This is a genomic window from Njordella calcicola, from assembly GCF_056494125.1.
The window spans coordinates 6,055,507-6,170,849 of record NZ_CM151396.1; the positions used below are offsets into that span (position 1 = coordinate 6,055,507).

At 52.0% G+C, this 115,343-nt stretch carries 79 protein-coding genes (1 of these 79 running past the window's edge); 25 read left to right on the forward strand and 54 right to left on the reverse strand.

The window, feature by feature from the left end; all coding sequences use genetic code 11:
• Window positions 1–31: the start of a PVC-type heme-binding CxxCH protein gene (locus tag SH302x_RS23365; protein ID WP_479365258.1), read on the reverse strand. The gene continues 3,674 nt to the left of window position 1, outside the view; 31 of the gene's 3,705 nt are visible here — the first part of the coding sequence; it begins with the start codon at window positions 29–31; its stop codon lies beyond the left edge, outside the window.
• 356 nt (window positions 32–387) lie between these two features.
• Here SH302x_RS23365 and SH302x_RS23370 point away from each other — a divergent pair, with 356 nt between their 5' ends.
• Window positions 388–1,677, forward strand: coding sequence for a hypothetical protein (locus SH302x_RS23370; RefSeq protein ID WP_479365259.1), 1,290 nt, complete (start codon window positions 388–390; stop codon window positions 1,675–1,677).
• 18 nt (window positions 1,678–1,695) lie between these two features.
• On the opposite strand, the gene SH302x_RS23375 is transcribed toward SH302x_RS23370, so the two are convergent.
• The 7 genes from SH302x_RS23375 to SH302x_RS23405 all read right to left on the reverse strand — a co-directional run bounded on the left by SH302x_RS23375 (window position 1,696) and on the right by SH302x_RS23405 (window position 13,149).
• Entirely contained in the window at window positions 1,696–3,459 is a 1,764-nt protein-coding gene (locus SH302x_RS23375; RefSeq protein WP_479365261.1) for a prenyltransferase/squalene oxidase repeat-containing protein, read from the reverse strand.
• A 228-nt stretch (window positions 3,460–3,687) separates the two neighbouring features.
• Window positions 3,688–4,956 (reverse strand): DUF1559 family PulG-like putative transporter, encoded by a 1,269-nt coding sequence (locus SH302x_RS23380; protein WP_479365263.1) that lies wholly within the window; start codon window positions 4,954–4,956, stop codon window positions 3,688–3,690.
• Between the two features lie 409 nt (window positions 4,957–5,365).
• Window positions 5,366–6,634, reverse strand: coding sequence for a DUF1559 family PulG-like putative transporter (locus SH302x_RS23385; protein ID WP_479365264.1), 1,269 nt, complete (start codon window positions 6,632–6,634; stop codon window positions 5,366–5,368).
• 294 nt (window positions 6,635–6,928) lie between these two features.
• Window positions 6,929–8,200: a DUF1559 family PulG-like putative transporter gene (locus SH302x_RS23390; protein ID WP_479365265.1), complete on the reverse strand. Its 1,272-nt coding sequence runs from the start codon at window positions 8,198–8,200 to the stop codon at window positions 6,929–6,931.
• Window positions 8,201–8,619: 419 nt separating this feature from the next.
• Window positions 8,620–9,891: a DUF1559 family PulG-like putative transporter gene (locus tag SH302x_RS23395; RefSeq protein ID WP_479365266.1), complete on the reverse strand. Its 1,272-nt coding sequence runs from the start codon at window positions 9,889–9,891 to the stop codon at window positions 8,620–8,622.
• A gap of 475 nt (window positions 9,892–10,366) precedes the next feature.
• On the reverse strand, window positions 10,367–11,638 hold the full coding sequence (locus SH302x_RS23400) for a DUF1559 family PulG-like putative transporter (protein WP_479365267.1): 1,272 nt from the start codon (window positions 11,636–11,638) through the stop codon (window positions 10,367–10,369).
• Window positions 11,639–11,946: 308 nt separating this feature from the next.
• Window positions 11,947–13,149 carry a class I SAM-dependent methyltransferase gene (locus tag SH302x_RS23405; RefSeq protein WP_479365268.1) on the reverse strand — a complete coding sequence of 401 codons (1,203 nt, stop codon included), beginning with the start codon at window positions 13,147–13,149 and terminating at the stop codon, window positions 11,947–11,949.
• Between the two features lie 189 nt (window positions 13,150–13,338).
• Here SH302x_RS23405 and SH302x_RS23410 point away from each other — a divergent pair, with 189 nt between their 5' ends.
• On the forward strand, window positions 13,339–14,037 hold the full coding sequence (locus SH302x_RS23410) for a DUF6690 family protein (protein WP_479365269.1): 699 nt from the start codon (window positions 13,339–13,341) through the stop codon (window positions 14,035–14,037).
• Window positions 14,038–14,088: 51 nt separating this feature from the next.
• On the opposite strand, the gene proB is transcribed toward SH302x_RS23410, so the two are convergent.
• Window positions 14,089–15,252, reverse strand: coding sequence for a glutamate 5-kinase (gene proB / locus SH302x_RS23415; protein ID WP_479365270.1), 1,164 nt, complete (start codon window positions 15,250–15,252; stop codon window positions 14,089–14,091).
• Window positions 15,253–15,417: 165 nt separating this feature from the next.
• Here proB and SH302x_RS23420 point away from each other — a divergent pair, with 165 nt between their 5' ends.
• Window positions 15,418–17,013 carry an amidophosphoribosyltransferase gene (locus SH302x_RS23420; protein WP_479365271.1) on the forward strand — a complete coding sequence of 532 codons (1,596 nt, stop codon included), beginning with the start codon at window positions 15,418–15,420 and terminating at the stop codon, window positions 17,011–17,013.
• On the opposite strand, the gene SH302x_RS23425 is transcribed toward SH302x_RS23420, so the two are convergent.
• The 3 genes from SH302x_RS23425 to SH302x_RS23435 form a co-directional block, all read right to left on the reverse strand.
• Window positions 17,010–17,276 carry a hypothetical protein gene (locus SH302x_RS23425; protein WP_479365272.1) on the reverse strand — a complete coding sequence of 89 codons (267 nt, stop codon included), beginning with the start codon at window positions 17,274–17,276 and terminating at the stop codon, window positions 17,010–17,012. The genes SH302x_RS23420 and SH302x_RS23425 overlap by 4 nt on opposite strands.
• Window positions 17,277–17,393: 117 nt before the next feature.
• Window positions 17,394–18,011 carry a pyroglutamyl-peptidase I gene (locus SH302x_RS23430; RefSeq protein ID WP_479365273.1) on the reverse strand — a complete coding sequence of 206 codons (618 nt, stop codon included), beginning with the start codon at window positions 18,009–18,011 and terminating at the stop codon, window positions 17,394–17,396.
• A gap of 121 nt (window positions 18,012–18,132) precedes the next feature.
• A complete protein-coding gene (locus SH302x_RS23435; RefSeq protein WP_479369310.1) occupies window positions 18,133–20,163 on the reverse strand; it encodes a M3 family metallopeptidase in 2,031 nt (676 codons plus the stop codon).
• Between the two features lie 469 nt (window positions 20,164–20,632).
• Here SH302x_RS23435 and lexA point away from each other — a divergent pair, with 469 nt between their 5' ends.
• Window positions 20,633–21,250, forward strand: a complete 618-nt coding sequence (lexA, locus tag SH302x_RS23440; protein WP_479365275.1) for a transcriptional repressor LexA — start codon at window positions 20,633–20,635, stop codon at window positions 21,248–21,250.
• A 50-nt stretch (window positions 21,251–21,300) separates the two neighbouring features.
• Here the strand turns inward: lexA and SH302x_RS23445 are convergent, their stop codons facing one another.
• Genes SH302x_RS23445 through SH302x_RS23455 form a run of 3 tightly spaced genes read right to left on the reverse strand, consistent with a single transcriptional unit; the run spans window position 21,301 to window position 24,919 of the window.
• A complete protein-coding gene (locus tag SH302x_RS23445) occupies window positions 21,301–22,773 on the reverse strand; it encodes a hypothetical protein (protein WP_479365276.1) in 1,473 nt (490 codons plus the stop codon).
• Between the two features lie 37 nt (window positions 22,774–22,810).
• Window positions 22,811–23,602 (reverse strand): ABC transporter ATP-binding protein, encoded by a 792-nt coding sequence (locus SH302x_RS23450; RefSeq protein WP_479365277.1) that lies wholly within the window; start codon window positions 23,600–23,602, stop codon window positions 22,811–22,813.
• 6 nt (window positions 23,603–23,608) lie between these two features.
• Complete coding sequence (locus SH302x_RS23455; RefSeq protein WP_479365278.1) at window positions 23,609–24,919, reverse strand: hemolysin family protein; 1,311 nt, start codon at window positions 24,917–24,919, stop codon at window positions 23,609–23,611.
• A gap of 167 nt (window positions 24,920–25,086) precedes the next feature.
• Here SH302x_RS23455 and SH302x_RS23460 point away from each other — a divergent pair, with 167 nt between their 5' ends.
• Genes SH302x_RS23460 through SH302x_RS23470 form a run of 3 tightly spaced genes read left to right on the forward strand, consistent with a single transcriptional unit; the run spans window position 25,087 to window position 30,981 of the window.
• Entirely contained in the window at window positions 25,087–25,959 is an 873-nt protein-coding gene (locus SH302x_RS23460; protein ID WP_479365280.1) for a serine/threonine protein kinase, read from the forward strand.
• A 50-nt stretch (window positions 25,960–26,009) separates the two neighbouring features.
• Complete coding sequence (locus tag SH302x_RS23465) at window positions 26,010–28,544, forward strand: DEAD/DEAH box helicase (RefSeq protein ID WP_479365281.1); 2,535 nt, start codon at window positions 26,010–26,012, stop codon at window positions 28,542–28,544.
• 52 nt (window positions 28,545–28,596) lie between these two features.
• A complete protein-coding gene (locus tag SH302x_RS23470; RefSeq protein ID WP_479365283.1) occupies window positions 28,597–30,981 on the forward strand; it encodes a multiheme c-type cytochrome in 2,385 nt (794 codons plus the stop codon).
• Here SH302x_RS23470 and SH302x_RS23475 read toward each other — a convergent pair.
• The 3 genes from SH302x_RS23475 to SH302x_RS23485 form a co-directional block, all read right to left on the reverse strand.
• Entirely contained in the window at window positions 30,952–32,301 is a 1,350-nt protein-coding gene (locus SH302x_RS23475) for a hypothetical protein (RefSeq protein ID WP_479365285.1), read from the reverse strand. The two genes, SH302x_RS23470 and SH302x_RS23475, sit on opposite strands and share 30 nt — an antisense overlap.
• Window positions 32,302–32,481: 180 nt before the next feature.
• Window positions 32,482–33,579, reverse strand: coding sequence for a tetraacyldisaccharide 4'-kinase (lpxK, locus tag SH302x_RS23480; protein ID WP_479365286.1), 1,098 nt, complete (start codon window positions 33,577–33,579; stop codon window positions 32,482–32,484).
• A gap of 66 nt (window positions 33,580–33,645) precedes the next feature.
• The gene (locus SH302x_RS23485) at window positions 33,646–34,743 is read right to left on the reverse strand and encodes an isocitrate/isopropylmalate dehydrogenase family protein (RefSeq protein WP_479365287.1); all 1,098 of its coding nucleotides are present in this window, start codon (window positions 34,741–34,743) and stop codon (window positions 33,646–33,648) included.
• Window positions 34,744–35,030: 287 nt separating this feature from the next.
• Between SH302x_RS23485 and SH302x_RS23490 the strand changes: the two genes are divergently transcribed.
• Window positions 35,031–35,738 (forward strand): hypothetical protein, encoded by a 708-nt coding sequence (locus SH302x_RS23490; RefSeq protein ID WP_479365288.1) that lies wholly within the window; start codon window positions 35,031–35,033, stop codon window positions 35,736–35,738.
• A 90-nt stretch (window positions 35,739–35,828) separates the two neighbouring features.
• Here SH302x_RS23490 and SH302x_RS23495 read toward each other — a convergent pair whose 3' ends face one another.
• The 6 genes from SH302x_RS23495 to leuC form a co-directional block, all read right to left on the reverse strand.
• Window positions 35,829–36,140: a hypothetical protein gene (locus SH302x_RS23495; RefSeq protein WP_479365290.1), complete on the reverse strand. Its 312-nt coding sequence runs from the start codon at window positions 36,138–36,140 to the stop codon at window positions 35,829–35,831.
• A 176-nt stretch (window positions 36,141–36,316) separates the two neighbouring features.
• A complete protein-coding gene (locus SH302x_RS23500; RefSeq protein WP_479365292.1) occupies window positions 36,317–36,754 on the reverse strand; it encodes a hypothetical protein in 438 nt (145 codons plus the stop codon).
• Between the two features lie 135 nt (window positions 36,755–36,889).
• Window positions 36,890–37,693, reverse strand: a complete 804-nt coding sequence (locus tag SH302x_RS23505) for a dienelactone hydrolase family protein (protein ID WP_479365294.1) — start codon at window positions 37,691–37,693, stop codon at window positions 36,890–36,892.
• Between the two features lie 49 nt (window positions 37,694–37,742).
• Complete coding sequence (locus SH302x_RS23510; protein ID WP_479365295.1) at window positions 37,743–41,153, reverse strand: aminotransferase class I/II-fold pyridoxal phosphate-dependent enzyme; 3,411 nt, start codon at window positions 41,151–41,153, stop codon at window positions 37,743–37,745.
• Window positions 41,154–41,233: 80 nt separating this feature from the next.
• Entirely contained in the window at window positions 41,234–41,830 is a 597-nt protein-coding gene (gene leuD / locus SH302x_RS23515; RefSeq protein ID WP_479365296.1) for a 3-isopropylmalate dehydratase small subunit, read from the reverse strand.
• 44 nt (window positions 41,831–41,874) lie between these two features.
• On the reverse strand, window positions 41,875–43,302 hold the full coding sequence (gene leuC, locus SH302x_RS23520; protein ID WP_479365298.1) for a 3-isopropylmalate dehydratase large subunit: 1,428 nt from the start codon (window positions 43,300–43,302) through the stop codon (window positions 41,875–41,877).
• A gap of 597 nt (window positions 43,303–43,899) precedes the next feature.
• Between leuC and SH302x_RS23525 the strand changes: the two genes are divergently transcribed.
• The 6 genes from SH302x_RS23525 (at window position 43,900) to SH302x_RS23550 (ending at window position 53,794) form a co-directional block, all read left to right on the forward strand.
• Window positions 43,900–45,174: a class I SAM-dependent methyltransferase gene (locus SH302x_RS23525; RefSeq protein WP_479365300.1), complete on the forward strand. Its 1,275-nt coding sequence runs from the start codon at window positions 43,900–43,902 to the stop codon at window positions 45,172–45,174.
• 65 nt (window positions 45,175–45,239) lie between these two features.
• Window positions 45,240–45,824: a hypothetical protein gene (locus SH302x_RS23530; protein WP_479365302.1), complete on the forward strand. Its 585-nt coding sequence runs from the start codon at window positions 45,240–45,242 to the stop codon at window positions 45,822–45,824.
• Between the two features lie 2 nt (window positions 45,825–45,826).
• On the forward strand, window positions 45,827–48,208 hold the full coding sequence (locus SH302x_RS23535; RefSeq protein ID WP_479365303.1) for a glycosyltransferase: 2,382 nt from the start codon (window positions 45,827–45,829) through the stop codon (window positions 48,206–48,208).
• A gap of 16 nt (window positions 48,209–48,224) precedes the next feature.
• Entirely contained in the window at window positions 48,225–49,316 is a 1,092-nt protein-coding gene (locus tag SH302x_RS23540) for an FkbM family methyltransferase (RefSeq protein ID WP_479365304.1), read from the forward strand.
• A 39-nt stretch (window positions 49,317–49,355) separates the two neighbouring features.
• Complete coding sequence (locus SH302x_RS23545; protein ID WP_479365305.1) at window positions 49,356–50,738, forward strand: glycosyltransferase family 4 protein; 1,383 nt, start codon at window positions 49,356–49,358, stop codon at window positions 50,736–50,738.
• 1,178 nt (window positions 50,739–51,916) lie between these two features.
• Window positions 51,917–53,794, forward strand: a complete 1,878-nt coding sequence (locus SH302x_RS23550; RefSeq protein WP_479365306.1) for a class I SAM-dependent methyltransferase — start codon at window positions 51,917–51,919, stop codon at window positions 53,792–53,794.
• A gap of 59 nt (window positions 53,795–53,853) precedes the next feature.
• On the opposite strand, the gene SH302x_RS23555 is transcribed toward SH302x_RS23550, so the two are convergent.
• The 7 genes from SH302x_RS23555 to rfbF all read right to left on the reverse strand — a co-directional run bounded on the left by SH302x_RS23555 (window position 53,854) and on the right by rfbF (window position 62,606).
• Complete coding sequence (locus tag SH302x_RS23555; RefSeq protein ID WP_479365308.1) at window positions 53,854–55,026, reverse strand: methyltransferase domain-containing protein; 1,173 nt, start codon at window positions 55,024–55,026, stop codon at window positions 53,854–53,856.
• 199 nt (window positions 55,027–55,225) lie between these two features.
• Window positions 55,226–57,568, reverse strand: coding sequence for a hypothetical protein (locus SH302x_RS23560; protein WP_479365310.1), 2,343 nt, complete (start codon window positions 57,566–57,568; stop codon window positions 55,226–55,228).
• On the reverse strand, window positions 57,528–58,508 hold the full coding sequence (locus SH302x_RS23565) for a glycosyltransferase family 2 protein (protein ID WP_479365311.1): 981 nt from the start codon (window positions 58,506–58,508) through the stop codon (window positions 57,528–57,530). The genes SH302x_RS23560 and SH302x_RS23565 overlap by 41 nt, the downstream gene beginning before the upstream one ends.
• Window positions 58,509–58,541: 33 nt before the next feature.
• On the reverse strand, window positions 58,542–59,483 hold the full coding sequence (locus SH302x_RS23570; protein ID WP_479365312.1) for a Gfo/Idh/MocA family oxidoreductase: 942 nt from the start codon (window positions 59,481–59,483) through the stop codon (window positions 58,542–58,544).
• Window positions 59,483–60,721, reverse strand: coding sequence for a class I SAM-dependent methyltransferase (locus SH302x_RS23575; RefSeq protein WP_479365313.1), 1,239 nt, complete (start codon window positions 60,719–60,721; stop codon window positions 59,483–59,485). The genes SH302x_RS23570 and SH302x_RS23575 overlap by 1 nt, the downstream gene beginning before the upstream one ends.
• A 12-nt stretch (window positions 60,722–60,733) precedes the next feature.
• A complete protein-coding gene (locus SH302x_RS23580) occupies window positions 60,734–61,771 on the reverse strand; it encodes a GDP-mannose 4,6-dehydratase (protein WP_479365315.1) in 1,038 nt (345 codons plus the stop codon).
• 31 nt (window positions 61,772–61,802) lie between these two features.
• Window positions 61,803–62,606, reverse strand: a complete 804-nt coding sequence (gene rfbF / locus SH302x_RS23585) for a glucose-1-phosphate cytidylyltransferase (RefSeq protein ID WP_479365316.1) — start codon at window positions 62,604–62,606, stop codon at window positions 61,803–61,805.
• 13 nt (window positions 62,607–62,619) lie between these two features.
• Here rfbF and SH302x_RS23590 point away from each other — a divergent pair, with 13 nt between their 5' ends.
• The 3 genes from SH302x_RS23590 to SH302x_RS23600 all read left to right on the forward strand — a co-directional run bounded on the left by SH302x_RS23590 (window position 62,620) and on the right by SH302x_RS23600 (window position 64,743).
• On the forward strand, window positions 62,620–62,766 hold the full coding sequence (locus SH302x_RS23590; RefSeq protein ID WP_479365318.1) for a hypothetical protein: 147 nt from the start codon (window positions 62,620–62,622) through the stop codon (window positions 62,764–62,766).
• Between the two features lie 278 nt (window positions 62,767–63,044).
• On the forward strand, window positions 63,045–64,520 hold the full coding sequence (locus tag SH302x_RS23595; RefSeq protein WP_479365319.1) for a YeiH family protein: 1,476 nt from the start codon (window positions 63,045–63,047) through the stop codon (window positions 64,518–64,520).
• 13 nt (window positions 64,521–64,533) lie between these two features.
• Window positions 64,534–64,743, forward strand: coding sequence for a hypothetical protein (locus tag SH302x_RS23600; protein ID WP_479365320.1), 210 nt, complete (start codon window positions 64,534–64,536; stop codon window positions 64,741–64,743).
• A 221-nt stretch (window positions 64,744–64,964) separates the two neighbouring features.
• On the opposite strand, the gene SH302x_RS23605 is transcribed toward SH302x_RS23600, so the two are convergent.
• Both SH302x_RS23605 and SH302x_RS23610 read right to left on the reverse strand, forming a co-directional pair.
• Complete coding sequence (locus SH302x_RS23605) at window positions 64,965–65,225, reverse strand: tyrosine-type recombinase/integrase (protein ID WP_479365321.1); 261 nt, start codon at window positions 65,223–65,225, stop codon at window positions 64,965–64,967.
• 424 nt (window positions 65,226–65,649) lie between these two features.
• Window positions 65,650–67,734, reverse strand: coding sequence for a M13 family metallopeptidase (locus SH302x_RS23610; protein ID WP_479365322.1), 2,085 nt, complete (start codon window positions 67,732–67,734; stop codon window positions 65,650–65,652).
• A gap of 110 nt (window positions 67,735–67,844) precedes the next feature.
• Here SH302x_RS23610 and SH302x_RS23615 point away from each other — a divergent pair, with 110 nt between their 5' ends.
• Both SH302x_RS23615 and SH302x_RS23620 read left to right on the forward strand, forming a co-directional pair.
• Complete coding sequence (locus SH302x_RS23615) at window positions 67,845–69,566, forward strand: hypothetical protein (RefSeq protein ID WP_479365323.1); 1,722 nt, start codon at window positions 67,845–67,847, stop codon at window positions 69,564–69,566.
• 336 nt (window positions 69,567–69,902) lie between these two features.
• Complete coding sequence (locus SH302x_RS23620) at window positions 69,903–70,661, forward strand: hypothetical protein (RefSeq protein WP_479365324.1); 759 nt, start codon at window positions 69,903–69,905, stop codon at window positions 70,659–70,661.
• Between the two features lie 467 nt (window positions 70,662–71,128).
• Here SH302x_RS23620 and SH302x_RS23625 read toward each other — a convergent pair whose 3' ends face one another.
• The 8 genes from SH302x_RS23625 to SH302x_RS23660 all read right to left on the reverse strand — a co-directional run bounded on the left by SH302x_RS23625 (window position 71,129) and on the right by SH302x_RS23660 (window position 83,143).
• Window positions 71,129–72,322: an esterase-like activity of phytase family protein gene (locus SH302x_RS23625; protein WP_479365325.1), complete on the reverse strand. Its 1,194-nt coding sequence runs from the start codon at window positions 72,320–72,322 to the stop codon at window positions 71,129–71,131.
• A 62-nt stretch (window positions 72,323–72,384) separates the two neighbouring features.
• Window positions 72,385–73,398 (reverse strand): DUF1559 domain-containing protein, encoded by a 1,014-nt coding sequence (locus SH302x_RS23630; RefSeq protein WP_479365326.1) that lies wholly within the window; start codon window positions 73,396–73,398, stop codon window positions 72,385–72,387.
• 192 nt (window positions 73,399–73,590) lie between these two features.
• A complete protein-coding gene (locus tag SH302x_RS23635; protein ID WP_479365328.1) occupies window positions 73,591–74,004 on the reverse strand; it encodes a hypothetical protein in 414 nt (137 codons plus the stop codon).
• Window positions 74,005–74,008: 4 nt separating this feature from the next.
• Window positions 74,009–74,833: a phosphate ABC transporter ATP-binding protein PstB gene (gene pstB, locus SH302x_RS23640; protein ID WP_479365329.1), complete on the reverse strand. Its 825-nt coding sequence runs from the start codon at window positions 74,831–74,833 to the stop codon at window positions 74,009–74,011.
• A gap of 23 nt (window positions 74,834–74,856) precedes the next feature.
• The gene (locus SH302x_RS23645) at window positions 74,857–77,544 is read right to left on the reverse strand and encodes a phosphate ABC transporter permease PstA (protein ID WP_479365331.1); all 2,688 of its coding nucleotides are present in this window, start codon (window positions 77,542–77,544) and stop codon (window positions 74,857–74,859) included.
• On the reverse strand, window positions 77,541–80,255 hold the full coding sequence (locus tag SH302x_RS23650; RefSeq protein ID WP_479365332.1) for an ABC transporter permease subunit: 2,715 nt from the start codon (window positions 80,253–80,255) through the stop codon (window positions 77,541–77,543). The genes SH302x_RS23645 and SH302x_RS23650 overlap by 4 nt, the downstream gene beginning before the upstream one ends.
• 95 nt (window positions 80,256–80,350) lie before the next feature.
• Window positions 80,351–81,319 (reverse strand): PstS family phosphate ABC transporter substrate-binding protein, encoded by a 969-nt coding sequence (locus SH302x_RS23655; protein WP_479365333.1) that lies wholly within the window; start codon window positions 81,317–81,319, stop codon window positions 80,351–80,353.
• 273 nt (window positions 81,320–81,592) lie between these two features.
• Window positions 81,593–83,143 carry a sulfatase family protein gene (locus tag SH302x_RS23660; RefSeq protein ID WP_479365335.1) on the reverse strand — a complete coding sequence of 517 codons (1,551 nt, stop codon included), beginning with the start codon at window positions 83,141–83,143 and terminating at the stop codon, window positions 81,593–81,595.
• A gap of 238 nt (window positions 83,144–83,381) precedes the next feature.
• Here SH302x_RS23660 and SH302x_RS23665 point away from each other — a divergent pair, with 238 nt between their 5' ends.
• Together SH302x_RS23665 and SH302x_RS23670 are read left to right on the forward strand one after the other, a co-directional pair.
• On the forward strand, window positions 83,382–84,026 hold the full coding sequence (locus tag SH302x_RS23665; RefSeq protein ID WP_479365336.1) for a phosphopantothenoylcysteine decarboxylase domain-containing protein: 645 nt from the start codon (window positions 83,382–83,384) through the stop codon (window positions 84,024–84,026).
• 1,104 nt (window positions 84,027–85,130) lie between these two features.
• On the forward strand, window positions 85,131–85,577 hold the full coding sequence (locus SH302x_RS23670; protein WP_479365337.1) for a hypothetical protein: 447 nt from the start codon (window positions 85,131–85,133) through the stop codon (window positions 85,575–85,577).
• A gap of 175 nt (window positions 85,578–85,752) precedes the next feature.
• Here the strand turns inward: SH302x_RS23670 and SH302x_RS23675 are convergent, their stop codons facing one another.
• The 8 genes from SH302x_RS23675 to purE form a co-directional block, all read right to left on the reverse strand.
• Window positions 85,753–86,607: a hypothetical protein gene (locus tag SH302x_RS23675; protein ID WP_479369311.1), complete on the reverse strand. Its 855-nt coding sequence runs from the start codon at window positions 86,605–86,607 to the stop codon at window positions 85,753–85,755.
• Window positions 86,608–86,616: 9 nt separating this feature from the next.
• Window positions 86,617–88,653, reverse strand: a complete 2,037-nt coding sequence (locus SH302x_RS23680; RefSeq protein WP_479365338.1) for a S1 family peptidase — start codon at window positions 88,651–88,653, stop codon at window positions 86,617–86,619.
• Window positions 88,653–89,753: a S41 family peptidase gene (locus SH302x_RS23685; protein WP_479365339.1), complete on the reverse strand. Its 1,101-nt coding sequence runs from the start codon at window positions 89,751–89,753 to the stop codon at window positions 88,653–88,655. The genes SH302x_RS23680 and SH302x_RS23685 overlap by 1 nt, the downstream gene beginning before the upstream one ends.
• 13 nt (window positions 89,754–89,766) lie before the next feature.
• On the reverse strand, window positions 89,767–90,579 hold the full coding sequence (locus tag SH302x_RS23690; RefSeq protein WP_479365340.1) for a hypothetical protein: 813 nt from the start codon (window positions 90,577–90,579) through the stop codon (window positions 89,767–89,769).
• Between the two features lie 54 nt (window positions 90,580–90,633).
• A complete protein-coding gene (locus SH302x_RS23695) occupies window positions 90,634–96,894 on the reverse strand; it encodes a cadherin-like domain-containing protein (RefSeq protein WP_479365341.1) in 6,261 nt (2,086 codons plus the stop codon).
• Window positions 96,895–97,287: 393 nt separating this feature from the next.
• Window positions 97,288–97,695 (reverse strand): hypothetical protein, encoded by a 408-nt coding sequence (locus SH302x_RS23700; protein ID WP_479365343.1) that lies wholly within the window; start codon window positions 97,693–97,695, stop codon window positions 97,288–97,290.
• Window positions 97,696–98,098: 403 nt separating this feature from the next.
• A complete protein-coding gene (locus SH302x_RS23705; protein WP_479365345.1) occupies window positions 98,099–99,268 on the reverse strand; it encodes a 5-(carboxyamino)imidazole ribonucleotide synthase in 1,170 nt (389 codons plus the stop codon).
• Between the two features lie 37 nt (window positions 99,269–99,305).
• The gene (gene purE / locus SH302x_RS23710) at window positions 99,306–99,803 is read right to left on the reverse strand and encodes a 5-(carboxyamino)imidazole ribonucleotide mutase (RefSeq protein ID WP_479365346.1); all 498 of its coding nucleotides are present in this window, start codon (window positions 99,801–99,803) and stop codon (window positions 99,306–99,308) included.
• Window positions 99,804–99,926: 123 nt separating this feature from the next.
• Here purE and SH302x_RS23715 point away from each other — a divergent pair, with 123 nt between their 5' ends.
• On the forward strand, window positions 99,927–100,835 hold the full coding sequence (locus SH302x_RS23715; RefSeq protein WP_479365347.1) for a DUF58 domain-containing protein: 909 nt from the start codon (window positions 99,927–99,929) through the stop codon (window positions 100,833–100,835).
• Window positions 100,836–101,391: 556 nt separating this feature from the next.
• Here the strand turns inward: SH302x_RS23715 and SH302x_RS23720 are convergent.
• The 3 genes from SH302x_RS23720 to SH302x_RS23730 all read right to left on the reverse strand — a co-directional run bounded on the left by SH302x_RS23720 (window position 101,392) and on the right by SH302x_RS23730 (window position 106,101).
• Window positions 101,392–101,571: a hypothetical protein gene (locus tag SH302x_RS23720; RefSeq protein WP_479365348.1), complete on the reverse strand. Its 180-nt coding sequence runs from the start codon at window positions 101,569–101,571 to the stop codon at window positions 101,392–101,394.
• Between the two features lie 204 nt (window positions 101,572–101,775).
• Window positions 101,776–104,076, reverse strand: a complete 2,301-nt coding sequence (locus SH302x_RS23725) for an efflux RND transporter permease subunit (RefSeq protein ID WP_479365349.1) — start codon at window positions 104,074–104,076, stop codon at window positions 101,776–101,778.
• Window positions 104,077–104,085: 9 nt separating this feature from the next.
• Window positions 104,086–106,101, reverse strand: coding sequence for a redoxin domain-containing protein (locus SH302x_RS23730; protein ID WP_479365350.1), 2,016 nt, complete (start codon window positions 106,099–106,101; stop codon window positions 104,086–104,088).
• Between the two features lie 348 nt (window positions 106,102–106,449).
• Between SH302x_RS23730 and SH302x_RS23735 the strand changes: the two genes are divergently transcribed.
• Both SH302x_RS23735 and SH302x_RS23740 read left to right on the forward strand, forming a co-directional pair.
• Window positions 106,450–107,367 (forward strand): sugar phosphate isomerase/epimerase family protein, encoded by a 918-nt coding sequence (locus SH302x_RS23735; protein WP_479365351.1) that lies wholly within the window; start codon window positions 106,450–106,452, stop codon window positions 107,365–107,367.
• Between the two features lie 12 nt (window positions 107,368–107,379).
• Entirely contained in the window at window positions 107,380–109,887 is a 2,508-nt protein-coding gene (locus SH302x_RS23740; protein ID WP_479365352.1) for a prolyl oligopeptidase family serine peptidase, read from the forward strand.
• 169 nt (window positions 109,888–110,056) lie between these two features.
• On the opposite strand, the gene SH302x_RS23745 is transcribed toward SH302x_RS23740, so the two are convergent.
• The gene (locus SH302x_RS23745; protein ID WP_479365353.1) at window positions 110,057–111,703 is read right to left on the reverse strand and encodes a HEAT repeat domain-containing protein; all 1,647 of its coding nucleotides are present in this window, start codon (window positions 111,701–111,703) and stop codon (window positions 110,057–110,059) included.
• A 145-nt stretch (window positions 111,704–111,848) separates the two neighbouring features.
• On the opposite strand from SH302x_RS23745, the gene SH302x_RS23750 reads away from it, so the two are divergent.
• Window positions 111,849–113,183, forward strand: a complete 1,335-nt coding sequence (locus SH302x_RS23750) for a DEAD/DEAH box helicase (protein WP_479365354.1) — start codon at window positions 111,849–111,851, stop codon at window positions 113,181–113,183.
• Window positions 113,184–113,917: 734 nt separating this feature from the next.
• Here the strand turns inward: SH302x_RS23750 and SH302x_RS23755 are convergent.
• Entirely contained in the window at window positions 113,918–115,276 is a 1,359-nt protein-coding gene (locus SH302x_RS23755) for an ATPase, T2SS/T4P/T4SS family (protein ID WP_479365356.1), read from the reverse strand.
• Window positions 115,277–115,343 lie beyond the last annotated feature (67 nt).

Consider the following 115,343-nt stretch of genomic DNA (forward strand, 5'->3'; position numbering starts at 1 on the left):
ATAGCCGTTGCATCCATGATGGGAACTTCATCGAAATGGTCATCCTGTAGGTTAATAGCGGGGCGGGGTGGGGTTGGTGGGAAGTCTAGCTTTCAAAATCAGCGGGCTCATTATCGTTGGAACTTCGCACACTTGCAACGGTTACACAGTTGGAGCGGGTGCAATGCAGCGATTCATTTTAACTATTCGTTGCCTTCCTCACTGCCCGAAATATCGCCGCAAAATGAATGACCCGACCGTGCCCTGCTAGGCTCCAGTCGTGCAATCGATCCGTTCGATACTTTTGATACGTCGTGGCTACACCTGACAAGTGGCAATGCCTGCAAAATCGATCGTACGCCGCCGTTGTTTATTCCTGCAATCGCCCTAGCAATCATCCCCGCAAAGATGGAACCCGAAAACCAGCGATCGCAGCCTATCGTCCGCTACCTGTGGATGTTCGTATTCGCCGCCGGCTGCACCAGCGTTGGGAACGCCGCAGAATTCGGTTCCGAGGTGACGGTCGCCACCAACACCGGCGTGGCTATACGTCCTGCCAGCCATGCTGCTTTGGTTCAACCTACGCAGAACACACAAGTGTCCCCGGTTGAACAGAGCGAGCCACCGGAACCGGCTGAGCCGACTTCAATCGTACAGGCCAAGGTTCAACTGGACGATATTGTGGCGCCAACTGGCCCACTACTCAATTGCCAATCGATCGCGACTCTCATTAGCGTCAATCCAAGCGCACAGCAATTCGAGCTATCACTGAAGCGATCCTTGTGCCACCAAGAGCAGCGTGAATGTATTCAGGCACGATTGGCTGAGATCGCAGCCTTGATATCAGAGAAGATGCAGCAAGAGCGGTTCCGCAACGGTCTGAAAGCTCACATCGGTGTGTATACAACCCAACAGTTGGCTGCCGAACATCAACGCGCGTTTGAAACAGCTCAATCGTTCAAGCAACGCCAGCAGTTCGCCATCGACAATGGGTTGCCTGTTCGCGATCCTTCGGCATTGGAGCGTTTGGAGTTGCAGTTAGCAGATACCGCGATGCAGACGGTGGGAGCCCATCGCAACGCCCGAGACCAGCTTGCTATCTTGACCAAATCAAGTGTTATTTGCGACTATCAACCCGCCTTAGAGACCGATTGCACACAGCCGATCTTGGATCTGTGCACCATGACCGAGCAAGCGTTACGCCAACGCACCGAACTGCGACTTCTTCATTCTTTCGAATGCATGCTCCGTGAATGCGGGCAGCAACCGCCCGCTTGCTGCGGCGACATCCTGTCGACAATCACCAGTTTACCAATAGCTACTTCACCACGCTCCGGCACCAGCCTGTTCAGTAGTTGGCTTGCGCATAAAAAACAGCCAGAACAAACGGCTGCACTGTTGAACTCACTGCGTTCGGCTCGAATCGCACTGCGCGATAAAATCGCCTCCGAAGTTGCTGAGGCGTGGCACCAAGCGTCAACGGCACAACACCGTCGAATTGCAGCTCAAGACAAGCTCGCCTCCGCACAGAATCGACTTGCACAACTAGAGCGATTGAACACTGAACTCGCGGCCTCGATCGATACTACCATGGATGCTACGTCGAGCGAGCAGCAAGCGAGAATCGATGTGATTTTACGCGAGCAAGATTGGCAGACAGCACTTGTGGAACTGGCTTACGCAACCGGAAGCCTGTGAGTTAGAGCGGTACTACCGTTAGAGCTTAAAAGCTTCCTCTTCTTCTTGCTCGTGATAGATCGGCAAGTAACGATAGTAAACTTCCAAGACCATAATCGACATCGCGGTTCGGTAGAGCCTTCCGCCACTGCTGTCACCGTAGCTACCGCCGGGGCTCCAACTACCCATCGCATGCCCGGTATTTATTTGACTGCCTATCAAGTAGGCCTTCATCTTTTCATTCCACTGCTTCCAGTGCGACCCTCCCAGTTGTTTCATCACCTGCGTCGCATAGTAGTTCACATAAGCGTCGTCTTTACTGGGCCCTGCCGCAAGAATTTTGTCGGCGGCCATTATCAACCCTGGATGGTCTTTGGGCATGCCCATATACATCCGACACAAAAGGGCACAGGACGTTAACGCCAGATTCCCCGGCTTATCTCCAGGGACTCGATAGTGATAGGCGCTGCCGTTATCGGTTTGAACGCTGTCGAGAAAGAAACTCGCCTTGCGAATGGTCTCTTGAGGGAATGGGATGTTGCTCATCCACGCACTCTTTAACGCCATCATCTGCCATCCGACAATTGACGTGTCGCCTTGACTGCGCGGGTTATAGCCCCAACCGCCGCCGCGAGGGTCTTGCGAGGCCACAATGAAGTTGATGCCTAATTGAGCTGCTTCGGCCAGCTTAGGATCTTTCGTCATGCCATACGCTTCGCAGATAGCAATGGTGTCGATGCCGTGCCCGTAAACTCGATTATGGTTACTGGGGTTGCGACCGTTGGATTTAAGTGATGGGTCGGCAAACCAGGAACCGATCGCGACGCCGCCAAACTTTTCATACTGCATCGAATTAAGCAGAAAGGTCAGTCCTTTAAACACTTGCTCTTTATACTCGCCTTCCAAATGAGTTTGCCCCGCACCCAGGAAAGCCATTAAAGCTAAACCGGTAGCAGCGTTCCGCGCATCGGGAAACTTCCCATTCTGTTCGCATTGTCCACGGCAAACGACGCTGTGTTCGAAGGTCCATGAACCGTCGGGCAGTTGATGCTGCTTAAGCCACTGCAATCCCATGGCGACCGCTTTCTCGGTGTCATCGCCCCCCCCAAATTTGGACAACAGATCTCGCTTGGAAGCTGCCGAGCGACCGTTGAGCCCTTGCATAAACTGATTGGCAGTCGCGGACAGGACGCTGCTGGGAACAAGCTGAGACGTTAGCGACTCGATCGAAATCTCTGCCACGGCACCGACATCGACTTGCGTGACAGGAACCTGAACGGCAATCTCCGAGACTTGTGTCGCTACCGGCATCGAGGGCGGTGTCATTTCCGTTTGTTCATTCAGTTCCGACGAAAGGTCTTGGCTGGTCAATTCAAAGGAATCGATTGCACTGGAATCTTCCGTCGGTCCACTTTCAATAACCAGTTTGGTCAGCGCGTCCTTGATAGGCTCGATCGAATATGCCGCCATCCCCAGCAACAGCGTGGTATGCAGAGCCAAACTGATCAACCAACTCGGGACCGCGAAAACCCAACGACGCTGTTTGGGAATGTCCGCTAGAGCGACGGCAGCAGCAGGCTCCCTACCTGCTAGCGGCGAAATAGGCTCAACGGCAGGCACCGCAGTTGGCCTGGAGACGGGATTTGGCTTGGAGATAGGATTTGGCTTGGAGACGGGATTTGGCTTGGAGACGGGATTTGGCGGTGCCAGCGATTCGGGTTCGGCCACTAGCCCACCCGACATTTCCGGGGAGTCATCAAAGTCAGGCAGATCGCTTCCGAAATCCAGATTATCTTTCGTCATCGCCGGAAAGCCCCATCTTCAAAGTCGCAGAAAACGCCAAAAACAAAACTCTGCGGAATATACTTACACCATAATTCCAAAGCCACCTTTTGCCAAGTCGAATCGTGCCGGCGGCCCGAAACTGCCAGATAAGCGACTTTCATCGTGCAAAGTACATAAAAAAAGGCCGCGTTCATCGAAATGAACGCGACCATCGTCAAAAATGGATCAGCTCACTCAAGCGAACGATCAGTCAGGTCGCTCGATCGAATATTCGCTACCAGCGCGAGTGCCATAAGCGCCCCAAACACCAAATGGACTTTCACCGGTCCAGTTGGGCGTTTGCTTCCAACCGTCGGAATTGGCACGGCCAGGCGAGTAGTAGTCCGCAGGTCCGACCCCAGCGCGAGTGTCTCTCGTGCTGACTCCATCAGAAATGAACTTCACGCTCACATCAAAAGTGACGATGTGGGCACCGCCGTAATGATAGCTGGTCGCGGAGTAGATCCCGTCTCCTTCACCGTTGGTATTGTTGGTTGGCGTACAGGACCCTTGATTCGGAGCGTTGATCGTCGCAAAACCGGTAAAGGTCGTTAAGCAATCCCAAGGACGCATGCCCAGGTTACCCCAGTTACGCTTGGTACCGACATACTTACCACCGGAAGCTTGTTGACGGCACTGTTCAACGTCGATACCACGGAAATCTGCTCCTTGAGCCAATTCATAGTTCGCTCGCCCCTGAACCTTGGCATCCTTTTCCGTTACGCCATTTCCACCGGAAGTGAACGAACGGGTCTCGGGAGTCGCGATTTCACCAAACATGATAGTGTTCGCAGCGCCATCGGTAACCGCTTGCAGGCCGTAATACATGCCACGTTGGAAGCAACCACGAGTCACGTCCACATCCAGAGTCAAACGGTTCTGTCCCACTTGCCCGTCGCCCATGCTGAAAGCATAGTTTGTGCGAGCCATGTTCCACTGGTTGTTCGGGTTCATCTTGCCTGGATCCGACGGGCAACGGAAAACGCCAACTTGAGTACGATTTGGTAGATACTCATTGCTCCACGGATGACGTCGGTCATCACCGGTTGCTCCCGGCGTGGCGGCTACAACGGCCGCTGGTGCCACTGATCCATAGGGACCCCAAACTCGTGTAGCGTCCCCAACTCGACCGGTCCCACCGGTATGGATCGCGTTATAAAGTGGTCCTTCATCCAAGAAAGGAAGGATGGAAATAAAACCCGACCAACGAGGGTAACCATCCAAGTTATTCGCCACACCAGACGCTGGACTTTGCATCCCCCACTGGCTATCAAATGCGATCAATCGCTTGAATGTCTGCTCGTACTGCATCGTCGCTAGCGCCAACTGACGAATGTTGCTGGAGCAACTCATCTTGCGCGCTGCTTCTCGAGCCTGATTGATCGCGGGCAACAATAACCCAGCCAAAATACCGATGATCGCAATGACCACCAACAGCTCTACCAACGTAAAGCCTCTGCGAAAACTTCGCGTCATTAAAAACTCCTGTGCTTACCAATCTGAAAAAATTTAGAAAAACTTTGCAGGGCAGCCTTCCAGTGACCACAACAGCCACTTTCAGCCCCCCTGCCATCGACCAATCTTAAACCGGCAAAGTGCCGCTTCGATTCGCGGAGATAACGCGCAAACATGCAAAAACACTTGCATTTACGCAAAAACACACGCAACAAGAGAATACGCATGTGGCTACCCGCAAGAAACCTAGCGAAACCTAAGCAAAAACTGCGCCAAACCACAAAGCGACAGTCGTAGCCAACCACCCCTGGAAGGGCATTCAGCGCTGACGGGACTTACCAGACTTCCAGGCACAATGAAAAAAGCCCTCGGTGCATTGAATGCTCCAAGGGCTTAAACTACAGAATTCAGCTTACCAACAACCAGAAAATCAGTCAGGTCGTTCGATAGAATACTCACCACCAGAACGGGTACCATAAGCTCCCCACACTCCAAAAGGACTTTCAGCAGTCCAGTTCGGAGTCTGTTGCCAACCGTTGTTATTGGCGCGTCCTGGCGAATAATAGTCAGCAGGACCCACCCCTGCACGAGTGTCTCGTGTGCTCACTCCGTCGGAAATGAACTTGACGCTAACATCGTACGTTACCACGTGAGCACCACCATAATGGTAGCTTGTCGCCGAGTAGATCCCGTCGCCTTCGCCATTGGTGTTATTGGTTGGAGTACACGAACCTTGGTTAGGAGCATTGATCGTGGTGAAGCCCGTGAAGTTGGTTAAGCAGTCCCAAGGCCGCATCCCCAGGTTGCCCCAGTTTCGCTTGGTACCGACATACTTGCCACCAGCGGATTGCTGACGACATTGTTCAACATCAATACCTCGATTGTCAGCTCCTTGCGCCAATTCGTAAACCGCGCGCCCTTGAACCTTGGCGTCCTTCTCAGTAACACCATTGCCACCGGAAGTAAATGATCGAGTTTCAGGAGTTGCAATCTCACCAAACATGATCGTATTCGCAGCACCGTCGGTTACCGCTTGCAAACCAAAGTACATTCCACGTTGAAAGCAACCACGTGTCACGTCAACATCTAACGTCAAACGGTTCTGACCAACTTGGCCATCGGCCATGCTGTATGCATAGTTAGTACGAGCCATGTTCCATTGATTGTTCGGATTCATCTTGCCTGGATCCGATGGGCAACGGAAAACACCGACTTGCGTACGATTCGGCAAGTATTCGTTACTCCATGGAGCACGCCGACCATCCGCGGTCGCACCTGGAGTGGCAGCCACTACAGCCGCCGCCGCAACTTGACCATAAGGCCCCCACACTCGAGTGGCGTCACCAACTCGACCTGTACCACCAGTATGAATAGCGTTGTATAAAGGCCCTTCATCCAAGAACGGAAGGATGGAAATGAAGCCTGACCAACGAGGATAATCTGGCAAGTTACCGGCAACGCCACTGGCTGGGCTTTGCATTCCCCATTGACTATCAAACGCAATAAGACGCTTGAAGGTTTGCTCGTATTGCATCGTGGCCAGAGCTAACTGGCGAATGTTGCTTGAGCAGCTCATCTTGCGAGCCGCTTCACGAGCTTGATTGATCGCTGGCAATAGCAGGCCAGCTAAGATTCCGATGATAGCGATAACAACTAGTAATTCGACTAACGTAAAACCCCTGCGAAAACTTCGCGACATAAAAACTCCAAAGATGACCAGAACGCTTGCTAGCAGTTCAAAATAAAAAAACAAGACTGCAGGTCAGTGCAGCCAAAATCCCTAACGCACGCGCCTACATCTATATATAACAACGAAACTGCTCAATCAGTTCTCGAATTCTAGACGTTTCATATCGGATTGCGGTATTTAGTTCAGAAACACGGCAATCAATCCACCGCAAATAAAAAGATGGTCGGCCTCTACAAAAGGCCGACCATCTCTCATGCTTACCAGTAGCAATAGGCATCAGCCTATCTTGCGGAAAAAATCAGATCAGTCAGGTCGCTCAATGGAGTACTCGTTACCAGAACGAGTCCCATATGCACCCCAAACACCAAATGGACTTTCACCAGCCCAGTTTGGCGTTTGCTCCCAAGCACTGCCGTTCCAACGGCGACCTGGCGAGTAGTAGTCGGCAGGGCCAACTCCAGCGCGGGTGTCGCGAGTGCTAACACCATCGGAGATGAACTTGACGCTAACGTCGAAGGTTACCACGTGAGCACCACCGTAGTGGTAGCTGGTCGCTGTGTAGATTCCATCGCCTTCACCCCACTCATTGTTGGACGGTGTGCAGGAACCTTGGTTCGGCGCGTTGATGGTCGCAAAACCGGTGAACGGAGTCAAACAATCCCAAGGACGCATGCCCAGGTTACCCCAGTTACGCTTAGTGCCCTGGTACTTGCCACCCGAAGTCTGCTGGCGGCAGGCTTCCACATCGATACCACGATTGTCTGCTTGTGGAGCCAAATCGTAGTTTGCACGACCTTGAACCTTCGCATCCTTCTCCGTTACACCATTGGCCTGAGAAGTAAACGAACGAGTTTCTGGTGTCGCAATTTCACCAAACATAATGGTGTTTGCAGCACCGTCGGTTACCGACTGCAGACCAAAGTACATACCGCGTTGGAAGCAACCACGCGTGGTGTCCACGTCCAAAGTCAGACCGTTTTGGCCAACTTGGCCGTCACCGAACGAGTAGGCATAGTTCGTACGAGCCATGTTCCACTGGTTGTTCGGATTCATCTTGCCTGGATCCGATGGGCAACGAAACACACCAACCTGAGTCCGGTTGGGAAGATACTCGTTGCTCCAAGGAGCGCGGCGACCGTCAGCAGTTGCACCTGGCGTAGCAGCCACAACAGCCGCTGCCGCAACTTGACCGTAAGGCCCCCAAACGCGAGTCTCATTCCCCACGCGACCAGTCGAACCGGTGTGGATCGCATTATAAAGCGGTCCTTCGTCCAAGAACGGAAGGATCGAAATGAAACCCGACCAACGAGGATAATCTGGCAAGTTGCCTGCCACGCCGCTGGCTGGGCTTTGCATACCCCATTGGCTATCGTAAGCGATCAATCGCTTGAAAGTTTGCTCATATTGCATCGCAGCCAATGCCAATTGGCGGATATTGCTCGAGCAGCTCATCTTACGAGCCGCTTCTCGAGCTTGATTGATGGCGGGCAACAGCAGCCCAGCCAAGATACCGATGATCGCAATGACCACCAAAAGCTCTACCAGCGTAAAGCCTCTACGAAAACTTTGCTTCATGGAGAAGACTCCTACAAAAGGGCATTCGTCAATCGACGAAAAAATGAAGATGACGCTGGACGTGCCAGCACCACTGTAGAAGTCTTAAGGCAAGCGGCGATCCATTACCGCAAGAACCGGAACGAACCGAAACTTGAGCACCCTTCCGAAGCCGCCGTAAGTCGCTCTAAACCAAAGAGTTAGGCGAATAGAAAAAAATTTGGCGTTTTCGGGAATTCACATATTCAAAAAAACTGTTCAAATCTTCACGCAAAAAAGGCTATCTGTCGCAAAATGCGACAGAAGCCTCTGTTCCGTCTCAATCAGCAACCCTCGGTCAGCCGCACAAAGACGGCTGCCGAAGACCACTTCTGTCTCTTCGTCAGCTCCAGTTTTTGCCACTGGAACCGACTCAAATCTAATTCCTAAACCAATCGGGATCAGTCAGGTCGCTCGATCGAGTACTCGTTACCTGCACGAGTTCCAAACGCACCCCAAACACCGAACGGACTTTCACCAGCCCAGTTTGGCGTTTGCTCCCAAGCACTGCCGTTCCAACGGCGACCTGGCGAGTAGTAGTCGGCAGGACCAACTCCAGCGCGGGTATCGCGAGTACTAACACCATCGGAGATGAACTTGACGCTAACGTCGAAGGTTACCACGTGAGCACCACCGTAGTGGTAGCTGGTCGCGGTGTAGATCCCGTCACCTTCACCCCAAGCATTGTTGGACGGTGTGCAGGAACCTTGGTTCGGCGCGTTGATGGTTGCAAAACCGGTGAACGGAGTCAAACAATCCCAAGGACGCATGCCCAGGTTACCCCAGTTACGCTTGGTGCCCTGGTACTTGCCACCCGAAGTCTGCTGGCGGCAGGCTTCCACATCGATACCGCGGTTGTCTGCTTGTGGAGCCAAGTCGTAGTTCGCACGACCTTGAACCTTTGCATCCTTCTCGGTAACACCATTGTTCTGAGAAGTAAACGAACGAGTTTCTGGTGTCGCAATTTCACCAAACATAATGGTGTTTGCAGCACCGTCGGTTACCGACTGCAGACCAAAGTACATACCGCGTTGGAAGCAACCACGCGTGGTGTCCACGTCCAAAGTCAGACCGTTTTGGCCAATTTGGCCGTCACCGAACGAATAGGCATAGTTCGTACGAGCCATGTTCCACTGATTGTTCGGATTCATTTTGCCTGGATCTGATGGGCAACGGAACACGCCAACCTGTGTACGGTTTGGCAGATACTCGTTACTCCAAGGAGCACGGCGTGCATCTGCCGTCGCACCTGGGGTAGCAGCCACAACGGCGGCTGCAGCAACCTGACCATAAGGACCCCAAACGCGGGTTTCGTTCCCAACGCGACCGGTCGCTCCGGTGTGTATCGCATTGTACAGCGGTCCTTCATCCAAGAATGGAAGGATCGAAATGAAACCGGACCAACGAGGGTAATCTGGCAAGTTACCAGCCACCCCACTGGCCGGGCTTTGCATACCCCATTGGCTATCGTAAGCGATCAATCGCTTGAAAGTTTGCTCATACTGCATCGCAGCCAATGCCAATTGGCGGATATTGCTCGAACAGCTCATCTTGCGAGCCGCCTCTCGAGCTTGATTGATGGCCGGCAACAACAGCCCAGCCAAGATACCGATGATCGCAATGACCACCAAAAGCTCTACCAGCGTAAAGCCTCTACGAAAACTTTGCTTCATGGAGAAGACCCTAAAAAAATGACGGCCGCCCAAAGGCGGATACTAAAAATCGCGGGACATAAACTTGCCCACGAAACTTCCATGAAGCACTCGGCGGACCACAAGCACAAAAAGAGGTTCCGTCGAATTAGAAAATACACAAAAAATAATTAAGTTTCGATAAATCAAGGAAAAACAAACATCGGAAAATCCTTCGCAACGCGAAAGCCGCACCTTGGGAAGCCGAAAGCCCCCTTAAACCCGAACTAAAGCGTCGCAAATCGAGACTAGCAATCCCGGATTGCGTTTAAACACACCTCCGAAATCATGAAAAACAAATAAACTTCGCCCACACCGAAACAACGCAGCCACCACATCAGTGATTCCAGCGAAAAACAGCCGGCAGACGTCTCAAATCGAGACGCCCGCTCGGCCGACTCATCCTAACAAGCTAGACCAAAATCCAGCTCGAAACACACTCTCACAGAAAACTCTATCAGTCGGGACGCTCGATCGAGTACTCGTTACCAGAACGAGTCCCGAACGCACCCCAAACACCGAACGGGCTCTGGCCAGCCCAATTTGGCGTCTGCTCCCAATTACTGCCGTTCCAACGGCGACCTGGCGAGTAGTAGTCCGCAGGACCGATTCCAGCCCGTGTATCACGGGTACTTACCCCGTCAGAGATAAACTTGACGCTGACGTCAAAGGTCACCACGTGAGCACCACCGTAGTGGTAGCTGGTCGCAGTGTAGATCCCGTCGCCTTCACCCCAATTGTTATTGGACGGCGTGCAAGAACCCGAGTTCGGCGCGTTGATGGTCGCGAAACCGGTAAACGGCATCAAGCAGTCCCAAGGACGCATGCCCAGGTTACCCCAGTTACGCTTGGTGCCCTGATACTTGCCGCCAGACGCTTGTTGGCGGCACTCGTCGACATTGATACCGCGATTGTCCGCTTGTGGAGCCAAGTCGTAGTTCGCGCGACCCTGAACCTTCGCATCCTTCTCCGTTACACCGTTGCCACCCGAGGTGAACGAACGAGTTTCTGGAGTTGCGATTTCTCCAAACATAATGGTGTTTGCAGCACCGTCAGTCACGGCCTGCAAACCGAAGTACATCCCACGCTGGAAGCACCCACGCGTAATATCCACGTCCAGAGTCAGACCGTTCTGACCAACCTGACCATCACCAAAGCAATAGGCATAGTTCGTACGAGCCATATTCCACTGGTTGTTCGGGTTCATCTTGCCTGGATCTGATGGGCAACGGAACACACCAACCTGAGTCCGGTTGGGAAGATACTCATTGCTCCATGGCTGACGACGCGCATCAGCAGTCGCACCGGGCGTAGCAGCCACAACAGCCGCTGCCGCAACCTGACCGTAGGGCCCCCAAACCAAGGTATTATTACCGTTTCGGCCAGTCGCTCCCGTGTGAATCGCGTTATACAGCGGCCCTTCGTCCAAGAACGGAAGGATCGAAATGAAACCCGACCAACGAGGATAATCTGGCAAGTTGCCTGCCACGCCGCTGGCTGGGCTTTGCATACCCCATTGGCTATCGTAAGCGATCAATCGCTTGAAAGTCTGCTCATATTGCATCGCAGCCAATGCCAATTGGCGGATATTGCTCGAACAGCTCATCTTACGAGCCGCTTCTCGAGCCTGATTGATGGCGGGCAGCAGCAGCCCAGCCAAGATACCGATGATCGCAATGACCACCAAAAGCTCTACCAGCGTAAAGCCTCTACGAAAACTTTGCTTCATAAAAGAAGTCCCTGACAAAATAAAACCCAAAGAATGACAGCAGAACACCGCCGCTCGCTAAACGGCGATCACAAGAGACTGCAATCGGCAGTCCACATCACCTCACAAAGGTTTCGCATAATCTATGTTTTTTTCAAAACTTTTAAAAGTTTCGAAAAAGCAAGGCTTTTTAACCGATTATTTTTCGAGATAATTCGGCCGGAAGCAACAACGACGCACTAAAACCCTTTAAACACGTACGCAAAGGGTCTCAAAACGATATTAACTGTTTCGAGTTGCGTCAAAATGTCTTCCGATTAGGCAAGTTTTTACGCAACAAGCACCGCCAGATGCGACTTGGCTAACCGAAAAGCGTAGACTGTGACACGATTTTCACCGGGTTTGGAGGCCAGTGACTGGAGTTTAGGCGGCACCCCACGCACGTTTCTCGTTTTGAGATCGATGCTTTCGGCCCCCAAGCTGCGAACCGCTTGCAGGACTCGTTTGTGATCAAGCGGCTCTATGGCGACCACTTTTTGCCACCGAATAAGTGGCCGATCCGGAATCGATTCGGCCAGAAAGAAGCCTTCACTGTTGCCCAGAATGAGTGCGTCCGTCGCGTGCAGGTAATCGGCCTGGCATCCGCTCGCCCGCAAGGCGGGATCGCCATCGCCGATGTACATGCCGCAGCGAATCTCCGATTTGCAGTTTACGATGCGCCCGGGTTCTATCTGCGACTGCTGCGGAAATCGCTCGTGCAACCACCCCCTGGCCGACGAGTAAGACGAAATCCACACCAACCCGGGCGGCACACTGGCACAACCCCACCACCATCGCTGCTGGACGACACTGCGATTGCGAGTTATCCATTGTTTAGTGATTCTCTCATCCATAGGCTCCAGTTTGTCGGTGCAGGCTGGAGCGAGCTTCATTGAGCCGCCCGCCGAGCCCAGCATCAGTCGCTCAATGGTTTCTCGATCAGGGGAATGCCACCGCAACTGAACGCTGCGGCCCGTTTCACTGCGGCGATCTGGGTCTAAATGCACATACTCCACAGGCTCAACCTGCAACTGCGTCGCGTCGGCCGTCTTGCCGGCAAGCGACTGCTGCTCTCTCCCAAGCTGCAAGCACGCATTGGCTCGCGCAAGCCTAGTGGCAAGTGGCCAAGCATCAACGGCCGTCACGCGACGGTCTCTGGCTAACGCAACGGCATCGCCGCCACCGCCACAACCAATATCGACGACCGAGACTTCTGCAGGGAAATGGGAAGCCACCATCTCGGCTGTTTGCTGGTCGCTGGCCAGCTCCAGATAGCGCGAAGTCCACACCCAAGCCTCAGGCTGAGTGAACTTTTTCGCAATTTTCGGTCGCAACGCAATCTGATGCGATAGCAATGCCCGGGGGGCCGCTGGCATGGCGTCAGGGTCTCGACTGACCATAGCGAGCTGGAACTGCTGCGGATTGTCTTCCACGCAGTCGAGCAGTTTGTCCCACATCTCCAGCGGGAATCCATCAATCTCTACGCGACTCATAATTCAAAAAGGCGACAGCTAGGGTGGAAAACGTGGGGGGTGACAGTTCGTCGGAATCTTCCACTACTATCGATAAATCAGCCTAGGGCGGCAACCACCGATTGCTTGGCTGGATCGAAAATGGATGACCGATGATAGAGAAGAGGTACTTTACTTGCCACTAGGCCCGCCCCCGCACCACGTCGAGCTATGATCCCGTTTCCTATCAATAGTCGTCCAGCTCAGGTCGCCACCCTGCTCGCCGCCAGCTTTGGTGTGCCGTATGCCTACCATAACTACAGCAGCTCGGCCAATAACCGAGCTGAACAGCAAGCCACTGGAGCCGCGGGGCCTTGGGGAAGTACCGTTGGCCCCGATGGCTCGGTCATTGCCAACGGCGCAAACCAAGTTACCAACCCCATGCTCCGTGATATCCGGCAGTTTGCCCGATTCGACATTACGCCCGGTTGGGTCGCCAGCACTTTCCCACGCGTCAGCACGGTCCTGTCCAACGTCCAAATGGACGGCTTGCGAGTTCCAGTCGTGACCGGCACTTCAACCCAGGATTTCGCAGGAACGGTCGATTTCTACTTTGATCGCATGCAACAGCCACGACGCATCATCCTCGAAGGCTACTGCGGCGATCCTTCGACATTGGCCGCGATTTTGTTGCAGCACTATGGCTTGAAAGCAGAACCTGCCCTGGGAGGCCACTTATATGTTTCTCGCTGGAACAACCGCATCACCAGTTTGGCGATGTTCCAGCCTGCGCCGGTCATCTATGCTGAGGACGCTTACAAAAAGTTCTCGGTTTACATCGAGGTGAACCAACCTTCGATGGAATACGGGCTGAGCGAGAAGTCGGAGCAGATCCTTCGCAACGCTTGGCAGAATCTGCGCTGGCAGTAAAGACTCTACGGATAGCAGCAGTGTAGTACGGGGCGTGCATCATACTGCCCGTTAAGCGTCAGGGTGCGAGACTGCGAGATTGTCGCGGTGGACGACGGTCTCATAAGGGCACTGACCGAGGATTTCTTCGATCATCTGCGACCGACAGCCTCGAATGCGTCGAATTTCTTCTGCGGAATAGTTGGTTTGCCCGCGAGCAATCTCCGATCGGTCAGGCCCGAGAATCGCCACCGTGTCTCCTTTCTCGAAGTCACCTAGGATTTCATGGACGCCGATCGGCAGTAACGAACGATTTTGGGCAACGATCGCATGGGCAGCTCCGGCATCGACCACTAGGCTACCGTTGCACTGGGCAGTGAACCCTAGCCAACGTTTCTTGGCCTCGAGAGCTTGGCTGCGGGGACTAAAGAAGGTGCCCAGCGTTTCGCCTTTGGCTAATCGCACCAACACATCGGGCTCTTTCCCCCAAGCGATAATGGCTCCGGTACCGCTGGAGTTGACGAAACGAGCCGCCGCCAGCTTACTGGCCATCCCCCCCTTGCTCACACCCGTGTTTCGATCGCGGACCAGTTCCAAAATCGTGTTGTCGACCCGCTGCACGGTGTGCAGAACTTGAGCTTGAGGGTCCGCCGGATCTCGATCGTACAGCCCGCGAACATCGCTGAGGATCACGAGCAGAGGTTTGTAGAAAATGCCAGCTACCATGGCGGCCAAGCGATCGTTGTCGCCAAAGGTTGTCTGCAACTCTTCGACCGCCACCGTATCATTTTCGTTGATGATCGGAATCGCGCCCAGTTGGTGTATCGCCGTCAGCGTGTTTCGCACGTTGAGATACCGGACGCGGTCGTCCAAATCGCTGGCAGTCAGAAGTACTTGGGCGGCGTGCAGGTCGTAGGCCCTCAAGGACTCTTCGTAAGCTTGCATCAATTGAGCTTGGCCGACAGCGGCTACTGCCTGCAGCGTCGCGAGTTCTTTGGGCCGAGCAGGTAAGCCTAAACACCCCACGCCACTGGCGACGGCACCGCTGGAAACCAGGACGACTTTTTTGCCTAACTGGGTCAACTGCGCTAAACCGTCGCTGAGCTGTTTAACTTGCTCGCGGTCCAGCCCGCCCCCTGGTTTGGTCAAGATCCGTGACCCCACTTTGACAACCCAAATATTTGCCGACTGGACAAGGGCAGATCGATCCGCATTTTCCGCAGCATTTTCGGTCATAGTGGTTTCAACAACGTAAATTGAAAAAAAGTCAAGCTCGCATTTCTTTGGGCAGACTATTTACACTCTGCCAAACAAGCCGACAATTGCAGCAGCTTACGAACTTTTTTGCTTCCTGCCAGATTGACTCGCAAGATTGATCCAACATCTTGCTCTGAGGAATTGATGAGCGAACTGTACCATGAATGCGGCGTGGCTGCGATTTATCACCTGTCGACCGGAGAAGCCAGCCCGCTTTGTCCGGAAGGTGGCCCAACGCAAGCGTCGCGATTACTACCGCGGATGTTGCAAGATATCCAAAACCGCGGTCAACTGGCCGCCGGCATGACGCGTTATCGCAGCGAGGGCTCGCTGCTACTGGAAACCCATAAAGATATCGGCACTGTCAGCGAAGTCTTTCAACTGTCGCACCGCAGTCAAGCGGAAGAATTGATGGACGCACAAAGCGGACCGGCTGCCATTGGGCACGTGCGCTACGCGACTTGCGGTCAAGACGATCGCTCCTACGCTCAACCTTTCGATCGCCAGCACATCCACAAACACAAATGGTTCAGCTTCTGCTTTAACGGGCAACTGGCGAACTATATGGAACTGCGCGATAAACTCACGGCCGATGGCGAACATCATTTGGCTCGCGAATCCGACACCGAAATTATCATGCACGAAATTGCCAAACAACTGTCGCCAACCGACAGTGCGGGCAAATCGCTGATCGAAATCTTCAAGGAGGCAGCCCGTGGATTTGACGGCGCCTACTCGCTGGCCCTGCTCAACGCAAAAGGTCATCTCCTGATCGCTCGCGACCCGCATGGCATCAAGCCCATGTGCTATGCGATCGAAGGTTCGCTGTTCGCTGCTGCCAGCGAGTCGGTAGCGTTGCTGAATTTGGGCTTCGAGCGTGAGTCGATTCATTCACTGGCTCCGGGACACGCTATCCTGGTGACTCCCACTCGCATCCAAATCGAACAGTTCGCTCAGGCCGCTACGCCCAAGCATTGCTTCTTTGAGTGGATCTATTTCGCGAATGTTGCTAGCACGCTGGATGACCGCAGCGTCTATCTTTCGCGGACACGCTTGGGCGAAGAACTAGCTCACCTTGAACGCGCGAACAAGATTTTTGAAGTCGATGAAGACACCATCGTGGTGCCAGTGCCCGATACCAGCAAAGCGGCCGCAGACTCTATGGCCTTCCATCTGGGCGTCCCCAGTCGCGAAGGACTGATCCGCAATCGCTACAGCGGACGCACGTTCATTGAAGGCAACCGTGCTCGCAAAGCCAAAGCGGCGATCAAGTACACGCCACTGCGCGAGGTATTGGAAGGCAAACGCGTGATCCTGGTCGAGGACTCTATCGTTCGCTCGACGACCATGAAGGTACTGCTGGATCGCATCCGGACTTTGGGTGGCGCAAAAGAAATTCACGTCCGCGTTGCTTGTCCGCCCATCATCGCGCCCTGCTTTTATGGCATCGACATGTCGACCATCGGCGAATTGTTCGCGCCGAAATTCTTGCCAGACTTCCAGTTGTCAATTGAAGGGCAACAAGCGATGGCCGATTCGCTGGGATGTGAGTCCTTGCGTTATCTGCCGGTCGAATCGATCGCTCGCGCTATCGATCTTCCCCGCGATCACTTGTGCCAAGCGTGCATTACGGGCCAATACCCAACGCCCTATGGTGAAAAGCTGTACTCGATCGCCTTGGATAACCATCGTAGCGGCCAATCCGATCACCGCACTTATGATCTAGCCGCTGTTCGCTAGTTGCGAGTGACCGTTACGCGAATGATTTGCAGTCCATCGGAAACCGTTGGACGCACCGAACCACGATAGTGCTGGCGGCGCACCGTGTTGCCGTAGAAATGCAACGGCCGATAATCGCGATTCAAAATCGGAGTGGCATCTTTCTTTTCACGCGCTTCACCAAACAGTACAACGCCGTGAGTCCAACCAGGTTCGGCGGCCGCTTGTGCTTTTCCACTCAGGGAAGCAACAACTAATAGAGCAAGAATCAGCGAACGCAGCATGTTGTATCATCCTTATGTTGAAGTGGAGTTATCAGTCGTCAAAGTTTACGAGCGCGTTACAGAGTTTCAAAAAGCGCTGGCCACATGACAATCGAAATCCACAAAAGGGATACTGAATTAAACAACAGGTACGTCTGCAGCGGTCCTGCGCATTAGTTCGATTAATCCGTGCACGCCTTCGGCCAGCGTGTGGTTATCCAACCCGGGATACTTGCCTTGATGTCGAGCCGCTTCGGCCAGAGTCAGCGGGGTATGCACAAAAGCGACGGGGATTTCCAAACCGCGAGCTGCCATCCAAGCGTGGCTCAGGTACATGATCGCGTTGCATAGATAGGTTCCCGCGTGGTACGAGACTTCCGCGGGCACTTGGCTGCGCTGCAGATACTCGCTCCATATGCCCAGTGGGCAACGACTGCGAAACGCCACAGGGCCGCCATCGACCAGCGGCTGGAATTCCGCTCCAGCGTTCTTGCTGATCCCAGCGACATTCAAGCAGATCGCTTCCAGATGCAGGCTGCGAGCCCCTGGGCGTTGTCCCAAGTGAATGACGCCTCGCACGCCACGAGCTAAATCTGCTTCCAGTTTCTCTCGCATCAGCGGCAGGTTCACTGGATAACGACGCGTGACCAAATCCGGTGCAGCGCCATACTCCTTGAGATACTCCATCAAAGCCGTCCAGCTTGAGTTCTCCTGCCACGTATCGTAGGTTTCGAAAGCAGTGATCAGGATACTCATAAGGGCCAAGCGTTGATTGGATGAAGCGACTAGCGGGCAAAGCATTCCCGCAACCGCTGAAATGCTGACTACATCTTATTTCCCGGTTATGTCACAAGCAAACAACTTGAGCAAGTTTCGCTCAATCAACCGGGAAACCTCGTTTGCGTAGCAACGCCTTGGTGTCGACGTCCCGGCCCCGAAACTTGCGATAACCTTCCGCTGGGTCAATCGTATCGCCGACGCTCATGATGTGATCGTGCAAACGTTTCGCTGTTTCTCGGTCATAATAACTGCCCGCTTCCTCAAAAGCTTCGGCCGCATCGGCGGTCAACGCATCGGACCACAGGTAGCTGTAATATCCGGCCGAATAACTGTCGCTGGAGAAGATATGAGAGAAATGAGGCGTACGATGACGCATGACGATCTCTTTGGGCACCCCCAATTCAGCAAGCGTTTCTCGCTCAAACACATCCGGATCAATGTCCGCCTCGCCAGCGAGATGCAGCTTCATATCGATCAATGCGCTCGCCAAATACTCGACGGTACCAAAGCCTTGGTTAAACGTTTCGGCTAGCTTGATCTTGTCAAACAACTGCTTGGGCAACGGGGCCCCGGTCTGATAGTGGACCGCAAAACGATTCATCACCTCGGGCGTCGTCAGCCAATGCTCATTCAATTGCGACGGAAACTCAACATAGTCACGCGCGACGTTGGTGCCTGACTGCGAAGGATATGTCACTTTGGAGTTCAAGCCGTGTAAAGCATGTCCGAACTCATGGAACAAAGTAATCGCATCATCCCAAGAGATCAGTACAGGTTTCCCCGCTTCACCTTTGATGAAGTTCGAGTTGTTCGAAACAATAGAACTGATCGGCTCGGTAATGTTCTGCTGCTGGCGATAGTCGGTCATCCACGCTCCCGAACGTTTGCCCACGCGAGCATAGGGATCCAAGTACCATAGGCCAACGTGATTGCCGCTCGCATCGGTGACTTGATAGACCGTGACGTCGGGATGAAAGGTCGGGACATTGTCAACCTTCACATACTGCAAACCATAGAGTTCGCTGGAAGCCCACATCATGGCCTCTCGCAGTTTCTCTAACTGTAAGTAGGGTTTTACTTCGTTGAAGTCGAGATCGTACTTTGCTTTACGCACCTTCTCTGCATAGTAGCGATAGTCCCATGGCTCAATCGCAATCTTGGCTCCCTCCGCATCCGCGATCGCTTGCATATCCGCAACTTCTTGCTTCACGCGGGCCACGGCTTTAGGCCATACCGATAGCAGCAGGTCCATCGCAGCTTGTGGCGTCTTGGCCATCTGCGGTTCAAGCCGCCAGTGAGCATGAGTTTCATAACCTAACAGTTTGGCTCGCGTGGCACGCAGTTTTAGGATCTCCGCAATGATCTTGTTGTTGTCATACTGATCGGCGTTGTCTCCGCGACTGTAGTACGTCTTCCAAACTGCTTCACGCAAGCCGCGATTGTCCGCATAGGTTAAAAAGGGGTCCATCGACGAGCGTGTGTTGGTCACAGCCCATTGATCATTACGTCCACGTTCGCGCGCCGCAGCGGCCATCGCTTGACGCACATCTTCCGGCAATCCAGACAGATCTTTGGCGTCGGTGATCCAAGTGACATACTTTTCTTCATCAGCCAAAACGTTTTGGCTAAACTGGGTGAACAATGCCGCCAATCGCTGGTTGATTTGCGAAAGTTGCTGCTTGCCTTGTTCATCCAGTTTGGCTCCATTGCGTACAAATTGCTTGTAGTAGTCTTCCGTCAATCTTCGCTGCGCTTCATTCAAAGACTTATACTGCTGGCTGTGATAGACCGCTTCGATTCTTGCAAACAGTTTGGCATTTTGGTTGACACTATCCTCGTAAGCAGCCAGCTTGGGCGAGACCGCACGTTCAATCTCCGGAATTTCGCCGACGTTCAAATTCGATGAATGTACGTCGAACAAGGTATTCAAGCGCGACAACGTCTCGCCAGCTTTTTCCATCGCAACGATTGTGTTCTCAAAGTCTGGTTCCGAGCCGGCATTTGCGATTGCTTGCACCTCTTGTTCGGCCAAAGCAATCGCTTGCGTATACAGCGATTGGAAGGCTGATACCTCGACCTTGTCCCATGGCGGCACTCCACCATAAGGGCCGCTCCAAGGGGCCAACATTGGCGACTGGGATTGCTCTGCAGCGGGTTCCTCCGCTCTCAAATATTCAACGCTCAACGAATCAACTCCTAAGAGACAAACGGAAAAAGTGACCGTACGGAACAACGAACTACAACTAGCTATCCATCGTGGCAACATGGTGAAAACTTTCAAAAACGGTGGCTCAAAGTGGCAGCAAGTCCACGCTCAAGCATGCGGAACACCGCAAGGCCTGATGGTTGTTTGTATACTACAATTTAGGTGTGGCACTGAATTCTAATCAAATCGTTCAATTCTCGCATGTAAGCTTGCTGGGAAGGCTTGCAAAGTTGTCGCAATATGCAAAAAAAGGATGCAGATCTGCGCAAAATCTCAATATCGAAGGTGCATTCTTTGTTTTTTTGACGTACGTTTTCTTTACGGCCGATCTCAACTCACTATTGCATACTGAAAAGTGCCCCACCCCATTTCTACACTAACCAGAGCTAACGTGACTTTACCTGATTCGAATGATTTGACTGAACGCCAGCAGCGTGTGTACGAAGTAATACGTGAAAAGATCAACTCGCGCGGCTATGGACCAACCGTTCGAGAAATCGGTGAGATTTTAAACATCTCTTCTCCCAACGGGGTGATGTGCCATCTGAGAGCCTTGGAGCGCAAAGGCAAGATCAGTCGAGCTGCGAACAAATCGCGAGCCATCGAGCTCACCGAGAAATCGCACCGATTGGGTGGAAACGTCATGCTGCCCTTGAAGGGAGCGGTCTCAAGCGACGAATGCTCCATTGCGATCGAGGACATCGAGACGATCAACATCGCGGACTTGCTGGTTCAAGCCAAGCGGTTCGCCCTGCGAGTCTCCGGTGATTCGCTGAACAATGCCCATATCACCGATGGTGACTATGTCGTCGTCCAGCAACAGGACACTGCCACTGAGGGCCAGTTGGTCATCGCTCAGACCGCCAACGGTGTACCCAGTTTGGTTTATTGGCATCCTGATGGCGAGCAAATTCGCTTACAGCCAGCCAACAAAGCGTTGCCAGCTTTTTACGCGCAGTCCGCAACTGTCATCGGTGTCGTGGTCGCTGTTATCCGTTCTTTTGCTTGATCCTTGTCGGGCGCTGCGGCAGCCGTCGCAGAAAGAAATAGCTCCGCAAGTTATTCTGCTGTGCTTTGATTTTTGAAATGCCCCATCAGTTGCGCGATGGCGGCGTCGACCATCAACTCGCCACTGCCCATTTCGCACCTGGCCGAAATGACCTCATAGTTCCCTTGTGGATAAGCTTGGCGGGTGGGGACATAGCCGATGGAGCCATTGGCTAGCTCCGGCATAAATGTGGTTCGGAAAGGCGAGGCGGCTTTCACGTCCAAACCTAATTGCACGAAGATCTCGCCGGGCAAAAACACCCAGGCTACATCCTGGCCAACGGTAATCGAGCTTACTTCCACCTCGATCGGTTCCGCCTTTCGCGCAGCGGTGTCTGCAATACGGAAAGCCTTTACCATTTCCAAGAATGGCGGCTGATCGGCGTCGTTAGCTCGCTCAATGATCGATTCGGACCACGCCAGTTCATCCGCCGTGAACGCCGTCGATGGTACCTTTAACGTCTGGCGAGTTACCTGCACTCGTTTGCCTTCCACAGGCTCTAACTGCGACCATGAACGAAGTACCGCTGCGGCCAAACGCGTGCCAATACGAGCAGCTTCCTGATGGCCCTTTTGCGGCATTGCAGAACGAACATCGATATGATTGATATCGCCACAACAGCCTGTCATATACTGAACGTGCAAGTCCTCTCCCAACGAAGCCTGCAAGGCACGTTCAAATTCGTAAGGCATATCGGCACTCCAGGCCGTCCCACCAACCGTGTCCAGGTGAATCGCGAAGCTTGCATGCACCGCCAACAATTGGCTTTGCTGATTATAGAAACAAAGATAGTTCAATCGGTCATCGGTCGGTCCTGCCTCGCGAATGATCCGCGCATTCAGTTTGCCAGGATTCCAGCCAATGCTGCCATCTTTCATAAAGAATCGGCGATTGAATCCAAGCTTGGGTTCAATCGTCTCGGCCTGCCGAAGGGCGACTACTTGCAAGTCCTTCTGCGCAAGTTCCACAGCTTGAGCTATCTTGCCAGGCAGATCGTACATGTAGCGTTTGGTTGCGTCATGGCTTCCGCCAAAGCGACTGTAACTTTCAGCAACTGGATTGTACAACACGGGGCCCGTATGCGAGTGCGTGGCATTGATCATGACATGCGACTCAGCCAAACCTGCTCGCTGCGAAATCATTTTTCGAGCTTCCGCAACCATATATGCATTGGTCGAAATCAAGTCGAGCGTCACAATCGCCACTTGCGTTTGTCCGTCATCGATCACCGTCGCTTTGGCCCATAACGGATCATGTGTTTGGTCGGAAAGCCGTTCCCGATAATAGCCCGCCATTGGCGTTGGACGCTCCGGAGTAATATCTACTCGCGCAAACCCCGCTTTAAGAGTTTGCCCAACGACTGTCGTTTGCGCACCAGCGGATACCGCGAGCATAAGTAAGCTCAGCAGTCGGCCTAAAACAAGTTGCATGCTTTGTGGTGCCTGAGCGCGGAGCTGAACCGTGGCAAACTGAGAGTACTGCATTTCTGCACCTTTCGTCTGATCTGGATGTCATGTGAGCTTAAGCTTTTTGGACAATCGTGTAGTAACGCCCTGCTTCGCTGTGCACGCGAATAGGGAATTGATATGTGGCTGTTAAATTTTCGGACGTTAGTACATCTGCAATGGGTCCGGCCGCGAACTTGCGACCTTCTTTCAAGAGCAGGACTTCCTGGGTACCAACAAATAGCTCTTCGGTATGGTGCGTGATCATCAGCATGGATAAGTCGGCCGCTTGGGTCGTCTGCCTTAAATTACCGATTAACTCCAACAACTGTTCGCGTCCCACCAAATCCAAGCCAGCCGTCGGTTCGTCTAAAATCAAAAGCTTGGGCGTGGTAACCAGTGCCCGCGCTATAAGAGCTCGTACACGTTCGCCAGAACTGGCGGAACCAAACTGACGCCCCGCCAATCGGCCTAGCCCCACGACCTCCAATATAGCATCGGCCGCTTTCAACTGCGCGCCAGTCGGATCGAACCGCAAAACGAGCGTCGACATAAATCCGGTCAGGACGACCTCGCGAAGGGTTAGTTTGTGGTCGACTTCAAACTGACCGCCAGGCTGAACAAAGCGGATCATTTTTCGCAGTTCATGCAAATCTATCTCGCCGAAACGTTGCCCGAGCACTTGCACTTCGCCAGAGGATGGCCACAGATAACCCATCAAGATTCTCGCCAGCGTGCTCTTGCCGCTGCCATTAGGCCCTAGGACCGCGACAGTTGACGAAGGAGCAATCCTCCAAGTCAAATCTTTGAGCAGCCAAGCTTGTTCACGACGCAAAGCAACGCCGGATAGATCCACAACACATTGCATTTCAAATCAGTCCGCTACGCCATCGGTATCTAACTGGATGCGGACTTTCGTCACGCGATCATCAGCCACTGACAGAACCTTTGCTGCCAAGCCATCTAACTTCACTTCGTCGCCAGCGGCCAGCAGTCGCTGTGTTTTGTGCATTAAGAGGCCGCCGAAAGTATCTACATCGACATCTTCAAACTTGATCCCCAGTCGTGTCTCGACATCCTCTACCGCCGTAGTGCCTTCGATGATGTAGGCCCCTGGACCATCGGGGACGATCTCAGGGTTCTCGGTGTCAAATTCATCTGCGACGTTGCCAACGATTTCTTCGACAACGTTCTCCAAGGTGACGACCCCGATGATGGTCCCATATTCGTCAACCACAAAGGCCATGTGCTGATGAGTGCCCTGAAAGTGCGACAACAGCCGGTTGATCGGCATGTTCTCAGGCACCTTCTTGGGCGGCCGCATGACTGACTTCCAATCGAAATTGGAGTCTACTGTCTTGCCCATGAGATCTTTGATATGCAGTACGCCCAGCACATCGTCCAACGAACCATCGCAGACCGGATACCGCGTATGCTTGTGACGTTTGATCGCCGCAAAGGCTTCCACAGGGTCCTCATTGATGTCGATATACTCCACATCATTGCGGGGCACCATAATCCTGCGGCAGACAATATGGTCGAAATCAAAAACCGCATCGATAAGCTCGCGTTCGGTGCGCGTCACATGTCCATGGACTTGCGATTCATGCAGCAGCGTTCGCAGTTCCGCTTCGGTGTAGGGCGTCGCATGACCATCTGCATCGCCCAAACCTAAGAATCGCAGCAGAGTACTAGTGGAAATATTCAAGGCCATCATCAGCGGATAGCTGAGGATGTAGAATACTTTCAGCAGCGGAGCACACGCCAGCAACATCGCTTCGGGCCGTCGAATGGCAAAAATCTTGGGAGCTTGCTCGCCGATAATGAGATGCAGTGCGGTGATTGCGCCGAACGCGATGATAAATCCGACAATGTGGATTACGCGGTCAGATTCGACGCCAACGAAGCGTAGCACGGGCTCGACTAATTTAGAAAATGCCGGTTCGCCTACCCATCCCAAGGCCAACGAAGCCATTGTGATTCCTAGCTGACAGACCGATAATGAAGGCTCCAGCCGCAACGAAAGCCATCTCGCAGTTTTCGCGAAAAGCCGTCGTTCATCGATCAATTGTTCGATGCGGCTGGGGCGAAGTTTGACCAGCGCGAATTCCGCTGCTACAAAAAAGCCGTTCACGAGAATCATGATTACGGCAATAATCAGCGCAAAAAGTGTGTTATTGTCCACTCTGGAGGACGTTTTTTCAATTTGAAACTAAACTAATCTATAGCGTGAAGCACAAACGATTCATGCCCACGACGCATTTGCAGCGCGATCCCTCCACATGGTAGCGACTTCGCGCGTAGAATGCGACGTACCTTGTCATTGAAATCTTAAAAAGCGGAATCTCATCGATGCTAGACAAACTCCGAAACCTCTTCCAGCGAAAATCAGCCATCGACGTCGAATTGCGTTTCGAACGTCTACGGTCCGCAGTTTCCGGCACGATGAGCAACTTTTTTGTGGCTCGGGACCACGAACGCAAGGAAATTGTCGGGGTCAAGCTGTGCGATGCTGAGAAGGTCAAGTTCTTTGAGAGCCGCTTCAAGGGCTTGAACAAACCGTCCGAGGGAGTCATCGCAATGTCGATGAAACACCCGCTCATTGCTAAAACCTATGAGTACGGCGTCACCAACAAGGGTTTGCCGTACTTGGTGATGGAGTTTATCGATGGCCCCGGCTTGCAGGTGGTGATCGCTGAACGCGACGAAAGAATCCGCGGACGGGAGTTGAAATTGATCCGCCAGATGGCCGAAGCGCTCGACTATGTCCATAAACAAGGCTACATCCATCGCGATATCTGCCCTCGCAACTACATTTGCACCAGCGATCTAGAGACCATCAAGCTCATCGACTTTGGTTTGTCTGTCCCAGCCACGGCCCCCTTCATGCGTGAAGGCAATCGCACGGGAACTCCGCTGTACATGGCTCCGGAGGTCGTGCGTCGCAAACCTACCGATCAACGCGTGGACGTGTTTTCCTTTGCCGTGACCTGCTACCACATGCTGACATTTGAATTGCCTTGGCCAATTACGGACACGACCGGAATGGCGGCCCTGCATCACGACACCTCGCCACCGCGTAGTATTTGGGAATATCGGCCAACTCTCGACAAAGCAGTCGGTCGCGCCGTCATGGACGCCATGCACCCCAACGCGAATTTACGATTGCCCAGCATCGATCAATTCCTCAAGCAGATTGCAAAATCAACTTCGATCGACGTTTGAGTTGGCGTCGTGTGTAGGTAGTCAACGCAACTTGCGGTACACTACCCATCATGAACGAAACGAACATCCCAGACCGTGACACGATTGCCGCCGAGTACTTTGAGCGACTGTTGTATCCTCCCTATCCGGTTCAAGAAGAAGCACTGCTGGCGTACTACACCAGCGATCAAGGCGTACTGGTGTGTGCTCCGACCGGTACCGGCAAAACGTTGATCGCTGAGGCGGCCATCTATGAAGCGCTGCGGACCGGCAAGCAATGCTACTACACCACTCCTCTCATCGCATTGACAGACCAAAAGCTGGAGGAACTCAAAGCGACCGTGCAACGTTGGGGATATCCCGAAAGCAGCGTAGGCTTAGTCACCGGCAGTCGTCGCGTAAACCCAGATGCCCCCATTCTGGTCGTCGTCGCTGAAATCTTGCTTAATCGCTTGTTGCATCCAGACGCTTTCCAACTGCAAAACTGTCTGGCCGTGGTCATGGATGAGTTTCATTGCTTTAACGATAACGATCGCGGGATCGTCTGGGAGATGACGCTCGGTTTTCTACCGAAGCACATCAAGACGCTGCTGCTTTCAGCCACCGTCGGCAACAGCATCGACTTTCTCGGTTGGCTACGTCGCGCTCACGGACGTCACTTGGAATTGGTGCAAGGCACCGAGCGCAAAGTCCCGCTCGCGTTCCACTGGGTCGACGATAAACTGCTGGACGAGCACATGGAATACATGTTTGAGGGCGATGAAATCACGCGACGGACGCCAGCGTTGCTGTTCTGCTTCAATCGCGACCAGTGCTGGCAAGTGGCCGAACTGCTCAAGGGCAAACGCATGGTCGACAAGGCACGCCAAGCGGTCTTGGCAGATCGCTTGAGCAGCTACGACCTCTCCAAAGGCGCTGGCCCGAAACTGAAGGCGATCTTGCAACGCGGCATTGGAGTTCACCATGCGGGTGTCCTGCCGATCTATCGCCGGATTGTGGAAAGCTTGTTCCAAGAAAAATTGCTGAGTGTCACCGTGTGTACCGAGACCCTCTCGGCTGGTATCAATCTGCCCGCTCGCGCAGTTGTCTTACCGACTATCATGAAAGGACCAAAGAACAAAAAGCGACTCGTTGAAACCGCTACCGCCCAACAAATTTTTGGACGCGCTGGGCGACCTCAGTTCGACAAAGAAGGCTTTGTCTACGCCTTGGCCCATGAGGACGATGTCAAGCTGCTGCGCTGGCGACAAAAATATGATTCGATTCCCGAGGACACGAAGGACCCGAAACTGTTGCAAGCTAAAAAAGCTTTGAAGAAAAAGATGCCCAAGCGACGCGAGGGGGAAACCTATTGGACAGCAGCTCAGTTCGAACAACTGCGAACGGCGGCTGCGGCTAGACTCGAAAGCAAAGGCGACTTGCCATGGCGATTGCTGGCTTACATGCTGCTGCAGTCATCTGAAGTCCAGCCGCTGCGGGACTTGGTCGGTCGTCGTTTGTTAAACGCCGCCAATATCGAACGCTCACAAAAACGCCTCAACCGCATGCTGATTACTTTACATTCAGCAAAGTACATCAAACTCGATCCACCGCCAATCAAGATTAGCTCGACAACCAGCAGCGTTAACCAAACAAACGCCAAGCCTGCTCCCGACAACTTCAAACCAAAACTCGATGGACTGTTTGCAAACGTCGATCTTTCCAAAGTGCAACTCAAGTCCTCTTCGCCATCGCCTTCTCCCGCCCAGTCCGATTCCAACGAGACCGCGACCGCTTTTGATGACGATGAAGAATTGCCCACGAAGCCTGTAGATCCTACCGCGGCTATCGTTGATGATCAATTTGAACTGGCCGACTACAAACCGATCCATGCTTATCCGACCGAAGAACTCGAATTGTTGCTGCGAATGCGCAGCGTCAATCCACTCTTTGGACTCTACATGGCCGATCTCCTATTGCATGCAGATCAGACCGAACGAATTTTAGCGTTGGAGAGCATTTTGGAGCTACCGCCCAACGTGGCCAACGACGTTCGTGTCCCCCCGCCAGAGGAATTGCCCTTTGGTCCATTGGCCACCGAGCGACTTCACGGTCGCTTGCTAGCGGAAGGCCTAGCTACGGTTCCTGAGATTATGGGGAAATGGTCCGAGGACGACGATGACGACGACGCGCCGCCCGAGGAGTTTGGTCGACGCATTCCTCCCCCCAGGCCGCTGTCATTGGGAGAAAAAATTCACTTACTCTTCCGGCAGGATATTCGTGGAGTTGAAGATATCAATGTGCGAGGCGTCTGGGTCGTCGGCGAACTGCTGGTGTTCGGCGGAGATTTCTTTAAGTTTGTTGCCGCTCGCGGACTGCAAAAACAAGAAGGGATTCTATTTCGGCACGTGCTGCGTTTTATTATGCTATGTGATGAGTTTGCTTCCATCCCTCCGCTAGGCAGCGAGCCGGAGCAATGGGAATATATGTTCGACGATTTGATCGACCGCTTGAGCGTCAGTTGCCATGCCGTCGATCCCGAAAGCACCGATGAAGTCTTGCAAGCCAAGTTAGCCAACGACGAACTGCTGATTGGAAATCAAAAGCGAGCCCTGCGTCGTACGTAGTGCAACTAGGTGACTAATGGTTAAAAGAATATCAACAAGGTAGTTTGTGTCAGTGTCTAGTTTTTCCCGTTTTGGTCGATGGCCATGGATCTTGTTGAGCCTCACGGCGATCACTGCCTTGGGGGGGATTCTCATATCCAGCACACTGTATCGTCCTTTAGCCGCAGACTTGCAACCGCAGTATGTTGGCCGTCAAAGCTGCGCTGCATGCCATCAGGAACAAGTCAATTTGTATGCAGGATCGCATCATGATTGCGCCATGCAAGAGGCAACGCCGCAGAGCGTGCTGGCCTCGTTCGATAACATTTGGCTCGAAGAAAGCGGACAGCGAGCTCGATTCTTTCGCCAGCAAGACCGCTTCCATGTCGAAACGGATGATGAAAATGGCCAGCTTGCAACCTTTGAGATCCAGTGGACTTTCGGCATTGAACCGCTGCAGCAATACATGGTCAGCGTGCCTGACAAAGCGACACAATCGCGACCGACCAACGCGAACGAACTCGGCCGCGTGCAAATCTTGCGTTGGTCTTGGGATACCGATCGCAAGCAGTGGTTCCACTTAGACCCTCCCGATGTGCACGGTACCTTAGCCGCCGACGATGAACTGGCGTGGAGTGGGCCAGCTCAACGCTGGAACAATATGTGTGCCGTTTGCCACAGCACTAACTTGAAAAAGAACTTCGATGTTGCAGAAGGTCGCTATCGCACCACGTTCTCAGAAATCGATGTCAGTTGCGAAAGTTGCCACGGGCCAGCGAGTATCCATCTCGAACTGGCAAACCGTACTTTCTATCGCAAGGATCCGATCCATGGACATGGTTTAGCGGACTTAAAGTCCAGTGCAGAGTCACAAATCCAATCGTGCGCGCCTTGCCACTCGCGACGAGGCATGGTGGCTGAAGGGCATCAAGCGGGCCAACCTTATGCCGATTTCTACCTAGAAAGTCTACTTACTGAAACCTTGTACTTCGATGATGGGCAAGTCAAGGAGGAAGATTATGTGCATGGCTCTTTCATCCAGAGCAAGATGTACCACAAGGGCATACGTTGCACTGACTGCCACGACCCTCACTCAGCTCGATTGAAGCATGATGGAAATCAAGTGTGCACCTCGTGCCATCAGCATCCCGGCTTCAAGTACGACACGCCAGCTCATCATTTCCATAAAATGGGTGGCGCAGGGGCCAGTTGTGTCAATTGCCATATGCCTAGCACAACTTACATGGAAGTCGATGCCCGCCGCGATCATTCGATTCGTTTGCCGCGTCCAGACTTAAGCGTACAGCTTGGTACACCCAACGCTTGCACAGGCTGCCACCTTACATTGGAAAATATTTCGCCCGACAAACATGCGAAGCTAACGCAGTATCTTGATTGGATGAATGCTGCTCGAGCGGGAGATACCGAGATTGCGGCCGAGATTCAGCGTGTCGATCAATGGAGTGATGAAGCTTGCAACCGCTGGTATGGCGAGAATCGAAAACGCCCTTACCATTTTGCCACTGCGTTGCATGCTTCGCGGACCAATCCGGTCCAACCAGACGCCGAAAAGCTGTTGCTGGAATTACTGAGCAAACGTGGTGAAGAAGCTCCTGCCATCGCGCGAGCGACAGCTCTCCAGGACCTGTTGCGTATCGCTCCAACGGTGGCTGCTGCCGAAGCGATCCAGGCCAGAAAAGATCCGTCTGCTCTAATTCGCGCCTCGGCAGCTTCCGCAGCGATGGGCGAACCCGACCCCAATCGCCGACTGGCGATCATCAAGCCATTGTTCCGAGACGATGTGCGTTCGGTAAGAGTCGAAGCCGCCAGAACGGCATCTTCGTTGTTGCCAGTGGTGAATCCGTTCCGCGAGCCTGACGCACTAGCGGCCCTCAACGAATTCCGAGATTGCCTGCGTTTGGACAACGACCGATCCGCGGGTAATTTTAGCCTTGGCATTTTGGAACAACAGTTAGCAAACCTGCCAGCGGCAGTCAAACATTACGAAGACGCCATCCGCATTGAGCCTTCTATGGTTGGCCCGCGAACCAACCTTGCATCCTTATTGGAGCAATTAGCTGCTAGCAACGATTCGACCAATCCAGCTTTGGGGGGCAGCCTCCGCGAGAAGGCCACTAAACTGCGCTCGGAAGAGTTGCCTTTGCTCTTACGCGACTTTGGATACGCTCCCACGAACCCATCGATTGCAAACCGGCTAGGATTATCGTATTACCTCAATCAAGATCTCGCCAACGCGGAAAAGTTTCTCAAGTTAGCGACAGAGCTTGATACGCAGTCCAGCGAATTTGCGCTCACTTACGTGCTGCTGCTGGAGAAACTTCAAAAGTACGATGAGGCGATCGACGAAACGCGACGAGTGCTGAAGATGTATCCAAACAATATGGATTTTCAACAGTTGTTGCCGCAGCTAAACATTCGCGCGAGCAGCCGCGAATAGTTTGGCAATATCATCGGCCGTTACGGCTTCCTTGGAGTCCACTTCATTGGCCTGCGATTCATCAACATCCGAACTAGCTTCCGCAACTGACTCCTGGATCGCGGCGAGATCTTCGGCCACATTCGCTTCTACCTGATCAAGTTCCGCTGCAATCGGGCTACTTGGCACGTGGACTTCGTCGACCGTTTCGTTTGGCTCTTTGCGTTTGCGAGCAATGGCAAACAATTCTTCGATATCGTCGGCTGTAACCGCATCGCTCGTCGCCTCTTGCTTGTCTGCAACCGGCCGAGCATCCACTTCTTGCTCCGGTACCGCGGGTGACTTGGTGACTCGCTTCTCCGCCGGTGGCTCGCTGGCCTTGGTTGGTGCTTCAGGTTCATCCTTAATGCACATCGCTGCTGGTTTATTCTTGTTGCCAGCCAACAGTTGTTCGATTTCTTCCGGACTGACGACGCTTTCACTGTCATTGTCATCCGAATCTGACTGACGCATGGGCCGAGCAACATTAGCAGCGGAATTGCTCTGGCGAGCCTCTACCGAAATGTCGTTCCAGGAGCTTTCGCGATAAGCCTGTATGGTCTCCGATTCAGCTTGGCTGCTCGAGAACAAATCAATCGCTTCAGCAATTGACTGACCGCTTACGATCTGGCTGAACCGAGTCGAACATGCGACTTGAAGCTTTGCGTCATTGACCTCGATGGTGCTTCCCGTAAACGTAGAATGCAACATTTGAGCAAGAGCTGTTTGGCCTTGATAACGATCTTCACTACCACAGAATGGGATGGCAAGAATCAACTGGTTGCCGGGGAGTCCCGCCACCAGACCCAATGGACTTAAGGTTTTTGCCCATTGTTTGGCGACCGTTCGAAAACCCAACTCCAACTGCAACGGGTTAGGCTCCCCTGCGGCTTCGGGGGTCAATTGCCCAGCGAAAGAGAACAAGCACCAACCCGTTTCATCGGCCTGAACGCTTGCCTCACACAGGTTAACCAAAGCCTCACGATCAAGCTGCTTGCTTTTTGTATCTAACCAATTTTGCGGAGCGGATTCATTAAGTTGGCTGTAGATCGCATCGCCCGGAAGCAAAGTGTCGTCGATCGACGTCTGCGTTGAGACATGAGCTAGCGCATCGCTGCGTTTCCAACCTTGAATGGCCAAACCATACAGCAGACGAATCAGATCTGTTGTGTCGGTTGCGTCCGCTTGCACGACATGCCTCACGGCAGACTCTGATACGCGACGACGCGTTGGTATCAGCATGGAAACTGCCAATAACAATACCAGTCCAACGGCAACAAGGCTTAATTGCTCTATCATCACAAACGCTTAACTTTATTCCAAAGGAATCCTCGCGGTCATCTGCAGGTACGATCGACTACCATCGATCCTTCAAGAGACTACCGTGAAAAGTTTAGGATGCTGCTAAGACGATCAAGTGCATGGACTATGTGGAAATTACGTTTGCACTTTAACGTTTACCGAAAATTCGGATGGAGACGGTTATAAGGGCAAATCGGAATTCTCAATCGCAATGCGAGAAGCAACTAAAAGCTGATCAATCCGTTCCTCGAACGCTTCGCGGCCATAACGCAACTCCATTTCGATATCGACGGCATACAGCGGCACTCCATCGAAGCCAACAATGTTGACTTTCGCAAGGTCTTTGCCAGTACACAGCACGACCCAATCGCTGGGCTCGCTGCCACAAGCTGCTTTCGCGGTTTCTTCTTCGATCTTCTGAATGTCCTCGGCCGTGTATCGATGATGGTCCGGAAACTCTATCAGGTGCTGCACGCTGGCTCCAGCGCGTTGGACCGTTTCGGCAAATGCTCGTGGATTGCCGATTCCGCAAAAGAGAATACACCGTTTGCCGCGAAGCATCGACATCGGCTCGAGAGCACCGTCGCTGCCGCGCAACTGAACAGGACGATGCACCGCCTCAGCCCATCCGCAGTGCGTCGCATAACGCTGCATCCGAGTGCGAATGGTCGCCAAAGATTGCTCTTCGACTTGATCGGCGCGGGTTGCAATGACGACATCCGCGCGCCGTAAACTGCTGACCGACTCGCGCAGTAACCCTCGCGGTAATAGATGACCGTAGCCGAACGGTTCTGTCGAATCGAGCAGTACAATTTCTAAATCGCGCTTCAAACGTCGATGCTGAAACCCATCATCCATGACAATGATTTGGACGTCCAATTCTTCGTAAGCCAACTTGGCGGCAGCAATTCGATCTGGGTTCTGCACATGTGGCACATCGGGCAATTGCAGTTCCAATTCCATGGCTTCGTCATTGCGACCGCTTTCACCCGCGCCGTAACCCCTCGAGATGACGGCTACGCGCACGCCTTTCCGCCTTAGATATCGGCACACCATAGCGACTGCAGGTGTTTTCCCTGTACCACCGACAGTCAAATTGCCTACTGATATGACAGGAATATCTGCCGCCTCAGATTTCAACCAACCTTTATCGTAGCCGACATTGCGCAGGCGAATCGCCCCCGCGTACGGCTTGCTGGCTAGCCAAGCGACACTCCGCAGAAACATTGCGGAAAATCGTCGGTCCTCGCCGCTCAATACTTTCTTAAAAAAAGCCATTGTGCCGAGAGCCGTTCTGTTAGCGTGAAAAAGATTCCATATCTATAAAAGCGGAATAACCACTTGCTACCGCATTTTCGCACAGATCGCATCAGCCATTTCCCGAGTTCCAACCGCCGTTGGATCATCGCGATGCGGCTTCAAATCATATGTAACGTCTTTACCTTCTTGGATGACAGCAGCAACTGCAGCTTCCAGCTTCTCGGACGCAGCGGTTTCGCCCAGATGCTTCAGCATCAGCATCCCCGATAGGATTAAAGCCGTGGGATTGACTTTATTCAACCCTTTGTACTTGGGTGCACTGCCATGAGTCGCCTCAAACACGGCACCATTGGGACCCAGATTGGCACCCGGTGCCAGCCCCAAACCACCGATCAAGCCCGCGCCTAAATCGCTGATGATATCGCCGTACAAATTCGGCAACACCAACACATCATACAATTCTGGCTTCTGCGTCAACTGCATACACATGTTGTCAACAATTCGTTCTTCGAATTCGATGTCCGGAAACTCTTTGGCAACTTCCGTCGCTGTTCTCAGATAGAGCCCGTCGCTGAACTTCATGATGTTCGCCTTATGAACAGCCGTAACTTTCTTGCGACCATTCTCACGCGCGTACTCAAACGCACAGCGCACAATTCGCTGTGTCCCCGAAACGCTTATAGGCTTAATCGAAATGCCGGTTTCTTCAGCCTTGGTCTTTATTTTTTTGTCACTGGGCAAACTGTTGATAAAGTCGATCAACTGCGAGTTTGCTTGCGTGCCAGCTTCAAATTCAACGCCGGCATACAGGTCCTCGGTGTTTTCGCGAACGATGACCAAATCGACTCCGGCATCGGCGAAGAAAGTGCGCACGCCAGGATAAACCTTGCATGGACGGATACAAGCAAACAGGCCAAGCTCCTGGCGCAAGTAAACGTTGATGCTGCGAAAACCACTGCCCACCGGCGTGGTTATCGGAGACTTCAGCGCACAACGCGTTCGCCGTACACTATCGATGGTGCTGTCGGGAATCGGAGTTCCCAAGCGTTCCATCACATCGACGCCAGCTTCCTGCACATCCCAATTGATTTTCACACCAGTTGCATCGACGCATCGTCGTGCCGCTTCGGCCAATTCAGGACCGGTTCCATCACCGGTGATCAACGTTACATCATAGGCCATAGCCAACTTCCTTCTCCCTGCATGCAGGGCAATAATTGGTATCAAGGACGCCAACATAGCCCAGCCCATGGCCCAGGTCGACACGATTTATGTCCCACAGTATCTTCCGTTAAGCTAAATCGTCAACACAGCGAACAACCTTATCGAAGTAACCAGTCGAATTTCTGCTGCCAGCACAAGTGGACTTATCGCTACAGAACGTCGTCTTCCAGCCAGCCCTAGGCAATTTTGTTTAAAACGCGGGCAAATTTGTTGGAATCTTGACCTATGCAATTAGTCTGCAAGGAATGAAGACCTCATCTGCATTCCCACTCGCAATTGTCCTCTTCGTGATCTCGTCCTGCGGCGTTATCAGCCGCTCAGCGTACGCCCAGCAGTGTCGCAACTGCTCGCTCGCAGCCGCCGACTGGACGACAATGCCTTCGACATACACCCACCAAAATGGGATTGCCGTCGATCAATTCGCGCCCGGCGTGGAACCAACCACCTACGCCAACGAACTGAGGCAAACCAGTATCTTCCATCATCATCGCAGTAGCCTTCAAGGCAACAATTCAGCAGACCACTATCACCGCGTCGATCGATACGGAGCTCCGGTCCAGCCCTACGGCGAATGGCGATACCCCTATCGCCCATTCTCTGTTCCCTATCAGGGGTGGGGACCACAGCTTCCACAGGTCTACACAAACTTCGGTGTTTTCCAACGCGGTTACGGAGCGAACTGGCCATACGGCGCGAACGTTCCTGCCAATGGCATGGGGCCTGGCGGCGTTGGCGGCATTGGCGGCGTTGGCGGCCCCGGTTTCGGCCCCGGTTTCGGCAACCATTTCGACGGTGGCTTCGGGGGTGGATCCCCCTTCCAAAATAATCCTGGGAATTTCTTGCCGGGCCCCGGCAATGCCTTACTTCCTGGCCAAGACGAATATTACCCAGCCGCACCCGAACCGCCACCAATGTCGGATCGCGATTTCTTCTACTTGCCGCTGCGGCCTTAGCGCATGAAAAAGAGCGTCTCCGATTCGATCGGAAACGCTCTGAGCTTGGACCAACAAATCTAGCTGGCTAATAATGTAATTCCAGCAGGCCTATTCGGCGGCTTTGCTGCAACAGCCGCCCAAACTGCACGCAGCCTGGGTCGCGTCACCGCTCGCTTTCTCAACCCGCTTGGATACCAACGCTGTGCCAGTTGATACGTCTCCACTACAGGCATCACAAGCGTCGCAATCACAAGCATCGCAAGTACACTCTGCTTGGCTGCAACATCCGCAGCCTGTTTCGCATACGCCGCAGACACATCCCAGACCAGCCACTGTGCCCTGCGTGCTCAACGCACCCGACGCCAGAAAGCCCGTACCCAGCAGTGCCAAAAAACCAAATAATAATGTGCTCTTCAACATGTTTTTTACTCCAAAGAATTCGCTAGTCAGATTCTAAATATCAAAATTTGACACACTAACCCATCGGTCAATGGTCCTACAAAGAACAAGGCGAAGCGATCTGCTTAAGGGGTCAGCCCCCTTGCCGAACAATGCCTCGTGGTAGAGAAAGTGCGCTTAGGGCGCCTTATGGACGGTCATTTCTGCCACGTAGAATCCATGGCGCAGCGTTCCTGCGCACTTTGGCCAAACAGTGGAGTTGTCGCGAACTGACTTCCAGTCACTTGCTTGGACACTTGCGCGAAGGGTCCGCTTGGCAAACTTAGCCAGTCTGTTTTTTCAACTTGTTCACTTTCGTTGTACAGCAGCATGGCTGGCAAACGAACTTCGCAGCATCGGCCATCCACAGCGGAGTCACAAAGAGCCCCGCATGCCCCCGCCTCACAAATGTTTGCATCACCATCCGCGGTTTGGCAACAAGCTTTGGACGTCGGCACAGCGGAATTAGGCTGGCTGCAATCGAGAACGGTGCAGCAGCAATTCGAACGAATGCCGCCCGCACCTGACGAGAAAATAAAGCCAACGACCAGCAGCCAACCAAACAGCTTTTCGCTTCGTGTATGCAGTCGAGTCATGGCTGGTTGCCTCTAGGTTCTAAAATGTTGCGCTACCACTGCATACGTACTGGTGCTCAGTGAGTTCAATTGCGTCCATTGAGTATATGTTATTCCGATGAAAGGCAGGAGAAGAAAAGACTCAAACCGCTTCAACTATTGGCCATCGTGAAAGACTTCGTCGAAGAAGGCATTCATCGCTTGCCACGAACGCTTGTCTGCTTTCTCGTTGTAGGCAGCCCCGGCCGAATTGTCGTTGCCAGCCATGGGCTGGGTAAACGAGTGGACCGCATTGGCATAGTAGACCATTTGCCAATCGACTTTGGCTGCGTTGAACTCTTGCTTCATCGCGTAGATGTCCCCTTCCGCAATAAAAGGGTCGTCAGCTCCGTGCAAAACAAGAATCTTCGATTTGATCTTTTGTCCATCTTGGGGGGTGGGTGAATCTAACCCACCATGGAAGCTGACGACACCGCTGATATCGGCCCCGGTCCTCGCCAACTCCAATACGCCCGTGCCACCAAAGCAATATCCAATCGCAGCAACTTTGGTGGACTCCACCGCCTGTACCTTCTTCAGTTGTTCCAGCCCAAGCAACAACCTCCGCCGATACAGAGCGCGATTGCTCTTGAACTCACCAGATTTCGCTCCCGCGGCTTGCATCGACTCCGGGCGAATTCCTTTTCCATAGATGTCCAGTGCAAAGGCAACGTAACCTAATTCCGCCAACTGCTTGGCGCGTCCGATTTCGTAATCGGTGACACCCAACCATTGATGGACAATCAAGATGCCAGGGGCTTGCTTTGCCCCATCCAAACTTACCTTGGTATCATCCCAAGCCAGCACGCCTTCCAGAACTTGCTCGCCATCCTGGTATTCGATCGTGCGAGTTTGAACTTCCGCATGGACTGCCATTGGAACGCACATCACCATGATCGCCAGCACAAAACTAAAACGCATGATCTAAAACCTCACGAAGCAAAACGAGACGTGGAACGTGGAGTGGAATCTAACGGAAGGCTTCCGGTGTTATCTTCTTCAAGTTCTCTGCAACTAGCTCTGCCGCACACATAATCTGCTGATTGGTGTGAGTGGAGTTGATGAAGAAACGCAATCGAGCCGCCGACTCTTCCACGGCAGGGTAAAGAATGGGCGGTACGTTGATACCTTGCTCGAATAAACGTCTTGAGAGTTGTAATGCATGCAGTGAATTGCCTGTGATGACAGGGATCACAGGCGTCTCATTGCTGCTACCAGTGTTCAAGCCATGTTTTTTTACTTCGCTCAAGAACAATCGCGAGGCTTCATGCAGCCGACTGACACGTTGAGGCTCGCGCTTTAAAACATTCAGCGAGGCAAGCGCAGCGGCCGCATTGGTCGGCGAGAGGCCAACGCTGAAGACGAATCCGGGCGCTGTGTACTTCAAGTACTCGACCAACGCATGGCTGCCCGCGATGTAACCGCCGCAGGAACCAAACGACTTGCTGAGCGTCCCCATCCAGATGTCGACTTCACGGGGATTGATGCCAAAATGCTCGGCAATCCCATGCCCTCGGCTGCCCATCGTGCCGATGCTGTGCGCTTCGTCGACCATCAACCAAGCGTTGTGTTGACGCGTCAACTCGACGAATTTCGGCAAGTTCGGGAAGTCACCGTCCATGCTATAAACGCCTTCGATAATCACCAACACGCGGCGGAAACGTTTGCGAGATCGCTCCAGGATTGCTCCCAATTCTTCCCAATCATTATGAGCAAACGCGCGGCGACGAGCCCCCGAAAGCAATGCCCCTTGCACGATGCTATTGTGCGACAATGAGTCGTGAAGGATTAAATCCTTTTCATCCACCAAGTGACCAATCACGCTTTCATTGGTCGCATGACCACCGACCATCACCACGGCATCATCCACACCAATCCAATCCGCAATCGAGGTTTCCAATTGACGGTGCAGAGGTTTTTCGCCGCTGACCAAACGCGAGGCGGAGACGCTGGTGCCGTATTGACGAACCGCATCGACTACCGCTTCAGTGATCGCTGGATCGCCGCTCATGCCTAGATAGTTGTAGCTGGCGAAACTGATGTACTGCTTGCCATTGATCGTGGTGGTATCACGAGTCAAAGAATCGTGAACGGTAAAATAAGGATTAGGCAAGCCGGTTAAAGCGAACTGGTCAATCGTTCGACGAAGCCGACGGTACTCCGGCAACTGGTCGAATTGGTAGTCGGCAGGTTGAACTTCGCGATCCAAGACCGTCTCTTCCTGGAAAGCATCGGGCACATCCTGCCGCATTTTTGCTTTACCGAAATGCTGCTCGAGCGCTTCGGCGATTTCGCGCACGGTCTCGATTTCGTTGAGCACTTCTTCGGGAAATCGTCCGCCAAAGGATGTTTCCAACGCATGGGCGATCTGCAATCGCTCCAGCGAGTCGAGCCCTAAATCAACCACAATGTTGGTATCTAGATCGAGGATCTTGGCGCGGTCCTCCGCCACATTGCGAATCGTGCGTTTGACCAACTCCACAATTTCGGCATCTGGGTCGCGAGTCTTTTTGGTAGTGACCGCTCGATGCTGCTGGAAGGCAGGCGTGGATTTGACGGTAGAAGCTGCGATCATGGGCGCTTCATCATCGTCATTTTCTTCCCAGCCGATCCATTGAGCGATGATGCGCATCGAGTTTTCACGGAACGCTTGCAAGCAGGCATGACGCTGAATCTTGCCGCTGGATGTCTTGGGCAGCGAGCCCGAGCGGACTAAGACAACGGCATCGGGCGGCAATTCATGGACTTGAACAATGCTGCGGCGTATCGATTCGATGACCGGCGACCAATCCTCTTCCAACGACCGCTGTACTTCAACGGCAATAATCAACCGCTCGCGTGAACCGCTGAGGTCCGCAAATGCCGCCGCAGATCCGCTTTGAATCGACTCATGGCATTCTTCGACCGTCTGTTCGATATCTTGCGGATACCGATTCACTCCGCGAACAATAATCGAATCCTTGACGCGACCGGCCAAAAACAACTGGCCTTCGTGGAAGAAACCTAGATCGCCGCTGCGCAAGAATGGACCTTGGCCATCAGCGGAATACGCTTCAAACGTTTCGCGCGTGGTCTCTGACTTCTGCCAGTAGCCCTTGCCGACGCTGGGGCTCTTGATCCAAATCTCGCCGATTTCGTCGTCTTGCAATACGTTGAAGTTATCTGCGTCGACAATCAATACCGTTTCGTTGGGGGCAACGCGACCGCAACCGACCAATGCGCGGGCATCCGGATCGCTTGGGTCAATCGGTTCGACAATGCGCTTGTCCAAGAACCGACCGCGAAAGTGATGGACTACCGGATCGTTGTTGCCAGGTCCGGCTGTCACAATCAAAGTCGTTTCCGCCATGCCGTAGGTCGGCAAGTGCGTGGTGTTTCGAAAGCCGACTCGCTCGAACTTGCGTGTAAACTGCTCCATCGTATTGGAACGAACCGGTTCAGCTCCGTTAAACGCGACATTCCAAGAGCTGAGGTCTAAATCCTTCATCTCTTCTTCGGTAACTTTGTCGACGCATAACTGATAGGCAAAATTGGGTGCCCCCGAAACCGTTCCACGATACTTGGTGATCGCCCGCAGCCAGCGGACGGGCCGCTGCAAAAATGCCATCGGACTCATCAAACAAATCGGTACGCCAAGGAACAATGGGGTCAAGATCCCGCCGATCAAACCCATATCATGATAAGCCGGTAACCAACTGACACCAATCGCATCGGCCCGCAAGTTGAACAGATACGTAATCATCTCGCAATTGCGAATCAGATTGTCATGCGTCAGCATCACCCCCTTGGGCTGGCCCGTTGATCCTGAGGTGTACTGCAACATCGCCAAATCATTTGGCGCGAGAGGCACCGACCGGTATTGGATAGCCAACGTTTTGTCGATTTGATCGGTCGAGATCAGCTTCAGTTGCCGCGTCTCCTTCTCGGTGCCTTCATCCTTGAGCATCTGCAGGTTCGCTGCCGCCGTGGTCAGCCCCACTTTCGCGGCACAGTCTTGCGCGATGTTTTGAATCCGCATTCCTTTGCGATTGCGCCGCGGTGGAAACGCGGGGACGGCGACGCAGCCGGCGTACAAACACCCGAAATAACCGATAACGAAATCCAGCCCCGGCGGATACATAAGTATCGCTCGGTCACCCGGCTGCACTTGCTTTAGTAGTTCGACGGCTACCGCTCGCGCGGCGTGATCCAATTGAGCGAACGTCAACGATGCATCGTCATTGGTTTCGCCGTCGGTGAAGTAATACGCGATAGAGTTGGGACGCGTGTTGGCCCAGTACTGAAGCCGATCTACCAAATTGGTAGAGGGTGCATCGGTTGGCAATACGTTGCTTAGATCGAGCTGTCTAATGCTGTCGATCGATGGAACCGTGGCTGACATTTGAACTGACTGTAAGGAAATAAAAAGCCGACTTCACGAGCGAACGGGCTCCGTAATTGTACTTGGATTCCAATACCCTGTCAGTTCCCGACGCGTGCTTGCTCAAATGCGTCGATCTTAGCGACGTGCATTAAAGTCAAGCCGATATCGTCTAAACCGTTCATCAGACAGTGCTTACGAAAGGAATCCAGTTCAAATCTGGCCGAAAAACCCGCCTTGTCCTGGACCGTTTGCGTCTCCAAATCAATGGACAATTCGTAGGTTGTGTTGGCCGCATGCCGGCGGAAAAGCTCAAAAACTTCATCTTCTGTTAGGACAATCGGCAACACACCATTTTTAAAACAGTTGTTGTAGAAGATATCGGCAAAAGAAGGAGCAATCACACAGCGTAACCCGTAATCGTCGATTGCCCACACTGCGTGTTCCCGAGACGAACCACTGCCAAAATTTCGCTTTGCAAGCAGAATTGTCGCCCCCTGGTTGCGTTCCAAGTTGAGTTCAAATTCCGGATTGGGCGTCTTCCCATCCTCCTGGAACCGCCAATCATAAAATAAAAACTGACCAAAGCCTGAACGTTCGATTCGCTTCAGGAATTGCTTGGGAATGATTTGGTCGGTATCTACATTCGCCCGATCCATGGCCGCAACGATTCCCGAATGCTTGATAAATGCTTGCATGTTGTTCTCAAAGATTGCTCAAAAAAGGTCTGGAATAGCAGCGACTACACGTTGTAGGACCAACCGCGGATGTCGACAAAACGGCCTTCAATAGCCGCCGCCGCTGCCATCGCCGGGGAAACCAAATGCGTGCGCCCGCCCTTGCCCTGTCGACCTTCAAAGTTTCGATTCGACGTCGACGCACATCGTTCGCCGGGTGCTAAACGGTCAGGGTTCATTGCCAGGCACATGCTGCAACCCGCTTCACGCCAATCAAATCCTGCCTCGCGGAAAATCCGATCCAAGCCTTCCTTTTCGGCCTGTGATTTCACTTGCCCGCTGCCTGGGACCACCATTGCATTGACCGAACTGCTGACACGATATCCGCGGACCACGCTGGCGGCCGCACGCAAGTCTTCAATGCGAGCATTCGTGCAAGAACCGATGAAGACGCGATCGATTTTCACATCGGTCAAATGAGTCCCAGCTTTCAAGCCCATGTACTCCAATGCACTGGAGGTCGATTTGCTTTCCGTCGCGTCCGCGAAATCGTCTGGGCTAGGGATTTTTTCTCCCACGGAAATGACTTGGCCAGGGTTGGTGCCCCAGGTCACTTGAGGTTCGATGTCTTCTCCGCGATAGATGTCGACTTTGTCGTACTTAGCCTCGGGGTCGCTGGGCAAGGACTTCCAGCGAGCGACCGCGGCTTCAAAATCCTTGGGCGCAAAAGGTCGTCCGCGAAGGTAGTCATAGGTTTTCTGGTCAGGAGCGATCATCCCAGCTCGAGCACCGGCCTCGATCGACATATTGCAGACCGTCATTCGCTCTTCCATGCTTAGATTGCGCACGACTTCGCCCGTGTACTCCAGTACATAACCAGTACCGCCGGAGGTTGTCAGCTTGCCGATTAAGTACAGGATCAGATCCTTGGCGGTGACACCGGGAGCGAGTTTGCCATCCACCCGCAGTTCGTAGGTTTTGGGGACCGACTGCAGCAGCGTTTGCGTCGCCATCACATGTTCGACCTCGCTGGTCCCGATGCCGAAGGCCAACGCGCCAAACGCGCCGTGGGTCGCTGTATGTGAATCACCGCAAACGATGGTCATGCCTGGTTGGGTGTATCCCAGTTCGGGTCCAATAATATGGACGATGCCTTGTTCGCGGTCATTCAAATCGTACAGCCGTACGCCGAATTCCTTGCAATTTTCGCGTAGCGTGTCAACTTGTTTGCGGGCGATCGGATCGGCAATTGGTAGGCCACGGTTTTCTGTGGGAACGTTGTGGTCGGGGGTCGCAATGGTACGCTCCGGCCGACGAATCTTGCGGCCGGCCAATCGCAGACCTTCAAAAGCTTGAGCGCTGGTGACTTCATGCACCAAATGCAGATCGATGTAGAGAATCGTTTGAGCGTTTGGCTCGTGATGGACGACGTGCGAATCCCAAATTTTCTGGAACATTGTGCGAGGCGTGCTCGCACCCTTGCTGTCTGACATTTTGCAAAAACAATCAATAAATGGAGAGTAGTCACCGTCCACGCGGGTGGTGCGGAGGGGATTGGAATCCGAACGAGGGGGCGCGGGTCGAAATTCGTCCTGACGGCAACCTCATCCTGTTGGCATAATTTAATCAGCCAACGTCGAACTCGTTAGGCCAAATTTCCAGCAAATCCAGCGAACTTTCAGATCACGACTTCGCTTGAAGAGCATTCCAATTTGCCTTGGAAGCGTACTGATCAATCTTCCCGCCGAACGATTGTTCGTAACCCAGCAGTTCTAGGTTAGGGGTGAAGGTGGAAAAAAATGCAGGCAAGTAGTCCGCCGGGATCAGTTTCTGCCAGATCCGTGGCTGACCTTTCTAGAAGTGATTTCCGCTATCTCTTTGTATTTATGGACAGGCAGAATCTGAGCGTTCCAGCACGCAAGGCGGCGGCCAACAATCAAAACGTCAAGATGAACAGTTTAGAAAGTTCGCAGAATTTCTGCGAAGGCGGAAAATTCGTATTGAATCAAAACAATGCAATTGGGTATCAACCAATGGAAATACGGAGATGTTGCCGGAAATAGAAAGCTTTCAAAGGAGTGCAAAGCCAAATGTACAAGGAAGTTCATTGCTGTCGAATTTGTGGAAGCAAGAATCTGATTCCAATTCTTGATCTTGGCCATCAGGCTCTTACCGGAATATTTCCAAAGTCAAAGGAAGAAGAGATCCTGGTGGGACCAGTCGAACTTGTGAAGTGCTCGGAGGACGACGGTGGTTGCGGCCTTGTTCAGATGAAGCATTCCTATCCGCTGGGCGAAATGTATGGTGACAATTACGGTTACCGATCAGGATTGAATCAATCCATGGTTCGTCATCTCCATAGCCGCGTCGCTCAAGCCAAAGCGATTGCGAGTCCGAAACAGGGCGACATCATCCTTGACATTGGCAGCAACGACTCTACGACCTTGCGAGCCTATGGCGATAATGGCTACCGCTTAATCGGTATGGACCCCACCGGCAAGAAGTTTCATAACTACTATCCAGAGTGGGCGGACCTGATCCCAGACTTCTTCAACGCGGCTGCTTTCCAAAAGCACTTCGGTGGAGAAAAAGCAAAGATCATCACATCGATCGCGATGTTCTATGACTTGGAAGATCCCACCGACTTCATGCGACAGATCGAAGCCTGTTTGGCCGACGATGGTATCTGGGTTTTCGAGCAAAGCTATCTGCCTTTGATGATTGAACGCATGGCTTACGATACTGTTTGCCAAGAGCACCTTAGCTACTATGGCGTGACTCAAATTCAATGGATGGCTGAAGCCGCTGGACTTCAAATTCTAGATGTCGAACTGAATGATATCAACGGCGGTAGCTTTTGCGTTACCGCGGCCAAGAAAGATGCACCCTACAAAGCGAATAGCTTTAAAGTGAATCAACTGATCGCTAAAGAGCGTGCTGAAGGCTACTCTGGCTTGGAACTTTACCATCAGTTCCGTAAAGATGTAAAAACCCACCGCGACCAATTGTGCAAGACAGTTGAACAAATCAATCGCCGCGGACAAAAGGTCTATGGTTATGGTGCATCAACCAAAGGGAACGTGCTTCTTCAGTACTGCGGTTTCACCGAACATGAAATTCCAGCGATCGCCGAAGTGAACACTGAGAAATTCGGACGCTTCACTCCCGGCACTCACATTCCAATCGTTTCCGAAGCGGACGCTCGAGCGGAATCACCAGACTATCTGATGGTCTTACCATGGCATTTCCGAGATGGAATTGTCCAACGAGAGTCCGACTATCTTGCGTCCGGCGGTTCGTTGTTGTTCCCACTGCCAACGGTCGAAGCTGTGAGCACGCAAGTCAGTCGCCGCATCGCTGCTTAGCGAACGCTGCTGTCGTTGCCCTTCCGGCCAGACACCTACATTTTATGTCATTGAGTAGAAGCTGAATGTTGAGAAAGTTACGTCAAAAACTTAAGCGTCGTCTCAAGAAGATTGAAGACAAGATTCGACATTCGGCTCAGCGTTTTGTACTAAAGACGCTGGAACGAAACCCGGGTTTTGTTCAATCACTCATTCAGCCTATGTTAACATCGACAGGGCAGACCAGCGCGGGTTCTGCTCCTACAATGGGGAGTCAAGAAATGGATGCGTTGCTACTAGCCTTTTTGCGATCCGGCCAACGAACTACAACCGTACCGCAAGGTCGTGGTTATAGCGATACACCCAAACCAACCGCCGATGACGCTGTTACCGGCCCGCGTTTATCACGATTCACGCACGACGAAATCGTAGCTGTGATCCAAGCAGACAACTTTCAGTCGTCAGAGGCTTTAGCCAGACACGTCGAACTGCAAACCTTGGACGAGCGGAATGGCTCCACCTTGATCATCCGCTGTTGGTCACAGGCTGAAGCCGATCGACTCGCAAGTCAACTAGCAGCCAACCACGCGGTCGAACTGTTCCAGTCCTCTTCCACTGAGGCTCAAGGCACTCGCCAGTGCATGATGGTTGTCCAGAGAAAGGTCGCTTAAGGATGAATATCTACGCCGATATTCGATGCCTTCAAGATGAAAACTATTCATTTCGAGGTGTCGGGTATCACTCCTCGACTTTGCTTCGAAGTTGCAAGAAGTATTTTCCTAATGCAACCTTAGTAGGGCTCAAGGACCCAAGTTTGCCACCCCTTCCAGAATGTTATCTGCCCATCTTCGACCAGTTGGTCGAACTGCAGCACGCCACATTTCCCAAAGCGAATTCGCTGTTTTTGGAAATGTCACCGATGACTCATGACTTGGCTGCCTGCGGGAGATTGCTGGATAAATCAAGCATTCTCACCTGCGCGGTGGTCTATGACTTCATCCCACTAGACCAACCCGAACGCTATCTTGCTCAATCGCAGTCCTTGCGAAGTTACGCTGCCAGCATGCTTTGGCTGAATGCCTTCGATCTATTCTCGCCAATCAGTCAGTACAGCGAGCGTCGATTGCTGGAACTCATGGAAGTGACACCTGAGCAATCGTTTGTCAGCGGTGTGACGCTGCGTGCAGCCTTTGAAGAGATCTATGTCAAAGCTACGCACGAGCGTCATTCCACCACGCGCCAGCGGCCAACCAAGAACGACTACTTCCTTTTCGTTGGCGGTGCCGACCCACGGAAAAATGTTGATGTGTTGCTGAAAGCTCATGCGGGATTGTCCAAACAAATGAAATCAGACGTCGTCGTGGTAGGTAAATATCCAGACGATTTCCAGCGCGCAATTCGCAATCTTTATGATTCCGTGGATGGCGACCAGTCTCGATTGATCTTTCGTCACAACGTACCTGACGCCGAATTGGCCGATTGGTATCACGAAGCGTGTGCCACTGTCTGTAGTTCGCACATCGAAGGCTTTTCACTACCCGTCATTGAAGCGGTCGCTTGTGGTTCACCTGTTCTAGCATCCGACATCGACGCCCATCGCGAGCTGATCGACAACCCACTGGCCCGTTTCCAACCGAACGATGACGGGCGACTGCGCGAGCTAATGTCCAGGGTTGCTGCGGAGCCAGAATTCCGCGCGTCACTCCGCCAACAGCAAACGTCGTTGCCGGGACGATTCTTTGCCGATAAAGTTGCAGAACGATTCTGGACGCCCCTTGTGAATCAGTACGAACATCGGTTTCCAGTATCACGCCAGTCAATCGCTGGGGGATACTTTGTTTCGGACAAGCCATCGACGCTGGCTATTCTGAGCCCGTTTCCGCCCGACCGATCAGGAGTCGCAGACTACACGCGGCGCACCGCCCAAGCACTTGCTCCGCTGGTCGATGTCGACATCTTCACTGACGCGACAGCTCCGCTGCCAACCCAAGGCGTCCGGGAATTTTTCCCGATCAGCCAGTGGGCTTACCTGTCCGGTAAATACGATCGTGTTTTGTCCGTTGTAGGCAACTCCCACTTTCATACCAAGATTATCGATCTGCAACGAGCTTTCGGCGGTCCATGCTTAATTCATGACAATCGCCTCGCAGAACTTTACTGTTGGTGGAAAGGGCCAGAATACTTCCGCCGCATGGCGTGCAAGACGGTCGGACGTGAGGTCTCTCAAGAGGAAGCTATCAGTTGGGTGCATGATCCAGGCAAACTGCCGGGCATCTTTTTTGATGAACTTGTGGAAAGCGCGAATCCTCTGATCGTGCATTCCCACGGGATTCAAAAGCAAGTTCTCAAGCAATATCAAGTTCAAGCGGCGTACTTGCCCTTCTGTTGCTATCGCGGTTTTGACGAAGCAGAGCTGCTGGATGAAACTCGCTCGGCCGCTCGAAAAATGCTGAAGCTGCGCGACGATCGCATTCAAATCATTTCACTTGGAATCGTCGCCTCTTGCAAAGCTCCCGATCGTTGCGTCGAGGCGATAGGTTTATTGCGAGACGCTGGCGTCCAAGCCGACCTGCACTTCGTTGGCTCTTCCGATGAAGGCAATCGAGATTTGTTGCTTAAGCAGGCTCAGCGACTTGGCATTGAGGCGTCCATCCACTTCTGCGGCGATTGGATTAGCGACGAGGATTATCGCGCCTACATCCAAGCTGCGGATTATGCGATTCAACTTCGCACCCATTTCTTTGGAGGCCTGTCCGGTGCGATGCTTGATTGCATTGCTTCAGGTATTCCGACGGTTGCCAATATGGACTTGGCGGAAGCTTTGGATTCCCCCGAATCTGTGCTGCGCATCAGTGACCACATGCAATCCATTGAGGTTTCCACGGCCCTCTTGAATGCTATTGCTCAAAACATGCACTCACAGCGACTACGTCCTTGTCGCACCGACTATCTGCATCGTCACAGTTTCGATAACTATGCCGCCGAGATGCTCAGATTGTTAGAACTGGATACCGCATTCCCACACAGCAACAAAAATCTCTTGCTCGCGTCCTAAGAAAGTACCGTCAAGCATGATCAGCTATTCTCAAAACTGCGAAGATGTGCTTTTAAGGCGTTTCTTTGGAGCCGACCAACCTCAGTTTTACATTGATGTAGGAGCCGCGCATCCCACATTTCATTCAGTAACCAAGCACTTCTACGATAATCATTGGCATGGGATCAACATTGAGCCAAGAGTCTTACTGCACCAAATGCTGCAAGCAGACCGGCCGCGCGACATCAATTTAAACTGCGCTGTGGCGGCCAGCGTTGGCCAGCTAGAATTTTTCGAAGTCCAGGTCCAAGACTCAAAATGTGACGACAACGGCGGGCTATCGACATTGTCGCTAGAACTAGCAGAATCTTACAAGAAACAAGGCTTTTCCGTTCAGAAGCACATCTTACCGACGCGGACTTTGTCGGACATTTGCGAGGAGTTTTGCGTTGCTGAAATCGGTTTTCTGAAGGTAGATGTAGAAGGTTTCGAGCAAAGCGTACTTGAATCTCTAGATTGGAAACGCTGGCGTCCTCGCGTGGTGTTGACCGAAAGCACGATCCCAATGACAAGCACTCAATGTGATCAGTCCATCCCGCGTTTCCTCGAAAACTGTGGCTACATCAGCGCTTTTTTCGACGGACTTAATCGTTACTTTGTCCGAGCCGAAGACAAGGATCGAACCGCGTTGCTGCAGATCCCGGCAAATGTCTTAGATCAGTTCATCACGTATGAGCATTGGGCAAGCCTCCAAAAGCTGGCTGCCGCCGAAGCGGATCTCCAGCAAATCGCTACAGCACTTGGAAGCAGCGACGGAGACAACGACGCGAGCATCGTCCACGGCGTGCAGGAACTCACACGCAGGATGGCAAAAGTCATATCCCAAAACGCGGATTATCAGCAGATCCTTTTGCGCAACACAGCAGAATTGAAAGACACGCAGAAAAAGTTCGCTACAGCCATAGAAGAACTGCAGTACGCACATCACGAGATTTTGTACTGGCATGATAAAGCCGAACGACGAACGGCCAAAGGCCGAGCCAAACAAGTCCAAGAGTACATCATGAAAATGCTTCCTGTCTCTCGAAAAAGCAGCGACAGCACCCCGCCTCACCGCAATGCGGCCTAGCCGGTCCTTGCCAACAAATTAAGTGTCATTGAGCAGAAAATGAGATCTTCCAAGAAGCTTTATATCGAATGCACCCATACGTTGACTGGTGGTTATCGCACCGGTGTCCAACGTGTCGTTCGGCGCATAGCTCAAGAGTCTTTAGTTGCCGGGGCATCTGAACTGGGGCATCCCATTCCAATCGTATTGAATGGCTCTACTTTCGAGGAAGTGTCCGCTGCGCAACTGGCCTCTTTCGAAACTTGGAAACCGTCGCTCGCAACCAATATTCCACTCGACATTTTATCTTACTTACCAAGCTCTTATTGCAAGACGGCACGCGCTGTTTGCAAACTAACCGGCAGTCGAAAACTCAAACGTTGGCTGTTGCCCCAACCGGGGCACTATGGCCTGTTCAAATTGCCCATCAAAGCGTATCGCAAATGGAAAAGGCCCTCAGCGAAGCATGACCTTCAAATGCAACCAGGAGATACGCTCTTGTTACCTGATGCATATTGGGCGTTTCCCGACATCTGGGAGCATGCGAAACGCGCTCGGGAAAATGGCTGCAAGGTGGCGACCGTCGTATACGATTTGATTCCACTTACGCACCAGCATATGTACAGCAAGGAAGGCGTTGCGGCATTTCGTCGATATCTTCTTAATGTCATTGAGCACAGCGACATTTTGTTAACTATCTCGAAAACGGTCGCGGACGAAGTAAAAAATCTTGCCCCCGGACTGCTTGGGCTTGATAACATCCCGCAGCCTGTCATCCCCTTTCGTCTCGGCTCGGAGTTTTCGAAATCGAATGAAGTAGTTTCCCCCGCTTTGAAGGAGCATTTTCACGGTACGTTCCCGCACTTCCTGATGGTAGGGACCATCGAAGTACGCAAGAATCACAAACTTGCGCTGCAGGCGATGGATCGCCTTTGGAATGAGTATCCGGAAGCTCGGCTTACCATCGCAGGTGCAATAGGATGGCGGGGAGAAGAATTTTTGAGCACCGCACAGGCCCACTCTAAATTAGACAAGAATTTGTTCTTACAACACGGTCTCAATGATGCCGAGATCGATTACTGCTATCGAAATGCGACCGCAGTGCTGTTCCCCTCGGTGGCCGAAGGATTTGGGCTCCCCATCGTCGAATCCCTTTACCGAAATTGCCCCGTCATTGCTAGTGATATTCCTATCCACCGCGAAGTGGGCGGCAACCTCTGCGAATACTTTTCACTAGACAATCCAAACCATCTAACCGCCTTGATGTGCAAGACAGCAGATCCATTACAAAGGCCGGACAGCAAACCGGTTTCTCTAGACGCAAATGCCATGATGACTTGGAAAAATGCGACTGAGAATTTGGTCTGCTTGATCGTCCAGAATGACAAAGAGAAGGCTCGGACCAGTCGAGCAACCGCTGCAGTTCTGCGAAATGCGGCTTGATAGACTTTCATGGCCACGGGCTTCTCTCTACATTCGGATTCGCGAACACTGGCATATAGTTTATGATATAACCCGCTTTCGGTATCAAAATTTTGTTCGCCTCAAGCCGCAAGTTTTTACTAAAGCTGAGGGCCATTGAAGCCCGGCTTTCCCCATTAAGGTCACCAAAAAAATGTTTCCAAACTCCCATCGGGATATTGTGATCCATGGATAGTCTTGCCGATGCTATTCGCGAACTAAAGGAACAGCTTTCTTGCAAATCTGTGTTAGACATCGGAGCTGGTGACGGAGTTTTATTGTCGCAACTAAGACAGTGGGGCGTGCAGTGCGCCGGTCTTGAACAAAAGGCCCGATCGGAATCCACCGTAATAACTTCCGTTTTCTCTGGCCCGCTGAGCGAAACGGAAATCGGCAATATTCGTGGGTTGCTGCCGTTTTCAGCTTTTCCAACTCTCGCAGTATGTCTTAATCGACTAGAACAGATTCCCTCTTGCAGACTAGCCGACACACTGTGCAACCTTCGCAGAATCGCCGACCAATGGCTTCTTGTTTCAATCGCAATCCAACCGTCGGTTGCTTTCAATGCTCACCATCAAACGATTTTGCCAAGAGCCACCTGGGGCAAGCTTTTTTCAATAGTCGGATTCTCAGAAATCGATTTTGAGCAGCGGAACCACATCGCAAAGCTGCACGACCCACGTGACGATAGCCATTCGCAGTGGAGTCAAGAGCACTGGAAACAATTGGATATCTACAGGGATTCTTCAGAATCGTCGCAACACTTTTTTCTGCTTCAAAAGAATGGCTCCGAAGGGGCCAACGACGAAAGTACCAGAACTGAGATAAATCGTATCCTAGGAATATCCAGTCACCCTACGCCCACCGCAATGGGCAGCCAAACCTACCTTTCCTTCTTGCTTGGACACTACCAAGAATTCTTGTTGTTTGAACCGTTTTTTACGGTTCTGCCAACCGATCGATATCGAGTCCTTCTTCGAAGCGAGGCCTTCAATGTCATCGAAGACCGTCGCCGCGCTTCCATCATGGCATATTTCGAGGCTCGAAACATCGATGTGGTGCAAGCACATTCAGTTGATTCGATCGACTGGAGTGTGCCTGCATCAAAAACAAATCATGCACTGGTGACCGCAATTGATTCTACCGCTTCGTACAGCCATTTGGTCAACTCCGCTTTTCTAATCTCTGCTCGTAAAAAAATCGTCCCTACGTTTCAGTTGCAACATGGAATTTGGCCGCATGCGGAATTTCCCGAACGCTTGACTATTTTCGCTGACTATCTGCTCAGTTGGTCGGCCGATTTCGAACGCCCCTTCGTTTTACACAAATCAACGGTCGAGCGAGGCTTTTCGGATACACCACAACGTCACCGTGTGATTCATGTTGGCTGCCCTCGGTTTGACGCTTACAACCAACCGTCTGCCACACTTGATGAACTGCTGGGTAACTGGGTAAACCAATATCGTAAAACTGTTTTTGTCGCGACAAACCTACATTGGCCCTTGCATGCCCTGGGCAGTCAGGTTCTACCGCAGTTGGCTGCAACAGCAAAGGAATTATCTGATGTACTCTTTGTCTGCAAACTTCATCCAACCCATGAATACGACCCGGCAGCATTTAAGCATATGCCCAACAATGTGGTAGTAGTCGATGAGTTTGTCAGTCTCTATGCCAATCTCTCGACGCCCAGATTGCTTAAAGCATGCGATGCAACCGTATGCACACTCAGCACCGTTGCGTTAGAAGCTGCGTTAGCCAAGAAGCCTTTCCTTATTCTGGAAACAGGCAACCCGAATTCATACTACGGAGTTGAAAATACTGCTATTGAGAAGCTCTCCTCGCAGTTGCAGAGCCTTCTGTGTGCGGAAGCACCAGACTACTCCAATTTCCTAAGTCATTACTACACTCCCAACCGAACTTTCCAAGCTCTTGAAGACGCTTTATCAGCTATTGATGAATCATTCCAAACTTGGGCAACAACGAAAACCATGGGTGACATAGCCATCGACTCTTTGGCGATCGAGTTCCTACGGGCAGTTGAAGAGAAACATGTTATGACTGTTGAAAGAAACGCGCTCGCCAGCGAGCTTGAACTCCTCCGCACGCAGCGTGATTTGGTTGCGAAGTCAAACAGCGCGATTATGGAAGTGGCTCTACCCACGACGTTGGAAACACACCAAGAGACACCCGCAGTGAATCCTGCACCTTCGCCTACTCATACACCAGACTTTCAAACGCCACCTTCGCAACCCGTATCACCATCGGTGCAACTACCGACTATGCAAAAGATTGGCAGGGAATTCCGTCGAGTCATGCGTCAAATTTCCAACAATATAGCCTCGAGCAAGACACATAAATTGCAACAAAAAGCCAATCCAGTAACAACGGTGTCCAGCGTGACCACTATGCCAATCGCTGAAAGCGTACCAACAGATTCGTCAACTTTAACAGCAGTAACTACCTCAATGAGCCAGCCCCCAAATCACTCTAGTGAACCTTTAGCAATTGGAAAAATCCGTAGTCGCAACCAATTCCCTGAACTTCTCGATCAACTCGGCCTGACAAATTTCGCCGTCGAACTAGGCGTCGCGGCCGCGAGCTACTCAGACTACATACTTACCCACAGCAAAACGCGTTTGCTATTCTCTGTGGATCGTTGGTCGGATCATCATAACGACCAGGAATGTGAGTTTGCAAGGCAAGTACTCAGCAAGCACGGTATTCGGACTGCCATCTTACGTATGACTTTTGATGAAGCAGTTAAGATCTTTGCTGATGAAACATTCGACTTTATTTACATAGATGGCTACGCACATAATGGTCAGGATGGCGTTTGTACCTTGGAAGCTTGGTGGCCCAAACTTAGACCAGGCGGTATCTTTGCAGGACACGACTATGACCCCGCCTGGCCCAAAACAATTGAAGTTGTCGACCATTTCCTCGCCAGCCACAGTCTTCCGCTTTTCACTACTCAGGAAGACCCCAGCATAATCGAACACGATTATGCCTCTTGGTATACCGTGAAGCCAACAGTTTGATTCAATTTAAATCCACGTCGACTTTGGCCCGCAATAAGACTTTGGGGCCTGCATGCCCGTTACCAACTTCCGTTGCAACTCACGAACTTTGGATCGCGTTTGCATTTTAGAATCACATTTTCGGGCACAATCACGCGAGACTGGACGCCAAACGTTGTATCTGGGATATCGACTTGCAGCGTGATCACCTTAGGGCTGCGAGCAATAAGCGAGTCCGTCGCAATCTGCTCTTGAGCCAAGACCGTTCCCGTTGTACCCGCTATCACATCCAACGTAATGACGCTACTGAAGGTGCCAGCGGAAATCAACTCTAGCTCAAACTCAATGGCATATCGTCCCTGCCGTAACGGTAGGTATGGACCATACATCAACACGCCGCCTTTACCATGAGACTGGTATGCAGTCTTACCATCCACCTCGCGGCCGACCACGGTCAAAGTTCTTGTGCAGCGCTGCGGCCAAGCCAAGTTCCAAATTTCGGTCATGCGTCGCTGCAGCTTATCGCCCTCAGGCGAACGATTCGCCTTACGCGCTTCCAACCACCAAATGAACGAATTCGCTGGATTCGATTCGGCATTCTTTAGTCGCGATTGAATCGAGCCTGATCCGAATCGCAACATGCCGTCGAATCTGTAAAGCTTGTCAGCCGTGGGTGACTCGCACAACCACAAACCTTTGACATCAGTAACATTGAACCCCGCCAATGTAGCAAGTTCGACGGCTTCGTCCGGAGTCAATTCAACTGTGTGTTCTGGATGGCTCCACCCATACTTGCTTGTAATCAGCCGGTTCGGACTATCGACAACCAACAGCCCATCCTTTCGCAGTATGCGGTGGCTCTCTAAGAAGAATCCAACCACATCTTCAGGCCACAGATGCTCTAGATTTTCGCCCGAGAAAACTCCGTCGGCGGAATCCGATGCAATCTCTGGCATGCTTCCCGCCGTGTTAGCAATCCACTGTACATTGCTCGGTAGATCATTTGGCTTGGGCGAATAGTACTCGACGCCAATGTGCTTGCTGACGCGGCCGTATGTTTCCTCAATCCAGTCAAAGTACCACTTACCAGCACATCCCACACTCACCAAGGTTTCAATCCCTTTGGGAACCTTGCGAAAGGCCTCTCCTCGCGCGTGATGGAGCAGATGGTTTATCGTTTCAAACTGCTTGGTATCCTTGATAACATAGTCCCGTGTTCTCCGTACTAACTTCTCAATCTGCTTGAGTGCCATCGCTTAAATCCATTCCAAGAAACACAAAAGACGAATACCCCAAAGCTCTTGTTTTAGCTTACTTCACTATCCCATGGCTAGACCAGCCTTGATCTACTTAACAAGCTGGCAACAGTTTCGCTTCCATAGAAACAAGTGCTAGCTTTTTGCCACAGTGGCCAAGATGCGAGTAGCCACTAAAGGCTCCAAAATCGCCTCATCACTTCACTATCTTCAATGATTGGACGACGACTCCCAAATCTCGATCGTCCGTAGATAGCCCTATCTTGGAAGGATTCAAAATGGGGCTCACTTCCAATTCCAAATCAACTACATCACTTGCATGGTCCGCTAATGTCAAATCAAATTCCAGCGGTTGAAAGCCTTCGCCGCGGATAAACGTGCGTGAGCTCACGACTTGCTGGTTCACCCTGACTTGAACTTCTTGTGGAACCTCCGTAAACCCGATGCCCGTTAAAGTACTCAAAACTAAAACAGCTCGATAATTTGTGCCACGCAAACTCTGAGTCGGCACATGAATACTTGACGAGGCTTGATTGCTCCAGCGGCCTGCTTTCTCCTCGACATGCCACCCTTCATCTAGCCAGTCACTGGCCACGTTTGCCGAAAGTTCTGCATCTGAACCAAACCGAATAAGTTGGCCAATCGGGCAGTTCTTGCCACACTCGATGCTTAGACTCTGCATCAATGATTGCGAACTGAGAAAGAAGGATGTCGGCTCCGCATTGATCCCGGTAAGGTATCGAACGTTAGGCTTATCAACAGATTCAGCCAACTCGGAAACACGAACCGACGCATTTCGTCCGGAACGCTCACGATAGTTTACTATTAGATGATGGAATTCAGAGGGCGAGATTTCAGGTAGCGACAAATAGAACTCATTCGCAAATCCGTCGCTAGTCGGAGCCAACATTGCTGCCATCACGACCGGAAAATTTCCATGGGGCAGAACATCAAAATCAACAACAGCGGCCCCTCCGGACAGTTCATCTTGGCCCAGTGCAACACCCGTAAACTGAACTTCGCGTTTGTGCCTTACTTTCATGTAGCTCTGCCAATACTTACTGTTTACAGCCGTGAACCAACTTCCGCTGGCTAATCGTGCCGCGTGTATGGTTGTAATGGGACCATTGTACTTTTGCAGCAGATCTTCCAGTCGATCTACTGCGTCCCAGCGGACGGTCTCCAGGCGAATATCTTGCACAACAGAATCATTTACACGGTACGTTAGCGCACTTGCAGCCGCCATCAGCATCAATCCAACTGCGATCAAGGCCCCTCCGAATCGCCCCCACTGCCGAATCAACAGCAGCAATGTCGCCAACAGAGCAGCCCAACCAAAGTGGCAGTAAGGCGTAAACGCATAAGAGCCCACGCCCAAACTGTAGTAGTTTTCCTGGTACTTACCAACCAATGCGACCGGCAACACTGGCACAAAAGCGATGCCCAGCGCTAACACCAACATGCCCGTGATCGACATCCGCGTCATTGCCTGACCACCCCAGGCCGGCCGCAGCAAGAGGTAGCAGGCATAGCTGGAAATGGCTCCGATCGCTATCGCCACTCCCATGGCTTGATCCCAAATCCAATGCGACGCTAAATCGTAGTCAATCGAAACTCCGTCTCCCGCTACCACATCCGAGTACCGTACTTGATAAGGAAAGAACGCTTGAAAAAGACTGGTCCCGCTGGCAGATAATGAGAGTAACACAGGTGCAAATTGCAAAGGATTCAAGCTGCCAATCTTGTTGCCTTCATATTGCGAAGGATACGCCAGTCGCCATAGAAAGTAGATCGCGAAATAGCTAAAAACCGTCACCACAACGGAGCAGAAATGATAATTCCAAACGCTGTCGTACAAGCGGCGACGCCAAGATTGTGAGGTCGATTCAAGCTGCGTCGTCCTTCCAAATGTAAACTCATCAGCGAGGGCAGCGAGCATCGCCAAGCATGCAAACAACACCGACGTCCCCTCGTGAATATTCAGCGACACAAAAAGCAGAAGCGCGGACAGACACAGCCAGATCCGCTTACGAGATTGAGCGTACCATCGGCCAATCGCGATCGACAACACGAGCAAGCACCCTAGCGCCCAAGCAAACAGCGGATAGGTCGTCAGCACGCTGCCTTCCCAACGGATTGCATAGAAACTCAGATTTAGGACTGCCGTCAAAAGCGCAAATCGCCATCCAAAGTACATCGACAGCAAGGCGTGGCACCCCAGGAAGAACGCGGCGAAGGCCGCTAGATGGACACCGTTGCCTACTGACGTACCTTGCATCAGATTGCCCAAATAGATGAGCGTTCCGGAGATGAAGGCAAAGAATCTGCCTTGTGACTTTGCCCAACTTGAAATAACACTCCACTGATCCTGTTCAGCAGCCATCATCCAAGTAGCATCGTCCGTATGTGTCGGAGCAATCCCCCAAATGCGATAGCAAAAGAGAAACAACAGAACACAGATGATAAAAAAGGGTGTCTTGTCGATCCCCCAAGCGAACTTATGCTGCTCGCCGTGATTTGTTTTGACCGTTGTTGTCACCAAAGTTTATCCTCTCCCGCTCAATCACCAGCGGTCGCCGCCGAACTTGATTGAAGATTGCCAGCACATACTCGCCAATAACGCCCAAAAAGAATAGCTGCACGCCAGAGAAGAAGAATAAAGCAATTGCCAAAGTGGGTATGCCATGCGGTGCCTGCGTTAGACCAGTAGCAACCAACCCAAATATCGAAACTGCATACAAGATACTGATCGCCGAAATCAGAAAACCGACAACCAAAGCCAGACGAATGGGGGCAGTGCTGAAACTAATGATCCCAGTGAGTCCTTGCTCGAACATTCGAGCCAGCGAATTGCGCGAGAATCCATGCTTTCGAGCACGCCACCGATAAGGCACGCCAATCGACTTGAAGCCGCATTCAAAAGTCATCAGTCGCATGAAAGGCTGAGCGTCATCAATGCTCAGCATAGCGTCCATCACGCATCGATCTACCAACTGAAAGTCACCGACGTTGGGTGGATAGTTCAGATACGTAATCCGGCTTAAGAGTTGGTAGTACGACTTGCGAGCCGTCGCCATGAGAAAGCTCTCTTCTCGCTGAGCACGAATACCATAAACAATTTCATGCCCGCCCTCCCATAACTTTACAAACTCCGGTATTAGCTCAGGAGGATCTTGCATATCCACGGGCATAAAGAGCAATACTGCATCGCCGCTCGCATTGCGAACGCCATTGTAGGTGTTATTTAAAATGCCAAAATTTCTGGAATTGACGATGACTTTTACGCGAGCATCCTTAGCGGCGATCCCTTTCAGGATACTGACCGTTGAATCTGTCGAGCAGTTGTCGCAGAAGATGTATTCAAGGTCGTATGCAGCTAGTTCGTTGTTGAAGAGATCGCAAATCCGCTCATAGCATTCAGCAATTCCAGCTTCCTCGTTGTAACAAGGCGATACAATGCTGATGGTTTTCTTTGTCATGTTTGCTTCCAGCAGTAAAAAATTGGGATTTGATTAAGCTGCAGCGACCTGTCGCTGCGATATGGTCACATCGGCCGCCTGCCAAAGCTCTAGGGTACGCCGGTAGACTAGCGGTAGCTGCATATCATCACTGAAGATGGACAGGCAGTGCTTCTTCAACGCAGTAACTCTTACATCGCGTTCTGGGCCGGTGCTGCTTTCGGCCGAATCGAAGGGACTTGTGGCCTCTATGAGGCACCTCGTTGAATCACAACTTGCGACCGAGATCCCAAACTGGTTTGATGAAGCATGTGAATCAACACACACACTAAAGCTTGGCAGATCCGGTCCACAGAAATGAGCGATCCATCTTGAATATGCGCCCTCGAAGGTGCGATCTTGTTCCGACTTTATGACTTTGTCATAACCCAACTCTGCTAAGAGAGCGAGCAAATGAATGCCATAAAATCGAAGCGGTCCACCACCGTCTTGCTCACGACGCTTCCATGTATCGATGTTATTTTGGAAGTGGTGCGCATGAAAACTCCAATCCAACTCAATCTCGAAATCGCAGCCCTGACGTACCAGTTGCGTTAGCTGCGTCGCCCAAGGTAAGTATCGAAAAAGATATCCGATCCGATAGACCTTTCGCGAGCTATCTAGGCGCGCTAGCGCCAGACTGGCCTGTGAAGGATTCGGAGCTAGCGGCTTCTCTAAAAACAAGCCCTTGATGTTGTCATACTCAAGACAAGCGGTTAACCAACGCACCTGTTCTGTTGGACATAACGCAAGAATTGCAAAATCTGCGGCTTTTAAAGCTTCGTTCTCATCGCTCAACCACTCAATTCTCGAAGCGTATGGGTTCAGTTCGCTTCGCGATTCAAAGCGATCTCGATAACGGTTTGGCAACATGACGCGGCAGTCGCAGCTATCGATGGCGGCAGGCAGATAGCCATATAAACCAAATCCTGATCCAAGAATCGCAACTCGGTTCATTAAGCAGCCTTGAAATCGTGCGGGGACAAAATGTCGATGACTTCGCCTTGATAGCCGTTCGACGAAAGGTATCCGCGAATTTCTGCCGAGATATGCCAAGCCAAATTCAACATCACCTTTGGCTTTTCATCCATGGCATTGAAGGTGTCGTCGGATTGGATTGGAATTCGCGTCCCAGGAAGATAATGCCCAATCTTCATTGAGCCTGGCTTTTCATAAACGCTTTCAACCAGATCGCTATCCAGCTCCAGCAGTTTGATCAAGATTGCGGCGCGGCCCGGGAATGCTTTGGCGTGCAGTTTGCCATGTTCTCGAACACAGGCCTCGATCTCAGCTCGCTTGTTCTGTTGCCAGACTTCGATTCCCGCTTGCATCTGACGAATTTGCGTCCCAAAGCTTTTCTCTTTTTCTAGCACGCTAGCCACTAACTCTCGATCCAGCGAAGAACCAGATTTTGCGATCTCCACGCGAATGTTTCCACCGTATCGAGATGGAAACACGACATCCGTCAACTGTCGATCCAAGGACTTGGCGATTTCGAAAAACGATGTGCAGCTATAGGTTCGCGGATGCTCATGATAAAAAGTATCAAACTGATTACCCGCCAGCACGCCACCCATGTAATGGTTTTCGATAATCAATACGGTCTGGTCACTCATCAGAATCTTCAGCGACTCAATCACTGAGTCCAGTTTCTCAATGTGTGCAAACACATTGGTGAAGACAATGAAGTCAGGCTGCCCATGTTGATCGACAATTTGTTGTGCTAGTTCAGGCTCCAGATACGCGTTGTAGGCCACGTGCCCATTGCTAACCGCATCATGATAAGCGCCAGTAGGTTCGACCCCAAAGGTATCGGCCCCTTGCTCACGAAAGAAGCCCAGCAAGCTCCCATCGTTGCAACCAACATCTAGTACCTTCTTCTTCTCTAGGCTTCCATGACGCGCCACGCACTGTTGCACTAGCCCTTTCATGCCGTTGAGCACATCAACTGTGAAGCGAGACCGGTAGTGATAACTGGCCGGAAAAAGCTGCTGCTTTGGGACCTGAAACCGCTGATGGGCCGTCACACAGCGATCGCAGAAAAGAATCTCAATTGGGTATTCTTCGCATTGCCGCTGATCCTGCACGGGAATTAAGTCATCGCACATCGGATGAGGGCCGAGATTCAGGACAGACTCCAAATGAGTACTGCCGCAAACCTCGCAGTGATTGATTTCAACAACGGAATCAGACATGATATGCCTTTCTTAAGCAGCGTTCTTGTGGCGGAAGTCTTGGTTAACGGAGGTGGTCGACTCGCTTTGCGATGCAAAGTAACTTTCATACCACGCGATGGTTTGTTGCAGAGCGGAATCCAAGTCGAATTTTGGTGACCACTTCAGCATGTTGCGAGCTTTCTCGGCCGATAGGTACTGATGTTTGATCTCGTGACTTGCTTCACCGCGTACATCAGCCTTCAAATCCGAGTTCATGGAGCTCAAGATCTTTTCAATCATCTCTAAAACAGTTACTTGTATCTCTGTTGAAAAATTGAATGCGTGCCCAAGGACCTCCGGTTGCTTTGCCATACATTCAGCTAAATGCAAATAGGCTGCAGCGCCGTCTTCAACATAAAAGTAATCGCGAATGTACGTCCCGTCAGATCGCACAACAGGACGCTGGCCTCGGAGAATCGAACGAATTGTGCCAGGTATCAGCCGATTAAAGTTCAGATCGCCTCCACCATAGAAATTCCCACACCGAGTCACACAAACCGGTACTCGATAAGTGTTGTGATACGTCAGCGAGATGATATCTGTGCAGGACTTGCTGGCATCATATGGATGTCGTCCTTGCAGCGGTGCGTCTTCCAGATACGGCAGAACTTCCTGATCTCCATAAGCTTTGTCAGAGGACGCGACGATCACATGTGGGTCATATCCGCATCTTCTCGCCGCCTCCAACACACACCAAGTGCCCTTGATGTTGGTTTCAAAAGTCGACAAGGGGCTTCGGTTCGCAATTCCGACTATCGTTTGCGCCGCCAAGTGAAATACGTTTTGAACTTCGTATTCAGCCATCACTCGTTCAAGAAAGGCCGCATCTTCCACGCAGCCTCGCACAACATCCATCTGCTGGATATAGCCCGAGCGGTTTAGCTCCGTTCCAGTTACTTGGTCGCGAACCAGTCCAATAACATGAGCGCCGTGGTCGACCAAAGCTCGAACCGTCCATGAACCAAGCAAACCAGTACAACCTGTTACTAAGACACGACGATCTTGCCAAAAATTCTCATGGTAGCTCATGCCGTTTTTCCTTCCTTGGAAACTAGTTTGATCAAGCAGCGATTCGCAACTGCGGGTGCCGCCAACGCATCCAGGGAGCAGTTCCCGATGCCCATAAATCGTTCAAGTGTTTGTGGTCGCGACTATTATCCATCGGATGCCAAAACCCATCATGTCGATATGCCTGCAATTGCCCGTCGCGAGCCAAACCCATCAACGGTTGCTGCTCGAAAACCAACGATGGGTCATCTCGCAATCTTCGAAAGATCGCTCGATTCAATACAAAGAAACCACCGCTGATGCGCCCTGGGGCTTGTCGAGGTTTCTCCATGAAGTCAACAACCGCGTTGCCTTCGATCGCTATTTCTCCAAAGCGTCCGGGAGGTTGGACTGCTGTAACGGTTCCGATTTTCCCATGCGATTGATGGAAGTCAACCAAGGCACCAATATCCACATCGGAGACCCCATCGCCATACGTCAGGTGAAAGCTGTCTTCGGTGATATAACGCTCAACGCGTTTGACTCGACAACCGGTCATGGCATCCAAACCAGTCTCCACCATGGTTACTCGCCAATCTTCTTCACCTAAGGAACCATGCAGTTCGTACTGCTGCGGTGATCCTAAATCCACGGTGACATTTGAGTGCGCGACAAAGTAATCCAAAAAGTATCGCTTGATTGACCAACTCTTGTATCCCAAGCAAAGCACAAAGTCTTTATACCCGTACGCTGCGTAACTTTTCATGATGTGCCAGAGGATAGGCCGATCACCTACCGGCACCATAGGCTTTGGAATGTCATCGGCCACATCACGTAACCGAGTTCCAAAACCTCCGCATAATATGACTACCTGCATTGCAGTCTCCTTGATGATGCTCACCTACGACGCCGCTTCCTGCTTGCCGCCGCCGCTGTTCTCCGAATTGCATCGAATGTTGTGTGACCCCATGTCACGTGGAGCCATTGGGACACTTATCTACTCTGCCTCGGTTCAAGCTGGTGGCAATTTAGCGTAGCTTGAGAAAATAAGTCAAGATTGATATTCGGCAATCGTTCGCTTTGGTTACACAGCCGATTTGGGAAAAGTAACCAGCGTTTAGACCCGCTGGTTTTGCGATAGCACTCGAGCATCGCTTGCGGTAAGTTCCGGAACTCTACTCATGACAAACAGCGTTCTGTAGTATAATTGAAGTCCTTTTCGTTGCATAACATCCCTACCTGTGCACACTTGACTAACGATCCGGCTATCATCGCAACGACGTCGGTCTAGTTCCAGCCTTAATCCAGCCTCCCAATGATGAACGATCCTGCCCACCATGCCCCCCCCGCATCGGCGATTCCGCCCACAAATCCTCCGGTAAAATCACCCCGTTCCCTTTCGGAGGACTGGACGGCTTCGTTGCTTGGATTGTTGGTTCTGGCCGTGGGACTTATCATCGCACTAGTCACGCAACCACAATCGCTAAGCTGGAGCACCAAAGAAGATCCAGCCCAAAAAGTCACTTGGAATTCCCCTCTAAAGGACTATATCCAAGGCGATCTGAAATCCTGGAATGACGACCCGCTAGATGCCTTTCGGAACGTCAAAGACAAATCGAAACCCGAAGACTTCCAATGGCTTTGGCCCGCTTTGCTCGGGACACTCGCAACCACCGGGCTAATCGGACTGACGGCGAAACGTTTGCGTGGACATAACACCAGTCGCTTCCTCCCGGCGTTCCTGGCCGTATTTGCCCTCGCCGTCCTGGCAACTGTGCTATCCGGTCAACAAGTCATCAAGAATTACAGCTTGGAGTATGCGCTCTGGGCACTACTCATTGGATTAGTCATTGCCAATACGGTTGGTACACCGGATTGGCTGCGGCCAGCAGTCATGGGCGAACTGTACATCAAAATCGGTCTGGTACTGCTGGGAGCTGAAGTTCTATTCGGTCGCCTACTTGCCCTGGGACTGCCGGGCATCATGGTCTCTTGGATCGTGACTCCCGTCGTTTTGGTAACGACGTATCTCTTCGGTCAGCATGTGCTCAAAATCAAAAGCAAATCGCTGAACATGGTCATCTCGGCCGACATGAGTGTGTGCGGAGTTTCCGCTGCCATCGCAACAGCGGCCGCATGTAAAGCAAAGAAAGAAGAACTATCGCTGGCTATCGGTTTGTCGCTCAGTTTTACGGTGATCATGATGGTCGTGCTGCCCCGCATCATCCTGTGGAGCGGAATGGATCCGGTCGTCGGCGGCGCGTGGATCGGTGGCACGATCGACGCCACAGGAGCTGTCGCCGCCGCAGGTGCCGCACTTGGTGAAGTTGGCAGTGAAACCGCAGTCACCATCAAAATGATTCAAAACATCTTGATCGGCGTGATCGCATTTTCTGTCGCTCTTTATTGGACTCGATTCGTTGAAAGCAACCATCCCGACGCACAATCGGATTCTGCATCAAGGATCGGGATTGGAGAGATCTGGAAGCGATTCCCCAAATTCGTGTTGGGATTCATCGCCGCATCGATCATATGCTCGATTTTGTTCGCCTCCAGCTACTATGGCGAACTTTGGGTCAACACGGCGGTAGCCAGCTTAACAAAACCCATTCGTGGCTGGCTGTTCTGTTTGGCGTTCGTTTGCCTGGGCCTCGACACCAACATTCGCGAGCTGGCTCCGTACTTGCGATCAGGTAAACCAGCCCTGCTGTATGTATGTGGGCAAACGCTGAACCTCATCCTGACTCTCGCGATGGCTTACCTTATGTTCGGGATTTTGTTTAAGAGTTAGGCCGCTGGTTCTTATGCCCACTTCAAAACTAAAATCGCATTTACAACTCGCTAGCCTGACTGCTCTCACGTGTGTCATATGGGGCGTCTTATTGCCTTGGCTGGCAACACAACCTGCAATCTCCAAGCACATTGAGCAGATGCAGGAACGCGACATTAACGTCGGAGCGATGTACTATTCAGAACTGAACTGGCAGCCCCCTGATGGAGCCGCGTTTCGGTGAGTCGAAAAGGTGTTAGAAGTGAATTCTGTGCGCGCTTTTAAACCGTCGTGAACTACGAAGGCTTTCTTGAGCCCCCCATCAGCTTAGCTCACCACTGGCCCCGTGCAGAAGAAGCGCGACTGGTTGGCCACCATGGCTGTGCTTGTTGTTCCGCCACTGGATTAACCGTTGTGTGGCAGCGCTGCTGGCCCCAATCGCTTGCGACCATGACCGGCCAACAACTAAAGACGCACATCGGCCAAATACTTTTCAGGCCACTGCAAGGCTTGCACACCAATCGGTACCACGCAATCCTTCCGCCCCTTGCCCAAGCGGATCATCAACAACCGACGACTGCGATCAATGTCATAAACCCCAAGCGACAATAGCTCCCGGCGGCGAATCGCGCTGGAGTAAAAGATCTCTAGCAAAGCTCGGTCGCGGATGCCAAGCTCTGTAGCCAGTGCGACAAGGGCAACCCCAGAGCTGCGAAGCAGCGGCATTGCCAAATCGAAGCTGGGCCTTGTGCCCAGCCTTCGCATTGGGATCGGTGCGCTAAAGTGATTGGTGTAGCGAAAAGCCGGACGAGCCAGCGGAATTTCTAATGCTCCCGGCTTGTCCGGGAGATACTTCCGCTTCTTGCTAGAGATCGTTACTGCAAAAGCAAGAAGCCGAACAATCCACCGGTCGAGCCGGTGGGATTCTGAAAGCTATGGCGGCCTTTGTTGTGTAGCGAGAAACCCAACAATCCACTGGACAAGAAAGTGGGATTCGGTTCGCGCTGTGGTGCAAGCATCGACGCGAAACTGGGCCTTGTGCCCAGTCTTCGCCATGGGATTGGTGCCCTAAAGCTGACGTGCGAGCATGTCCGATTGGGGCTTGCCCCATCGGACACCGCTTTGGTGTTCTAGAAGGTACCGCTCCGCCTTACCAAATTCGTACTCGCTTCTCCGGTGCGATATACATCCTTTGATCAGGCTTGACACCGAAGGCCTCGTAAAACTCATCCATGTTAGACACGATCCCATTGGCACGGTACTGGCTGGGCGAATGCGGGTCAGTCAACAATCGCTTGCGCAGCTCCAAGTCGGTATACTTACGACGCCATACTTGGCTCCAACCCATGAAGAATCGCTGAACTCCCGTCAGTGAATCCACCACCGGTGCCTCTTGGCCATCTAGCGAAAGGATGTACGCGGTATACGCTGAAGACAGACCACCCAAGTCACCGATGTTTTCGCCTAACGTGAGATCTCCGTTCAAAGTCGCATCTGGGAATGGACGATACGCCGCGTACTGTTGTACGAGCAGTTTGGCTCGCTTTTCAAATTCGGCTCGATCTTGCTCGGTCCACCAATTCTGCAAGTTGCCGTAGCCATCGTACTTGCTGCCGCTATCGTCAAAAGCGTGGCTGATTTCGTGCCCGATGACAGCCCCGATCGCGCCGTAATTTACCGCATCGTCTGCCGCCATGTTGAAGAACGGTGGCTGCAAGATCGCTGCCGGGAACACAATCTCATTCATCACTGGATTGTAGTAAGCGTTCACTTGCTGTGGCACCATATGCCATTCGTTGCGATCAATCGGCTGACCAAGTTTCGAAGTTTGATATACATGCTCGAACTCGGCGATGGCCATAATATTGACAACCAAGTTGTCGGACACTATTGTCACCGACGAGTAATCCTTCCAGACATCTGGGTAGCCAATCTTGGTATTGATCAAGGCGAGTTTCTCCAGCGCGCGTTTCTTAGTCCCTTCACCCATCCAATCCAGATTCTGAATACGAATCGCGAAGGCCTTCTTCAGGTTGTCGACCAATTCGCTCATTCTGGTTTTGGCTTCTGGCGAAAACTGCGTCTGAACGTACAACTGCCCAACCGGCATTCCCAACAGACCGTTGCAAGCTTGCACGGCGCGCTTCCACAGTTCTTCTTGCTCGCTGATTCCACTCAATGCGACTTTGTGAAAGCTGAAGTGCAATCGTTCCAGTTTTTCACTCAGCACATCGGCGTATTGGTCCAGAATGTGAAACACCGAGTAAGCCTTCAACGTTTCTAAATCCGTTGCAGCCAAAACGCTTTGTATGCCATCGAAATAACTGGGCTGGCCTACGATGATCTCACCCGTGGTCGGCAGACTGACCGCTTTACTAAACTCCAACCAATGCAGTTCTGGATGCGATTCAGCAAACGCGGCGACATCTACTTTGTTGTAACCTGCGATCGGATCACGAAGTTGAGTGTTCGTCCATTGCACCTTTGCGAGCTCGGTTTCAAAAGACAAGATCTTGCTGGCAAACTCCTGAGCCTTGTTTTCGTAGCCCGCTTCGGTAAGCAACGCGGTCGCATAACTTAAAAACGCCTCACGGGCGGCCTTAAATTGCTCGCTGTCTTCCAAATAATAGTCGCGATCAGGCAGCGTAATCCCAGATTGATTGACGTACGCCGCGTACTGATCTGACTTTTTCGCATCAGGCTCGACGTAAAAATTGAACAGGTTGTCGATCCCGACGCGATTCAATAGGCCAATCGTTCGAATCCAATCCAACTTGGTACTCGCGTTGGCAACTTTCTCCAGCCAGGGTTGCATCGGTTTGATGCCGGCTGCGTTGCGACTGGCGATGTCAATGTACGAAGTGTAAAAATCGCCGACTTGCCGCGCGGGACCCGTCATTTGCGGATCAGCGGCAGCTTGCTCAATCAGCGTCCGCACCTGCCGCTTGGTCTCTTCGTCCAGCGCGGTAAAGGCCCCATAGTTCGAGAGGTCCGCTGGGATCTCGGTTTCCAACAACCACTTTTCATTGACATATTCGTAAAAATCGTCACCTGGACGGAGCGTCGCGGAAATATTCTTGACTTCAATACCAGATAAAACTGCAGTCTCCTGTGCGACCAAGTTAACTGGTGATAACGCTGCAATGAAACTGGCGGCAGACAACAACCACCCAGCTTTCGAACCGCGACTTGCCATACAATCTACTCGATTCTGTTTGAGCCGATAAAATACCATGCTTTGCCTCCTTGTAAGTACCGTGTTGCAATGCCTAAACTGTAACCGATTACGCACGCCTTTCCTATGGTCTGCAAAAAAGCAAACGCCTTGCTGAAGCCGAGTCGACTATGATTCAAAACTCTTCCTGGGCACGTTCTCTCATCGCTGGCAGCATCACCATTTGCTACGGTCTAGCCATTTGCCAAAAAGTCGGCTCGCAAGAAGCCCCGCCTGCCGTCGCCGCGCGCTCGGAACAACTCGCTTCCAAGCTTCTAGCCGATTTGGCCAACGACCAACTTTCTTCCCAGCAAGCGTCGGCTATCTACGCCAGTCTGTACGTTCGCAACTTAACGGAGTTTGCCCAACGCCAGATATTCAAAGTCGAATCGGTAACAAGTGCCAATCATGAATCGCCCCTCAACGAATCAGGCGCCAACGAATCGACCATTGAGCCGATCGCGCCTCGAACAAGCAGCTTGCCAACGACATGGCAGCCAATCGTAGAGAAGGCCAAAGCGAAGGCCGTCGATCCCTCGATGACTCTCTCGCTGGACACACGCTGGCAGAAGGTTCGGGACCGGACACTATTGTCCCAACGACTCAATCGCAGTTCGCCGCTGATCCAAAGCGCTCATTTTTTGATCGAAGCGGATGTCGCCGCTAAAGAACTGACTGAGATTGTCCTGCAATGCGAACTGACTTACAGCTTGTTGCAAAAATTATTCGACCTGCCGCCTTCGCCACAACCGATGTGGGTCCGCGTGGTCCGCAGTCGAGCGGCTTATCTGAAGCTGCTCAAACGCGAAGTCGATCAGATTGGGCTGACCAACGGCTATTTCGACACGACCACCAACAATGTATTCTGCTACTGGGACGACAAAGGCAATACGATTGATTCGCTACGGCACGAGCTAACGCACCAGATCTTGACAAGCCGTTGGACTCAAAGCGTGCGTATCGACTGGTCTCGACAACCGGACTTCTGGGCCTTCGAAGCGATTGCCACGTATATCGAATCGATGCTCCTGCGGCCCGGCGTCGACGAGCTCTGCTGCATGTTGGGCGGATGGGAATCACCGCGACTGCAAGCCGCGCGCTATCGTCGGCTGCACGATTTGACTTGGGTGCCATTTGAAGAATTGCGCAGTGACACCCGAGATCAATTCCAAACCCCAGCGGACATCCAGTTACGTTATAGCCAATCAGCGGGACTTGCTCATTACTTCATGGACACATCCCCATCGACGCGTCGCGCTTTCTCACAGTACTTGCAAAGTGTTCATCGCGGCTCGCCCGATGTTTCTATCTTGGAGATTGCATCCGACTCCCAATTGCGTTCCCGATACGATCAATTCCTGCTCAGTGATCGCAAAGCGTTTCAGCACTATCCGCTACAACCGCCTCGCCGCGATATCGTCTTGAGCCGCACTGAAATCGAAGCGTCCGATTTGGCCAGTTGGCCAGCGTCGCATCGCAGTTTGGATTGGTTTGATGTTTCGTTCACGAAGCTTGATGGCAGTTGGCTCAGCGATGTTCAGCCATGGCAAGCCAAACGTTGGAATTTGGAGAGTACTCAGATCACTGACGAAGACATCGCAAAAGTTGTGCTGGCCTCTGAGCTTCAAGAGTTGGATTTGTCGAATTGCAAGATCACCGACCAAGCGGTCCACACGCTGCTCCCGCTGAAGCAATTGGCCGAACTGTGGCTGACGAATACGGAAGTAACCGATCGTGTCATTCAGGATTTAGTCCAGTTTCCCAGCCTGCGGGCGGTGGACTTGGTGGGCACACAAGTGAGTGTGGAAGGCAAGCGAGAATTGCTTCGTCGCAAGCCGCAGTTGCGAAAGTAGCAGGCACACTCCGTGTGCCGTCCGCGATTTGCATTGTCACGGCTCACGGAGTGAGCCTACTACTCTTTTGTCACGGCCCACGGAGTGAGCCTACTACGTTCGGCCCACGGAGTGAGCCTACTACGTTCGGCCCACGGAGTGAGCCTACTACGTTGCCTCGAAGCGAGCTTCAGCTTAACGCTATCTTAACGCAACCTTCGCGCCTGTTTAACGCGGTCTAAACAGCATCTGCGCTTGCAGCATCTACAGTATGACCCGGTTCGTTTCTGCGAGTTTGACGATTGGGTAAGTTGCCTGTCGGGACACTCGACAACTTCCAGTTCTGGAGTCATCTACATGAAGAAATTTTTGAGCATGGTGGCGCTCGCCACCGCCCTTTTCGCCGGCCAAGCCGTCCAAGCTGATATCATAGCGCAGTGGAATTTCAATTCGAATCCGCCAGATGTTCCTAACAATTTAGCTACAGGCACAACGAATCCGTCCATTGGTACTGGGACAGCAAGTCTAGTTGGTGGAACGACAGCAACATTTGCTTCTGGCTTCGCAAATGGGGGATCGACCGATCCCGCAGGTAGCTTAGACAACACAGGCTGGAACATATCGACGTTTGCTCCACAGGGAACAGGCGACCTCACGCGAGGTGTCCAATTTAACGTTAGCACCGTTGGCTTCCAAGACCTTTCAATTAGCTGGGATCAACGACACAGTAACACAGCACCTCGCCACGTCCAATTTCAATACTCTACGGACGGATTGAGCTGGACGTCTTTCGGCACTCCTTTTGAAGGCACTGCCGGCGACACTTGGTTTAACAACCGTTCTGTCAATCTATCATCCATCAGTGGTGTAGATGACAATCCAGATTTTGGATTTCGCATTGTAGCTTCGTTTGATCCCTCAGCCCCTACTGGGTATGCCGCATCTGCAACGACCTACGCAACAACCGGCACTTGGCGTTTCGACATGGTGACTGTCAACGCAACCGCTATTCCTGAGCCAGGTTCGATGGTGGTTCTGGGCGCGATCAGCTTGGGTGGTCTAGCGGCTCGTCGCTTCCGCAAGAAGTCGCCCAACGAATCCGCAACGGCTTCTTAGTCACCGCGAACCACCTTACGAGTTGTGGTCCTAGTTTTTGGAAGCAACGCTGGCTCTATAACTCACAAGAATCGTCGTATAATAAAGGTCGAGTCGCCGCTCAGGTAACTCGGCCTTTCTTTTTTGGACCTCCAACTTTCTGCGAGTTTGCTTTTCTCCAAACTTGTGCCTTGTCACACAACTCTGAATCAGGTCGGAGTAAAACTTACAGCCGTTCAATAGAATCTCACGCCTAGGCGCGAAGCTCGCAAAGTGGCACGAGGTAGTTTATTCTTTCAATTGAACTTCACTGCCAAGCCAATTAGCCAATCGGCATTAGAAACCAGCTACGCATGGTAGCGTTACGCTCTGCAAAGGCTCTTTCTAGTGGATCGGCCACTTACCGAGAACGAAAGGCGAGCGACAAGAGTCTCACAGACTTGATGGGAATGCCGTGGCTAATCCCAAAATCGAACTGGAACGCAGCACTAGTCTGCGAACAACTGGTTGCTGACGCTGAAGGCGTAGATCCATGTCGCAGCTTCGATGTCGAAGTCGTTGTCGACCGCGACTAACAAGAGTCGTCGATCTTCACCAACTTGCGGACCAAACGCTAAGCCTTCGATCTTGGCTCCCACTTGCTGCAGTTGCAGACCGCAGGCTGGGTCGAGAAAGTCCAAAAACAATTGCTTCTCAACTAGCTTAATCGACGAATCAAGCTTTCCTTTTCGCAATTCTCTTTGCATTGCATACACATCGGTCGCTTGACTGACATCCATCAGGTACAACCGCTTCAACACAGATTTCTCTGCCTTCTTGCTGTCTCGCTCGATGACTAGGAACTGCGTTTCCGAAACGGCTAGCATCTCGCTGGTTGCAAAGTCTTCCGAGTCGAGTGGATAGAGGAACTCGCTGTGCTGCCCCGTTCGTGCATCAATTCGCAAGAGCCGCAAGCAACGACTCAATTCGCTCGCATCTCCGTCCGCTTGCAGGTCTTGCAGCAGCGGCTTTTGCATGAGCGCGTAAATGTGACCGGCCTTGGTTATTGCGAGACTCTCAAAGCCACCGTTGGGCTGTCGCCCCACTTTGTTTTGCTTGGCTTCAACCTTCGGATCATTATCCGGCTTTTTGATCTGATACCATTTTGGAATTTCGTATCGCTCGATCAACTCACCCTTCTGCGAAAACTTCGCAATGGCGGGTTCATACTCTTCTGATATCAACATCTGTTTGTCACCCAACAGACGTATGCCTTCTGGGTCGAACCGCATAGCACCCGACTGCGGTTGGACTGCGCCAACGATCGATTGTCCATTTTCGGTCAAGCCCAGTGTGTCCAGCAGATTGAACTGCAGGCTCTTACTCGACTTGTCCAATTTCAGCTCAACGCGATGGAACCTGCACGCATACTCACACGCTCCGTCCAACGGTCCGCGGTCTGGCAGCAACAAGTATTCGTCGCCTCCAGCCCACTCCAATGCAGAAAGCCCACCAAATAGATTGTGTGGCAGCCCTTGCCCAATTTCTTGGGTATCTGCCCACAAGTCACGTCGATCGCCGGAGATCTCCAAAGCCGCTTCAAATTGCACCAGCGGTTGCTCACCGTGGACCTGATTCGTAACTGCTACAGGAAGCAACAGCGAACTTAACAAAGCATGCTTGGCAATATGATAAAACGACATAACTTGGATTCGCTATCGATTAGCAGGACATTGAACTTTACGAGGCATGCACGATCGCTCAGTTAGTTTGCATGCAGCGGATTTTTGCCGTTCTTAAACCGATCATATTCCGCTCGCGTGCAAAGCACGGCTAACGCATGGCCGTCGATGTTTTTGTTCATAAAGTGGACTGAGCCATCACCCAACAGGACCATCGCCCCCGCGGGATGAAACGCGTAAATTTCGCTATCGTTGCTGCAGTTTACGAAGCATGTCCCTTCCGGTACCAGCGTAACTTTGCCACTGCCACTGGTATCATTGGTTTGACCCTTTCGATTGGTGCCATCAATGCTAAAGCCATTATCGATATCAGCCCATCCCCAACCATCGGCAACCCAAGTAGTATTCGCAACAATGCCTCCCTTAGGATTGATACCTGCACGACCATCGATGTACAGACCAGGTCGCCCGGCGATTTCGGCAATAAAGATCGTGTTGGAAAGCCCGTCAAGGATTTCTGCAGCGGATACTCCATTAGGACCACGCCCCATGGCACCTAACTTTTCTTTCATATTGATGCTCGGCATTCCTGAAGCGACCCAAACCGAGTTGCGAACTGCATTGACCGCACCGTAATCACAATAACCGTAGATATGTTGACCGCCGGTGATGCCGCGGGCCGTGTATAAAGGAAGCGACGGAACTTCGCGCTGGGTTGGCGTGGAAGGGCAGCGAAAGATTGGAATATCCTGAGTGGTTGCTTCCAAGTTCGACGGATGCCACCAATTCGCTTGGCGGTTGTAAATATTATAAGTGGCGGACTGTTCGAAGAATGGCAACACCATCGATTGCCAACCTACTTGAAACGTCGGGCTATTCTGGTTGATTCGGCTAGGTGGAAATACACGATGCGTGCCTTCATAACCTAAGAGAGCAACGCCGACTTGTCTTAGGTTACTGCGGCAATTGGCGGCCCGCGCAGACTCTCTTGCGTTCTGCACCGCAGGCAACATGAGCCCTGCCAGGATTCCAATAATGATGATCACCACCAACAATTCGACCAGCGTGAAACCAGCCCGCTTCTTCTGTTGACTCATACCCCGTGCCCTTGATTAGTTTGACTAGAAATCGGCATCCCAGAAAGGACCGAATCGGTACATTCCTCTGATCACACTTGAGGCTGCATTATTGGCCAACAGATGATTTGCGATTAGTGCAAACCAAAAGAAGAATTGGAGAAGATAAGGTTAAGGAAACTTAAACTACTGCTCAATGGCGTTTCAATAGCGTTACGAAGTCAACGACTTTTTTGCGGCCTCGAACCGCTCATTCAGTGTCATACCCATTGGCAATTCAATCAATTGGTCACTTGGCCCCAGATGCACCTCAAACTCAGTGCTATCGCGGCTGCTGTCACATGTAAATCGAATCTGCCAACTCAGGTTCATCAGCTTGCCTGAAAAACTGAGCGGCGATCGCGGTGCAGTCCAAGTAACCAGTTCCTTGCCGCTGGCCTCGGTAGAAGTCCAAGAATGCTCAAGGGCCGTTTCCCAATCCTCGTCGCCTTTGCCATGCGTGTACCAACCAAGGGTAGCCGAAAAACTGCGAGCCGCTGCTTTGTCGAACATCCATGCCGCCGTCCACTGCAATACTTGGCCAGGCTTGGCATGGGCACTTGAACATTCAATCGACAGTAGGGCCATACGACTATCCAAATCTTCCGGTGATGTAATCCTCGGTCTCTTTTAGCTGAGGTTTAGTAAATATTGTCGCGGTTTTCCCATACTCAATCAACCGTCCTAAATACATAAAAGCCGTATAGTCACTAATCCGACTGGCCTGCTGCATGTTGTGTGTCACGATCAGAACCGAGTACTCTCCCCGTAGCTCATTGATCAAAGTTTCAATTTTGCCGGTGGCCAGAGGGTCCAGGGCGGAGCAGGGCTCGTCCAACAGCAGTACCTCAGGATCGCTCGCGATGGCTCGGGCAATGCACAAACGTTGCTGCTGACCGCCGGACAGCCCCAAGCCGCTGTCGTTCAAACGATCGCGGACTTCATCCCAGAGCGCTGCCCCTCGCAAACTTTTTTCGCAGATATCTGATAGCTTCTTCTTGTTCCTTTCGCCGTCAATCCGCAATGGATACACCACGTTCTCAAAAATACTCATCGGGAAAGGATTTGGTTTCTGAAACACCATCCCCATGCGTTTGCGCAATTCAATCACGTCGACGCCGGGCGAAAAAATCGAATCGCCAGAGAGTACCATGTCGCCTTCGATTCGCACGGTTCCCAATAGATCATTCATGCGGTTGACACTGCGGAGAAGCGTCGATTTTCCGCATCCGCTGGGGCCAATGAGTGCCGTGACTTTACCGCGCGGAATTCCCATGCTGATGCGGTGCAAAGCTTGTTTGCGACCATACCACAAACTGAACTCGCGAATGTCCAAGATCAAATCTTCCCCGCGCACATCCGAGTGGATCGCCGATTCGATCTCTTCGCCTTCTGCTATTGCTTTCAGTCGGTCCACAAATACTCGCTACTTCGTAAAAGTTAAAATTGCACGCCTTGAAAACGTTTTCGCAAACGAGTACGCAGGATAATCGCGACGAGGTTCAAGAGCAACACAATCAATATTAAGAGTAATGTTGTCGTAAACACCATCGGCTTAGCCGCTTCACTGTTTTGCCCTTGGAAACCCAAGGCGTAAATCTGAAAACCCAGGTGCATAAAGCTACGCGAGCCGTGAAAGAAAGGGAACTCGCCATCCAACGGCAATTCAACCGCCAGCGGCAAAGCTCCGACTAACATCATCGGCGCTACTTCGCCAGCTCCACGTGCCATAGCCAAGATCGCGCCGGTCATAATGCCTGGTCGCGCGTGAGGCAGCACAATCCGCTGGATCGTTTGCCACTTCCCGGCACCACAAGCGTACGAGCCTTCACGTAGGGAATTAGGTACGGCGGCTAAGGCCTCTTCGGTCGCAACGATTACCACGGGTAGCGTTAACAATGCCAAAGTCAGCGACGCCCAAATCACTCCTCCTTTGCCAAAGGTCGGATTGGGCAAACTCGCTTGATAAAATCCATCGAAAAAAGGCGACTTGGCAATCAGCATGACAAACCCAATCATCGCGGTGATCCAAACAAGTCCCGCAGCCGATCGACCAAACCGACGCCATGGGCCCATCGCCATGGGTGAGCCCGAACAATAAAAGCTCAAAAAGAAGGCCGTCACGGCGATCACGGCCACCAAAGCTAGTATCAAATACCACTGCACCGGAGGCCAAACCGCAATCCCAGCGCGATTAGGTCCACCGTCAATATAGCCACCGACGATGTAGCAGAAGAACGCCAGTCCAAACACGCCGTAAACAACACTGGGAACACCTGCCAAATTGTTAATGGCTATTCGCAGAATACCAACCGTGAAGCCATTGGTCGCATACTCTCGCAAGTACAAAGCGGCTAGCACTCCAAATGGGACCACAAACAAGGCCATGATCATAGTCATGACAATCGTCCCCCATATCGCTGGGAAAAAGCCGCCTTCCATGCCGGCCTCTCGCGGACGGGACGTCAAAAACTCACCCCAGCGACTTCCCAAAACGCCGACCTTCTGCAACCACGACAACTGATTTGGCTTGTACGCTCGCACAATCTCAGCGACTTCAATCTCCGACTTCTGCAAGGTCCCTTGAGTCCACTGATCTGCCAACTTGCTCACCACGTGAATCTGCGATCCACCTTCCGCCGCTTCCGTCACCCACCACGTTTCCGAGCCAATCTTGCGCGTCCCCGCTGTCTCCACCAGTTGCTGCGCATACTCCGGTGTAATATCTTGTGCAGAAACAATCCGAGAAGCGTTAAAGCGAATCTTTGCCGATCGCATCTCCGATTCAACGTCCGCAATTTGACTATTGAGTTTAAGCTGCTTGACCGACGTATCCATCAAGACTTCGCGGTAGTGCTTAATTGCTTGCTGGCATTTTTCTGGTAAGTCGGCAAGCAACGCAAACGCTTCTTCGTTCGCTTGTTCCATCTGCTGAATTTGCGATTGAATATCGCTGGTCATCAGAGCAAAAAGTCGTTGCAACATTTCGCGCTGCGACGCGGTCAGTTCTTTAACTTCCAACATGGTATCGAATGCAGTAATCTGATCGGCCAACTGCGATTTCGCAATACTGACGGTCGTCCAATCGCTCTCCAACTCCGTGACTCGATCCAGGAACGCTCCTTTAAAATCAATCTCCACCTGCCTCAACTCCAGCCGAGCGTCTTTCAACTTCTCGTCGTTGGCGGCCAGTTCCTCCTGCAACTGCTCCGACATCCGGCTCAAACCAACAATTGACCCACGCGCGGTTTGAAATGCATGTTCAATCGAAGCATACGTCTTTGATACCAACCGCAAAGACTCTGCAGTAGTGGGAATGATATCGCTGACCAACCGCTGCCACTGCCCGTCCTCCATTAGCACTTCCCAATGTTCATCGGGTTGCAAAGGCGAACCGTCTAATACTTTTCTGAAATACTCTGTCGCGATCGATTGCCGCGAACCGCGCAGCTTATCCCTAATCGCATCTGCCTGCTCTTCGGACAATTCGATTTCTTCGTTGGAATAAGCCGCCAGGACTTCCAACAGTTCATAGCCGGCGACCAGTTGTCGATAATCAGGTTGACTGCTCGCTTCAAAATGCTCTTCCAATTGACTGGGCCAACCATAAAAACGACCGTGGTGCAGTCGTTCCACCACCCACACATTGTCTGGATAGAATGGAGTATCTGAAGATTGCTCAAACTCATTTAAGTAATCAAAATGCTGGCCTGATAGATCGAAGTTTCCGACGCGCAGGTAAGTCCGCTTAGCCATGGCAGTACGCTCATCGCCCAATCGCGCTGTGGCGATCTTTCTTGCAGATTCACTCAATGAATTGAGTTGCGAAGATTCGTACTGAAAGGACTCGACCGCTTGCGGTTCCCCGGCCACGATGCCGCCGCCGTGGACGGGATATACCTCAAATGGAACGGGCCAAAAGGTCAGCATGCCTCGGTAAAAAATAAAGGATAACAGAATCACGATCATGCCAATCGCAACTACGAGCATCCCGCCGGTCAGCCACACAAACGACTCGCCACGAGCAAGCACACTGAGCCCCGATTGAACGGTCCGATGTGGTCTCGCTTTGGCTTCCGGTGCAGATCTTGGTTCTGTCATTTCTACGCCGACTGCAGTTTGGCTCATAACTGAAATGACCTCTTGCGAAATCTCATCCGCACAAACTCGGCAAGTGTGTTGGCTACGAGAGTAAAGCAAAACAATAAGAACGCTGCCAAAAACAAAGTATGAAAATGCGTCGACGCTCGCGCTGCCTCCGGTAACTCCGTTGCTAACGTCGCAGATAGCGTGCGATAACCATTGAAGGGATTGATATCCATTACCGGTGTATTGCCAGCAGCCATCAATACCACCATGGTCTCACCCACCGCTCGCCCAAAACCGATCATGATCCCACCAAAAAGTCCACTCATTGCCGTCGGCAGCACAATTCGAGTCGTGGTCTGCCACGGTGTAGCACCGCAACCTAGCGACGCGGATCGCAAGTGCTGTGGAACCGCTTGCAACGCATCTTCGGCAATCGTGTATATGATTGGGATGATCGCAAACCCAAGCACCGCGCCGACCAACAACGCGTTACGCTCTTGATAGCTACCGTAGATGCTACCGCGTGGATCAAAACCCAACCCCGTCAGGATAGCGGCCAACAGAGTCGCAATCACGACCATCGCTGCGCATACTCCCAAATATCTCACTACCATCAATGCCGCAAAAGGTTTCGCTGTCCACTTCGCTGCAATCGGACGTAGTAGCGAGGTACCGACCGACGCTGATAGATACGCCACACTCACCATGACGATCGGCATCAGCAACAAAAACCAGCCCGGCCAAGCACTGCTGCTGCCTCGCTGATCAAGCCAACTGATCAGCGTCCCTTTAAACAAAAACGATTCGAGTGGACCGGCCATCCACCAAGCGGCCATCACGCCCAGCGGCACCACAAACAGCAAGATCAACGTCCGAAATTGCTCTAACCGCAGGTAAACTTGCTGCGGCAGTAACAACCACAAGTTGCCCACTAAGCCCAACGTGAAAATCAACGTAAAGAATGATAGCAAGATTGCGAACAAATTATCACGGAACAGACTGGCCAACACCAAAGCGGCAATAAAACCCAACACGACACTTGGGATGCCCGCCATCAATTCAATCGCCGGCTTCACTCGCAAGCGAACGCTGCGACTCAAAAATTCACTGCTATAAACTGCAGCCATCAACGCGAGCGGCACCGCGATCAACAATGAGTAGAAGGTCGCTTTCAAAGTACCAAAAATCAAGGGCCTCATGCTAAGCTTTGGCTCGGCATCCACACCCGCTGAGGTACTTTGCCAAATCGAAACCGGCTGGCTGTAGCCTTCGTACCACATTGGCAGAAAAAATGATTTGATGGACGCTTCGGGATAGGCGACATCCAAATCAAACAAGTGCAGCTTGCCTTGAGCATACACACCTACGCGATCCTGTTTGGCGGATATCCAAATCTCCTGGGCATTTTCTACCTCTAGCTTTTCAGTCAACAAGACCGCGTCATTGGGAACATAACCCAACGTCAGTTTCGAGTTGCGATCAAGCGCCGCAAAGATTCTCGAACCGGGCGATGTCCCCAGCAAAGCGATACTCTCATCGCTCAGGGAAAATCGATGCGCCGCCACGTAAGCTTCTTGCTTACTGCCATCCGAGTTCGCCACTTCAGCCAGAAAGCTCGCGGTCACTACGCCACCAGCGCTGCCTATCAACAACGTGTTGTCTCCAAGCAACGCCGTCGAGGCAGTTACTGCCGCAGAACTGCGAGCGTCGCTAGTCAAAGGCGAGGGTGCCATCTCAATCAGTTCCGGCCCATTGGCACCAAGACGCCACTTGGCCAAGCGTCCATCTTGCAAACAAAGCGTTGCCAATGTGCCTTGCTGATGGACCATCGCGCTGGCCACTTGGTCAGCCGCGCTCGCTTCACCAAACGCCGTTTCCTGCGAAGCCCAACTCAGCGCCGACGCACCACTGAATTGATTCACTTTCCTTTCCAACTTACCAGCCGCGATTCCAGTCGAACCAATCGCAACAAAAAGCGTTTCGGTGGATTGATCAAAACTGCTGAGCGTTCGCGGTGGCAACGCAGCCAAATGCGTCACGGCCGATCGATCGGCGAAAACCACCTGCGCGTCCGAAAAATTTACCTTTTGCAATAACTGTCGCCGCACCAGTTGGCCAGCCAGTTTGCGATACACCGCGTCGGCAGATACGAATACTTCGCCGACATTCGATCGAGCAACAAACTGCTCGACTTCGTCAGGCAACTCATCGGCCTTTACGAACGTTGTTTCGAACTTCAGCTCGATGCACTTGATGGTGCCATCAGCAAAGCCCAACAATATTTGCCCTCCTGAACGATCGCGGAAGCTGCAAGTCACTGCTGCAGATTCGTCGACCGAAAGCTCATTGGGAAACAAAGCTAACTGGACATTGTTATGCACCGCTTTAGCCAAAACATCGCCGGCACTGCTGAGGAACCAAGCGACCTCAGCAAACTCATCGACCCCGCAGTGCAGAATTGTACCTCGTAAGCCATCTTCGCCGCTCTCGACATTCAATTGGCCTGTTGCGGCAGATTCAATCGTCGGCACAGATGAGGTCGCTGTTAGCACGACCGGTACTGGATTCAGTTTTGTCTTCCGAAAGAGCGGCAAGACGTTAGAAAACAGAACAAAAACAACCAGCAGCACGGCACCAATTGTTGCCAAACCGCCAATTGTAATGACTTGCCGAGCAATACGGTCGGACGCTGCCACCTTCCATGACGTGGACAGCTCGCGACGCTTTCTTTCAGTTGTGGTTGCCTTCACAGCAGGATACTCAATAGTTCGCTTACGTGATTCCCTGCAAGAAGCTCACGCGATCTTCTTGCCACTAGCATCCGTGCAAGCCACACTCATCTTGCTTATTTCAAGCCCACAGAAGCGAGCACTTTGGCCGCCGTTTGCGCATCGACAGGAAAGTAGCCATCGTCAATGACAATCTGCTGACCTTGCTTGCTGTAGATAAACTTGATGAACTCCGCTCGCAATGGCTCCATCTTCGTATTGGGCTTATGATTTACTGCCAAGAACAAGTACCGCGCCAGCGGATACTCGCCGCTGTAAGCATTTTCGACGGTCGGAGCGATCGCCTTGCCACCATCGATTTTTGAGAGCGGCACCGCTTTGACCGCCGCTGTCTTGTAGCCCAAGCCGCTGTACCCGATCGCAAACTTATTCTCGCCCACCGATTGCACCACGGTGGCGCTGCCCGCCTGCTCGTTGACGGTCTGAGTGAAATCGCCTTTGCCCAGCGCGACCTCTTTAAAGTAGCCGTAAGTGCCAGAGGCCGCGTTTCGGCCGAACAAGCTGATCCTGGCATCTTTGAAGTCACCTGTCAGCCCCACGTCTCCCCAAGTTGCAATTGCTTTGCTACCACCCAGTTTCCTAGTACTGGAAAAAATCGCGTCCACTTGCTGCAGTGACATCGATTCAATCGGGTTATCAAGATGAACGTAGATACCTAACAAATCGATGCTGGTTGGCAGCAGCGTCGGCTTGTAGCCAAACTTCTTTTCGAAGTCGCCGATCTCGCTGTCCTTAGGATCGCGGCTCATGGGCCCAAACGACGACGCACCTTCGATCAACGCTGGCATCGCGGTCGATGAACCTTGCCCTTCGACTTCCGCTCGCACCCCTTTGTAATACTCGCGGAACTTTTCAGTCCACTTTTGCAAAAGGTTGTTCATCGAATCCGAACCAACCGTTTTTAGTTGCCCGGAGACGCCAATAGTTGGTTTGTAAACCGGCAATTTCGGGTCCAGTTGCACTTGCCCCATCAACGGGCCAGACAAGAATATCGTCGCTGCCGATAGCAACAGTTTGCGAATCATAAAGGAATCTCACCTTGTTGAAACGTTCCGAACAGGGCAGCCTGTCTGCTACCCATCGCGAGAATTGCATGCTACGAAACATGCATTGTATTTCTCAACCTGTTATGGCTGACATTGTTCTTGGCCCAGGCCCGTTTGGCCATGGGAGAAAAGTTAAGGTTGTGTTAAGAAAGCACCAGCGGCCAGCCGCAATACGGAATATCTGCCGTTTTGAACAGTTTTTACTAGTTACACGCCACGATATTCTTTGACCCTGCGCACGAAAATAGCCTCCTATTCGCTTGGGATTTGCGATATCTGCACATCGTTATCTAGCTTTTTGCCTGGCCGCGAACGCCCTTGCTCAATCACGAAATTCAACTCAGCCAGCATCGCTCGGACCACCTCCGGCTGAACGACAGCGACATTCCTGGACTCGGCCGGGTCAGCTTCTAAATCATACAATTGCAACCCCGGCAACCCTTTGGCTTGAGCAGTGCCCGGACGCGGCTCGCTCCAACCGCCCGAATCGCCACATGCACACAACTTCCATCGGCCGCGAGTTATCGCAAACGAACCATTGATCGAATGGCACACCAACGATTCTCTAAGTTCCGCAGACGACTCGAGCCCCATCGCCTGAGCAAACGATATGCTGTCGGGCCCAGCGTCCTGAGCTACCTCCAATTGCAGACAATCTGCCAAGGTTGCCAGGGTGTCATTCAATCCAATTAAAGTGTCGGTAACTTGGCCAGATGCTATGCGAGCAGGCCAGAGCACCACCATCGGCACTCGATGCCCCCCCTCGAAGATATCCGCCTTCGTCCCGCGATAGATAAAACTTGGATTATGACCAAACTCAGCCAACCGGGCATAATCGGCTTCCGGCGAACAACCGTTGTCGCTGGTCACAATCACCAGCGTGTTGTCCGCGATCTGCAATTCCTGAAGGCACTGCATCAGCCTCCCAACGGCGGCATCGGTCTCCATCACAAAATCCGCGTAAGCGTTCACGTGACTTCTACCAACCCATTCCCGACTGGGAACAATGGGAGTATGCGGCGACGCGAACGGTATGTACGCAAAAAAGGGCTGCTGCTTGGCTTCTGACTGCGTCCTGATCCACTGGATCGCAACATCCGTAATCGTTGGCAAGACATCCACCGCATCAAATTCGGACGAAGCTGGACCGCGACGCGTACGCCGCTGGGGTTTGTCAATCGACATGGGAAAATCAGCGTCACGGTCCGGCAGCGACACGACTCGATCTTGATCAATGAAGCTGTAGGGAATCATGTCCAATGAAGCGCTGATCCCGAAGAAGCGGTCAAAGCCATGTTGTAAAGGCCCGTTGGCAATCGGCTGTTGATAATCAATCAACCAACCATCGCTGCCCTCTTCGATTTTGTCCGTGAACGCGCCATCGTCGTTTCGAGCCCAACTCATGCCCAAATGCCATTTTCCAAAACACCCCGTGCGATAACCAGCTTGTCGCAACATTTCGGCCACCGTCAACTGAGTATCCGAAATGAGCGGCGGACTTGCTCCACCCAATACTCCTTGTTGCAATCGTGTTCTCCAGCAGTACCTGCCTGTCAGCAAACCATAGCGCGTCGGCGTGCAAACCGATGAGGGAGAATGGGCATTGGTGAAGCGAATCCCTTTTGCAGCTAGTCCATCGATATGCGGCGTAGCAATCTTTGAATCGGGATTAAAGCATCGGACATCACCAATCCCCAAATCGTCACACAATATCAGAATTATATTGGGACGATCCATCGCCCAAAGCTGACTGGTTGCCAACACCTGACAGGCCAAAAAAACGATAATACCAATGGTTTTCATTAGATCGATCCTCGTGGTCAATGCCGAAACACTCTAGGAGAAGCTTTCACAAGATCCACTACGGTCCAAGGCTTCGACGGCGGGGGGAACATCCGGTAACGCCTCCATCATGGTCGTTGGACAAAGCGGCGTAAAGTAGAGACTGCAAGACAAACCCAAGACGACCAACTAGACTATCAAACATTAACCCATTTCCACCCACGTTCGCTTAATAGTCGGCAATTCACAAATAAGACATATGGCCAAAGTCGTAATCACCTCGGGACCAACGCGACAGTACTTAGACCCTGTTCGCTATTTAACGAATGCCTCTAGCGGTCAAATGGGGCGAGAGCTAGCCGTCCAAGGAATTAAACTAGGGCATGAAGTCACCATCGTTTCCGGTCCTGTCAATCTTGAATACCCCAAAGAAGCGAAAGTTGTCGATGTCGTGACCACGCAAGAGATGCTGCAAGCGACACGAGAGCACTTTCGAGACGCGACCGGTTTGATCGGAGTGGCGGCACCTTGCGATTACATGCCTCAAGTGATCCAATCGCATAAAATCCCCAAGACGGGCAACAATCTGATTTTGGAACTGGTTGAAACGCCCGACATTGTGGCTACGCTTGCCACCGAGAAGCATGAAAACCAATGGGTGGTAGGCTTTGCACTAGAGACCGAAGATCGCCGTCATCGAGCGATTGCAAAAATGCAACGCAAACGATGCAACCTGATGGTTTCTAATTCTGCTTCCGCGATCAACGCCACCGACACGGACATTGAGATCTTAAATGCGGATGGTATTCTGATTGAACACGTGCTGGGATCTAAACGAATCGCAGCCAAACGCATTTGGGCCGCTATCACCGACTATTGTGGTGTCAGTTGCGCTCGCGGTTAGCCAAATCTTTAATGGAAGCTTGTAAACGAAGTAGACGGTGAATCCCATCTGACCAACGAAGCTAAGCAGAACGATCAAAAGCGAGATCGTTACCTTGCACCTAGTATCTAGTAACCAAGACGGAATCAGGCACGCTGTCTAGAACACCAAAGCGGTGTCCGACGGGGGCAACCCCCAAACGCACATGCTCGCACGTCATGCTTTAGCGCACCAATCCAATTGCAACGTCTGGGCAAGAGAATGGGGGCAGGGGAATGGTCATGGAATCTATTCTACTGCCCTGATTCTCCTGCCATAAGAAATTCGGTCGCTCTTCGCGCACCAATCCTATTGCGAAGACTGGGCACAAGGCCCAGATGCGCTTCGATGCTTGCACCGCAGCGCGATTCAAATCCCACTGGCTTGCCCAGTGGATCGTTGGGTTTCTCGCTAGTCAACATCGCTCTTTAGCAAAGAACGGAAACATCTCCCGGACAAGCCGGGAGCATTTGAAAGACAGAAGACCAAGGCACATTATTCTGAGATCGCGAGCACTGAGCGACCGTTGGGCTTGCCCCAACGTGTCGCAAGAGGATTGGTGTGCTAAACATGCTGCCGCACGATTTTGCTGTCATCGACCACATCGCGCACGCTGCCCAAGTGATCGGTCAGCGGCCAGAGCGTCGTGCCAGCAGTACCGCTAGCCGGCATGAGCGTCAGTTTTGAAGTTAGCCAACGAGCCCGAATGAAACGGGAACAGCTCCTCCGGCCGGTTCGTCCGGCAGGAAGCAAAGTTTCCCCCGCGCCGCAAACGGATGGCTTAATGCTGGCCATCACCCTCCGCCGCCGCGATGAAAACTTCTCTTCCAGTTGGCAAGCCAACCGGGGAGAGGTGGGAGGTGTCGCTTAGCTAATCATAAAACTCTGGCTCTTGCTGGGCGAGCCAGCAAGGGGCGGCTAAACGGAAACATTAGATCCGACTGAGCGTGCCATTCAACGTTGGCCTGCGCCGCCTCCTGATCGGGATCGCAGAACCGCAATCGTGAGTCTCTGCTATAATCCGAAGCTCTCAGAACTAGGTCCGATTTCAAGCCCCCTTCATGCTTTAAGAAATACAACTCGACCGTGAACGATATTCCAGAAGGCAAGAACCAGAATTTGTGGCATTCGTTGCAGAATGGCTTCCAATGGCTAAATGATGTGAAGACGTTTTTGCGATATGTTCTCGGTATAGTATTGGGAATAGTTGGTGGCCTCTACTTGATCCTTACAACTTCTGGCCCATTCCGAATCATTGGCGTCGGATTGCTCTGTTACTCGGCATTGATCGTGCTGATGATCGCATTTCTCACAGGGTACATTGGGCAAGGAATCTATAAGAAGGGAGGGCAGTTGAAATGGGCATTTGTTTGCTTCTTAATGCCTATTCCGATCGCTATGTACTTGGAGTATACCATGCTTGGTACGCAGGAACCGAAGATCGCGGGGTTTCTGTTCTCCGCCATACCGTGCTGGTTGCTTGGGCTGTATCTAATAGCGTGGTGGGCCCTCGAAAAGCCGAGCAATGATTGATTTCTGAAACTCGTCGAATCCGCTCTCAGCAGGTCAGTCGCAGGCTACTGGATGGGTTGTTTCAACATTGTGATTCGATCTGGTGGATGCAGGACGATCTCGCAAAGGATTATGGGTTAATGCCTGTCTGCGCAAATTTGGTGATGCGATTGGTTAGGGAGCCAGACGAGGTTACCTACTCCATCGTGGGAAACAACTCGCCCGGTGAGCGAATCAACTGTCGCCGCAACTCGATCGCTTCGGCCGCCGCCGCTTGCGATGTTTGGGCCAAAACGTTGAGATGCCCCATCTTGCGACCAGGTCGTGGTTGCGACTTGCCGTAAAGATGCAAGACCGCATTGATGCCTTCATCGTAAACCCAGTACTGGCTGGTCGGAGACCCGCCGCCAGCTCCGTCTGCATCATAGGTTCGCTTCACCAAGCGATTGTACGCATCATATTCATAATCAACTTGCTTGGTGATCGAGCCACCGACGGAATTACGGAATTTGACCGATGTCAATCGATTGCGATGATCCCACTCGTAGTCCTGCACATGACCGTTGGAAGTCTGCGTTTTGCGAGTGCGATTGCCTTCATCATCGTACGCAAAAGTAAATCCTGGCATCGCCGTCGTGCGATTGTTACTGCTGGTGGTGTAACCGGTCATCGAACGAGAGCCGTTGGCATTGTAGGTGTAGCTTTCGTCGGTCTGGGACGAATGGTCCGCTGCTTTAAGCTGCCCCTGAGCATCGTATTCGAACTCCGAAAGACCTTCGATTGATGAATCAATACTGGTGAAGCGTGAAAGGCCGTCATACGTGTAATCGTATTCGGCTAGCACGGTACTACCTTGCTTATGCTCCAGATTGCTTAAGCGATTGATCGTATCAAAGGTAAAGGTCGTAGTTGCCACGGCGTTGGAGGTGCCTGTACTTTGGTAACGCTGAATCGAAGTCTGCTGGCCGAGTCGATTATAGCCGATCGTGACATGTTTTGCCGTCGATCTGAAAATTGTTGTAATTAAACTAGCTAGACTTGCTAAATCGATTGAATTCTCTTACTTATTCGTCAGAACCAATATGTCATCTACAGGAGAAACAATCGTTGCACAACTATCACCGAGGGACGTTGCACCAACTCCAGAAACAATCCCTATAACATTCCAAGTGTTATCGCCCTCCTGTCGCCATACAGGCGAGCCACTACAGCCTCGTGTCACTGCGGGGCATGCAAGGTACGTCCCGTTAGTGGTGAAAGGTAGTTTTAATGCGTGAACTGTGTCACTTGCAACGATCTCTTCAAAACAAAAGAGCTGCCGTTCAAGCGCCGATACGACAACTGCGTGTTGACCAGTTCGTGCGGGATCTGTGGTCAGCGGAACTGAAGCGTCCAGTAACAACTGAGAAATCGACGCAGAGTTATTTGCTTCGTCTATAACGAAAACGGCGACGTCAGAGTCATTGACTCGCCACTCCCCTTTGACCCTGACCTCGGTATAGTCCTCATAGTAGGAAGTCGACTTATTGCGGGAAGCGACGCCGATGCGTAGAAAGTCTTCCTTCTTTGAGAGAAGATGCCTGCATGTAACTACAAACATCTGTTGCTGAAGATGGACTACAAATCCATTGAGACATTCCTCAACAATATTAATCACAATATGATGCCTACGTAAAACATTAGCCCAGTCTGACTCTGCATTCCATTTCTTTGAAGCAACCATATTCTCAAAGTAATTCACAGCTAATGCTTGACCGCGAGTAATACTAGAACAAAATCCTTCGTCGATCGCGACATTAATCGTAATCGCAGATAGCAAAAGCTTTTTATCATTGTCTTCAATGACAATTGGTTGTCCTACTAATGCATCATGAGCGGTTGTGTATGTCGAAAGATAGTCGCCAGTTTGCATGTCAGGGCTGAATAATGTACACGACTCAGTGCACAATCCGGTCTTTAGTCGTACCGATACGGGCGTAACGACGAGTTGTTGCTGGCGTTGGTGCTTTAATTCCTCAGGAGCAAAACCACGGAAAGCTAAGCCAATGAGTACTTCGCTTAAAGAAGTGTCCAGTACAGTTAAATCAATCGCTGCGACCGATAATCCAAACTCTGTGTGATTCCAAGACAACTCTGGCATGAGTTTTGCAAACGACGTCAGCATCTGTTTTTCTGCGTTTCGTCCAAGTCGCAAAACCGAACTTTCACGTGACAATGATTTGCTTGGAATGAGCATTAGTAGATGATTTTCGTCGAGTCTTACAAGTGCTGCCAGATTACCATCGGTCAATTCAACTGGGGACGGGAGCGTCACCAACTGCGGATGGGTCAACTCTAAGTCTTGATCAAGGTGTGAACTTGAGTCTACGAAGCGATCGTTCTCAATGAGATCAAGTAAAGCCTTGCTCTTGACATAAAAACCAAGATTCCCTTTCGCGCCAATTAACATGCCTGCAAAGTTCTTAGACTCTGGATAAGTACCGTAGATCAATGGCGAACCAATGCAAGCTTGAGCGTTTTGCAGTTCGACTTCACCTAAGACCTGACTACCATTCCTGTCTCTATCAGTCTTGCGTGCACTATGGGTCATCAGTAACGGAAAATGGCCTTCCAGAAGCTGCGGGGTTTGAACGTTAAATCGCTCCATACCGGAACTGTCATCAAGAAATTGGTCAGGCCCACAGGCTATCTTTGCAATTTCAGCACATTCATTGGCTGATAAGTAATCATTTAAGCGAAGAGCTGAAATGCCATAAGGGAAAAATTTCCAGTTTTCACTTCGCAACTTTAGCGCGCGTGTGGAAACTGCATGCTTGTCTTTATCGTCCCGCGAAAAGAAAGAAAAAAGAACATTCCCTGTAAATGATTGGATGCCGGCTGATGGCGTTATTAAATACAAATGACCACCTGTGTCTGAAACCACCGTGACGTTGTTTTTCTCAACTGTACGGGTGATTTCACTATAACCCAAAATCATACCCGAAAAGCAGCCACTGCTATCGCCACCGTCACAATTGCATTGAGACAATAGCCATAACGGCATGGCAATCAGAACACTGGCTAGACTTACATAAGCAAAGTATAGATTATGCATCATTATTGTTGTAAAGATTGTTCAAATCCAAGGAGTTCAATAACCTTTAATTGATTACCCCTGCTGACTTCAATCAAGATAGGCGATGTGCGGATATTTAGTATAGTGTGAATCGCACGTTTAAGGTTCATGCTTGATAATGGCTTTAAATCTATCATGCCAACGCGTAGAATTTCGTCCCCTTTTTCTATACCGCTTAGCTGGGCGACAGAGAGAGGCAACAGGTCTGCTACGACCAGATAGGTTGAATCATTATTACTTTCAGCCCGAAATACCATTCCGTCAAAGTACGAATGGTCGCAAAAGATATCGATGGCGCGTGGTTTTAGTAAGACAGTTCCAGATCCAAAATCAATGATTGTTTTAAAGCGATTTAAAGCCAGCGGTCCAATTCGATCTAGAGTGCCGTCTACTTCAGCATAAAGTGACGATAGGGTTTCCCCGCCTATTACAGGATTTGCTAATTTGTACGTCGAGAAATCTTTGGCTCGACTGGGAGTTGAAACATGATCGACTTGCGATGGTGTTTTCTGTTTTAGTCGTTCGATCGTCCGCCGCGAGAGCTTTAAAGCGACGCTCATCTTTAAATCGATGTTTAGTTTTACAGTTTCGTTTCCGAGCTTTAGCACTACAGAAGGCACTGCGTACTGCCGTTCTTCTGCCGTTGACGCAAGATCAAGCGACAAAGACCCATTCGTTGGATCAAGTGTGAGCGTAAGAGCTCGTAGTGCATCGCGGTTTAACTCCCCACCAAATCTTTCCCACAGGTAGTCAGGATTTGGTGCTGGGTATACAAAGATTTCTTGAATTCGACCCATGTCTTTAAATAAGGCAAAGTCATTCTTTAGAGATCGTAATCCATTCAGGTCATGTCTCTTTGTATCGTTAAGCTGAATGCCGATTATTTCTGGAACACCCGATTGAAAGGTCGAAATGTGCTTACAATTCAGAAGCAAATCAACTTTTGTTTTATTTGAACTGCGAATTGATGGTAAACTTATATAAGGGAAGGGGGAGTCCACGCAATACTCTGCTTTCATAATGTGAGCGTTTGGTTGCTCGATTTCCTCAGCTTTCAAGCAAATCGCAATCAGAAAAATCATTAGGCACTTCCAGCTAGTGTTCACTCGCTCCCCCTGTTTTCTTTGCTATAGATTCCCTTGGCTCTCTTTCCAGTTCAAATGTTTCGTACCGCGGCGATTTCCAGATTAGGTCTTCCCAGCTATAGCGATATTGGCCTAGGTGGAAGATCCTCAACCTAGTGTCCGCATAAATCGGAACTCCCGAAGCGCGAACACGTTCACAAAAAGCGTAATCTTCACACAAGTAGATAGCGTCGCCTTGACTCTCAACAACAACCATTGGGAGAAAGTAAGGCGTTATTCTTAATCCGCTCAACGATTTGCAAAGCGGAAGTTGATGAAAGGATTCAACCCATTGGTACAGCCACTTCCTTACCAGCATCATTCCGCAACCAGCACTTTTAATCAACTGTGGTTCTGTACTAGAGCCCAGTTTGATATGCGAAACTCCACCACGGAAGTTTGCCGCGAAATCCAGAGCTGACTTTTTAACATAAATTCCACATAATAACCCAGGCTGTTCGAATTTTTTACTAAAATTCTCGATCGCGGCAGCCGATTGCTTTGTGTTCTCTGTTTTTTTCAGATCATTCCAAGTAATTGCCCGCAGATTATCAACTTGATCTGGGTCGAATTCTATATCACTGTCGATCCATAGCGTTTCAGAGAACCCTTGATCTAAAGCTCTAGTTGCAAGAAGGCATCTAGCATAATCAATAGCTGAGATTCCGAATTCTCGCCAAACAATATAGCCTCGTTTCTCAAGTTCCCTGAGGTTTTTTTCTACAGAGTGTTCAATTCTGTTGATATATGGTGTAATGACTACACATCTATCGTTGGTAAGCAAACTATATCCTCGTGATGATGCTAGATTTTTGACTTAGGGTGGACCAAAATGTCACTACTTTCCGATCGGAAGGCTGCCCTCTATTCCAAAACTAACTTCGGAATCGCCAGTCTCGTCAGTTTTAAATTTTCCATATCCCTTCAATTGTCCGTAACCTTCATTAGGTTTAAAGAGAAGCTGGAGATCGAAAATTGCGTACGATTTCGGTAGTTTCCAGTCGTTGCCATACTCGATTCCGAGTTTTAACTCTGGGCTTGGCTGATACTCTGCTCTTAAGACATAGTTTCCACCACCATTAGGTACATCGGTATAGAAATTGTTTACTCCCGAATAATTGTAGAATCGCCACGTATGTTCTAAATTGAGTTCGACTGAACTGTTGTCTGAACTTGGACTTAAATTAATGTCTACATCCGAACTTGGATTTGCTTCTTGACCTTGTAGTCCTAGTGGATCTGTTCTTGCCAGTATATTATTGTAAACATACCTCCTCAAATTCTCATCGCCGGCGGCGAAGCTGAGGGGATCTTCACTCAGCCATTGGCCGAGGGCAGAGTCGTACCAGCGGTAAAGGTTGTGCTGTAAATGGGTCACGTCATCTAACTGCTTGCCGGTGAAACCATAGATGAGATCTACTGCAGCGTTCGTCTCGCTGATCAGTGCTCCAAAAGCGTTGTACTTGCGATGATTGGCAATGGCGGTGATTCCGGTCGATTCATCGAAGTCGCCTATGTCGCGGATCGTGCCTAAATGATCGGACAAGGCCCATAACACATTACCGCCACTGCCCAGACTGGTGACTTGCTCGTCGGCAAGCAACTGGTCTACACGGTTGCTCCACAAATATCGATGCGCAAGATCGCTGGCTGCACTGCCATCAAACTGCAACACCGCGTTGATGCCTTCATCGTAGACCCAGTATTGCGAAGTCGGTGCCCCGCCGCCAGCGCCGTCAGCGTCATACGTCCGCTTCACCAAGCGATTGTACGCATCGTATTCATAGTCAACTTGCTTGGTGATCGAGCCACCGACCGAGTTACGGAATTTTACTGATGTCAATCGATTGCGATGATCCCATTCGTAATCCTCAACCTTGCTAGTCGCCGTTTCTGTCTTGCGCGTACGATTGCCTTCATCATCGTACGCAAAAGTGAATCCTGGCATCGCCGTCGTGCGGTTGTTACTGCTGGTGGTGTAACCGGTCATCGAACGAGAGCCGTTGGCATTATAGGTGTAGCTTTCGTCAGTCTGGGACGAATGGTCCGCTTCTTTAAGCTGCCCCTGAGCATCGTATTCGAACTCCGAAAGACCTTCGATTGATGAATCAATACTGGTGAAGCGTGACAGACCGTCATAGGTGTAATCGTATTCGGCTAGCACGGTACTACCTTGCTTATGCTCCAGATTGCTTAAGCGATTGATCACATCAAAGGTAAAGGTCGTAGTTGCCACGGCGTTGGAGGTGCCTGTACTTTGGTAACGTTGGATCGAAGTCTGCTGGCCCAGCCCATTATAGCCGATCGTGACATGTTTTGCTGTGACAGCGTTACCGCCCGATTGAGATTGTTGCACAATATCTACAAGTCGGTTGACCGCATCGAACTGGTAGGTGTTCTTAAAGTCTGCAGTGCTGCCAATCGTCGCGCTCAGTTGCGTGCGGTTATTGGCCGCATCGAAGACTTGAGCCAACGTCACCACGGGTGTTAAACCTGCGATGACATTTTCAATGCCGGTTGCTCGGCCCAGCGCATCGCGTGTGTACTCAATCGTGCTGCTAGGATCACTGACACTGACCAGTTCGCTAGCAGCGTTGTATTCTTTGGTAATCGTCCGATTCAGAGTGCCGTTGGTGGCATTGGCAGCGTCTCCGAAGATCTGCTCCATGGGTTGGTTGGTATGCGAGCCCGCGAAGGTGACGGTGAAGTTGCCGCTGGAACCGGTGACGGTCACTTGATCAATACCGTTCAGTGATTCCAAAGCCGATTCCACCGCCGCTGCATTGGCGTTGTGTGCCAGCGGTGCGGTCACTTCACCCCGGTATGCCAATCGCCACGTTCCGCCGCTGGCGTTGCTGAGTGTCAGTTGTTGGACTTCGCTAAAAACGCCCCCAGTCACATCGGTCGCTTGGACTGCTGTGGGCGAAGAATAGTAACCACCCGTGATGTTGCTGACGTTGATCGTCATTTGGCTGACATTGGTGGCAGCCAGTGCGCCTTGGAAAGTGACACGGTAGATGCGATCGCCTGTTCCATAGTCGGCTGGCAGCAGTTCTACGGCCACATCGCCGCTTCCGATATTGGATAGGGCTTCCAAGGCAGTCACCACCTGAGCGGCAGTCGCAGTAGCAGAAATTGCAGAGGTTGTTTGGCCGCTGTAGGTCAGCGTAAACGTCCCGCTCATGGTATCGCTGGCCGTCCAGCCAACGCGCTGGACTTCATTGAGGCTGCCACCTTGCGTGGTGGTGCTGACGGTCAAAGTAGGATTGGCAGAATTGGTGTACCATTTCTCATCGGTAACTCGATCCAGCCCATCGAAGACATATTGGATCGTGCGTCCGTTGCGATCCACAGTTCGCGTGAGGTTCCCGCTGACGTCGTAAACATAGCTCTTGGATTTCGAGAGGCTGTTGGTGTTGATGACCAAGCGATTCTGGCCATCGTAACCAAAATCGGTTTTGTTATTGGCCGGATCGGTCAGTGAGATCATGTTGCTGGCAGTATCATACGCATAATGAGTGTAGCCTCCGTTGGGATCAATTTTGGAAGTAACGCGTTTGGCTGGGTCGTAGTTGTAAGTCGTCGTTGGTCTTCCTAAAGGACCTGCCCCATCCGGATCGGGTTGAATCTCTTTCTTCAAGTTCCCATAGTAGTCATACTCAAAACTGGTCACGTTTCCATCGTCGTCTTCTTGGTCAATGACGCGCCCTTGTCCATCGCGCGTAAAAGTGATCGTGGCACCGTTTGCGTCTGTGACTTTCCACAGGCCCTGGTCATTGTATTGATTCGTGATGACCGGCGCTGAGAGAGGTCCGCCGCCGTCGGGATCAGGGCGTGTGATGGTCAACTGGCGCCCCATGTTGTCATAGGTGATTGCGGTCGTGCCATTATTGGGATCAATGGTCGCTACCACCCAGCCGACATCGTTGTACTGCTTTTCATAAACGGGAGCCGATAGGGGGCCACCGCCATCTGGGTCGGGCAGGGTGACGGTGAGCTCTCGTTGCTCGTCATCGTAGGTGAAACTGGTCACGCGTCCCAGCGGGTCGGTCATAGAAGTTCTGTCGCCGCGAGCGTTGTAGGCAAACTGCGACACCGGCGAACTGGCTGGTCCAGCTCCATCAGGGTCCTGGTCGGTGATCTTGGTTAGCCAGGAGCGGGAGTTATATTCAAAACTGGTAGTGCGATCGTAGCCATCAAAGGTACTGATTCTGCGACCGAGGTTATCATAAGCATGCTCAATGATTTGCCCGAACTGGCTGCCTGAACCGTCGGGATCTGGCATCTGCTCGGTTGCCAGTAATCCGCGAGAGTTGTAGGAGAAGCTCTTGGTGTTACCGCGTCCATCGGTTTCAGTCGCCAGTTCACCGGCGAGCGTGTAACTATAATAGACGGCACTGAAGATCGTGGGCTGGCTCGGGGATACCACGTAATCGTGTTGAATCCGGCTGGTGACGCGCCCGGCTGTATCATAGGCGATGACGGTGGGATTGAGCGTGGAATCCCAAAAGGCAATAAGCCGGTTGCGATTATCAAAGGAGAACATTTCATCGTTGCCGTATTGGGCCGGATCGCTTTTGGAGGTCAACCTTCCGTCGGCATCAAACGTATAGCTGCGTGAGCTGTTATAGTTGTTGCCGGGCACACTATTGGCGCTTCGCTGGCCAGTAGCGATGTAGGTTCTGGTATCCACAGGGCGATCTAACGGTCCAGCTCCGTCAGGATCAGGATAGGTAATCGAAGCGATCCAGCCACGGTTGTTATAGGCCGTGTCGGTTTCGTTGCCCAAGGCATCGGTTTGCTTGACGATTCTCGACATTGCGTCAAAGACAAACGTCGTCGCGTCGCTGGTCCGGTTGGTGATGCTGGTCTGGCGGCCCAAGTTGTCATAAACCAGTGTCGTCGTTTTGCTCAGCTCGTCGACCTGCGTGAGCATCTGGTTGGCGGTGTTGTACGTGAAGCTTTGCGTGCTGCTGTCGGGATTGGTAAGCGTGATCAAACGTCCGTTGGAATCATAAGCTAGACCATACACTGGCGCTGCCAAAGCCCCGGCTCCATCGGGATCTGGTTGCGTGATACTGATTGGTAGTCCGCGTGAGTTATAAGTGTAAGTCGTCACAAACCCGCCACCATCGGTGTGGGTGAGCATGTTCCCATAGCTATCGTAGGAATAGCTCTGGGTGCGACCAACAGCGTCGGTGGCGGTGAGCACACGGTTGAGGGTGGATGAAAAAGTCCACGTCTTGGTCCCAGAGGCAGGCTCTAGTGAAAAGACGCGATTGCCCTTTGAATCATAACCGGTGACGATTGCATCGACATCCAACGGGCCACTGCCGTCGGGATCAGGCAACTGCCGTACGTACTCTCGGCCGTCTTTATCCCGCAAAATGCTGGTGGTAAATCCCAGAGCGGTGATCGTCTCAGTTGTCATCCCCAAGGCGTCTGTTCGGAACTTCCATTTGTTGTTGCGTTCGTCAGTAATCTCGGCCTGAGCGTCGATGGCCTTCTTGACTACGTTGCCTGTAGTTCCCGTCGGTATGCCAATCGATTCGATGGCGAGAATGCCTCGCGTGTTGGAATCTGGATGGGTAATGGTTTGCAGTCGGCCATCAGTGCTGCGATACGCAAAACTAGTCGCTTGGCTAACCGCGTTGGTGCGTGAAGTTAGTTGGTTGGAACCATTATAACCAAACGCAAAAACAGGAGCCGCGATGGGACCAGCTCCATCGGGATCGGTAAGTGTGTAGGATGCCAGCTTGCCGCTGCTTATGCTCATTGCAGTGGAGCGACCGGAATAGTGGCTGATGCTGGTGATGTTGCCACTGGAATAACTAAAGCTTATGACGCGACTGTAGGGATCGGTGATGGTGCTTAAGCGATCCGACGCGTAGGCATAACTGATCGTGTTGCTGTTCAAGTCGATGCGCGAAGTGATCTTGCCTGCGGTGTCAAAGTTCGTTTCGTGGCCAAGTTTGTCGGTCAATGTGTAGGTGTTATCGCCATTCTTGACTAGGACTTGGCTTAGAAGATCGCCGCGAGCGGCCAGATAGGTAGAGCTGGGTTTTGGGAACCAAAGTGTATCGCCATTGCCTTTCACCAGCAGGGCTCCCACGCGTCCTGTGGCCGTTTGGTCATAGAGCCGATCCACGCCGTCGACGAACCAGCCGCGACCGAACTCTTGTGTGCTTGGAGTGGCCGATGCGGTCCTCCTGACGATCGCTTGCAGTCCATCAAAGTCCTGGGAAGAGCTGACACCACTAACGGTCGAGGTAATGCGTAGCGTGTAGGCATACATGCCTGTATCCAGTGATGAACCATCGGCTTGCAGGGCGATACGGAGGCTCTGGCCAGAGGTTAGACCGGAAGTGTCATAGTGATAAGTTGTACCTGAAACGCCATTGAAAATAAGCTCGGCAGAAAGAGCCGTTGGAACGGAAAGTCCTGGTGCTAATTGCGTATGGACGGTAATGATGGGCTTTTCGAGCGAATCGCTGCGGTAGACCAGATTCACGTCGGGTAGGATTTCTTCGTTGAGGATCAGAGCGCCCGAGGTCGGGTCGGCGGTGATATCGCCATCGCCACCAAAACCGCTGCTAGCGCCAGCGGAAACGATGGAAGATACGAACAGGTTATTACTATCGAGATTCTGTTTGGCCAGTAGTCTGGTGCCCACGGCGATTTGAACGGTGGCCAAGCCGCTGTCGCTGGTGCCATCGTTGACTTTGTACGTGAAACTATCGATGCCTGTGAAGCTGGTATTGGGTCGATAGGTGAAGGTGCCGTTGCTATTGAAGCTAATTAAAGAGCCGGAGCTTGGATTGGTGACAACGGAAGCTGCGAGCAACCCGCCATCGACATCGGCGTCATTGGCCAGCAGGTGGGCTGGGGATGAGGACGTTGTCACTACCAGATCGGTATTCATGGCAGTGAAGTAAGCATTGTCATCTTGGACAATCGGTGCTGCATTGAGCAGGTCCCGACGCTCGAGCCCTTCGAGCAAGGTTTTTCGCAGGACGTGTGTATTGGGAGATTGCCGCTGCGAGATAGAACGCTTGGCACGTTTCTTGAAGAGAGAGAGAGAGAGAGTAGGTAGCCGCATAGTGGAAGTTCCGAGTGGGAGAGGTGGATCGGTAACGCACACGTGTGATAGCATTGCGGCGAATTCGATCCCTTGATCGGTGTGACGAAGTGGAACGAAGCGTCGTTGGCGTTCGGTTTTAAAGGTCGCAAAACCGTGTGTCAACAAAATTCCGGAAAGTTTTCGGTAAATGCACCGGAATCTTCCGAAGTGCGTCATGCGAGATGACTCCAAACTTACCCATCCAGTGGCCTTCATTGAACGTCGCCAACTTTCACTTGCACGGCTACGTGCTGAACTGTGAGGATCGAGCCGAAGGGTCGGTAATACTGCAAGAGCTGAAACCTGGGGAAGAAGATTTAATGGTGAGCGTTCACGGCGTGGAGCAATGGTTGCGTCCTAGTGATAAGCAGCTTAATTTTTCGGCAAGGCCTCGCTAAAGAAGCGCAGCCAGTTGCCATGCATGAACAATTGCATGTCGTCTGCAGTATAACCTCGTTGCGCAAAGAGTCCTGGAAAAAGCTGCCGCACGATTTTGCTGTCATCGACCACATCGCGCACACTCCCCAAGTGATCTGTCAGCGGCCAGAGCGTGCTACCAGCAGTTCCGCTAGCCGATGTGGCACCGAACAGCGGACCATCAATGGTCAAGAACTGCTCGTCCGCCAATAGCATGTCGGCAATATCCGCAACCAAGTAACGATTCGATAACCGTAGATTTTGTGCACTGCCGACTCCATCGGTATCTCTGAATTGCAGCAGCGCATGGCCTTCACTGTAAAACCAGGCCGTCTCCGAATCAATTGTACGAACACACTTCAAACGCGAGTTCCTAGATGCCGGTGCGATTGGAAGTCAACATGGATATACAGGATGCACAGGATTGGAGCGATTTATCCTGATCATCCTGTCGATCGATGTTTACAATCAGCTTGCTGCCGCTTCGATCGCAAGCACCAGAACAGCCCCTCATCCCCAGCCCTTCTCCCCTGAAGACAGGGGCGAAGGGAGCCAGGGTCATGGGTGATGCCAATCCTCATGTCCACGCGATAGGTCACCGACACCAAGCGATTGCGATGATCCCAAGCCATCCTGCACACGCGCGGCCATCTCAAAGATCGAGCTAACTGGGCCAGAGTCCCCCTTCGCAACTTGAAGTCCATTTCGCTTTTACTCGGCGCGACATTGTCACAAATCCAGTCGCAGGCGGCGTCAGGACTACCACTTACTCCATCGTGGGAAACAACTCGCCCGGTGAGCGAATCAACTGTCGCCGCAACTCGATCGCTTCGGCCGCTGCCGCTTGCGATGTCTGAGCCAGAACGTTGAGATGCCCCATCTTACGACCGGGCCGTGGTTGGGACTTGCCGTAAAGATGCAGGAACGCGTTGGGCCGCGCAAAAGCCAACTCCCAATTCGGGCGGCCACTGCTCCAGATATCGCCCATCAAGTTCACCATCGCGACCGGCGACCGCAGGGATGTATCTCCTAAAGGCATACCCGTGATGGCTCGCAATTGCTGTTCGAATTGACTGGTGTAGCTGGCTTCCATCGTCAAATGCCCTGAGTTATGCGGGCGCGGCGCGACCTCGTTGATCAGCAGCTTTCCATCGGCCACAAAGAACTCGACACACAACAAACCGATCAACCCCAAATGTTCGGCTATGCCAATCGCAATCTCGGTCGCTTGCTGTTCCAACGTGGCCAACGATTCTGCCACCGGACATATCGATAGGTCAAGGATATGACGAACATGCGTATTGTGAATCAACGGATAAACTTTCACTTCGCCAGTCAAGCTGCGGGCAACGAGGATCGAGACTTCGTCGGAAAACGAGATCCGCTGCTCGGCAATCAAGTTGCTCGGTCCCAGCCGCGCAAGGGCTTCCATCGCTTCGGCCTGGTTATGAACACTTCGCTGACCCTTGCCATCGTAGCCCCAGTTGGCAGTCTTTAAAATGAGATCCCAGCCAAGTAATTCACCTGCCGTATTCAAATCCTCAGCATTGTCGACGCGATGGAATGGTGTCACCGGAAATCCTGCATTGCGCAGCGTCGACTTTTCTAAAATACGATTCTGGGAAGTCGCCAACACAAGTTCGCCAGGCCGCACCGGCGTGATCGACGCAGCTCGCTGGATAGCGACCAGCGGAATGTTCTCGAACTCCAGCGTGATCACATCGACCGATTTAGCAAAGACCTCGATGGCTTGCGGATCCTCCAACGAACGCGAAAGTGCTTGTGAAGTCACTTGCGTCGCCGGACTTTCACTTTCATCGGAAAAGATCGCCACGTGATAACCGTACCGCTGCGCGACCTGAGCGAACATGCGTCCGAGCTGTCCGCCACCCAGCACGCCTATCCGTGCACCCGGCCATAACGTTTTGTTTCCCATTGCGGGCAAAGTGTAGCTCCCGTGAAGTTGAATTGAGTTAAGTAAGTTTGGCGTTGGCTAGCACGGTCTCTTTTTGCCGCTGAGCATATTGCTCGACGGCAGTTGCTAAAACGGGGTCGTGGTTTGCCAAGATCTTCGCCGCCAGCAAGCCCGCATTCTTTGCCCCTGCAATTCCAATCGCCAACGTCCCAACAGGCACGCCGCCTGGCATCTGGACTATGCTCAGCAATGAATCGAGCCCGGACAATGCGGCCGATTTGACAGGCACACCCAACACGGGCAACCGCGTCAACGATGCAACCATGCCTGGCAAATGCGCTGCACCGCCCGCACCGGCAATGATGATTTGCAATCCGCGCCCAGCCGCACTTTTGGCGTACTCAAACATTCGCTCTGGAGTACGATGTGCCGACACAACTTCGGCTTCGTAAGTTATATTAAACTCGCGTAACACCTCGGCGGCATGCGACATGGTTTCCCAGTCAGACTGGCTGCCCATGATGATACCAACCAGCGGTTTTGCCAAAACAGTCATGTCATGCTCGCCCAGTAGAAGCGATCGTAATTAAGTAGCAAAGTCATCGTACGATGCTCGATTATGGTCATTGCGCGTCGACTTTAAAGGCTGAAGCATAGTTTTTTTGGACAAGTCATCAAGATGAGCAGTACGACCGAAAAAGAAGAATCGATCCTCCCTCCCCAAACCATGGCGAGGTTGGAACGCATGGAGTTGGTGACTCGCAAGGTCTTTCGAGGACGCATGAAGGGCGAACGACGCAGCAGCCGCAAAGGCCAAAGTGTCGAATTCGCGGACTTTCGCTCGTATGTGCCTGGCGATGACTTGCGATTTATCGACTGGAACCTCTTCGCTCGCATGGACCGGTTGTATATCAAGCTGTTCCTAGAAGAAGAAGACCTCCATATCTATTTCATTGTCGACGATTCCGCTTCCATGGATTTCGGCACGCCAACCAAATGGAAAGCCGCTCAAGCGTTAACCGCAGCGTTGGGTTATGTCGGTCTGTGCCGCGGCGACCGCGTCAGCCTTCAATCGTTCCAGCAACCGACGCCGGTAGTGCTACGCGGCCGCTCCAGTGCACATCGCTTGGTCAGTACACTGCAAGGTTTGCAGCCCAGTCCTAATCAACCAACGGTAGGAAGACTTGGGCTGCAAGAAGCCGTCAAGCAGTTCGTATCACGCGCCAAGAGTAAAGGCATTGTCGTGGTGCTGACAGACCTTATGGACAAGCAAGGCTATGAAGCCGCCTTACGAATGCTTGTAGCTCGCGATCTCGATGTGTTCTTGGTCCATATTCTCAGTCCCGAAGAAATCGAACCAGACATCAAAGGTGATCTGAAACTAGTTGATTGCGAAGACGAAGACGTTCGCGAAATCAGTGTTTCAGCCGCTTTGCTGCAGCGATATAAAGCGACCCTGAACGCATTTATTCAAGATGCCAAGAGCTTTTGCAATCGTCGCAGCATCAATTACATCTCGGCTCGCAGCGACCAGTCTGCCGACTACATGGTGCAACATTACTTGCGAGCTCGTGGCCTACTGAGATAAGAAATTCCATCTTCCAGCTTGTCTTGCAATTGACTCTTTCGGAGCCTCGCCGGCTCACGTCGTATCGCAGCCAGCCCAACGGTCCGCCGGACGAGTCAGCGGGATTTGGATCGCGCTGCTGCGGTGCAAACACCGATGCGAAGCAGGGCGTGGTACCCTTTCTTCGCAGTAAGATTGATGCGCTAAGAGCGACCGAATTTCTTATGGCAATAGAATCAGGGCAGGAGAATAGATTCCATGACCATTCTCCTGCCCCCATTCTCTTGCCCAATCTTCGCAATAGAATTGGTGTGCTAAGAACCTAGCACACCAATCCCGTTGCGACGCGTTGGGGCAAGCCCAACGGTCGCTAAGAACTTGAACGTGAGCTCACTTCGGCTCAATGCTTGCATTGCTACAGATTGAATTTGGAAATTTCGCCAAACTCAACTTGACCTGTAAACTCGATCCGAACTATCTTCCGGCCATCACATGACTGACTGCGACTTGGAAGTTACAGCCAGTCGTACTGAGGGATTAGAAATAAACGTTCGCATTGGGTGTTGAGCTTGAAGTTTCACAAGAACTTCTGGCCCAACAACGTGACCAAGCTCGCCATGGATGGCTGAGCCGAATCATGATGGCCCAATGCAAACAGTGTGGCCATGTGGGCACGGACGCCCACGAGCCCACTCTTATCAAAAATTGCTCCTGGTAATGTCGCTCGTAGTCCTCCGCCCCCCTGGGACTCGTTCACTACCAGGAGCTTTTTTTGTTTCTACACCGCTGGCCACGACCCACAAATACAATCAGCACCAAACGACAAGAAGCGAACGACGACTATCACAAGATAGACTGCCGGAACATCGGTCGCTTTCTCTGCGATATCACTAACTCAATTGGCGGGGGTTGGGTTGCTTTGCAAAATTACGGCAACAACCTAAGCGACCTTGTTACCGGCCTACGGCTTGCCCTTCGGACGAAAATGGGCGAGCATCGCGGGCAGAAAAAGCATGTCGCCCAACAACGCCGTGGTAATCGTCAACATCCCCATCGTCACAAATACTCGTGTCTCACGAGCTTGACTGCTGAGCGCTGTACTCAAACCAACGACCAAGACCAAAGTAGTGATCAGCAAAGCTGTCCCCACGCCGACAAACGCTCGACGAACAATCGCCCGAGCATCGCCGCCTTGAAACGATTCTTCCCGAAACCGCGTCAAAAAGTGAATCGTGTCATCAACCGCGATCCCCAAACAAACCGTAAACGCACAGACACTGACTAGCTCCAAATACTCTCCGGTGAGCACCAACAGACAAGCCGTCGCGGCCAACGGAAAGACATTGGGGATGATAGAAATAAGCCCCAATCGCAGACTGCGATAGACAATCGTCAGGACGACGAAAATTATCAACGCCGCACTACCCAAGCTGTAGCAAAGGTCCAGCATGATTCGATACAGATTCTTCCATCGCCACACCGCGTCGCCACTCAACGACAGTTTGAATTCCGGATGATCTGCCTCGATCTGGAGAAGCCCATCGCTGACGCGAGAAAACGTGTCGTTGTAAGTAGCGACACCTAGGTCTTGGACCCGAAAACGACATTCGGCATAACGATACTCGGGCGTATAAAAGGCTCGCTTCAAAGGGGGCGGCATCAGTTCCAGCATCGACATGCGAGTTTCAATCGGTCCATCACCTGGCAATGCTTGTATCAAGTTATAAATGGACAGCGGGTGGCCAATCAGAGGTTCTCCGATCAATAACTGATCGATTTTGCGCATAACCTGCCCTACCTCCGGTGCATCGGAAGAGATCTGATCAGACCAAGTTACCGAGATCGATCCGGTTTCCATGCCCTTCAGCTTTTCATCGATGGTTCGCAAGGCCACCACAGCTTCTTCATCGTCGGGCAACATGGTGGTCTTCTTTTCGTCGGCTCGCAAGGTGGACGCGATCAGCACCAGCACACCAGTGATGATGATGCCACTCCAAGCAAACGCACGTTGGTATTTGAGAACAAGATCGACGACAATCGACAGCTTTTCTAAATTGCGATCGATAAAATTCTTGCCATAACCTGTGGCCACCGACTGGCCGAACCGAGTCGCACACAATAGTGGGATGATGGTCAACGCCGCCAAGAGTGTAAAGATCACTCCGATGACACAGCACAAGCCAAATTCCTGAACAACTTTGTGATGCGCTAACATTAGCGATGCGAATCCAATACCAGTTGTCAGCGAGGTCAGAAAGCATGCGAAGCCGACTTCACGCAGCGCCATGCGTGCAGCTTCTAAACCCGATAAACCATCCGCACGCCGACGACGAATCTGCACCATCATGTGCACACCATCGGTAAAGCCAATCATCGCTAGAAGCACCGGCAAGACGGCTTCGTTGAATGGATTGTCATGCAGTTCCAGAATTCGCAGGCAACCCAGCGTCCAGTAGACGGCTACAATCGGAGCGAGCGCAACAATAATGACTGCCGAGATGCCTCGAAATAAAAACGCTGCAAAGACAATGATGACCGAGTAACCGATTAACTGATAGCGTATTTGATTGGTCTCGTGCGACTGGGCGGCCAGCATGCGCAGCGGAGCACCGCCAGTCACCGAAAATCGAATCTTCGCCGATGGATATTCCAATGCAGTCTGCTCGGCTGCTTGTTTGAGATTCTTGGTTCCGTCTCCTTCGTTGGATACCAGGAGCCAATCAATGTCGATCATGATCAGCATTAATGAACCGTCAGCAGACAGCAACTGGCCACCGATCAACGGATTTGCAATCGCCCGCTGCTTGGCCAGTTCAAATCGAGTAGCCGAGGCGTTCGAGTTGGGCAAAACGGGCTCTGCCAAATTGAACAGATTCAACGGCGGGGCATCTTCCAGCCACACCACCCGCATAACGTAAGGCAACTCTTTCAATCGGTCCACGACACTGCGCAACGCGGCAGCTCCGGCCGGTGTAAAGAAATCATCGCTTTGCGCCACCAAGATCACTTCGCCACTGGCATATCGAAAAGGCTCGACATCGGGTGGACGATCGAAAGCTTGCTGCGAAGTCGCTTCGGAGGGAATTGCCTGAGGCTGAGTGTACAGATAACGTGTCAGCCAGCCAGGGCGAAAATTGCCAATGGTCGCCAGAACAGTCAACGCGATGACCAGCAACCAAGCAGTCTTGCGAAACGTCAAAATTTTCGCAACAGCCGATGAGAATGCGCGTTCCTCAATGGTTCGACAAGATACCTCGCTCAAGTTGCCACCTTATTGGTTCAACTCGACGTAGCGAGTCATTTCCTCTTCATCGATGAATTCATCGTGATTGACGTCGATGCGAGGAAAGACGTGGAACGCGAACTCCGAAGGCACTTCGCGTTTGGATATACGACCATCACCGTCTTTATCGAGCGCTTGCATCCGTTCAGCGACGCGCTGCTTCACTCGGGCGGCTCGTGTCGCTTGCCAATCGTTGTTGGGCATGGCAACTGTGGATGAATGCGTGGGCTTTTGTTTTTCTATCGGCTGAGCCACCGCAAAAAAGACCACGGCCATTTCTTCCCAAGTTTGATCGCCCCACATGACATACTGCGATGGGTCAGGATTCACAAAATTAGATTCGCTATTATCAAAGCTGGCGGTAAAACGAACGTCGTGCAGAGTACTCAAATCGATTGGTTGAGGGTAAATGTAATTGTGTTGCCAATTAAAATCATAATGAGGGACGTTCAGCAACATTTGTTGGCCATGATCGGTACTGGCGACCACTTGAAAACTCTTTCCACGCACGTGCATATGGGGCGAGAGCGAGAGCAGTTTGCCTGAAGCTGGCATGCGATGCACCGTGCCTTCGATTTGATGATTGGCAGCGTAAGGCGGTATCTCGAAATTCTGCTGCAATCCCGCAACCGAGTAAACTTGGTGGCTCACCTGTGATGGATCCGCATAATGCAGTTCGATGGTGGAACAGTCAAATTGCTCGACGCCATTGGGGGTGTAGTGCATTTGAAAGACAAAGCGTGAGCCAGCAGCAATCCGCTGAGCATAACCTGCGGGCAGTTCAGCGGTCATTTGTCCTGGCACGTACGCTGCCAACAAGCCGATGTTTCGAAAGTCTTCATCATCAGGCGGACGTACAAACACGATGATATGGTGAACTACGGATCGATTGCCGGGTAGGACTTCAGCCAGCCGCACCCATTTATCTTCTTTTAATCCCGGGTCAACGACGAAGTATTGATAATCTACCGTTCCATCGGCAGGGACCTTGAACGGTTGCTGGTTCATCTGCACCCGCAAATCTGGTTCGTTCTTTGCGGCTGGTGTTGGCGCTGCTGACTCATCGATTTTCGTTGTTGCATCGCCATAAGGCATACCGCTGGCAACCCATTGTTCCAAAATCACTTTTTCATCGTTGGGCATAGCACGCGCGTTGGCGAAATCGACCGAATCGTCGGCGTGCCAAGGTGGCATCCGATGCTGCTGGACGACTTCGATGATCATATCACCCCATCCGACCACTTCTTCATAGTCCGTTAACGAGAAAGGGCCAATCTCACCAGCGCGATGGCATTCCACGCATCGTTGCTGAAGAATCGAATGGACCTGTCCGGTATAAGTGATTGAGCTATTGAGGTCTGTCTTTTTGCGATAAGTGATCTTGCAGCCAAACGGCTCGGTCTTAGCAGCAAAGTTGAATCGTCCAGCGAGCAGCGCGTCGATTGCCTCTTTCAAATCATGAGATTTCGCTTCTTCACGAACCAACCCCGGCATGTATTGATCATCGACGCGACCTTGGTAACGAATCGCGCCTTGCCGATCGATCACGTAGACCTGCGGATTGCGAGTCGCGGCAAGCTGTCTGGCTACCGACTGGTCTTGGTCTTTTAAGATCGGCATGGAAAGCTTCAATTCGTTTCGAAACGCTTTGAGGTCCTGCAGCGAGTCTTGGTCGTTGGAGTTAATCGCAAGCACGGCTACACGCTTGGCATCCCAGGTTGCTTTCATGGATTCCAAACGTGCCATGTAGAATCGTGACAATGGGCATTCGGTCGCAAAAAAGCAGATGACGGTTAAATCAACTTGGCCATCAACGATCGATTGGGCCGATCCATCTATCGACAACAGCGATTTCATGTCGATGGAGTCTGGCCGTCGACTGAGTGAATCGCTGGCGGATATTGAGGTGGGTTCGACCTGCTTTTCCACTTGCGCCTGCGCCACCGAATGTGCCAGCAAGCTTAACAGGATGGCCATAAATATTGGATGAAGAGAATTACGCATGGGAGTCGTTGTTCAGATCTTGGCATGGAAGGTCATGCAGGAAATACTTTCCAGCTCCAACCGTTTGCTCAAATCATAACGATCTTTCCTGGCCAGAGAGGTAGCAAAGCTGAACATCGCCGCGAAAAAGCCGCTAAAATATGCTTCAAAAACGCGGACGCCTGCGGGTTAACGATACCGTTCAATTATTGTTCGTAGTACCAGATTTAGCCGGACACGCTTGCGGAAAACTCAAACGAATTCCGCCTAAAGGCGGGACTACGAACAACCGTACCCGCTTCCTTGAACGATACTGCGGCCACTCGCAAGACCGTTGACTAAACTTATAAAACTTTCGCGAGTAAATTCATGACTGCAACTTCCGCGATGCGATTGCCAGCAATCACACTGTTTGTGCTGCTGGCTGGACTAGTCTCCATTGTCCATGCAGAGCCATTCAATGCCGATCTTTTCAAACGCGAGAACTTGATCGCATGGTGCATCGTACCCTTCGATGCCGAAAAGCGTTCGCCGCAAGCTCGCGCTCAAATGCTGAACGAACTAGGCTTGCAACATTTTGCTTACGACTACCGCCCTGAACATGTTCCTACCTTTGAAGAGGAAATTAAACAGCTTAAGGACCATCACATCGAACTGACTGCTTGGTGGTTTCCAACAACGCTGAACGAAGAAGCTAAGCTCATTCTGTCTCTGTTGAAAAAGCACAATGTGGCCACACAACTATGGGTCATGGGCGGCGGCGATGCAGGATTGTCAGGTGACGCTGAAGAAGAGTTTATCCAATCCGAACTTAAACGATTGCGGCCGATTGCAGCGGCGGCCGCGGAAGCGAATTGTACCGTGGGGTTTTATAATCACGGCGGCTGGTTCGGCGACCCTCGCAATCAAGTCAAGCTGATCGAGCGACTGGACATGCCCAACATCGGCATCGTATACAACTTGCATCATGCTCACGATCAAGTCGAGCAGCTTCAGGAGATCTTACAAGCAATTAAGCCTTACCTGTACGCGATCAATCTCAACGGCATGCAAGTCAACGGAGATAAAATCGGCGCTAAAATTCTGCCGATCGGCGCAGGTGAACTGGATCTGCATTTGATGAAGATCATCGGCGAGTCAGGGTATACTGGTCGCATCGGTATCCTTAACCATACCGATCAAGATGCGAAGGCTCGCTTGGAAGATAACTTGTCTGGATTAAACTGGATCGTAAATCAATTACAACAAAAACCTACCGAAAGGCCGCGTTGGAGATCATTCCCATAGCGGCAGTCAAAAATGAATAAGTTCCTTCCGTTACTGCTGCTCTATGTTTTTTCGATTCCAGTCAATCAGGTCAAAAGTCAGTCCATCGCGGACAAAATCGCTCAAGCGGAATCGTTGGACGATAGATGGAATCAACCGCTGTACCGTGATGCAATTGAGCTGCAATGGTTAGACGACGAAGAACGGTTCGCTTGGTATTCTGTGAGAATTAGTGAAACCGAGCTGGACTATGTACTCGTCGATACCGAGCGAAAACTCCGCGAGCTAATCCTAACACCCGAAGAGCTTCTTCCACGGTTGAATCAGCAACTTGGAAGCGACCATCAGGGGTTGCCTGAGCTGAGTGGCATGGCTTTAACGCAAGATGCACGTCATTTCACATTTGCAGTATTTGATCGACGATGGTCTTGGGATCGAGTGGATAAGACATTGCTGGAATTGACATCGGAAGCTGCAGCTACTGGGCAAGTTGGTTTAGAGCCGCTGAAGCGTTGGCGCAATTCGCGAAACAGTAGCCGTGATTCAGGCATTCGATTTGACAATCAACTCCCACAACCGGTACGACTGCTGTGGGTTGATCCTTCGGGCAACAAAGTGGCCTATGGTGAAGTTGCTGCGGCGAGCCAACGCGAGCAGCATACATTTGAAGGCCACGTGTGGCTGGTGGAAGACTTGCAAGGCAACTCCCTGGCCATGTTCCAAGCGACTCATCGCAGCGATAACGCGGTGATCCACGCAAACTTGCCGACAGTTCCGAAGCGTCCTTCGCGATCGCAACGAAATCAACGCAGCGCACAACACCTCTCGCCCGACGGTCGCTTGGAAGTCACGCTCGATCAACGCAATGTCACCGTCGTCAATGTGGAATCAAAGGACACCTGGATTGCAACCACCGATGGCAATGCTACCGATGGCTTTGATGGCCCTGTATGGTGGTCGCCTAGTTCGCAACACTTCGTTGTCTTTCGCCGTGCAGTTGGTGATCGACGCCAAGTTACCTTAGTAGAATCGTCGCCCAAGGATCAACTGCAACCCAAACTGCATACGTTCGATTACGCCAAACCGGGTGATAAACTTGATCAGTTACAGCCCTATTTGTTTGATGTGGAATCGAAGTCGGCAAAACCGATTCCGACAGAAAGCTTTGAAAATCAATTTGATTTGCAAGGACGTGGATGGAACTCTGAGGGAACGGAGTTTCGGTTTGAATTCAATCAACGTGGGCATCAAGTTTTCCGAGTTCTCGCGCTGGACACCCATGGCGCGGTCCGCACACTGATCGAGGAAACGTCGACGACTTTTTTCTGCTATTCGCAGAAGCACTATCTGGAATTCCTGGACGATCGCCAGCAAGCGATTTGGATGAGCGAACGCGATGGCCACAACCATTTGTATCTGTACGACCTGAAGACCGGCGAAGTCATCAGGCAGTTGACTCAAGGTTCCTGGGTAGTCCGTTCGGTAGAACGTGTGGATCGAGAGCAGAATCAAATTTGGTTAGTGGTCAGTGGGATGGACCCTGATCAAGACCCCTACTTTCGGCATCTTGTGAGGGTCGATCTGGAAACAGGATCGCTTGTGCGATTGACGCATGGCAATGGAGACCACCAGTGGAGCTTTTCTCCCAATGGTCGCTGGTTGATTGATCGTTTCAGTCGAATCGATACTGCGACCCAGTCTGTGCTGATCGACGCCCAGTCGGGAGAGTTCGCAACGGTGTTGGAGACGACTGACGATTCGAGGCTGCGTCGCCAAGGCTGGAAACCGGCGGAACCCTTTGTTACGAAAGGCCGTGACGGGCAAACGGATATCTTTGGCATCATCGTGCGGCCAAGTGATTTTAAAGAGAGTCGAAGATATCCGGTGTTGGAATACATCTATGCGGGGCCTCATGATTCTTTTGTGCCGAAGCGATTTGGGCGCAATCGCCTGTTAGAGAAATTCGCGGAGCTTGGCTTTATCGTTGTTCAGATCGATGGCATGGGAACATCGAATCGCAGTAAAGCTTTTCATGATGTGTGCTGGAAGAACTTAGGCGATAGTGGCTTCCCAGATCGCATCGCTTGGCTGAAGGCCGCTGAGCAGAAGTACCCCAACTTTGACTTAAGTGGCGGAGTGGGTATTTGGGGTGGATCCGCCGGAGGGCAGAGTGCCTTGCGAGCGTTGTTGGCTCATGGTGATTTTTATACCGCTGCGGCTGCAGACTGTGGTTGTCATGACAATCGCATGGATAAGATTTGGTGGAATGAGCAATGGATGGGTTGGCCGGTGGGCGAGCATTACGCCGACCAATCCAATGTGAGCAATGCAGCCAAGCTTAAGGGTCGTTTGCTGTTAACGGTGGGAGAGCTGGATCGCAATGTCGATCCTGCTTCGACGATGCAAGTGGCAGCGGCATTGATACAGGCCAAGAAAGACTTTGAGTTGATTGTATTTCCTGGCGCAGGCCATGGCATTGGTAGTTCGCCCTATGGTCAGCGGCGAACCATGGACTTCTTCTTGCGCTGGGCGAATAAGTAAGTTTCCTTCCTGACGGCAATAGACTACAAAGTGCAAGATGTCGGAAGCGAACAACGGTCAAGCTTTTGTACAGATTACAGGACTTGCATTTGCTTTGTCGCGCGGAGGCGAGGAGGAAATCCTGTATCTCAAGTGCACCCCTCTGCGTTCTCCGCGTGAGCCATTCTTGTTAATCACGATCAAATAGATCGGGATTGAAAGCGCGTAGGAAGCGGCGGCCTTTGTAAATGGAGTACGCTTCAAAGGCTCCGACAGGACGAGCACGACCGGTGGCTGGGTACCATAGGACTTCACTGCCGTCGGAGACCACGACGCCTTCGACGCTGCTGTGAGTTGCTGATGCAATCAACACCGATTCGCCCATGAAGCTACCCAAGAATTCCGCCTGCACGTCGCCATACCCAGTCCGCTGCAACGACTCGATAATGCTGGTGGCGATGTTCAGTTGCGAGAGGTTAAATTCGCTGCGCGCGATTTCGAAGATCTCCGGATGTTCCGCATGCCAACCCGCAAACGCAGCATAGATGTCTAACTCGGGCAGTTCTGCCATGTCCGCCGAGAATGCATGCGTCAGCGGACCGGCGATGCCGATGTTCGAATACTGGCCATTGGCCAGCGGATAGACAAATCGAAAGAGGTAACATGTCTGCGGTTCGGTATAGCCGGGCCACATCATGATTCGCTGGTCAATCAATTCTATATGATGCGGTGCGATACCAAAGTTTTCTGGCAAAGCTAACCACACCGCCAACAATGCTTCTGCTTTCGATAACTCGGTGCGCCACGTATCTTCGATGTCGTCCAAGAAGTCCAACTCTTCGGCATAATGCAGGACGCGAAGCCGCGCCATCGGCTCGGCCGCCAGGTCAATTAGTAGCTTCTTGCCGCGATCATCTCCCAGTCGAGTTAGAGCCGCCGCAGCCTCGCAAGCGATGCGACGGTGCCGCAGATTGGCAGCTTGGTACAGCGTCTCGACTGCTTCTTCGGCTTGCATTAGCCCAAGCGTGTCGCTCAAAGCGATGCACAGGGCAACCGATTCGTCCAGGATGCGTTGGATCAGTCGGATGTCGCTGCCAAAGCTGGTGGGGTCCGACTCCAGTTTGGACAGTCGCGATACTACGGCCGATAGCAGTGAATTCAATCGCTCGCGAAACGGTGCCGCCGGATGCTCAATATCCGCCTCATGCCGCATGGCCCAGTTCGCCAGATCAAGCACCGAGGCGATCGTCGTCGGATGCTCCAAGGCCGCCAGGAGATCGGGAAACAGATCGTCAGACTTCCAGTCGCTGCGGCGAGTCAAGGTTTCGACGCTTGATACCGCAGCGCGGTAGTGAGCGGGCGGGGCAGCCACCAGCAACTGGCCCCAAACCCGCACAGCCTCCAGGCTGGGCAGAGTCAGAATCGTCCTCAAAATCCGCTCTTCGGATTGGAAGGCATGGAACGGTTGCAGCGTCCTGTACAACTCGCTCCAGTCCTGCAAGATGGCAGTGCACAGTTCTTGCAGATGACCAACATCCGTCGACTTGGAATGACGCAGCTTGTGCAAAAACTGCTGAATCCAAACCGCAAGATTGTCGACGACTTGGTCCACACGGCGGGCCGTTAGCTCAATATCGCGACTTTCCGCAAAATATTCTTGCAGAAACTCGGGCAACTGGCGCAGCAGGTGGACGGGCCATTCTAATTCCGAGGGCGCAGCCAACCGACCAGTGGGTGGCAATTCTTCCTGACGCAGCGCCGCAGCTTGTAATTCCTTTTCATCTGGGGCTCCGATCCATAAAAACGTTTCTTCCAGCCAACCGTCGACAGGTTCCATGTGGTTCTCGATTTGCAAGGTGATTTCCGTAGCTTGTAAGCTGTTTTGCTCTAGTTCGCTTAGGTTTTAAGGCGTTTTGATGGGCTGGGGCGAATTGACCAACGACCAATGCGCAGATAACGTATGGGTAATGAGACAACAAACAATGAGTAGTGATCCAACAATCGTGATAGAGGAAGTTTTGCAAAAGGACAACTTAGATCAAGATGGCGTTGATCAATTTGATCAGATGGATCTGTCCCCCATCATGCTCCGGGCGTTAAAAAAAGCGGGCTACGTCGATCCCAGCCCTATTCAAGCACGCGTTATTCCCAAAGCGCTTGAAGGCTTTGATATTCTGGGGCAAGCGCGTACTGGGACCGGAAAGACCGCTTCGTACGCAATTCCAATTTTGGATCAATTGGACCCACTGAGCTACTCGCGGAACCCCCAAGCGTTGATACTTGTGCCAACACGAGAACTGGCAACGCAAGTGACCGACGAATTTGTGAAGCTGGCCGAAGGCGTCCCCACCAGCGTGGTAGAACTGGCCGGCGGCAAGCCAATGGACCGACAACTAAAACAATTAAAGAACGGTGCCCAAGTGGCCGTCGGGACCCCCGGTCGCGTTATCGACCACATGCGACGTGGGTCTTTGGTCATGTCCAACCTCTGGTGCGTGGTTCTCGATGAAGCCGACCGTATGCTGGATATCGGTTTTCGCCCGGACATCGAGCGGATTCTGCGAAACTGCCCAACCAATCGCCAGACGCTGCTACTGAGCGCGACATTTGACGAAGAGATCCGCGAGTTGACGAAGAAGTATCTGTTTGAGCCGGTACATATCGATTGCTCCAGCCGCAACATGTCCGTCGACACGATCGCTCAGCGTTATATCACCTGCGAATCGCATCAGAAGTATGACTTATTGATCAAGCTGTTGCAGCGCGAGCAACCGCCGCAAGCGATCATCTTCTGCAGGACGAAACTTGGAACGGCGAGACTGCATCGCAAGCTGGAGGAATCCTTGGCAGAAGATCCTGTCTTGAAGACAAAACGCGTCGAAACGATTCATGGCAACATGTCCCAGCCGCAGCGTGACCGCGTGTTCGCTCGACTGCGCAGCGGAACAATTGACCTCTTGGTAGCCACCGATGTGGTGGGACGCGGAATCGATGTATCGACCATCTCGCACATTATCAACTTTGATTTGCCACAAGACTGCGATGATTACGTCCATCGCGTCGGGCGAACTGGTCGTATGGGACGCGAAGGCATCGCCTTTTCGTTCGTGAGCCGTGACGACGGAGTGCTGCTGACCGATATCGAACAACGCATTAATCGCTTGTTGGACAAAGATGAATTGTCGCTGCCGGTACTGGGCAGCGGGAAACGACTGGCGGCCAGCGAAGCGGCGGCGGCGGCATCGGCTGAAGCAGCCGTGAAGGCAGCTAAGCCGACGTTGTTCAAGACTCGACGACGCGTCACACGTCGACGATAAGTTGTAAATATCGTTTAACCGCGTGCCCATCGGGCCGCGTTGATATCACTGATGCACGCACGCGGGGCGATGCCAGTGCGGTTGAACGAAGTTCTTTCGTAGGCCGGTAACCAGCAAAGCGATCTAAGCGCCGGAACATCGATCGCTGAAGGTTAGTAAACGTCGCTGGTTTATAGCGTGGTTACTTGATTAGCTTTGCGCAGTTCCGGCAATGGCAGAGCGACCTTGTTGCCGTTCTACAAGACCAACGCGTGCGGCTAAAAGAGACGATGCGAAATCAATGGGCGGGTGAGCGTTGAGATGGCGTTCCCTCCCCGGTCGCTCGTGTTACTCGCGTCCGACCCTCCCAAACGGGAGGGTGAAGAATCCGCGTACGCCTACGGCTGACGGTTAAACGAAGAACAGCAGTAGGCCGGTAACCAGCAAAGCGATCTCAGCGCCGGAACAACGGTCGCTGAAGGTTAGTAAACGTCGCTGGTTTATAGCGTGGTTACTTGATTAGCTTTGCGCAGTTCCGGCAATGGCAGAGCGACCTTGTTGCCGGCCTACAAGACCAACGCGTGCGGCTAAAAGAGACGATGCGAAATCAATGGGCAGGTGAGCGTTGAGATGGCGTTCCCTCCCCGGACGCTCGTGTTACTCGCGTCCGACCCTCCCAAACGGGAGGGTGAAGAATCCGCGTACGCCTACGGCTGACGGTTAAACGAAGAGGCCCGCTAGCGATTCACTAAATGCTACTTGGCGGTTAGGACGCGTTGCAATTCTTGCAAGCTCGTTAAGCCCAACGCGACGGCCAGGATGCCCTCTTCTTGCAAACCAAGGTGCCCATTCTGCTTGGCGAACTGACGGATCTGGTCCGGCTGGCTAGCGAACTTGAGCACCGCTTTGCGGAAGTTGTCGTCGATGACCAAAAACTCAAAAATCGCCACTCGACCAAGATAACCACGACCTCCGCAGTGCGCACAGGGCACGATCGGATTGCCCTTTTCATCGACGCGCTTGTCCGGCGGAGGCAGAACAAAGGGCTGATAGAGTTTGGAGACTCTGCCAGGCGGAATCCCAAGCTTCTGTAACATCTGCGGCGTCGGCGCGAAGGGTTGCTTGCAATGGTCGCACAAGCGTCGCACCAACCGTTGGTTCAATACCCCATGCAGCTTCATCAAAATCTCTTTGGCATGGCCGCGGTGGGCGGTGAGCAACTGCAGGACCGCGTCGACGGTGCCATTTGAGACCAGCTTGGTCACAATATGCTTCTCAGGACCTGTGATCTGCTCCAACAACGCCTTGACGACTTGATCGTCGTACAATCGCGGCATCACGAAAACGTCAGGTTGCTTAAGCAGCACGTAATTGAGTCGATCGATCGGCTTTTCGCCTTCGTCAGTCTTGATCTTGTGCTGCGTCACGTTGATCATTTCGGGGTCGGGATCAGCGCCATCTTCTAAAGAGACCCAGTCGCGAACAAATTTATCAGCCGTTTCCAACGCGACTCGCCACGTCGTCGGCAAGCCATGGCCGGCAGGAGCGGAAATCACCACAATACCGCCGGTGCCGTTGATGACTCCCCGGAATTGCTCTCGCATCGAATCGCGCATGCCCAGCTCTTCCATCGTTTTGAGCGTCGGCTTTTTGGTCTCGAAAGTGATCAACACTCGCTCGCCAGCGTTCACGCCTTGCGACGTACACTCGACAATCCAGTCGATTTTATTGGACAAGATCCCCATCGAGCCATTTTGCCTAGCACGACGTTCGTTCGGGTTCATGCCAAAGAGTTTTTTGAACACCACCAAGGCCGCGTCGCCAGTCGGGCGATCCATCGGAGGGTTATTTTCCCAAACGCCGTCGACTCGAAATCGAACTGCCGTTGCGTTGGCCGAAAAGTCCATCAAAATTCGATCGGCTCGGGACAACAACGCGGTGCCTAACAGGCCAAGTGCAGTTGGGTATCCGGGCAATTGGCGGCTAGCGACCAAGACCCCTTGCGCCTCATTCTTGGGATAGGCCGATAGTTTGAGGTCCAGCGTGGGCAACACGGGCCCATCATTGTTGCTGGTGTTGGTATTGCTGGTGTTTTTGCGTCGTAGAAGTGCCATGAATTTTGATATTGATGAGGTGGAATTTTTATACAGTGGCAGGCAAGCTCCGCCGTGCCGTCTGCCT

Bases quoted from the DNA above. Each gene is read 5' to 3' on its own strand.
- SH302x_RS23530 (WP_479365302.1), top strand. From the start codon at position 45,240: ATGTTGAGAAAGTTACGTCAAAAACTTAAGCGTCGTCTCAAGAAGATT.
- SH302x_RS23625 (WP_479365325.1), bottom strand. From the start codon at position 72,322: ATGTCGTTTTATCATATTGCCAAGCATGCTTTGTTAAGTTCGCTGTTG.
- SH302x_RS23405 (WP_479365268.1), bottom strand. From the start codon at position 13,149: ATGAGTCGCGTAGAGATTGATGGATTCCCGCTGGAGATGTGGGACAAA.
- SH302x_RS23595 (WP_479365319.1), top strand. From the start codon at position 63,045: ATGATGAACGATCCTGCCCACCATGCCCCCCCCGCATCGGCGATTCCG.
- SH302x_RS23505 (WP_479365294.1), bottom strand. From the start codon at position 37,693: ATGCGTTTTAGTTTTGTGCTGGCGATCATGGTGATGTGCGTTCCAATG.
- SH302x_RS23600 (WP_479365320.1), top strand. From the start codon at position 64,534: ATGCCCACTTCAAAACTAAAATCGCATTTACAACTCGCTAGCCTGACT.
- SH302x_RS23715 (WP_479365347.1), top strand. From the start codon at position 99,927: ATGAGCAGTACGACCGAAAAAGAAGAATCGATCCTCCCTCCCCAAACC.
- SH302x_RS23745 (WP_479365353.1), bottom strand. From the start codon at position 111,703: ATGGAACCTGTCGACGGTTGGCTGGAAGAAACGTTTTTATGGATCGGA.
- lpxK (WP_479365286.1), bottom strand. From the start codon at position 33,579: ATGGCTTTTTTTAAGAAAGTATTGAGCGGCGAGGACCGACGATTTTCC.
- purE (WP_479365346.1), bottom strand. From the start codon at position 99,803: ATGACTGTTTTGGCAAAACCGCTGGTTGGTATCATCATGGGCAGCCAG.
- SH302x_RS23695 (WP_479365341.1), bottom strand. From the start codon at position 96,894: ATGCGGCTACCTACTCTCTCTCTCTCTCTCTTCAAGAAACGTGCCAAG.
- SH302x_RS23485 (WP_479365287.1), bottom strand. From the start codon at position 34,743: ATGGCCTATGATGTAACGTTGATCACCGGTGATGGAACCGGTCCTGAA.
- SH302x_RS23460 (WP_479365280.1), top strand. From the start codon at position 25,087: ATGCTAGACAAACTCCGAAACCTCTTCCAGCGAAAATCAGCCATCGAC.
- SH302x_RS23385 (WP_479365264.1), bottom strand. From the start codon at position 6,634: ATGTCGCGAAGTTTTCGCAGGGGTTTTACGTTAGTCGAATTACTAGTT.
- SH302x_RS23740 (WP_479365352.1), top strand. From the start codon at position 107,380: ATGAATAAGTTCCTTCCGTTACTGCTGCTCTATGTTTTTTCGATTCCA.
- SH302x_RS23390 (WP_479365265.1), bottom strand. From the start codon at position 8,200: ATGAAGCAAAGTTTTCGTAGAGGCTTTACGCTGGTAGAGCTTTTGGTG.
- SH302x_RS23445 (WP_479365276.1), bottom strand. From the start codon at position 22,773: ATGCAGTACTCTCAGTTTGCCACGGTTCAGCTCCGCGCTCAGGCACCA.
- SH302x_RS23400 (WP_479365267.1), bottom strand. From the start codon at position 11,638: ATGAAGCAAAGTTTTCGTAGAGGCTTTACGCTGGTAGAGCTTTTGGTG.
- SH302x_RS23570 (WP_479365312.1), bottom strand. From the start codon at position 59,483: ATGAACCGAGTTGCGATTCTTGGATCAGGATTTGGTTTATATGGCTAT.
- SH302x_RS23610 (WP_479365322.1), bottom strand. From the start codon at position 67,734: ATGGTATTTTATCGGCTCAAACAGAATCGAGTAGATTGTATGGCAAGT.
- SH302x_RS23420 (WP_479365271.1), top strand. From the start codon at position 15,418: ATGAGCGAACTGTACCATGAATGCGGCGTGGCTGCGATTTATCACCTG.
- SH302x_RS23580 (WP_479365315.1), bottom strand. From the start codon at position 61,771: ATGAGCTACCATGAGAATTTTTGGCAAGATCGTCGTGTCTTAGTAACA.
- SH302x_RS23500 (WP_479365292.1), bottom strand. From the start codon at position 36,754: ATGACTCGACTGCATACACGAAGCGAAAAGCTGTTTGGTTGGCTGCTG.
- SH302x_RS23490 (WP_479365288.1), top strand. From the start codon at position 35,031: ATGAAGACCTCATCTGCATTCCCACTCGCAATTGTCCTCTTCGTGATC.
- SH302x_RS23730 (WP_479365350.1), bottom strand. From the start codon at position 106,101: ATGCGTAATTCTCTTCATCCAATATTTATGGCCATCCTGTTAAGCTTG.
- SH302x_RS23450 (WP_479365277.1), bottom strand. From the start codon at position 23,602: ATGCAATGTGTTGTGGATCTATCCGGCGTTGCTTTGCGTCGTGAACAA.
- SH302x_RS23620 (WP_479365324.1), top strand. From the start codon at position 69,903: ATGAAGAAATTTTTGAGCATGGTGGCGCTCGCCACCGCCCTTTTCGCC.
- SH302x_RS23535 (WP_479365303.1), top strand. From the start codon at position 45,827: ATGAATATCTACGCCGATATTCGATGCCTTCAAGATGAAAACTATTCA.
- SH302x_RS23375 (WP_479365261.1), bottom strand. From the start codon at position 3,459: ATGACGAAAGATAATCTGGATTTCGGAAGCGATCTGCCTGACTTTGAT.
- SH302x_RS23425 (WP_479365272.1), bottom strand. From the start codon at position 17,276: ATGCTGCGTTCGCTGATTCTTGCTCTATTAGTTGTTGCTTCCCTGAGT.
- SH302x_RS23435 (WP_479369310.1), bottom strand. From the start codon at position 20,163: ATGTTGGCCCCTTGGAGCGGCCCTTATGGTGGAGTGCCGCCATGGGAC.
- SH302x_RS23525 (WP_479365300.1), top strand. From the start codon at position 43,900: ATGTACAAGGAAGTTCATTGCTGTCGAATTTGTGGAAGCAAGAATCTG.
- SH302x_RS23545 (WP_479365305.1), top strand. From the start codon at position 49,356: ATGAGATCTTCCAAGAAGCTTTATATCGAATGCACCCATACGTTGACT.
- SH302x_RS23430 (WP_479365273.1), bottom strand. From the start codon at position 18,011: ATGAGTATCCTGATCACTGCTTTCGAAACCTACGATACGTGGCAGGAG.
- SH302x_RS23615 (WP_479365323.1), top strand. From the start codon at position 67,845: ATGATTCAAAACTCTTCCTGGGCACGTTCTCTCATCGCTGGCAGCATC.
- SH302x_RS23540 (WP_479365304.1), top strand. From the start codon at position 48,225: ATGATCAGCTATTCTCAAAACTGCGAAGATGTGCTTTTAAGGCGTTTC.
- SH302x_RS23750 (WP_479365354.1), top strand. From the start codon at position 111,849: ATGAGTAGTGATCCAACAATCGTGATAGAGGAAGTTTTGCAAAAGGAC.
- leuC (WP_479365298.1), bottom strand. From the start codon at position 43,302: ATGTCAGACAGCAAGGGTGCGAGCACGCCTCGCACAATGTTCCAGAAA.
- leuD (WP_479365296.1), bottom strand. From the start codon at position 41,830: ATGCAAGCATTTATCAAGCATTCGGGAATCGTTGCGGCCATGGATCGG.
- SH302x_RS23565 (WP_479365311.1), bottom strand. From the start codon at position 58,508: ATGACAAAGAAAACCATCAGCATTGTATCGCCTTGTTACAACGAGGAA.
- SH302x_RS23370 (WP_479365259.1), top strand. From the start codon at position 388: ATGGAACCCGAAAACCAGCGATCGCAGCCTATCGTCCGCTACCTGTGG.
- SH302x_RS23655 (WP_479365333.1), bottom strand. From the start codon at position 81,319: ATGATTCGCAAACTGTTGCTATCGGCAGCGACGATATTCTTGTCTGGC.
- SH302x_RS23495 (WP_479365290.1), bottom strand. From the start codon at position 36,140: ATGTTGAAGAGCACATTATTATTTGGTTTTTTGGCACTGCTGGGTACG.
- SH302x_RS23735 (WP_479365351.1), top strand. From the start codon at position 106,450: ATGACTGCAACTTCCGCGATGCGATTGCCAGCAATCACACTGTTTGTG.
- SH302x_RS23575 (WP_479365313.1), bottom strand. From the start codon at position 60,721: ATGTCTGATTCCGTTGTTGAAATCAATCACTGCGAGGTTTGCGGCAGT.
- SH302x_RS23630 (WP_479365326.1), bottom strand. From the start codon at position 73,398: ATGAGTCAACAGAAGAAGCGGGCTGGTTTCACGCTGGTCGAATTGTTG.
- SH302x_RS23705 (WP_479365345.1), bottom strand. From the start codon at position 99,268: ATGGGAAACAAAACGTTATGGCCGGGTGCACGGATAGGCGTGCTGGGT.
- SH302x_RS23685 (WP_479365339.1), bottom strand. From the start codon at position 89,753: ATGATTTTTCTGATTGCGATTTGCTTGAAAGCTGAGGAAATCGAGCAA.
- proB (WP_479365270.1), bottom strand. From the start codon at position 15,252: ATGACCGAAAATGCTGCGGAAAATGCGGATCGATCTGCCCTTGTCCAG.
- SH302x_RS23660 (WP_479365335.1), bottom strand. From the start codon at position 83,143: ATGAAAACCATTGGTATTATCGTTTTTTTGGCCTGTCAGGTGTTGGCA.
- SH302x_RS23645 (WP_479365331.1), bottom strand. From the start codon at position 77,544: ATGAGCCAAACTGCAGTCGGCGTAGAAATGACAGAACCAAGATCTGCA.
- SH302x_RS23680 (WP_479365338.1), bottom strand. From the start codon at position 88,653: ATGATGCATAATCTATACTTTGCTTATGTAAGTCTAGCCAGTGTTCTG.
- SH302x_RS23635 (WP_479365328.1), bottom strand. From the start codon at position 74,004: ATGGCCCTACTGTCGATTGAATGTTCAAGTGCCCATGCCAAGCCTGGC.
- SH302x_RS23395 (WP_479365266.1), bottom strand. From the start codon at position 9,891: ATGAAGCAAAGTTTTCGTAGAGGCTTTACGCTGGTAGAGCTTTTGGTG.
- SH302x_RS23380 (WP_479365263.1), bottom strand. From the start codon at position 4,956: ATGACGCGAAGTTTTCGCAGAGGCTTTACGTTGGTAGAGCTGTTGGTG.
- SH302x_RS23590 (WP_479365318.1), top strand. From the start codon at position 62,620: ATGATGCTCACCTACGACGCCGCTTCCTGCTTGCCGCCGCCGCTGTTC.
- SH302x_RS23605 (WP_479365321.1), bottom strand. From the start codon at position 65,225: ATGCCGCTGCTTCGCAGCTCTGGGGTTGCCCTTGTCGCACTGGCTACA.
- SH302x_RS23755 (WP_479365356.1), bottom strand. From the start codon at position 115,276: ATGGCACTTCTACGACGCAAAAACACCAGCAATACCAACACCAGCAAC.
- SH302x_RS23465 (WP_479365281.1), top strand. From the start codon at position 26,010: ATGAACGAAACGAACATCCCAGACCGTGACACGATTGCCGCCGAGTAC.
- SH302x_RS23410 (WP_479365269.1), top strand. From the start codon at position 13,339: ATGATCCCGTTTCCTATCAATAGTCGTCCAGCTCAGGTCGCCACCCTG.
- SH302x_RS23665 (WP_479365336.1), top strand. From the start codon at position 83,382: ATGGCCAAAGTCGTAATCACCTCGGGACCAACGCGACAGTACTTAGAC.
- rfbF (WP_479365316.1), bottom strand. From the start codon at position 62,606: ATGCAGGTAGTCATATTATGCGGAGGTTTTGGAACTCGGTTACGTGAT.
- SH302x_RS23510 (WP_479365295.1), bottom strand. From the start codon at position 41,153: ATGTCAGCCACGGTTCCATCGATCGACAGCATTAGACAGCTCGATCTA.
- SH302x_RS23555 (WP_479365308.1), bottom strand. From the start codon at position 55,026: ATGGCACTCAAGCAGATTGAGAAGTTAGTACGGAGAACACGGGACTAT.